Source organism: Arthrobacter sp. 05T45 (genome assembly GCF_056395875.1).
Genome location: NZ_JBFTKI010000006.1, coordinates 57,672 through 173,014, shown reverse-complemented (window position 1 = coordinate 173,014; position 115,343 = coordinate 57,672). Strand labels below are relative to the sequence as shown.

At 68.0% G+C, this 115,343-nt stretch carries 102 protein-coding genes and 2 tRNA genes (2 of these 104 cut by a window edge); 71 read left to right on the top strand and 33 right to left on the bottom strand.

Annotation, left to right across the window (positions count from 1 at the left end; all coding sequences use genetic code 11):
* From AC1DGD_RS09260 to AC1DGD_RS09215, 10 genes are all read left to right on the top strand, one after another.
* Positions 1 to 112, top strand: the 3' end of a protein-coding gene (locus tag AC1DGD_RS09260; protein ID WP_476856601.1) for a bifunctional methylenetetrahydrofolate dehydrogenase/methenyltetrahydrofolate cyclohydrolase. It extends 809 nt beyond the left edge of the window; the window shows 112 of its 921 coding nt (coding positions 810-921); the start codon falls outside the window, past its left edge; its stop codon occupies positions 110 to 112.
* Positions 113 to 294: 182 nt separating this feature from the next.
* Positions 295 to 1,272, top strand: a complete 978-nt coding sequence (locus tag AC1DGD_RS09255; protein WP_043436284.1) for an ABC transporter ATP-binding protein — start codon at positions 295 to 297, stop codon at positions 1,270 to 1,272.
* A gap of 10 nt (positions 1,273 to 1,282) precedes the next feature.
* Positions 1,283 to 2,161, top strand: a complete 879-nt coding sequence (locus AC1DGD_RS09250; RefSeq protein WP_476856646.1) for an ABC transporter permease — start codon at positions 1,283 to 1,285, stop codon at positions 2,159 to 2,161.
* The gene (locus AC1DGD_RS09245; RefSeq protein ID WP_079553256.1) at positions 2,158 to 3,006 is read left to right on the top strand and encodes an ABC transporter permease; all 849 of its coding nucleotides are present in this window, start codon (positions 2,158 to 2,160) and stop codon (positions 3,004 to 3,006) included. Before AC1DGD_RS09250 ends, AC1DGD_RS09245 begins: the two co-directional genes overlap by 4 nt.
* A 24-nt stretch (positions 3,007 to 3,030) precedes the next feature.
* Entirely contained in the window at positions 3,031 to 3,387 is a 357-nt protein-coding gene (locus AC1DGD_RS09240) for a VOC family protein (RefSeq protein ID WP_230009984.1), read from the top strand.
* Positions 3,388 to 3,515: 128 nt separating this feature from the next.
* Positions 3,516 to 4,085, top strand: a complete 570-nt coding sequence (locus tag AC1DGD_RS09235) for a hypothetical protein (protein ID WP_476849122.1) — start codon at positions 3,516 to 3,518, stop codon at positions 4,083 to 4,085.
* A gap of 10 nt (positions 4,086 to 4,095) precedes the next feature.
* A complete protein-coding gene (locus AC1DGD_RS09230) occupies positions 4,096 to 4,929 on the top strand; it encodes an exodeoxyribonuclease III (RefSeq protein WP_476849121.1) in 834 nt (277 codons plus the stop codon).
* A gap of 17 nt (positions 4,930 to 4,946) precedes the next feature.
* Positions 4,947 to 6,062, top strand: a complete 1,116-nt coding sequence (trpS, locus tag AC1DGD_RS09225) for a tryptophan--tRNA ligase (RefSeq protein ID WP_476856600.1) — start codon at positions 4,947 to 4,949, stop codon at positions 6,060 to 6,062.
* Positions 6,063 to 6,066: 4 nt separating this feature from the next.
* Positions 6,067 to 6,678 (top strand): 2'-5' RNA ligase family protein, encoded by a 612-nt coding sequence (locus tag AC1DGD_RS09220; protein WP_223914197.1) that lies wholly within the window; start codon positions 6,067 to 6,069, stop codon positions 6,676 to 6,678.
* Entirely contained in the window at positions 6,623 to 7,789 is a 1,167-nt protein-coding gene (locus AC1DGD_RS09215; protein WP_476849161.1) for a YihY/virulence factor BrkB family protein, read from the top strand. The genes AC1DGD_RS09220 and AC1DGD_RS09215 overlap by 56 nt, the downstream gene beginning before the upstream one ends.
* Here the strand turns inward: AC1DGD_RS09215 and AC1DGD_RS09210 are convergent.
* The 5 genes from AC1DGD_RS09210 to sdhC all read right to left on the bottom strand — a co-directional run bounded on the left by AC1DGD_RS09210 (position 7,752) and on the right by sdhC (position 12,274).
* On the bottom strand, positions 7,752 to 8,516 hold the full coding sequence (locus tag AC1DGD_RS09210; protein ID WP_476856599.1) for an alpha/beta hydrolase family protein: 765 nt from the start codon (positions 8,514 to 8,516) through the stop codon (positions 7,752 to 7,754). The genes AC1DGD_RS09215 and AC1DGD_RS09210 overlap by 38 nt on opposite strands.
* Positions 8,517 to 8,650: 134 nt before the next feature.
* Positions 8,651 to 9,433: a succinate dehydrogenase iron-sulfur subunit gene (locus AC1DGD_RS09205; protein WP_026537821.1), complete on the bottom strand. Its 783-nt coding sequence runs from the start codon at positions 9,431 to 9,433 to the stop codon at positions 8,651 to 8,653.
* Position 9,434: 1 nt separating this feature from the next.
* A complete protein-coding gene (gene sdhA / locus AC1DGD_RS09200) occupies positions 9,435 to 11,234 on the bottom strand; it encodes a succinate dehydrogenase flavoprotein subunit (protein WP_476849119.1) in 1,800 nt (599 codons plus the stop codon).
* Positions 11,235 to 11,425: 191 nt separating this feature from the next.
* Positions 11,426 to 11,890: a succinate dehydrogenase hydrophobic membrane anchor subunit gene (locus AC1DGD_RS09195; RefSeq protein ID WP_476849118.1), complete on the bottom strand. Its 465-nt coding sequence runs from the start codon at positions 11,888 to 11,890 to the stop codon at positions 11,426 to 11,428.
* Positions 11,891 to 11,893: 3 nt separating this feature from the next.
* Positions 11,894 to 12,274: a succinate dehydrogenase, cytochrome b556 subunit gene (sdhC, locus tag AC1DGD_RS09190; RefSeq protein WP_079553238.1), complete on the bottom strand. Its 381-nt coding sequence runs from the start codon at positions 12,272 to 12,274 to the stop codon at positions 11,894 to 11,896.
* Positions 12,275 to 12,541: 267 nt separating this feature from the next.
* Between sdhC and AC1DGD_RS09185 the strand changes: the two genes are divergently transcribed.
* From AC1DGD_RS09185 to AC1DGD_RS09070, 24 genes are all read left to right on the top strand, one after another.
* A complete protein-coding gene (locus tag AC1DGD_RS09185) occupies positions 12,542 to 13,675 on the top strand; it encodes a mannose-1-phosphate guanylyltransferase (RefSeq protein WP_026537818.1) in 1,134 nt (377 codons plus the stop codon).
* Between the two features lie 97 nt (positions 13,676 to 13,772).
* Positions 13,773 to 14,972, top strand: coding sequence for an amidohydrolase (locus AC1DGD_RS09180; RefSeq protein WP_476849117.1), 1,200 nt, complete (start codon positions 13,773 to 13,775; stop codon positions 14,970 to 14,972).
* Positions 14,973 to 15,247: 275 nt separating this feature from the next.
* Positions 15,248 to 15,712, top strand: coding sequence for a MarR family winged helix-turn-helix transcriptional regulator (locus AC1DGD_RS09175; protein WP_476856598.1), 465 nt, complete (start codon positions 15,248 to 15,250; stop codon positions 15,710 to 15,712).
* 166 nt (positions 15,713 to 15,878) lie between these two features.
* Complete coding sequence (locus AC1DGD_RS09170; protein ID WP_028277343.1) at positions 15,879 to 16,310, top strand: organic hydroperoxide resistance protein; 432 nt, start codon at positions 15,879 to 15,881, stop codon at positions 16,308 to 16,310.
* Complete coding sequence (locus tag AC1DGD_RS09165; protein ID WP_476856597.1) at positions 16,307 to 17,338, top strand: NADP-dependent oxidoreductase; 1,032 nt, start codon at positions 16,307 to 16,309, stop codon at positions 17,336 to 17,338. Before AC1DGD_RS09170 ends, AC1DGD_RS09165 begins: the two co-directional genes overlap by 4 nt.
* Positions 17,339 to 17,647: 309 nt before the next feature.
* Positions 17,648 to 18,754: a BMP family lipoprotein gene (locus AC1DGD_RS09160; RefSeq protein ID WP_476856596.1), complete on the top strand. Its 1,107-nt coding sequence runs from the start codon at positions 17,648 to 17,650 to the stop codon at positions 18,752 to 18,754.
* 163 nt (positions 18,755 to 18,917) lie between these two features.
* A complete protein-coding gene (locus AC1DGD_RS09155) occupies positions 18,918 to 20,609 on the top strand; it encodes an ABC transporter ATP-binding protein (protein ID WP_476856595.1) in 1,692 nt (563 codons plus the stop codon).
* Entirely contained in the window at positions 20,602 to 22,002 is a 1,401-nt protein-coding gene (locus tag AC1DGD_RS09150; protein WP_476849112.1) for an ABC transporter permease, read from the top strand. The genes AC1DGD_RS09155 and AC1DGD_RS09150 overlap by 8 nt, the downstream gene beginning before the upstream one ends.
* A complete protein-coding gene (locus AC1DGD_RS09145; protein WP_223914190.1) occupies positions 21,999 to 23,315 on the top strand; it encodes an ABC transporter permease in 1,317 nt (438 codons plus the stop codon). Before AC1DGD_RS09150 ends, AC1DGD_RS09145 begins: the two co-directional genes overlap by 4 nt.
* Positions 23,316 to 23,317: 2 nt before the next feature.
* Positions 23,318 to 23,722, top strand: a complete 405-nt coding sequence (locus AC1DGD_RS09140; protein ID WP_476856594.1) for a cytidine deaminase — start codon at positions 23,318 to 23,320, stop codon at positions 23,720 to 23,722.
* Positions 23,719 to 25,050 carry a thymidine phosphorylase gene (locus AC1DGD_RS09135; RefSeq protein WP_476856593.1) on the top strand — a complete coding sequence of 444 codons (1,332 nt, stop codon included), beginning with the start codon at positions 23,719 to 23,721 and terminating at the stop codon, positions 25,048 to 25,050. Before AC1DGD_RS09140 ends, AC1DGD_RS09135 begins: the two co-directional genes overlap by 4 nt.
* Before the next feature lie 178 nt (positions 25,051 to 25,228).
* A complete protein-coding gene (locus AC1DGD_RS09130; RefSeq protein ID WP_476856592.1) occupies positions 25,229 to 25,864 on the top strand; it encodes a DedA family protein in 636 nt (211 codons plus the stop codon).
* Between the two features lie 156 nt (positions 25,865 to 26,020).
* The gene (locus AC1DGD_RS09125; protein ID WP_476856591.1) at positions 26,021 to 26,755 is read left to right on the top strand and encodes a DedA family protein; all 735 of its coding nucleotides are present in this window, start codon (positions 26,021 to 26,023) and stop codon (positions 26,753 to 26,755) included.
* 32 nt (positions 26,756 to 26,787) lie between these two features.
* Complete coding sequence (locus AC1DGD_RS09120; RefSeq protein WP_243180079.1) at positions 26,788 to 27,954, top strand: adenosine deaminase; 1,167 nt, start codon at positions 26,788 to 26,790, stop codon at positions 27,952 to 27,954.
* 121 nt (positions 27,955 to 28,075) lie between these two features.
* Positions 28,076 to 28,705: a MazG nucleotide pyrophosphohydrolase domain-containing protein gene (locus AC1DGD_RS09115; RefSeq protein WP_476856645.1), complete on the top strand. Its 630-nt coding sequence runs from the start codon at positions 28,076 to 28,078 to the stop codon at positions 28,703 to 28,705.
* 189 nt (positions 28,706 to 28,894) lie between these two features.
* Positions 28,895 to 30,175, top strand: coding sequence for a phosphopyruvate hydratase (gene eno / locus AC1DGD_RS09110; RefSeq protein WP_018774732.1), 1,281 nt, complete (start codon positions 28,895 to 28,897; stop codon positions 30,173 to 30,175).
* 85 nt (positions 30,176 to 30,260) lie between these two features.
* A complete protein-coding gene (locus tag AC1DGD_RS09105) occupies positions 30,261 to 31,064 on the top strand; it encodes an FtsB family cell division protein (RefSeq protein WP_476856590.1) in 804 nt (267 codons plus the stop codon).
* 66 nt (positions 31,065 to 31,130) lie between these two features.
* On the top strand, positions 31,131 to 31,907 hold the full coding sequence (locus AC1DGD_RS09100) for a DUF501 domain-containing protein (RefSeq protein WP_476856589.1): 777 nt from the start codon (positions 31,131 to 31,133) through the stop codon (positions 31,905 to 31,907).
* Positions 31,904 to 32,863 (top strand): Ppx/GppA phosphatase family protein, encoded by a 960-nt coding sequence (locus AC1DGD_RS09095; protein WP_476856588.1) that lies wholly within the window; start codon positions 31,904 to 31,906, stop codon positions 32,861 to 32,863. The genes AC1DGD_RS09100 and AC1DGD_RS09095 overlap by 4 nt, the downstream gene beginning before the upstream one ends.
* A gap of 66 nt (positions 32,864 to 32,929) precedes the next feature.
* Positions 32,930 to 34,342, top strand: a complete 1,413-nt coding sequence (locus AC1DGD_RS09090; protein ID WP_476856587.1) for a S8 family serine peptidase — start codon at positions 32,930 to 32,932, stop codon at positions 34,340 to 34,342.
* 38 nt (positions 34,343 to 34,380) lie between these two features.
* On the top strand, positions 34,381 to 35,883 hold the full coding sequence (locus AC1DGD_RS09085; RefSeq protein ID WP_476856586.1) for an NAD(P)/FAD-dependent oxidoreductase: 1,503 nt from the start codon (positions 34,381 to 34,383) through the stop codon (positions 35,881 to 35,883).
* Positions 35,884 to 36,008: 125 nt separating this feature from the next.
* Positions 36,009 to 36,953, top strand: coding sequence for an N-acetyltransferase (locus tag AC1DGD_RS09080; RefSeq protein ID WP_476856585.1), 945 nt, complete (start codon positions 36,009 to 36,011; stop codon positions 36,951 to 36,953).
* A 32-nt stretch (positions 36,954 to 36,985) separates the two neighbouring features.
* Positions 36,986 to 37,059: transfer RNA gene (locus tag AC1DGD_RS09075), tRNA-Leu, on the top strand.
* A gap of 318 nt (positions 37,060 to 37,377) precedes the next feature.
* Positions 37,378 to 38,727, top strand: coding sequence for an ABC transporter substrate-binding protein (locus AC1DGD_RS09070; protein WP_476849104.1), 1,350 nt, complete (start codon positions 37,378 to 37,380; stop codon positions 38,725 to 38,727).
* Between the two features lie 535 nt (positions 38,728 to 39,262).
* Here the strand turns inward: AC1DGD_RS09070 and AC1DGD_RS09065 are convergent.
* Genes AC1DGD_RS09065 through AC1DGD_RS09050 form a run of 4 tightly spaced genes read right to left on the bottom strand, consistent with a single transcriptional unit; the run spans position 39,263 to position 43,385 of the window.
* The gene (locus tag AC1DGD_RS09065) at positions 39,263 to 40,036 is read right to left on the bottom strand and encodes an ABC transporter ATP-binding protein (protein ID WP_230009341.1); all 774 of its coding nucleotides are present in this window, start codon (positions 40,034 to 40,036) and stop codon (positions 39,263 to 39,265) included.
* The gene (locus AC1DGD_RS09060; protein WP_476856584.1) at positions 40,033 to 41,127 is read right to left on the bottom strand and encodes an ABC transporter ATP-binding protein; all 1,095 of its coding nucleotides are present in this window, start codon (positions 41,125 to 41,127) and stop codon (positions 40,033 to 40,035) included. The genes AC1DGD_RS09065 and AC1DGD_RS09060 overlap by 4 nt, the downstream gene beginning before the upstream one ends.
* The gene (locus tag AC1DGD_RS09055; protein WP_223914177.1) at positions 41,124 to 42,092 is read right to left on the bottom strand and encodes a branched-chain amino acid ABC transporter permease; all 969 of its coding nucleotides are present in this window, start codon (positions 42,090 to 42,092) and stop codon (positions 41,124 to 41,126) included. Before AC1DGD_RS09055 ends, AC1DGD_RS09060 begins: the two co-directional genes overlap by 4 nt.
* Before the next feature lie 9 nt (positions 42,093 to 42,101).
* Positions 42,102 to 43,385 carry a branched-chain amino acid ABC transporter permease gene (locus AC1DGD_RS09050; protein ID WP_476856583.1) on the bottom strand — a complete coding sequence of 428 codons (1,284 nt, stop codon included), beginning with the start codon at positions 43,383 to 43,385 and terminating at the stop codon, positions 42,102 to 42,104.
* A 508-nt stretch (positions 43,386 to 43,893) separates the two neighbouring features.
* Here AC1DGD_RS09050 and AC1DGD_RS09045 point away from each other — a divergent pair.
* On the top strand, positions 43,894 to 44,844 hold the full coding sequence (locus tag AC1DGD_RS09045; protein ID WP_476856582.1) for a hypothetical protein: 951 nt from the start codon (positions 43,894 to 43,896) through the stop codon (positions 44,842 to 44,844).
* Positions 44,845 to 45,008: 164 nt separating this feature from the next.
* A complete protein-coding gene (locus tag AC1DGD_RS09040; protein WP_476856581.1) occupies positions 45,009 to 45,911 on the top strand; it encodes a Bax inhibitor-1/YccA family protein in 903 nt (300 codons plus the stop codon).
* Between the two features lie 114 nt (positions 45,912 to 46,025).
* On the opposite strand, the gene AC1DGD_RS09035 is transcribed toward AC1DGD_RS09040, so the two are convergent.
* Complete coding sequence (locus AC1DGD_RS09035) at positions 46,026 to 47,264, bottom strand: acetyl-CoA C-acetyltransferase (RefSeq protein ID WP_476856580.1); 1,239 nt, start codon at positions 47,262 to 47,264, stop codon at positions 46,026 to 46,028.
* A 20-nt stretch (positions 47,265 to 47,284) separates the two neighbouring features.
* On the bottom strand, positions 47,285 to 48,445 hold the full coding sequence (gene galK, locus AC1DGD_RS09030) for a galactokinase (RefSeq protein ID WP_476856579.1): 1,161 nt from the start codon (positions 48,443 to 48,445) through the stop codon (positions 47,285 to 47,287).
* Positions 48,446 to 48,535: 90 nt separating this feature from the next.
* Here galK and AC1DGD_RS09025 point away from each other — a divergent pair, with 90 nt between their 5' ends.
* The 4 genes from AC1DGD_RS09025 to AC1DGD_RS09010 all read left to right on the top strand — a co-directional run bounded on the left by AC1DGD_RS09025 (position 48,536) and on the right by AC1DGD_RS09010 (position 52,850).
* Positions 48,536 to 49,513 (top strand): aldose 1-epimerase family protein, encoded by a 978-nt coding sequence (locus tag AC1DGD_RS09025; protein ID WP_476856578.1) that lies wholly within the window; start codon positions 48,536 to 48,538, stop codon positions 49,511 to 49,513.
* Between the two features lie 131 nt (positions 49,514 to 49,644).
* Complete coding sequence (locus AC1DGD_RS09020) at positions 49,645 to 50,958, top strand: AI-2E family transporter (RefSeq protein WP_476856577.1); 1,314 nt, start codon at positions 49,645 to 49,647, stop codon at positions 50,956 to 50,958.
* Positions 50,959 to 50,979: 21 nt separating this feature from the next.
* Positions 50,980 to 52,218 (top strand): threonine ammonia-lyase, encoded by a 1,239-nt coding sequence (ilvA, locus tag AC1DGD_RS09015; protein ID WP_028277367.1) that lies wholly within the window; start codon positions 50,980 to 50,982, stop codon positions 52,216 to 52,218.
* 5 nt (positions 52,219 to 52,223) lie between these two features.
* A complete protein-coding gene (locus AC1DGD_RS09010) occupies positions 52,224 to 52,850 on the top strand; it encodes a rhomboid family intramembrane serine protease (RefSeq protein ID WP_476849094.1) in 627 nt (208 codons plus the stop codon).
* Positions 52,851 to 52,985: 135 nt separating this feature from the next.
* Here the strand turns inward: AC1DGD_RS09010 and greA are convergent, their stop codons facing one another.
* Together greA and AC1DGD_RS09000 are read right to left on the bottom strand one after the other, a co-directional pair.
* Positions 52,986 to 53,480 carry a transcription elongation factor GreA gene (gene greA / locus AC1DGD_RS09005; RefSeq protein WP_028277369.1) on the bottom strand — a complete coding sequence of 165 codons (495 nt, stop codon included), beginning with the start codon at positions 53,478 to 53,480 and terminating at the stop codon, positions 52,986 to 52,988.
* 219 nt (positions 53,481 to 53,699) lie between these two features.
* Positions 53,700 to 54,152, bottom strand: coding sequence for a DUF4307 domain-containing protein (locus AC1DGD_RS09000; protein ID WP_476849093.1), 453 nt, complete (start codon positions 54,150 to 54,152; stop codon positions 53,700 to 53,702).
* 117 nt (positions 54,153 to 54,269) lie between these two features.
* Between AC1DGD_RS09000 and mca the strand changes: the two genes are divergently transcribed.
* From mca to AC1DGD_RS08980, 4 genes are all read left to right on the top strand, one after another.
* On the top strand, positions 54,270 to 55,175 hold the full coding sequence (gene mca, locus AC1DGD_RS08995; protein WP_230008780.1) for a mycothiol conjugate amidase Mca: 906 nt from the start codon (positions 54,270 to 54,272) through the stop codon (positions 55,173 to 55,175).
* A gap of 105 nt (positions 55,176 to 55,280) precedes the next feature.
* Entirely contained in the window at positions 55,281 to 55,646 is a 366-nt protein-coding gene (locus tag AC1DGD_RS08990) for a hypothetical protein (RefSeq protein WP_476856576.1), read from the top strand.
* A complete protein-coding gene (locus tag AC1DGD_RS08985) occupies positions 55,624 to 57,876 on the top strand; it encodes a thioredoxin domain-containing protein (protein ID WP_476856575.1) in 2,253 nt (750 codons plus the stop codon). The genes AC1DGD_RS08990 and AC1DGD_RS08985 overlap by 23 nt, the downstream gene beginning before the upstream one ends.
* On the top strand, positions 57,873 to 58,580 hold the full coding sequence (locus AC1DGD_RS08980; RefSeq protein WP_476856574.1) for an HAD family hydrolase: 708 nt from the start codon (positions 57,873 to 57,875) through the stop codon (positions 58,578 to 58,580). The genes AC1DGD_RS08985 and AC1DGD_RS08980 overlap by 4 nt, the downstream gene beginning before the upstream one ends.
* Before the next feature lie 85 nt (positions 58,581 to 58,665).
* Here the strand turns inward: AC1DGD_RS08980 and trhA are convergent, their stop codons facing one another.
* Positions 58,666 to 59,382, bottom strand: a complete 717-nt coding sequence (trhA, locus tag AC1DGD_RS08975; RefSeq protein WP_230009209.1) for a PAQR family membrane homeostasis protein TrhA — start codon at positions 59,380 to 59,382, stop codon at positions 58,666 to 58,668.
* Between the two features lie 154 nt (positions 59,383 to 59,536).
* Between trhA and AC1DGD_RS08970 the strand changes: the two genes are divergently transcribed.
* Together AC1DGD_RS08970 and AC1DGD_RS08965 are read left to right on the top strand one after the other, a co-directional pair.
* Complete coding sequence (locus AC1DGD_RS08970) at positions 59,537 to 60,298, top strand: isoprenyl transferase (RefSeq protein WP_043436292.1); 762 nt, start codon at positions 59,537 to 59,539, stop codon at positions 60,296 to 60,298.
* Positions 60,299 to 60,531: 233 nt separating this feature from the next.
* Positions 60,532 to 61,971: a PhoH family protein gene (locus AC1DGD_RS08965; RefSeq protein WP_028277376.1), complete on the top strand. Its 1,440-nt coding sequence runs from the start codon at positions 60,532 to 60,534 to the stop codon at positions 61,969 to 61,971.
* A gap of 483 nt (positions 61,972 to 62,454) precedes the next feature.
* Here AC1DGD_RS08965 and AC1DGD_RS08960 read toward each other — a convergent pair whose 3' ends face one another.
* Together AC1DGD_RS08960 and AC1DGD_RS08955 are read right to left on the bottom strand one after the other, a co-directional pair.
* A complete protein-coding gene (locus tag AC1DGD_RS08960) occupies positions 62,455 to 63,105 on the bottom strand; it encodes a GNAT family N-acetyltransferase (protein WP_476856573.1) in 651 nt (216 codons plus the stop codon).
* A 48-nt stretch (positions 63,106 to 63,153) separates the two neighbouring features.
* Positions 63,154 to 63,981 (bottom strand): hypothetical protein, encoded by an 828-nt coding sequence (locus tag AC1DGD_RS08955; RefSeq protein WP_476856572.1) that lies wholly within the window; start codon positions 63,979 to 63,981, stop codon positions 63,154 to 63,156.
* A gap of 58 nt (positions 63,982 to 64,039) precedes the next feature.
* On the opposite strand from AC1DGD_RS08955, the gene AC1DGD_RS08950 reads away from it, so the two are divergent.
* Positions 64,040 to 64,597, top strand: a complete 558-nt coding sequence (locus tag AC1DGD_RS08950; RefSeq protein ID WP_476856571.1) for a prepilin peptidase — start codon at positions 64,040 to 64,042, stop codon at positions 64,595 to 64,597.
* 142 nt (positions 64,598 to 64,739) lie between these two features.
* On the opposite strand, the gene AC1DGD_RS08945 is transcribed toward AC1DGD_RS08950, so the two are convergent.
* On the bottom strand, positions 64,740 to 66,455 hold the full coding sequence (locus AC1DGD_RS08945; protein ID WP_476856570.1) for an MDR family MFS transporter: 1,716 nt from the start codon (positions 66,453 to 66,455) through the stop codon (positions 64,740 to 64,742).
* Positions 66,452 to 67,168, bottom strand: a complete 717-nt coding sequence (locus tag AC1DGD_RS08940) for a TetR/AcrR family transcriptional regulator (RefSeq protein WP_476856569.1) — start codon at positions 67,166 to 67,168, stop codon at positions 66,452 to 66,454. The genes AC1DGD_RS08945 and AC1DGD_RS08940 overlap by 4 nt, the downstream gene beginning before the upstream one ends.
* Positions 67,169 to 67,362: 194 nt before the next feature.
* On the opposite strand from AC1DGD_RS08940, the gene AC1DGD_RS08935 reads away from it, so the two are divergent.
* The gene (locus AC1DGD_RS08935; RefSeq protein ID WP_476849085.1) at positions 67,363 to 68,031 is read left to right on the top strand and encodes a VWA domain-containing protein; all 669 of its coding nucleotides are present in this window, start codon (positions 67,363 to 67,365) and stop codon (positions 68,029 to 68,031) included.
* Between the two features lie 102 nt (positions 68,032 to 68,133).
* Here AC1DGD_RS08935 and AC1DGD_RS08930 read toward each other — a convergent pair whose 3' ends face one another.
* The 3 genes from AC1DGD_RS08930 to AC1DGD_RS08920 form a co-directional block, all read right to left on the bottom strand.
* On the bottom strand, positions 68,134 to 69,570 hold the full coding sequence (locus tag AC1DGD_RS08930; protein ID WP_079553135.1) for a class II fumarate hydratase: 1,437 nt from the start codon (positions 69,568 to 69,570) through the stop codon (positions 68,134 to 68,136).
* A gap of 71 nt (positions 69,571 to 69,641) precedes the next feature.
* Positions 69,642 to 70,256: a carbonic anhydrase gene (locus AC1DGD_RS08925; protein WP_028277382.1), complete on the bottom strand. Its 615-nt coding sequence runs from the start codon at positions 70,254 to 70,256 to the stop codon at positions 69,642 to 69,644.
* 9 nt (positions 70,257 to 70,265) lie between these two features.
* Complete coding sequence (locus AC1DGD_RS08920) at positions 70,266 to 70,979, bottom strand: DUF4245 domain-containing protein (RefSeq protein ID WP_476856568.1); 714 nt, start codon at positions 70,977 to 70,979, stop codon at positions 70,266 to 70,268.
* A gap of 213 nt (positions 70,980 to 71,192) precedes the next feature.
* Between AC1DGD_RS08920 and glpX the strand changes: the two genes are divergently transcribed.
* Both glpX and galE read left to right on the top strand, forming a co-directional pair.
* A complete protein-coding gene (glpX, locus tag AC1DGD_RS08915) occupies positions 71,193 to 72,215 on the top strand; it encodes a class II fructose-bisphosphatase (protein WP_028277383.1) in 1,023 nt (340 codons plus the stop codon).
* 152 nt (positions 72,216 to 72,367) lie between these two features.
* Positions 72,368 to 73,339: a UDP-glucose 4-epimerase GalE gene (galE, locus tag AC1DGD_RS08910; protein ID WP_476856567.1), complete on the top strand. Its 972-nt coding sequence runs from the start codon at positions 72,368 to 72,370 to the stop codon at positions 73,337 to 73,339.
* An 82-nt stretch (positions 73,340 to 73,421) separates the two neighbouring features.
* On the opposite strand, the gene AC1DGD_RS08905 is transcribed toward galE, so the two are convergent.
* The 5 genes from AC1DGD_RS08905 to AC1DGD_RS08885 form a co-directional block, all read right to left on the bottom strand.
* Complete coding sequence (locus AC1DGD_RS08905) at positions 73,422 to 74,393, bottom strand: lipid II:glycine glycyltransferase FemX (protein ID WP_476856566.1); 972 nt, start codon at positions 74,391 to 74,393, stop codon at positions 73,422 to 73,424.
* A 4-nt stretch (positions 74,394 to 74,397) separates the two neighbouring features.
* Positions 74,398 to 75,687: a mannose-6-phosphate isomerase, class I gene (gene manA, locus AC1DGD_RS08900; RefSeq protein ID WP_476856565.1), complete on the bottom strand. Its 1,290-nt coding sequence runs from the start codon at positions 75,685 to 75,687 to the stop codon at positions 74,398 to 74,400.
* A gap of 80 nt (positions 75,688 to 75,767) precedes the next feature.
* Positions 75,768 to 77,399 carry an LCP family protein gene (locus AC1DGD_RS08895; RefSeq protein ID WP_476856564.1) on the bottom strand — a complete coding sequence of 544 codons (1,632 nt, stop codon included), beginning with the start codon at positions 77,397 to 77,399 and terminating at the stop codon, positions 75,768 to 75,770.
* A gap of 22 nt (positions 77,400 to 77,421) precedes the next feature.
* A complete protein-coding gene (gene purE / locus AC1DGD_RS08890; protein WP_476856563.1) occupies positions 77,422 to 78,033 on the bottom strand; it encodes a 5-(carboxyamino)imidazole ribonucleotide mutase in 612 nt (203 codons plus the stop codon).
* Entirely contained in the window at positions 78,030 to 79,178 is a 1,149-nt protein-coding gene (locus tag AC1DGD_RS08885; RefSeq protein ID WP_476856644.1) for a 5-(carboxyamino)imidazole ribonucleotide synthase, read from the bottom strand. Before AC1DGD_RS08885 ends, purE begins: the two co-directional genes overlap by 4 nt.
* A 268-nt stretch (positions 79,179 to 79,446) precedes the next feature.
* On the opposite strand from AC1DGD_RS08885, the gene AC1DGD_RS08880 reads away from it, so the two are divergent.
* On the top strand, positions 79,447 to 80,013 hold the full coding sequence (locus AC1DGD_RS08880; protein ID WP_223914153.1) for a GtrA family protein: 567 nt from the start codon (positions 79,447 to 79,449) through the stop codon (positions 80,011 to 80,013).
* Between the two features lie 76 nt (positions 80,014 to 80,089).
* On the opposite strand, the gene AC1DGD_RS08875 is transcribed toward AC1DGD_RS08880, so the two are convergent.
* On the bottom strand, positions 80,090 to 80,794 hold the full coding sequence (locus AC1DGD_RS08875; RefSeq protein ID WP_476849079.1) for a TIGR03089 family protein: 705 nt from the start codon (positions 80,792 to 80,794) through the stop codon (positions 80,090 to 80,092).
* Positions 80,795 to 81,164: 370 nt separating this feature from the next.
* Here AC1DGD_RS08875 and AC1DGD_RS08870 point away from each other — a divergent pair, with 370 nt between their 5' ends.
* From AC1DGD_RS08870 to AC1DGD_RS08860, 3 genes are read left to right on the top strand one after another with little or no spacing between them, the layout of a single operon-like run.
* Positions 81,165 to 81,707, top strand: a complete 543-nt coding sequence (locus AC1DGD_RS08870) for a WhiB family transcriptional regulator (protein WP_230008885.1) — start codon at positions 81,165 to 81,167, stop codon at positions 81,705 to 81,707.
* Between the two features lie 29 nt (positions 81,708 to 81,736).
* The gene (locus AC1DGD_RS08865) at positions 81,737 to 85,132 is read left to right on the top strand and encodes a glycosyltransferase family 2 protein (RefSeq protein ID WP_476856562.1); all 3,396 of its coding nucleotides are present in this window, start codon (positions 81,737 to 81,739) and stop codon (positions 85,130 to 85,132) included.
* The gene (locus tag AC1DGD_RS08860; RefSeq protein ID WP_476856561.1) at positions 85,125 to 86,786 is read left to right on the top strand and encodes a DUF5719 family protein; all 1,662 of its coding nucleotides are present in this window, start codon (positions 85,125 to 85,127) and stop codon (positions 86,784 to 86,786) included. Before AC1DGD_RS08865 ends, AC1DGD_RS08860 begins: the two co-directional genes overlap by 8 nt.
* 30 nt (positions 86,787 to 86,816) lie before the next feature.
* Here the strand turns inward: AC1DGD_RS08860 and AC1DGD_RS08855 are convergent, their stop codons facing one another.
* Positions 86,817 to 87,368, bottom strand: a complete 552-nt coding sequence (locus AC1DGD_RS08855) for a metallopeptidase family protein (protein WP_028277395.1) — start codon at positions 87,366 to 87,368, stop codon at positions 86,817 to 86,819.
* Between the two features lie 166 nt (positions 87,369 to 87,534).
* On the opposite strand from AC1DGD_RS08855, the gene AC1DGD_RS08850 reads away from it, so the two are divergent.
* From AC1DGD_RS08850 to AC1DGD_RS08830, 5 genes are all read left to right on the top strand, one after another.
* Entirely contained in the window at positions 87,535 to 87,924 is a 390-nt protein-coding gene (locus tag AC1DGD_RS08850) for a DUF3499 domain-containing protein (RefSeq protein WP_476856560.1), read from the top strand.
* A 93-nt stretch (positions 87,925 to 88,017) separates the two neighbouring features.
* The gene (locus AC1DGD_RS08845; protein ID WP_223914147.1) at positions 88,018 to 88,251 is read left to right on the top strand and encodes a hypothetical protein; all 234 of its coding nucleotides are present in this window, start codon (positions 88,018 to 88,020) and stop codon (positions 88,249 to 88,251) included.
* Between the two features lie 129 nt (positions 88,252 to 88,380).
* Positions 88,381 to 89,868 (top strand): adenosylhomocysteinase, encoded by a 1,488-nt coding sequence (gene ahcY / locus AC1DGD_RS08840; RefSeq protein ID WP_476856559.1) that lies wholly within the window; start codon positions 88,381 to 88,383, stop codon positions 89,866 to 89,868.
* 157 nt (positions 89,869 to 90,025) lie between these two features.
* Positions 90,026 to 91,252 carry a L,D-transpeptidase gene (locus tag AC1DGD_RS08835; RefSeq protein ID WP_476856558.1) on the top strand — a complete coding sequence of 409 codons (1,227 nt, stop codon included), beginning with the start codon at positions 90,026 to 90,028 and terminating at the stop codon, positions 91,250 to 91,252.
* Positions 91,253 to 91,364: 112 nt separating this feature from the next.
* Positions 91,365 to 92,660: a TIGR01906 family membrane protein gene (locus AC1DGD_RS08830; protein ID WP_476856557.1), complete on the top strand. Its 1,296-nt coding sequence runs from the start codon at positions 91,365 to 91,367 to the stop codon at positions 92,658 to 92,660.
* Positions 92,661 to 92,681: 21 nt separating this feature from the next.
* On the opposite strand, the gene AC1DGD_RS08825 is transcribed toward AC1DGD_RS08830, so the two are convergent.
* Entirely contained in the window at positions 92,682 to 94,511 is a 1,830-nt protein-coding gene (locus AC1DGD_RS08825; protein ID WP_476856556.1) for an AMP-dependent synthetase/ligase, read from the bottom strand.
* A gap of 61 nt (positions 94,512 to 94,572) precedes the next feature.
* On the bottom strand, positions 94,573 to 96,330 hold the full coding sequence (locus tag AC1DGD_RS08820) for a dolichyl-phosphate-mannose--protein mannosyltransferase (RefSeq protein WP_476856555.1): 1,758 nt from the start codon (positions 96,328 to 96,330) through the stop codon (positions 94,573 to 94,575).
* 57 nt (positions 96,331 to 96,387) lie between these two features.
* Between AC1DGD_RS08820 and rsmI the strand changes: the two genes are divergently transcribed.
* The gene (gene rsmI / locus AC1DGD_RS08815; protein WP_476856554.1) at positions 96,388 to 97,356 is read left to right on the top strand and encodes a 16S rRNA (cytidine(1402)-2'-O)-methyltransferase; all 969 of its coding nucleotides are present in this window, start codon (positions 96,388 to 96,390) and stop codon (positions 97,354 to 97,356) included.
* 280 nt (positions 97,357 to 97,636) lie between these two features.
* On the top strand, positions 97,637 to 99,136 hold the full coding sequence (locus AC1DGD_RS08810) for an NAD-dependent succinate-semialdehyde dehydrogenase (protein ID WP_223914141.1): 1,500 nt from the start codon (positions 97,637 to 97,639) through the stop codon (positions 99,134 to 99,136).
* 9 nt (positions 99,137 to 99,145) lie between these two features.
* Here the strand turns inward: AC1DGD_RS08810 and AC1DGD_RS08805 are convergent, their stop codons facing one another.
* The 3 genes from AC1DGD_RS08805 to AC1DGD_RS08795 are packed head-to-tail and all read right to left on the bottom strand — an operon-like array spanning position 99,146 to position 104,387.
* Positions 99,146 to 101,689 carry a transglutaminase TgpA family protein gene (locus tag AC1DGD_RS08805; RefSeq protein ID WP_476856553.1) on the bottom strand — a complete coding sequence of 848 codons (2,544 nt, stop codon included), beginning with the start codon at positions 101,687 to 101,689 and terminating at the stop codon, positions 99,146 to 99,148.
* Positions 101,686 to 103,215 carry a DUF58 domain-containing protein gene (locus AC1DGD_RS08800; protein WP_476849068.1) on the bottom strand — a complete coding sequence of 510 codons (1,530 nt, stop codon included), beginning with the start codon at positions 103,213 to 103,215 and terminating at the stop codon, positions 101,686 to 101,688. The genes AC1DGD_RS08805 and AC1DGD_RS08800 overlap by 4 nt, the downstream gene beginning before the upstream one ends.
* Before the next feature lie 14 nt (positions 103,216 to 103,229).
* Positions 103,230 to 104,387, bottom strand: coding sequence for an AAA family ATPase (locus tag AC1DGD_RS08795; protein WP_476849067.1), 1,158 nt, complete (start codon positions 104,385 to 104,387; stop codon positions 103,230 to 103,232).
* Between the two features lie 177 nt (positions 104,388 to 104,564).
* On the opposite strand from AC1DGD_RS08795, the gene AC1DGD_RS08790 reads away from it, so the two are divergent.
* The 10 genes from AC1DGD_RS08790 to pth all read left to right on the top strand — a co-directional run.
* Positions 104,565 to 105,452: a TatD family hydrolase gene (locus AC1DGD_RS08790; protein WP_476856552.1), complete on the top strand. Its 888-nt coding sequence runs from the start codon at positions 104,565 to 104,567 to the stop codon at positions 105,450 to 105,452.
* A 304-nt stretch (positions 105,453 to 105,756) separates the two neighbouring features.
* Positions 105,757 to 106,902 carry a ubiquitin-like domain-containing protein gene (locus AC1DGD_RS08785; RefSeq protein ID WP_476849065.1) on the top strand — a complete coding sequence of 382 codons (1,146 nt, stop codon included), beginning with the start codon at positions 105,757 to 105,759 and terminating at the stop codon, positions 106,900 to 106,902.
* A 203-nt stretch (positions 106,903 to 107,105) separates the two neighbouring features.
* Positions 107,106 to 107,945: a 16S rRNA (adenine(1518)-N(6)/adenine(1519)-N(6))-dimethyltransferase RsmA gene (rsmA, locus tag AC1DGD_RS08780; RefSeq protein ID WP_476856643.1), complete on the top strand. Its 840-nt coding sequence runs from the start codon at positions 107,106 to 107,108 to the stop codon at positions 107,943 to 107,945.
* An 81-nt stretch (positions 107,946 to 108,026) separates the two neighbouring features.
* On the top strand, positions 108,027 to 108,989 hold the full coding sequence (locus tag AC1DGD_RS08775; RefSeq protein ID WP_028276492.1) for a 4-(cytidine 5'-diphospho)-2-C-methyl-D-erythritol kinase: 963 nt from the start codon (positions 108,027 to 108,029) through the stop codon (positions 108,987 to 108,989).
* Positions 108,990 to 109,061: 72 nt separating this feature from the next.
* Positions 109,062 to 110,891 (top strand): ABC-F family ATP-binding cassette domain-containing protein, encoded by a 1,830-nt coding sequence (locus tag AC1DGD_RS08770; RefSeq protein ID WP_028276491.1) that lies wholly within the window; start codon positions 109,062 to 109,064, stop codon positions 110,889 to 110,891.
* 709 nt (positions 110,892 to 111,600) lie between these two features.
* Positions 111,601 to 111,672: transfer RNA gene (locus tag AC1DGD_RS08765), tRNA-Gln, on the top strand.
* Positions 111,673 to 111,715: 43 nt separating this feature from the next.
* Positions 111,716 to 113,242 carry a bifunctional UDP-N-acetylglucosamine diphosphorylase/glucosamine-1-phosphate N-acetyltransferase GlmU gene (gene glmU / locus AC1DGD_RS08760; RefSeq protein ID WP_476856551.1) on the top strand — a complete coding sequence of 509 codons (1,527 nt, stop codon included), beginning with the start codon at positions 111,716 to 111,718 and terminating at the stop codon, positions 113,240 to 113,242.
* 5 nt (positions 113,243 to 113,247) lie between these two features.
* A complete protein-coding gene (locus AC1DGD_RS08755) occupies positions 113,248 to 114,228 on the top strand; it encodes a ribose-phosphate diphosphokinase (RefSeq protein WP_018774662.1) in 981 nt (326 codons plus the stop codon).
* 277 nt (positions 114,229 to 114,505) lie between these two features.
* Positions 114,506 to 115,105, top strand: a complete 600-nt coding sequence (locus tag AC1DGD_RS08750; protein WP_028276489.1) for a 50S ribosomal protein L25/general stress protein Ctc — start codon at positions 114,506 to 114,508, stop codon at positions 115,103 to 115,105.
* Between the two features lie 207 nt (positions 115,106 to 115,312).
* Positions 115,313 to 115,343: the 5' end (the start) of an aminoacyl-tRNA hydrolase gene (gene pth / locus AC1DGD_RS08745; RefSeq protein ID WP_476856550.1), read on the top strand. 557 nt of this gene lie beyond the right edge of the window; the window shows 31 of its 588 coding nt (coding positions 1-31); its start codon is at positions 115,313 to 115,315; the stop codon falls past the right edge of the window.

Genomic DNA, 115,343 nt, shown 5'->3' with positions numbered 1-115,343 from the left:
CGCCGCCTGGCTCTCGCCGAACCCCGGGGGAGTGGGGCCCATGACCCGCGCCATGCTGCTCGCCAACGTGGTGGAAACCGCGGAACGCCAATGGGCAGAGAAAAACCGCTGAGCAGAGGAACGCCGCCCGGGCCCGCCTAAGGCTCCTGCGGTGGTTGGGCCGGCTTTCGGCGGGCCCAACCACCGCAGGATTCCGCACGTTCTAACGCCTGCCGGCATAACGGAACGGATACGTCAGGAGTTTTTACGAAAAGACTCTTTCATAGTTTGCGGGGATCCACTACCGTAGTGCGGGTGTCCGAACTTGCCTCTAAAGAATCACGCGCGAGCAGCCCCTCCGACGCCGCTCTCCCATACGTCATCACCGCCGAGAACCTGACCAAACGTTACGGCGACGTCACCGCCGTCGACGGCATCTCCTTCCGCGTTCCCGCCGGGGAAGCGTTCGGCCTGCTGGGCCCCAACGGCGCCGGCAAGTCCACCACGATGAAGATGATCGGCGGGGTCTCGCAACGCACCTCCGGCAGCCTGAATATCATGGGCCTGGACCCCGAACAGCACGGGCCGGAGGTCCGCGCCCACCTGGGCGTCGTGCCGCAGCAGGACAACCTGGACGAGGAACTGAAAGTCCGGGACAACCTGCTGGTCTACGGCCGCTATTTCGGCCTGCCCATGAGCTACCTCAAGCCCAAGGCCGATGAGCTGCTGGAATTCGCCCAGCTCACCGACAAGGCCAACTCCAAGGTCGATGCCCTCTCCGGCGGCATGAAGCGGCGCCTGACAATCGCCCGCTCGCTCATCAACGAGCCCCGGATCCTGCTGCTGGACGAGCCGACGACCGGCCTTGACCCGCAGGCCCGGCACATCCTCTGGGACCGGCTGTTCCGGCTCAAGGAACAGGGCGTCACCCTGATCCTCACCACGCACTACATGGACGAGGCCGAGCAGCTGTGCGACCGGCTGATTGTGGTGGACAAGGGCAGGATCATGGCCGAGGGATCGCCGGCCAGCCTGATCCGCGAATACTCCACCCGCGAGGTCCTGGAACTGCGCTTCGGCTCGGAGCGCAACGCGAGCGTCGGCGCGGAGCTCGGCGGCATCGGCGAACGCGTGGAAACCCTGCCGGACCGGGTGCTCATCTACGCCCACGACGGCGAGGCCGCCCTGGAGCAGGTCACCGCCCGCGGCCTGCGTCCGGTCACCTCACTGGTCCGCCGCTCCTCACTCGAAGACGTCTTCCTGCGCCTGACCGGCAGGAGCCTCGTTGACTAAGAAAGAGCAGCTGACTAAGCCAATTCAGGCAGCGGGAACGACGGCGGGCGCCGCGGCGGCGGGGACGGCCCTGCGCGCGCACTCGCCGGAAGTCTCGGCCGCCCGTGCCCGCCGCTGGGGCGCGTTCTACTACGCCGAACAGGTCCTGCGGGTCATGAAGGGCTACGGCTGGACCATCGTGATGTACGGGGTGGGACAGCCGGTGGCCTACCTGTTCGCGATGGGCGTTGGCCTGGCCACCCTGGTCGAGGCCAACGGCGCCGGCGTCTTCGGCGGGGTCAGCTACCTGACGTTCATCGCGCCGGCCCTGCTGATCTCGGCCGCCGTCATGACGGCTGCCAACGAGTTCACCTTCCCCGTGATGGACGGCTTCAAGTGGCGGCGCGTCTACTACGGCCCGCACGCCTCACCGCTGACTCCCGAGCAGATCGCCGGCGGCCAGATCATCGCCGTGACGGTGCGCTTCCTGCTGCAGTCGGCCATCTACTTCGCCGTCGTCGCGCTCTTCGGCGCCTCGCCCGGCGCCTGGGGCTGGGTGTCGATCCTCATCGCCACCCTCGCCGGCCTGTCCTTCGGCCTGCCGCTCATGGCCTACGCGGCCACCATCCAGCACGACAAGGGCCAGTTCGCCATGGTCATGCGGTTCATCGTCATGCCGTTGTTCCTGTTCTCCGGCACGTTCTTCCCGCTGGACACGCTCCCGCTCGCAGTCCGCTGGATCGGCTGGATCTCACCGATCTGGCACGGAACCGAGCTTGGCCGCGTGGTCAGCTACGGGTACGAGGAAGAGCCGTGGCTCACCGTCGTCCACGTCCTCTTCCTGCTGGGCCTGGCGGCTGCCGGCTGGATCCTGACCAAACGCCAGTTCGCCAAAAGGATGGCCTCATGAGCGTCCTGACCGGAAGTTTCAACACAGGGGACCACAGCGTCACCGAAGCCGCGCGCCGCCGCCGCTTCGGGCCCATCTACTCCCGCAACGTCCGCGCCGTCGTTGCCCGCGGGCTCATGGCCACCAAGAGCAGCAACTGGATGGTCATGGTCTCCGGGTTCTTCGAACCCGTGCTGTACCTGATCTCCATGGGCGTGGGCCTGGGCGCCATTGTCGGGTCGGTCCAGGGCCCGGGCGGGCAGGAAATCAGCTACGCCGCGTACATCGCGCCGGCGCTGCTGGCCGTGTCCGCCATGAACGGCGCCGTCTACGACTCCACGTGGAACGTCTTTTTCAAGATGAACTTCGCCAAGCTGTACCAGGGCATGCTCTACACCTCGCTGGGGCCGCTGGATGTCGCCATGGGCGAAATCTTCCTCGCCCTGCTGCGCGGGGCCATGTACGCGACCGGCTTCACGGCCGTCATGGGCCTGATGGGCCTCATCACCACGCCGTGGGCCATCCTGATGATCCCGGCCTCGGTGCTGATCGCCTTCGGCTTCGCGAGCTTCGGCATGGGGATCACGAGCTACATGAAGACGTTCCAGCAAATGGACTGGATCAACTTCGTCATGCTGCCCATGTTCCTCTTCAGTGCCACGTTCTACCCGCTCAGCGTCTACCCGCAGTCCATCCAGTGGCTGATCCAGGCCATGCCGCTGTGGCACGGCGTGGAACTGCTGCGCCAGATCAGCGTGGGGGTGTTCACCCCGGCCACCGCCGTGCACATCGGCTACTACCTCGTCATGATTGCCCTCGGCGTCCTGCTCACCACGAGCCGGCTGCGCAAACTGTTCCTCAAGTAGCCGTCCTTCCAAAAAGGAGACCCCATGATCGGAAAATGGCAGGCCCTCGTCATCGACTGCGAGGACCCGGACAAGCTCGCCGGCTTTTACCAGGAGCTGCTGGGGATGATCCGGGTGCAGGAGGACGAGGAATGGATTTCGATCGGCGACGCCGCCGACCGTCCCGCCGTCGCCTTCCAGCGGGTGGAACGGCTGGTCCGCCCGCAGTGGCCCGACGCCGAGCACCCGCAGCAGATGCACGTGGACGTGCTCGTCGGGGACCTCGACGCCGCCGAAGCCGAGGTGCTCCGGCTCGGCGCCACCAGCCTCGACGCCGGTACGGAAACCTTCCGGGTCTACACGGACCCCAGCGGCCACCCGTTCTGCCTTGTCCTGACCTAAACCTCCGTCCTGACCTAAAAGCTGGTCCTGACCTAAACGCTGGTCCTGACCCAGGCCGGGCGCCGGGGCGGCGTTCGCCCGGGGTGGAAGCGGAACGGGCGGCCGGCCCCGTTTGCGATAATGGGCTCATGCAATCTCTGGGTAGCTCCTCGTCCACGTCCAACGACACAACGGCCCGCGGCCGGTTTTCCATGTTCCGCATCAGCGGGCCGGGGCTGCTGGTCTTCATCATCGCGTTCGTGGTGGCCGTGATCTTCGCGGCCAACCAGAACGACGTCGTGGGCTGGATCGTGGCGATCATCGCCGGCTTCTGGCTGGCGCTGGCCTCCTTCGTCGTGTTCAGCATCCAGAAGGCTGCGAAGAAGGCCGGGGCCAGGCTGACCGAGGCCCAGAACGCGTTCAACGCCGCAGCGGGCCGGCCGCCGGCTGCGGGCAGCGCGGACCACGGCGGAACCCGCGTGGTGAGCGAAAGCCGCGCAGCGGACAGCGTCCGCGACATGAAGCTGGACCACTCCTTCAAGATCGTCCAGGTCCAGGTCCGGGTGGTCGAGCAGGAGCGGGCGAAGGGCGAGGCGGCGGACCGCGACACGATCAGCCGCGCCCTGGAGACCATCGAGATCACCGCCACCAACGCGCGGGACATGATCAAATCCCCGGGCGGCGATGACGCTCCCGTCAGCGGAACCATCATCGACTAGAGTGGATCGGGTGAGCTCGGCATTGAAGAAGGACCACCTTCGCATCGCGTCAGTCAACGTCAACGGCCTCCGTGCCGCCTACAAGAAGGGCATGGCGGAGTGGCTTGAGCCGCGCGAGGTGGACATCCTGTGCCTCCAGGAGGTCCGCGCGCCGGACGCGATCGTCGAGGAACTGCTCGGCGAGGGCTGGTACATTCTCCACGCCGAGGCCGAGGCCAAGGGCCGGGCCGGCGTTGCCATTGCCTCCCGGGAAGAGCCCCTGGCCACCCGGGTGGGGATCGGCGATGACTTCTTCGCCACGGCCGGACGCTGGGTCGAGGCGGACTACATCGTGCGGGACGCGGACGGGCAGGCCTCACAGCTGACCGTCGTGAGCGCCTACGTGCACTCGGGCGAGGCCGGCACTCCCAAGCAGGACGACAAATTCCGTTTCCTCGACGTCATGGTCCAGCGGCTGCCCGAACTCGCCAAGCACAGTGACCACGCGCTGGTGGTGGGCGACCTCAACGTCGGCCACACGGAGCTGGACATCAGGAACTGGAAGGGCAACGTCAAACGTGCCGGCTTCCTGCCGGAAGAGCGGGCCTATTTTGACCGTTTCTTCGGCGAGGAAATCGGCTGGAAGGATGTTCACAGGGGCCTGGCGGGTAACGTCGACGGCCCCTACACTTGGTGGTCGCAACGGGGCCAGGCCTTCGACAACGACACCGGCTGGCGCATCGATTACCACATGGCCACGCCCGCTCTCGCTGCTGCCGCAGTGTCAGCCGTTGTTGACCGGGCAGCGTCCTGGGACACACGCTTCTCCGACCACGCCCCGCTGGTAGTGGACTACCGGCTCTAGTCTTAAGGCTTCCACGAATGACCACCACTTCAACTGCGACCACTGTGACCCAGAACGGCGCCGCCCCCGACGCTCAGACTGCCACCGCGAAGGACGCCTCTGCGGCCACCGCGGCCCGGCACCGCATCCTCTCCGGCATGCAGCCCTCCGCCGACTCCCTGCACCTTGGCAACTACCTCGGCGCCCTCGTGAACTGGGTCCGGATGCAGGACGAGTACGACGCCATCTTCTTCATCCCGGACCTGCACGCGATCACCGTTCCGCAGGATCCTGCCGAGCTGGCGCACCGCACCCGGGTCACGGCCGCGCAGTACATTGCCGGCGGCGTCGACGTCGACAAGTGCACGCTCTTCGTCCAGTCCCAGGTGCCCGAGCACGCCCAGCTGGCGTGGGTCCTGAACTGCATCACCGGCTTCGGCGAGGCGTCCCGGATGACCCAGTTCAAGGACAAGGCGCACAAACAGGGTTCTGACCACGCCAGCGTCGGGCTGTTCACCTACCCCATCCTGCAGGCAGCCGACATCCTGCTGTACCAGCCGCACGGTGTCCCCGTCGGCGAGGACCAGCGCCAGCACGTGGAACTCAGCCGTGACCTGGCCCAGCGGTTCAACTCCCGCTTCGGCGACACGTTCACAGTGCCGCAGCCCTTCATCCAGAAGGAATCCGCGAAGATCTACGATCTGCAGCACCCCACCGCCAAGATGTCCAAGTCTGCGGAGTCGCCGGCAGGGCTGATCAACCTGCTGGACGAGCCCAAGGTCACGGCCAAGCGGATCAAGTCCGCCGTGACCGACACGGAGACCGAGATCCGGTTCGACCGGGAGGCGAAGCCGGGCGTGTCCAACCTGCTGACCATCTACTCCTCGATCACCGGGCAAAGCGTCGACGCCCTCGTCACCGCCTATGAGGGAAAGATGTACGGCCACCTGAAGGCGGACCTCGCCGAGGTGGTCACGGAGCACCTGACCCCGATCCGGAACCGGGCCAAGGAGCTGCTGGACGATCCCGCGGAGCTGGACCGGCTGCTGGGCCTCGGCGCGGACAAGGCCCGGGAGATTGCCTCGGTGACCCTGCGCGACGTCTACGCCAAGGTGGGTTTCCTGCCCTATGCCGGCGCCCAGGGAGTCCGCTAGGTCAATGTCCTCCGTCAGCAAAGTCACCGCGAAAGCCGCCACGTCGAACGGACAGCGCAGCGAAGGCATCAGCATCGGTGTGATCCTGAGATTCCCGGCGGACATCGCTGAGGAGCTCCAGCGCTGGCGGGCATCCTTCGGGGATCCCATGGCCGCCGTCGTCCCGGCCCACATCACGCTGGTCACCACCACCATGACCAAGGACTGGGCCGCGACCCAGCGCCATGTCCGGGACGTGGCACGGCGGCAGGAGCCCTTCACTGTGACCATCGCAGGGACCGGGTCTTTCCGGCCGGTGTCCCCGGTGGTCTTCCTGAACGTAGAGGACGGCTTCGGGGACTGCGTGAACCTGCACCGCCAGCTGCAGTCCGGCCCCCTGGAGCGGGAACTGCCGTTCGGTTACCACCCGCACGTCACCGTGGCCCACGATGTCGCCCCGGAAAGCCTCGACGAGGCCGAAACGGTCCTGAAGGATTACAGGGCCACGTTTCCTGTGGCTAGCATGGGACTTTACGAGCACGATGACAACGGCATCTGGCAGCTACGGGAAGAGCTTGATTTTGGGACCAAACCTGACCACGACAGAGGCCCGGACGGCACCGCAGGCGCCCGATAAGCCGCCGCTCCCCACCGATCTGGCCGGGCTGAAACTGGAAGTCATCCGCAAGAGGGTCGAATGGGGCCGGGCCCGGCGCTCCGGCGGCGGCATGGTCGCGTCCCTGATCGCGATGATGAACTGGCTCCTGGCCCGGCTGAACATGCTGCTGCCCCTGCGCGCATACTCGCACTACCTGCGTCAGCGTGGCCCGCTGTTGAGTGCCGGCATCGGCTTCCGGATGTTTTTCTCCATCACGGGCCTGTTGGCCACTGGCTTGTCCTTGGCGGGCCTCGTGCTCAGCGACCACCCGGCCCTGCTGGACCAGGTCATCAGGAGTGTGGCCGCCGCCGCGCCCGGCCTGTTGCAGGTCGACGGCAGCGAGGGGCTGGTTGACCCCTATGCGCTGCTGAACCCCACCAGCCTGGGTTGGGCCGCCGGGATCGCCGCCGTGGTGACGGTGTTCACGTCCCTGGGCTGGATCAGCGGCATCCGCGACGGTATGCGGAGCATGATGCAGCTCGGCCCTTTGGTGATGAATCCGATCCTGCAGATACTCAAGGACGTCGGCACGCTGCTGCTGATGGGGCTGGCCCTGGTAGTCAGTTCCGCCGCCTCGCTGATCTTCGGCACGGCCGCCGGATGGGTTACCGGGCAGCTGGGCCTCGAACCGATAGTTGCCGGGCCGCTGACGACCTCCGTCACGATCCTCGTCCCGCTGCTGCTCGGCTGGGGCACCGCCGTGATCATGTACCGGGTGGCCGCCGGGCTGAAGCCAGCCCGGCGCTCCCTGCTGGAAGGGACCACTCTCGCCGCGGTGGGCACCACCATCCTGCAGATCTTCAGCACCCAGCTGCTGGCCAGCGCGGGCAAGAACCCCATTCTGGCGCCCTTCGCCATCATCATCGGCCTGCTGATCTGGTTCAACCTGGTCAGCCAGGTCTACGTGATCTGCGCCGCGTGGGTGGCGATCCGGGAAGAGGACCTCAAGGCCGGGCCCGCCGCCGCGACCACGGGCTGGGGTGCCCGGCGCGTCCAGCCGGGTAAAACCCCGGTAGAGCCGCGGGTCCGCCGCAGGCCGCTGGCCGCCGCGTTCAGGCGTCGAGGTACTGGTCGGCCCACGCCGAAATAATCTTCGCCGCACGGGCCGCCTGGCCTTTGCCGGTCAGGAGATGGTCGCTGCCCTCCAGCGAGACGAAGCTGCGCGGGTGGCGTGCCGTCTGGAAGATGGTGCTGGCGTTTTCGATCCCGACCGTATTGTCGGTGGGGGAGTGCAGCACCATGAGCGGCTTGTGCAGCTGCCGGATGCAGTCCGTCAGGTCCGCGTTTTCAAGGTCCTCGACGAAGTGCCGGCGGATCTCCACCCGCTTGCCGCCGAGGTCCACCTCGGCGCTTCCCTCGCTCAGGATCCGGTCCAGGGCCGCGTCAAAGACGTGGGCCACGTGCTTGGGGGAGAAGGGGGCACCCACGGTGGCCACGGCCCTCAGCTCCGGGATCTGCCGCGCGGCGGATAGGACGGCCGCGCCGCCAAACGAGTGGCCCACCAGCAGGGAAACCCGCCGGTCTGAGTCCCGCATGAATTCTGCGGCCTTGACGGTGTCGGCCACCTTGTGGCTGAAGGACCCCTCCGACCACATTCCCGCCGACTCTCCGAGCCCTACGTTGTCGAACCGGAGCATGCCCACGCCGTTGTCCGCCAGGGCCTTGCACATCCGCGACGCCGAGGGGCTGTCCTTGCCCAGGGTGAAGCCGTGCGAGAAAACACCCCAGCCCTTGACCGGGCCCTCCGGCAGGTCCAGCACGCCGGAGAGCAGCTCGCCGGTGGAACCCAGGAACGAGACTTTTTCTGAGTGGGACAAAGCGTCCCCTTTCGTGTGAGGGCGAATCATTGAGGGCGGAAACGACGGCGGCGCCCCCACCCGGAAGGTGAGAGGCGCCGTCGTCGGTAACTACTGAAGGTGAAGCCGGTAATGCGGGCCGGTGGAACCGGTCCTTAGACCTTGCGGGACAGGATGGCCTGCTTGACCTCAGCGATTGCCTGCGTGACCTGGATGCCGCGGGGGCATGCTTCGGTGCAGTTGAAGGTGGTGCGGCAGCGCCACACGCCTTCCTTGTCGTTGAGGATCTCCAGGCGCATGTCGCCGGCGTCATCACGGGAATCGAAAATGAAGCGGTGCGCGTTGACGATCGCCGCCGGGCCGAAGTACTGCCCGTCGGTCCAGAACACCGGGCAGGACGAGGTGCACGCGGCGCACAGGATGCACTTGGTGGTGTCATCGAACCGTTCGCGGTCCTCGGCCGACTGCAGGCGTTCCTTGGTGGGCTCGTGGCCACGGTTGATCAGGAACGGCATGACTTCGCGGAAGGACTGGAAGAACGGCTCCATGTCCACGATCAGGTCCTTCTCCACCGGCAGGCCCTTGATGGGCTCGACCGTGATGGGTTTGGACGTGTCCAGGTCCTTCAGCAGGGTCTTGCAGGCGAGGCGGTTGCGGCCGTTGATGCGCATGGCATCGGAGCCGCAGACGCCGTGGGCGCAGGACCGGCGGAAGGAGACGCTGCCGTCCATCTCCCACTTGATCTTGTGCAGGGCGTCCAGGACACGGTCGGTGCCGTACATGGTGACCTTGAAGTCATCCCACGTGGCGTCCTCGGAGACCTCGGGGTTGTAGCGGCGCACGCGCAGCGTGACGTCGAAGGACGGGATTTCCCCGCCCCCGCCGACGCCGGCGGGCAGTTCGATCTTGGATGCTGGCTCAGCGAGTTCAGCGCTCATCTTAGTACTTCCTCACCATCGGCTCGTAGCGCGTAAAGACCACCGGTTTGGTGGCAAGCCGGATGCCGGCAATCGACTCGGCGGAACCGTCCGCCGGGGCGTGGTCATCCTTGTACGCCATGGAGTGCTTCATGAATTTTTCGTCGTCGCGCTCGGGGAAGTCCTCGCGGAAGTGGCCGCCGCGGGATTCCTCGCGGTGCAGGGCCGCCACGGTCATGACCTTGGCGAGCTCGAGCAGGAAGCCCAGCTCCACGGCCTCGAGCAGGTCCAGGTTGAAGCGCTTGCCCTTGTCCTGGACGCTGATGCGCTGGTACCGCTCCTCGAAGGAGGCAATGTCCTTCAGGACCTGGTTCAGCGTGTCGGCGGTGCGGAACACCTGCATGTTGGCGTCCATGGTGTCCTGCAGTTCCTTGCGGATCGCAGCGACCTTCTCGGTGCCGTCAGAGGTGCGGACGTGCTCCAGCAGGTTCAGCGTGTAGGCCTCCGGGTCAACGGGGAGCTCCACGAAGTCGGCGGTTTTGGCATACTCGGCGGCGGCGATACCGGCGCGCTTGCCGAACACGTTGATGTCCAGCAGCGAGTTGGTGCCCAGACGGTTGGAGCCGTGGACGGAGACGCAGGCGACCTCGCCGGCGGCGTAGAGGCCCGGGACCACCGTGTCGTTGTCCTGGAGGACCTCGGCGCTGATGTTCGTGGGGATGCCGCCCATGGCGTAGTGGGCCGTCGGGAACACCGGAACCGGCTCCGTGTACGGCTCCACACCCAGGTAGGTGCGGGCGAACTCGGTGATGTCCGGCAGCTTGGCATCGATGTGTGCAGGCTCAAGGTGCGTCAGGTCCAGGAGGACGTAGTCCTTGTTCGGGCCGCAGCCTCGTCCCTCACGGACTTCGTTGGCCATGGAGCGGGCCACGATGTCGCGCGGGGCGAGGTCCTTGATGGTGGGCGCGTAGCGCTCCATGAAGCGTTCACCCTCGGAGTTGCGCAGGATCGCGCCTTCGCCGCGGGCGGCCTCGGAGAGCAGGATGCCCAGGCCGGCCAGACCTGTCGGGTGGAACTGGAAGAATTCCATGTCCTCCAGGGGGATGCCCCGGCGGAACGCGATGCCCATGCCGTCACCGGTCAGGGTGTGGGCGTTGGAGGTGGTCTTGAAGACCTTGCCGGCGCCGCCGGAGGCGAACACCACGGACTTGGCCTGGAAGACGTGCAGCTCGCCGGAGGCGAGGTCGTAGGACACGACGCCGGCCACGCGCTTCTGCTTGTACGGCGTGCCGTCCTCGCGGACAGCGTCCTCTTCGACGGTCAGCAGGTCCAGGACGTAGTACTCGTTGTAGAACTCGACGTTGTGCTTGACGCAGTTCTGGTACAGGGTCTGCAGGATCATGTGGCCGGTGCGGTCGGCGGCGTAGCAGGCGCGGCGGACCGGTGCCTTGCCGTGATCGCGGGTGTGGCCACCGAAGCGGCGCTGGTCAATGCGGCCCTCGGGCGTGCGGTTGAACGGCAGGCCCATCTTTTCCAGGTCCAGGACGGCGTCGATCGCTTCCTTCGCCATGACCTCGGCGGCGTCCTGGTCAACCAGGTAGTCGCCGCCCTTGATGGTGTCGAAGGTGTGCCACTCCCAGTTGTCTTCCTCGACGTTGGCCAGGGCTGCACACATGCCGCCCTGCGCCGCGCCGGTGTGGGACCGCGTGGGGTAGAGCTTGGTCAGTACTGCTGTTCGGGCGCGCTGACCTGATTCGATCGCCGCGCGCATTCCGGCGCCACCGGCACCGACGATCACGACGTCGTACTTATGGACCTGCATACCAGACGCTCTTTCTCTCAAAATTCGCTATAAACCACCGGCAGGCCGCGCCTGCCCGGTGAAGTCTCGTGCAATCTGCGCCTGCGTTCGGCAGGCAAGATCAGTTGCCGTGACGGACCGCGGATTCCTGCCCGGACGGGCTGCTGTCCGCGGCGGTTCCGCCGCTACGGCTGAGTCGTATCGGCTGCGCCCTAAGGCGCGGGGCAGAAACCGCCGGGAAGCTGGACGCCGTTGGCCACGGGGCACGGATTGAACGTGAAGATGACCAGGGTGCCCAGGATGATGATGACCGTGGTGGCCGCATAGAGCACAATCTTCAGCCAAAGGCGCGTTGCGTCCTTCTCGGCGTAGTCATTGATGATCGTGCGGACGCCGTTGGTGCCGTGCAGCATGGCGAGCCACAGCATGGCCAGGTCCCAGAACTGCCAGAACGGGTCGGCCCACTTGCCGGCCACAAAGCCGAAGTCGATCGCGTGGATGCCCTCGCCGACCAGCAGGTTCACCGTCAGGTGGCCGAAGATCAGCACCACCAGCACGACGCCGGAGAGGCGCATGAAGAGCCAGGCGAGCATCTCGAAGTTGCCCTTGGAACCGCCAGTGCGGCGGTACTTGGGCTGGATCTTTCCACTGCGTGGACTCTGAATGGTTGCAGTCATGGCTTAGTGACCTCCAAGGGCGAGGGACAGGTGGCGGATGGAGAAGCCGACCATGACGACGACCCAGAGGCCCAGGACCGTCCAGAGCATCTGACGCTGGTACTTGGCACCCTTCTTCCAGAAGTCGACGGCGATGATCCGCAGGCCGTTGAAGGCGTGGAACACGATCGCCGCGACAAGGCCCGTTTCACCCAGGGCCATGAGGGGGTTCTTGTAGGCACCAATCACTGCGGTGTAGGCCTCGGGGGACACACGCACCAATGAGGTGTCCAGCACGTGGACCAACAAGAAGAAGAAAATCACTACACCGGTAATGCGGTGTCCAACCCAGGACCACATGCCTTCACGGCCGCGGTACAAGGTGCCAGCTGGTTTTGTCGGCACTGAATAAACCTCCCTGCAACACAGCGGCGCTGGCATGGGATCCACGCGGGGGGAACGCCTGCTGCGAGAGCACTCGTAAGCTCAAGCCTAAATCTAGGCTTCGCTCACAGCTTATTCAATTTGGGAACTCCTTGTTGACAGGCCCCGGCGCGGTTTTGCGTTTGTTTTGAGACGAACGCCACATTTGGCCGTGGTCGCAGGCGCCGGCAGGGCCTGATCCCGGCCCAATTCGGACCGAATTGGCCGCCGTCGGCTAAAGTAGCCGTGATGACTACAGACAAAGTGACAAGCCAGGATTCACCGCTGGACCGTTTTATTGCGGTTATTCCGGCGGGCGGGGTGGGGACCCGCCTCTGGCCCCTGTCACGGGCAGCGGCCCCGAAATTCCTTCACGACCTCACCGGTTCGGGCAGTACTCTGCTGCGCGCGACCTATGACCGCCTCCAGCCCGTCGCCGGCAAGCACGTGCTGGTGGTGACCGGCTCCGCCCACAGGGCAGCCGTCTGCCGCCAGCTGCCTGAGGTCCTGGAAGCCGACTTGGTCCTGGAGAGCGAACCCAAGGACTCCGGTGCTGCGATCGGCCTCGCCGCGGCCATCCTGCACGAGCGGGACCCGGACATCATCATGGGCTCGTTCGCCGCGGACCAGGTCATCAGCCCGGACGACCTCTTCCAGGACGCCGTCCGTGAAGCCGTCTACACCGCGGCCGCGGGGAAGATCGTCACCATCGGCATCAAGCCGACCCATCCCTCCACCGGATTCGGCTATATCCGTTCCGGCGCGAACCTCCACATCCCGGACGCGCCCAGTGCGCAGTCCGTGGTGGAGTTCGTGGAGAAGCCCAGCGAGGAAGTGGCCCAGGAGTACGTCGACAGCGGCGAATATGTCTGGAACGCGGGCATGTTCGTGGCCCCGGTCTCGCTGATGCTCAAGCACCTCGAAGCCAACCAGCCCGAGCTCTTCGCCGGACTCCAGGAGATCGCCAAGGCCTGGGACACTCCGGAGCGCGACGCCGTCACTGCCCGGGTGTGGCCCACGCTGCCCAAGATCGCCATTGACTACGCCGTCGCCGAGCCCGCCGCCGCCGCCGGCGACGTCGCCGTGGTGCCCGGAACGTTCCTCTGGGACGACGTCGGGGACTTCGCCTCCGTGGGCCGGCTCAACAGCGCCAAGGAAGTCGACGAGGTCACGGTCCTGGGCGAGGGCGCACGCGTCTTCACCGAGAACGCGAGCGGCGTGGTGGTCTCCGATACCAAGCGGGTGATCGCCCTGATCGGCATCAAGGACGTCGTGATCGTTGACACCCCGGACGCCCTGCTGGTCACCACCAAGGAACACTCGCAGCGGGTCAAGCAGGCCGTGGATGCCATCAAGGCCAAGGGCGACACCGACGTCCTGTAGGCGGAGGGGAGCGGATCACGGCCTGTGCAATGTTCAGCAATCCGTAACGCGCCGTACCCGATGCCGCTATTCTTTGGCCGCTCGATAGAGTTATTCCGTGCGCAACTATTCGACTGAAGCTGAGCCCACGACTCTCGTGGGGCCGTGGCTGGAGCCCCTCCTGCCGGAGCTGATCGCTTTCCGCCGCGACCTCCATGCGCATCCGGAACTTTCGTTCAAGGAGTTCCGCACCACCGATAAGCTGGCGAAACGGCTCGAGGAAGCCGGGCTCAAGCCGCGCCGCCTCGAGGGCACTGGCCTGACGGTCGACGTCGGGCAGGGTCCCATCGCCACCGCACTGCGCGGGGATATCGATGCCCTGCCGATCATCGAGGAAACTGGCCTTGAGTTCGCCTCGAAGAACCACGGCGTGACCCATGCCTGCGGCCACGACGTCCACACTGCCACCATGCTTGGGATCGCGCTGGTCCTGCAGCGCATGCACGAGGCGTCCCCGCTGAGCGGGACCGTCCGGATCATCTTCCAGCCGGCCGAGGAAACCATGCCCGGCGGCGCCACCTCGTGCATCGAACAGGGTGTCCTGGAAGGCGTGCCGCGCATCCTGGCGCTGCACTGCGACCCCCGGATCGAGATCGGCAAGATCGGCACCCGGATCGGGGCGATCACCTCCGCCTCGGACACCATCAAGATTGAACTCTCCGGCCGCGGCGGCCACACCTCGCGCCCGCACCTGACCGAGGAGCTGGTTTTCGCCTTGGCGCAGATCGCGGTCAACGTTCCCGCAGTGCTCTCGCGCCGCGTCGATGTCCGCAGCGGCGTGTCCGTGGTCTGGGGGCAGATTTCCGCGGGCTCGGCCCCGAACGCCATCCCGGGCAGCGGCTACATGGCCGGCACCATGCGCTGCCTGGACCGCGACGCCTGGCACGACGCCGGCGAGCTGCTCGACGACATCATCCGGCAGGTCGCCGAGCCGTACGGCGTCGATGTCCACCTGGAACACACCCGCGGCGTGCCGCCGGTGGTCAACTCCGAGCACGAGACCGCGCTGATCGAGGCCGCGGCCCGCGCCGAAATCGGCGAGGGCGCCGTGGTCCTGACCCCGCAGTCCATGGGCGGGGAAGACTTTGCCTGGTTCCTGGCCGACACCCCCGGCGCCATGATGCGCCTCGGCACGAAGACGCCAGGCGGGGAAGAATACGACCTTCACCGCGGCGACTACATCGTCGATGAGCGGGCGCTGGGCCTGGGCATCCAGGTGCTCACGGCGGCGGCCCTGCGCACCATCCGCGACCTGTAAGCCGTTCCGCCCGGGCTTCTACACCGGGCCCGCCCTGCTGCACCCGGCCAGGACCGCCGCACGGAGTTTCCCCACCTATTCCGGCACGACGCCGGGACACGCCGGCGGTGCGGGCCGACACGCCGTCGGCACCCGTCAAACGTGGGGAAACTCGGCGGCAGCGACGGGGAATCGTGCCGCGGCGGCCCCTTCTACGTCGATGCCGGTTCCTGCTCCGCAATTCAGTTGTGCACAACTGAATTGCACGCAACTAAATTGTGCGGTACGGTGGAGTCATGACCACGTCAGAAGAGGCCCGCACGGACGGCCCGGAAGCGCTCCGCCTGAACCGGCAGGTGTGTTTTGCGATGTACTCTGCCTCACGTGCCGCCACGGCCGCCTACCGGCCCATGCTCGAGGAGCTCGGCCTGACCTACCCGCAGTACCTCGCCATGCTGGTGCTCTGGGAAGCGGAGCCGCGCAGCGTGCGTGAACTGGGGGAGGAGCTGGGCCTGGACTCCGGCACGCTCTCGCCGCTGCTCAAGCGGCTCGAAGCGCTCGGACTCGTCCAGCGCCGCCGCTCCGCCGAGGACGAGCGCCGCGTGGAGATCTTCCTGACCGGCGCCGGCGCCGCCCTGAGCGCCAAGGCCAGCGGCATCCCGCAGCGCCTGGCGGACGCCGCCGGGCTCACCGCCGCGGAACTGGACCAGCTCCGCGACACCCTGGGCCGGCTGACGAACGCGCTCCACGCCTCCCACTAAGCCCTTCCCTTAAGCCCTTCCCCCTCCACCACCCTTCCCAGGCCCCCACGGCCGACGTCGAAATCGCGGGAGGCGTGCCAGCTCGCCGGAAGTTTACGGCGACTCCGCAGGCTTCCGGCGAGTTCCCCGCTGAACCCCTTCTTCCCGCCGACAGAACGGAATCACCATGAAGACCCTTTACACAGCAGAGGCCCTGGCCTCAGGCGAAGGCCGCGACGGCACCGCCATCAGCAAGGACGGCAAGCTGAGCGTCACCCTTGCCAGCCCGGTCGAACTCGGCGGTGACGGCGCGGGCACCAACCCCGAACAGCTCTTTGCCGCCGGTTACGCCGCGTGCTTCCACTCCGCCCTGCGCCTGGTGGGACGCAAGGAGCGCGCCGACCTGACGGACTCCGCCGTCGCCGCCAAGATCCACTTCGGCGCTCTCGAGGACGGTGCCGGCTACGGTCTGGCCGCCGAACTTGAGATCGCCCTGCCCGCCGTGGACCGGGACACGGCCGAGGCCCTCGTGGCCAAGGCCCACCAGATCTGCCCGTACTCCAACGCCACCCGCGGCAACATCACTGTCGACATCACCATCCTGGAGGTAGCCGCATGAGCAACAACACCGAAACTCTCACCCTTCCCGCCACCACCCGCGAGATCCAGCTGGCGTCCCGCCCCCACGGCCGCCCCGTCCCGGCGAACTTCCGCCTCGCCGAGTCGGCGCTGCCCGAACTGCAGGACGGCCAGGTCCTGGTCCGCAACCTGTTCATCTCGGTGGACCCGTACATGCGCGGACGCATGAACGACGTCAAGTCCTACTCCGCGCCGTTTGCGCTGGATACCGCCCTCGACGGCGGCGCCGTCGGCGAAGTGATCGCGTCCCGGGCCGAAGGCCGCGCTGTGGGCGACACGGTGGTGCACGGCCTCGGCTGGCGCGAATACGCCGTCGTCGATGCCGCGGCCACCACGGTGGCGCGCACCGATCTGGCCCCCGCGTCAGCATTCCTCGGCGCCCTCGGCATGACCGGGCTGACCGCCTACGCGGGACTGCTGAAGGTCGCGGAATTCAAGCCCGGCGACGCCGTGTTCGTCTCCGGCGCCGCCGGCGCGGTCGGCTCGCTCGTCGGGCAGATCGCCAAGGCCATGGGCGCGTCCCGGGTGATCGGCAGCGCCGGCTCGCCGGAAAAGGTGGCACGCCTGCTCGAACTCGGCTTCGATGCCGCGTTCAACTACCACGACGGCCCCGTGGCGGAACAGCTCGCCGCGGCCGCGGGTGAGCGCGGGATCGACGTCTACTTCGACAACGTCGGCGGCGAGCACCTCGAAGCCGCGCTGTCCGCCCTCACGGTCGGTGGCCGGGTGGCCATGTGCGGGGCCATCGCCCAGTACAACGCGACCGAACCGACGCCGGCACCGCGGAACCTCATGCTGGCGATCGGCAAACAACTGACGCTCAAGGGCTTCCTGGTGGGCGGCTACTGGCAGCACATGGCCGAGTTCGTCGAGACCATGTCCGGCTGGCTGGCCGACGGAACGGTCCGTTACGACGAGACGGTGGTGGACGGGCTGGAGAACGCCCCGCAGGCCTTCATGGACCTGCTCGACGGCGCCAATACCGGCAAGATGCTCGTGCGGCTGTAGCCGGACACCCGGCAATCGCCGTGCCGCCACATACGCCTCCGGCGCCGGTTCCTGCGGGGACCGGCGCCGGAGGCGTCTGTGGTCGCGGCGGGCACCGGCTACCTCTAGGTAACAAGTTCTCAACAATCTGGGCATTCGCCGGGACGTGTGTTATCGGGACGTGGCGCAGGCCACTACAGTAGCTTGCATAAGTGCGCCTCGGCGCAGTGCTGCGAAATCCATCAGTGACAACAGAGATCAGCGGAACACCGCAGACAGACACTCATTGAACTTCCGTCGTAGCGCCTACTCTTTCTTCCTGGAGGAAAATTGAAGAACTCTCTGCGTGCCACCTTTAAGCGCGGATCAATGGCCGGCGTTGCCACCGCGGGCGCGGCTGCACTCCTGCTGACCGGCTGCGGAGCTGCCCCGGAGGCCAGCACCGCCACCAACACCGCCAGCAACTACACGGGCTGCATCGTGTCCGACTCGGGTGGATTCGATGACCAGTCGTTCAACCAGTCGTCCTACGAGGGACTGCAGAAGGCCAAGAAGGATCTCGGCATCGAGATGAACCAGGCCGAGTCCAAGACCAACAACGACTTCGAACCGAACCTGCGCGCCATGGTCTCCGCCGGCTGCAACCTGACCATCACGGTCGGCTTCCTGCTCGGCGACGCCACCAAGTCCCAGGCCACCGCGAACCCGGACAAGCACTTCGCCATCATCGACTTCGGCTATGACACCCCGGTCGCCAACGTCAAGCCGATCATCTACGACACCGCCCAGGCAGCATTCCTGGCCGGCTACCTCGCAGCCGGCACCACCAAGACCGGGACGGTCGCCACGTTCGGCGGCATCAAGATCCCCACGGTCACCATCTTCATGGACGGTTTCGCCGACGGTGTGAAGTACTACAACGAGAAGAAGGGCAAGGACGTCAAGCTTCTCGGCTGGGACAAGGCCAAGCAGGACGGCTCCTTCACCGGTGACTTCGAAAAGCAGGACAAGGGCAAGCAGTTCACCCAGAACTTCCTGGACCAGGGCGCAGACATCGTCATGCCCGTCGCCGGTCCGGTCGGCAAGGGTGCCGGCGCGGCCCTGCAGGAAGCCAAGGCAGCAGGCAAGGACGTCAAGCTCATCTGGGTTGACTCCGACGGCTACCTCACGGCACCGGATTACAAGGACATCATGCTCTCCTCCGTCATGAAGCAGATGGGCGAGGCCGTCGAGACGGTCGTCAAGCAGGACAAGGACGGCCAGTTCACCAACAAGCCGTACGTTGGCACCCTCGCGAACGACGGCGTCCAGCTTGCCCCGTTCCACGACATGGATTCCCAGGTTTCGGCCGAACTGAAGTCCGACCTGGACCAGATCAAGAAGGACATCGCCGACGGCAAGCTGAAGGTTGAATCCGCAGCCAGCCCGAAAGCCTAACTTCCTCCGCTAAGCGCCACGGCCCGTCCGGTCACCACCGCACGGGCTGTGGCGCTTTTCGTTGCGGCCCTTAGTGCCTCAGATCCCAGGCACTAAGCTGGTGCTGCAGCGCCCCTACGCGTCCGGACCAAGCCGTCCGGACACCTCGAGATTGGTCAGAGTTTTGAAACTTGAACTCAAGGGCATTACCAAACGCTTCGGCTCCCTGGTAGCGAACGATCACATCGATGTGGTTGTTGAACCCGGGCAGATCCACTGTCTGCTCGGTGAGAACGGCGCTGGCAAGTCCACGCTGATGAACGTCCTCTACGGACTGTACGAGCCCACAGAGGGCGAAATCCTAATCGACGACAAACCGGTCACGTTCCGCGGCCCCGGCGACGCCATGGCGGCCGGCATCGGCATGGTGCACCAGCACTTCATGCTGGTCCCCGTCTTCACCGTCGCGGAGAACGTTGCCCTGGGAGCGGAGACCACCAAGACCGGCGGATTCCTGGACCTGGATGACACCCGCCGGAAAATCCGGGAGATCTCGGACCGGTACGGTTTCGACGTCGACCCCGACGCGCTGATCGAAGACCTCCCCGTGGGCGTGCAGCAGCGCGTGGAGATCATCAAGGCACTCGTCCGCGACGCCAAGGTGCTCATCCTCGATGAGCCCACGGCCGTGCTGACCCCGCAGGACACCGATGAACTGCTGGACATCATGCGCCAGCTCAAGAGCCACGGCACCTCGATCGTCTTCATTTCCCACAAGCTGCGTGAGGTGAAGGCCGTTTCGGACACCATCACCGTCATCCGGCGCGGCAAGGTAGTGGGCTCGGCCGATCCCGGCGCCTCGACCACCGAGCTGGCTTCCATGATGGTGGGCCGGGCCGTGAGCCTGACCCTGGACAAGGCTCCCGCGAATCCGCAGGAGACCACCTTCGAGGTCAAGGACCTCACGGTCATCGCCCCCAACGGCCAGCACGTGGTGGACGGGATCAGCTTCGGAATCGCCCGCGGCGAGATCCTCGCCGTCGCCGGCGTCCAGGGCAACGGCCAAACCGAGCTGACCGAAGCCATCCTCGGCCTGCACGAGCGGGTCCACGGCTCGATCACCCTCGACGGCGAAGAACTCGTGGGCCGCAGCGTCAAGGAGGTCCTCAACGCCGGCGTCGGGTTCGTCCCGGAGGACCGCTCCCTCGACGGGCTGATTGGCACGTTCTCCATCGCCGAGAACCTGATCCTGGACCGCTACGACCAGGCGCCGTTCGCCAAGGGCATCAGCATGAGCCCGGCCAAGGTCCTGGAGAACGCCAAGACCCGGATCGAGGAATTCGACGTCCGCACCCCGTCCGGCTCACTGGCAGCCGGCACCCTGTCCGGCGGCAACCAGCAGAAGGTCGTCATGGCCCGGGAGCTCTCCCGGCCGCTGCGGCTCTTCATCGCCTCCCAGCCCACCCGCGGCGTGGACGTGGGCTCCATCGAGTTCCTGCACAAGCGGATCGTCGCGGAGCGGGACCACGGCACGCCCGTCATGATCGTCTCCACCGAACTGGACGAGGTGATTGAACTCGCCGACCGGATCGCCGTGCTGTACAAGGGCCGGCTGGTCGGGATCGTCCCGGCCGGCACCGGTCGTGACGTCCTGGGCCTGATGATGGCCGGCGTTTCCCCGGACGAGGCCCAGACCGACGCAGCAGGCAGGCACTCGGCCCGATCCCTTTCTGAAAACCCGGCCGCGAACGCAGCAGAAAACCCGGCCGGCACCCCGGCCGAAAACCCCGCAACGAAGCCGGCCATGAACCCGGCCCCCGCCGCCCCGTCCGTGCAGGAGCCCGGCTCCGGCGCCGTAGGAGACCCCCATGAGTGAGAACACCGAGCCGCGGTCCGCGGCCGCACCGGACCCGGACCGGCTTCCGGCATCGCAGGCCACCGACGTGGAGCCTGAACCGCTCGAGGACGATGCAGACTTCGTCACCTCGCTGGACACCGCGGGCGGCGCCCACCAGCCATCGGCCGTTCCGGTCTCGACCCAGAGCGGAGCTCTTCCGGGTGCCCCGGAAGAGGAGTCGCTGCTGCGCAAGATCTTCACCGGCAACGGCATCGTGACCATCCTGGCGGTGCTGCTCGCACTGATCCTCGGCGGCCTGCTCATCGCCATGACGGACAAGGTTGTCGGCACCACGGCGGGCTATCTCTTTGCCCGGCCCAGTGACTTCCTCATCGCCGTCTGGTCCGCCGCCACCGATTCGTACGTCGCCCTCTTCCAGGGCGCGGTCTTCAACCCCCGCGGGAACGGCGTGGCCGGACAGTTCGCCCCCCTCATGGAGACGCTGACCATCGCCACCCCGCTGATCACCGCCGGCCTCGGCGTCGCCCTGGCCTTCCGCGCGGGCCTGTTCAACATCGGTGCGCAGGGCCAGATCATCATGGCCGGCATCCTCGCCTCATGGGTCGGCTTCGCGCTGCACCTGCCGCTGGGGATACACCTGCTGCTGGTCCTGGTGGCCGGCGTCATCGGCGGCGCCGTCTGGGGCGGCATCGTCGGCGTGCTCAAAGCCCGGACCGGCGCCCACGAGGTCATCGTGACCATCATGTTCAACTACATCGCACTCTATTTCCTGCGCTACCTGCTCGACACTGACTTGTTCCAGCGTCCGGGGGCGGACACGCCGATATCGCCCATCGTGGACCCCAGCGCCGCGTACCCGCTGATCTTCGGCAGCCAGTACCGGCTGCACCTGGGATTCCTGCTGGCCATCGCGGCCACCGTGTTTGTTTCGTGGCTGCTGAACCGCTCCACGCTCGGTTTCGAATTCCGTGCCGTCGGGGCCAACCCCAAGGCAGCCCTGACCGCCGGCATCAACGTCTCCCGGGCCACCATCCTGGTGATGACCATTGCCGGTGGCCTGGCCGGCCTGGCCGGCGTGGCACAGGTGGCGGGCACCGAAAAGGTCCTGACCGACGGTGTCGCGGCAACCTACGGCTTTGACGCGATCACGGTCGCGCTGCTGGGACGGTCCTCGCCATGGGGCACCTTCGCCGCCGGCCTGCTGTTCGGGGCCTTCCGCGCAGGCGCTGTCCAGATGCAGATCCAGACCGGAACTCCGATCGACATCGTGCTCGTGGTCCAGTCACTCATCGTCCTGTTCATCGCGGCGCCGCCGCTGGTCCGGGCGATCTTCGGACTCAACCCGCGCAAGAAGAAGGCCGCGACCGCCGGCAAAACCAAGCAGGCCGCAACCACCGGAGGTGCCGCATGAGCACAACAGCAACCTCGCCCGTTGAAGGAAAACCCCAGCCGGAGAAGAACCACAGGCCGACGGTGTCCGCCAAGCCCGTGACTTGGAAGTTGCCGGTCACGCTTGCGGTGCTGGCCACCGTAGCGTTCATCTTCTTCGGACTGCTGGGCCCGCAGGCGAACGCCAAGTTCGGCGTTTCATCCAGCGGAGACTTCTTCCAGCTCCCGGCGATCGAAGTACCCGCATTCCTGTCCGGCATGGTGCTCTCCCTGATCCTGCTGGGCCTCGCGGGCTACGCCCTGGTCCTGAAGGCGAGAGCGAACCGGCGGCCCCCGCGCTGGGTGCCGGCCGTGTTCACCGTCGTGTTCGTGGTCGCCTTCCTGATCTGGGTGGTGGGCGGCGCCCGGACCCCCAGTATTTCGCTGGCCGGCCTCATCGCCGGATCCGTGACCCTCGCCGTGCCGATCGTCTTCGGCTCCCTCTCAGGTGTGCTGTGCGAACGCGCCGGCGTCGTCAACATCGCCATCGAAGGCCAGCTCCTGGGCGGTGCCTTCACGGCCGCGCTCGTCGCCAGCCTGACGCACAACCCCTACCTGGGCCTGCTTGCGGCGGCCGTGGCGGGCGCCCTTGTGTCGGTGGTGCTGGCAGTGTTCAGCATCAAGTACGTGGTCAACCAGATCATCGTCGGCGTCGTGCTCAACGTCCTGGTCTCCGGGCTCACCGGCTTCCTGTTCACCACCGTGATGCAGTCCGATCCGGAGAAGTACAACTCGCCCGCCGAGCTGCCCATCATCGATATCCCGGTCCTGTCCAGCATCCCCGTGATCGGGCCCATCCTCTTCAAGCAGTCCGTGGTGGGCTACCTGATGTACGTGGCAGTCATCGTGATCTGGGTCGCACTGTTCAAGACGAAGTGGGGCCTGCGCGTCCGTGCCGTGGGCGAGCACCCGCAGGCGGCCGACACCCTGGGCATCAAGGTCAACGCGACCCGCTTCTGGAACGTCACGCTCGGCGGCGCCGTCGCCGGGATCGGCGGATCGTTCTTCACCCTCGTGGCGATCGACAGCTTCACCAAGGAAATCTCCGGCGGGCGCGGCTTCATTGCCCTCGCCGCCATGATCCTGGGCCGCTGGAACCCGATCGGGGCGTTCTTCGCCGCGCTGCTGTTCGGCTTCGCCGACAACCTGCAGAGCATCGTGACGATCATCGGCACCCCGGTGCCGAGCCAGTTCATGGCCATGCTGCCGTACGTGGTGACCGTGTTTGCCGTGGCCGGGCTCGTCGGCCGCTCCCGGCCGCCGGCCGCTGACGGCATACCGTACATCAAGGGCTGAGAATGGACAGCATCGACGTCGACTGGGCTGCACTCGAAGCCGCGGCAGTGTCCGCCATGAAGAACGCCTATGCGCCGTATTCGAAGTTTCCGGTGGGGGCCGCGGCCCTCACCGGAGACGGGCGGATCGTCAGCGGCTGCAATGTCGAAAACGCCAGCTACGGGCTGACCCTGTGCGCCGAGTGCGCCCTGGTGGGCAACCTGCAGATGACCGGCGGGGGATTGCTGCGCGCCTTCTACTGCGTCGATTCCGGCGGGAATGTCCTCATGCCGTGCGGGCGCTGCCGCCAGCTGCTCTACGAATTCCGGGCTCCGGACATGGAGCTCATGACCACGCAGGGAATCAAGACCATGGACCAGGTCCTTCCCGATGCCTTTGGCCCCCAACACCTGGAGGAACCCCGGTGACACAAACGACACAGAACCCCAACAACAGTGAAGCGTTCGACGCCGTCGACATCATCCGCATCAAGCGGGACAAGGGTGTGCTCAGCCCGGCCCAGATCGACTGGACAATCGACGCGTACACCCGCGGCGCCATCGCCGACGAACAGATGGCCGCCCTGAACATGGCCATCCTGCTCAACGGCATGGACCGGGCCGAGATCTCCCGCTGGACGGCGGCCATGATCGCCTCCGGCGAGCGGATGGACTTCTCCAGCCTGCGGCGGCCCGACGGCGGCGTGAAGGCGACGTCGGACAAGCACTCCACCGGCGGCGTCGGGGACAAGATCACCCTGCCGCTGGCTCCGCTTGTAGCGGTGTTTGGCGTGGCAGTGCCGCAGCTCTCGGGCCGCGGCCTCGGCCACACCGGCGGCACCCTGGACAAGCTCGAGGCCATCCCGGGCTGGCGTGCGGCCCTCAGCAATGAGGAAATGATGGCCCAGCTCCAGGACGTCGGCGCGGTCATTTGCGCGGCCGGCGCCGGGCTGGCCCCGGCGGACAAGAAGCTCTACGCGCTCCGCGATGTCACCGGGACAGTGGAGGCCATCCCGCTGATCGCCTCCTCGATCATGAGCAAGAAGATCGCCGAAGGCACCGGCTCGCTGGTGCTCGACGTCAAGGTGGGCAGCGGCGCGTTCATGAAGGACGAGGCCCGCGCCCGCGAACTGGCCGAAACCATGGTGGCCCTGGGCAAGGACGCCGGCGTCAACACGGTGGCCCTGCTCACCAACATGAACACGCCGCTGGGCCTGACCGCGGGCAACGCGATCGAGGTCGAGGAATCCGTGGAGGTCCTCGCCGGCGGAGGCCCGGACGACGTCGTCGAACTCACCGTCCGGCTCGCGGAGGAAATGCTGGCGTGCGCCGGCATCCGCGACGCCGATCCCCGGGCAGCACTCCGGGACGGCCGGGCCATGGACGTCTGGAACCGGATGATCGAGGCCCAGGGCGGAGACCCGCGCGCCAAGCTCCCGGTCGCCAAGGAATCCGAGGTCATCTACGCCCCGGCCGACGGTGTCCTGGTGGAGCTCGACGCGATGGCCGTCGGCGTCGCTGCCTGGCGGCTCGGTGCCGGGCGCGCCCGCAAGGAGGACCAGGTCCAGGCCGGTGCCGGGGTGCGGATGCACGCCAAGCCCGGCGCCACAGTCAAGGCAGGCGAACCGCTCATGACCCTGCTCACGGACACACCGGAGAAGTTCGAGCGTGCCAAGGAAGCGCTCGAACACGCCGCAGTGATCGCCCCCGAGGGCTCCCGGCCCGCCCAGAAGCTCATCATCGACCGCATCGCCTAAGCCCGTTGCCCTATCCCTTACGGTGCCCAAACCCTGGGGATAACAGCCGTACGGGAGAGGGCAGCGGCGGCCGGAGCCGGCGTTACACTGACTCCACAGCAGTACCCGTCAAGCGCAGGCCCGGCCCCGGCCGAGCCTGCGCTTGGATAGATCTGGCCCCGCCGCGCGTTAGGAAGCTGTGCAGGCAATCAATGACTTCATCCTCGCCGCCGCAGGGCAACCCTGGGTCCTCGTCCTGGTTTTCGCCTGCTGCGTGATCGACGGGTTCTTCCCCCCGATTCCGAGCGAATCGGTGGTGGTGGGCCTGGCTGCAGTCGCCGCCACTGCGGGCGTCCCCAACCCTCTGCTCCTGGTCGCAACGGCTGCCGCAGGGGCCCTGGTGGGCGACAACATGGCTTACCTGATCGGCCGCGGGACCGGAATCCGGCGCTGGGCGTGGCAGCGCGGCCCGCGCATGCAGGCGGCCTTCCGCTGGGCCGGCCGGGAACTGCGGAAACGGCCTGCCTCACTGATCCTTGTGGCGCGCTTCGTCCCGATCGGGCGGGTGGCCGTAAACCTGACCGCCGGCGCCACGCACTACCCGTGGCGCAGATTCGTCAGTCTGACGGTGCTCTCGGCGCTGCTGTGGGCCAGCTACTCGGTGGGGATCGGACTGACTGTTGGTCCGTGGTTTGAGGAAAACCACGTGCTGGGCGCGGCCATTGCCATCGTCTGCGCGATCGTCCTGGGCGTCGTCCTGGACCGTGTGATCAGCAGGGTGCGCGGCCGCGCACCGGAGGAACCGACGCATTCCGTGCCGCCCGCCGAGTCCTAGGCGGATTGGGCCCGCCCATGGGACACTTAGGAGCGATTTGGGTCACGTTTGTTGGCCGCACGTCGTGCAAAGTTTCGTCCATGGTTCTACCCACTGTCATCGCGAGTACGATACGGCTTAGTTGTCCGTTCCCAGTCATCAAGGAGCACCACCTGCATGGAGTTCATTAACGAGGCCGTGCTCCATGCCGCTGGCCAGTGGTGGATCTACCCCCTCCTGCTGGTTTTCTTCTTCGTGGACGGCTTCGCGATGGTGGTCCCCAGCGAGACCCTGATCGTTGCCCTGGCGGCGTACTCCGTGCACAGCGGCCAGCCCAACCTGTGGATCCTGGGCCTCACCGCCCTCGTGGGAGCCATGGCCGGCGACAACATGGCCTACATGCTGGGCCGCAAGATTGGCCTCGAGCGGTTCCGCTGGATGCGCAAACCGAAGGTCCAAAAGGTGTTCGGCTGGGCCCACTACGAACTTGAAAAGCGCGGCGCCGTCCTGATCTTCACCGCCCGGTACATTCCGTGGGGCCGTGTCGCCGTCAACTACGTGGCAGGCACGACGGCGTTTCCGCACCGCCGGTTCTTCTTCCTTGACGGCTTTGCCTGCCTGACGTGGGTGGCCTACTCAATCGGCATCGGCGTCCTGGCCAGTTCCTTCCCGTGGCTGCACCACAACCCGTTGCTCAGCGCGGGCATCGCGGTGGTATTCGCCATTGTGCTCGGTGTCCTCATCGACCATCTCCTGCGCTGGTGGCACAAGCGCCTGGGCCGCCACGACACCAGTCCGGTCCCGTCCGAGACCGAATACGTCAACGAACCCGCCTCCGGTGAGCGTGCTTCCGAGCTGCACGGCACGATGCTGGCCGGTCCGTCCGCTGAGTCCGGAGCGTCCGGAAAGTAGCTTCCGGCGCCCGGCGACCCTATGGTTGGAACGTGACTGAGACTATTCCTGACGCTGCCCCTGACCTCGACTTCGACCTGAAGGGCCTTCCCAAGGTTTCCCTTCACGACCACCTGGACGGCGGACTCCGGCCGGCCACCATCATTGAACTTGCTGAGGCCGTCGGCCACACGCTGCCGTCCACGGACCCCGTTGCACTGGGGGAGTGGTTCCGGGAATCCGCCGACTCCGGCTCCCTGGTCCGCTACCTGGAGACTTTCGACCACACCATCGCCGTGATGCAGACCAAGGAGGGCCTGTTCCGCGTCGCGAAGGAATTCGTCGAAGACCTGGCCGACGACGGCGTCGTGTACGGCGAGGTGCGCTGGGCGCCCGAACAGCACCTGCAGAAGGGCCTGAGCCTGGACGACGTGGTCGAAGCCGTGCAGGCCGGCCTCGAAGCTGGAGTGGACGCCGTGGCAGAGACCGGCCGCGATATCCAGGTGGGCCAGCTCATCACCGCCATGCGCCACGCCGACCGCGGCCAGGAGATCGCCGAACTGGCCGTCCGCCACCGCAACAACGGTGCCGTCGGCTTCGACATCGCCGGCGCCGAGGACGGCTTCCTGCCGTCCCGCTTCAAGGACGCCTTCACCTACCTGGCCCAGCACAACTTCCCGGCCACCGTCCACGCCGGCGAAGCCGCCGGCCTGGAAAGCATCCAGTCGGCCCTCGTCGACGGCCGGGCCCTGCGCCTGGGCCACGGCGTCCGGATCGCCGAGGACGTCACGATCGAATTCGAAGAGGACGAAGAGGCCGCCGACGCCGAAGGCTTCGACGACTCCGTCAACGACACCATCGGCATGGTGACCCTGGGCGAGCTCGCCAGCTGGGTGCGGGACCGTGGCATCGCCCTGGAGATCTGCCCCTCCTCCAACCTGCAGACCGGCGCCATTGCCGGCTTCGGTGAGGGCATCGAAAGCCACCCGCTGGACATGCTCTACCAGCTCGGCTTCAACGTCACCATCAACACCGACAACCGGCTCATGAGCGGCGTGACGCTGACCGACGAGTTCGAACTCCTGGTTGAGACGTTCGACTACGACCTCGATGACCTGCTGGAGCTGACGCTGAACGCGGCCGAGGCCGCCTTCCTGCCGCTCGAGGAGAAGGAAGCCCTGGTCGAATACATCAACGAGGCCTACTCCGATCTTGGCTAACGAGGACACATCACCCGTCCAGGGGCTCGCTGGGCCCACAGCGGCAGGGGTCCCCGGCCGAGCTTGCGAGGTCGGGGAGCTGCTGGGGATGATAGCGGCCCTGCGCGAGCATTGCCCCTGGATGGGTGCCCTCACCCACGAGTCCCTCGTGGAGTACCTCCTGGAGGAGGCCTATGAAGTGGCCGAGACCATCGAGACCGGCGCCGGCGACGCGGAACTGCAGTCTGAACTGGGGGACGTCCTGTTGCAGGTGGTGCTCCACGCCCGGCTCGCCGAGGAACGCGGCGCCTTTGACCTGGGCGATGTCGCCCGGGGCCTGAAGGCCAAGATGATCCGGCGCAACCCGCACGTGTTCCGGCCCGACGGCTCGCTGCAGGATTCCTTCCCGGCAACGGTGGAGGAGATCGTCCTGAAATGGGACGCCGTCAAGAAGGCCGAGAGGCCCGAACGCGGCCACATCTTCGACGGGGTTCCCGCCGCGCTGCCGGCCCTCGCGCGGGCCCAAAAGCTCCTGGACCGCGCCGAACGCGCGGGTATGGCAGCGGCCACCGGCCAAACCGCCGGCCAAACCGCCGGCGAAACCGCCGTCGGAACCGCCGTCGACCTCCCGGCCGCCGAGGAGGAACTCGGCGACCTGCTGTTCGGGATCGTGGCCGCTGCCCGGGCCGGCGGGCTCGACGCCGAACGCGCCCTCCGCGGCGCCCTGCGCCGGTTCCAGGACAGCACCGGCTCCCGGCCATCGGCACAATAGCGCTGGCAGACTAGAGTCGGCACGGTAGCGGCACCATCATGACGTCCGGGGTTTGGATAGGTTTCCGTAACTTATCCCGCTCTCGACTACGCTAGTAGCGACGACGACGTCGGCTTTTCCGCTTGATGTACAGCCAGAGTCCAAGCAGTCAGATTCCCTGCAGATCGCTTCACCCAAAGGAGCATATCCATGGCGCTTATCGATGCCATCCACGCCCGCGAAATCCTCGATTCCCGTGGCAACCCGACCGTAGAAGTTGAAGTCCTGCTCTCGGACGGCCAGATCGGCCGCGCAGCAGTTCCCTCCGGCGCTTCCACCGGCGAGCACGAGGCCGTTGAACTTCGCGACGGCGACAAGGGCCGCTACCTCGGCAAGGGCGTCCAGAAGGCCGTCGACGCGGTCATCGACCAGATCGCCCCGGCCCTGACCGGCTTCGACGCGACCGACCAGCGCAGCATCGACCAGGCCATGATCGACCTGGACGGCACCCCCAACAAGGGCAAGCTCGGCGCCAACGCCATCCTGGGCGTGTCCCTGGCCGTGGCCAACGCCGCCGCCGCCTCCGCTGACCTGCCGCTGTACAAGTACCTGGGCGGGCCCAACGCGCACGTCCTGCCCGTGCCCCTGATGAACATCCTCAACGGCGGCTCACACGCCGACTCCGACGTGGACATCCAGGAATTCATGATCGTCCCGATCGGCGCCGAGACCTTCTCCGAAGGCCTGCGCTGGGGCGTCGAGGTCTACCACAACCTCAAGTCCGTCCTGCAGGCCAAGGGCCTGTCCACCGGCCTGGGTGACGAGGGCGGCTTCGCGCCGAACCTGCCGTCCAACCGTGCCGCCCTGGACCTGATCCAGGAAGCCATCAAGAACGCCGGCTACACCCCGGGCAAGGACATCGCCCTGGCCCTGGACGTCGCCTCCTCCGAGTTCTTCAAGGACGGCGCGTACCAGTTCGAGGGCAAGGCACTTTCCGCCACCGAGATGAGCGCCTACTACGCCGAGCTCGTGGCCGACTACCCGCTCGTGTCCATCGAGGACCCGCTGGATGAGAACGACTGGGAAGGCTGGAAGACCCTCACCGACACCATCGGCGACAAGGTCCAGCTCGTGGGCGATGACCTCTTCGTCACGAACCCGGCCATCCTGCAGCGCGGCATTGACACCAAGACCGCGAACTCGCTGCTCGTCAAGGTCAACCAGATCGGTTCCCTGACCGAGACCCTGGACGCCGTTTCCCTGGCCCAGCGTGCCGGCTACACCACCATCACCTCACACCGCTCCGGCGAAACCGAGGACACCACCATTGCTGACATCTCCGTTGCCACCAACGCGGGACAGATCAAGACCGGTGCCCCGGCACGCTCCGAGCGCGTGGCCAAGTACAACCAGCTGCTGCGCATCGAAGAGGAACTCGACGACGCCGCACGGTACGCCGGCCGCAGCGCGTTCCCGCGTTTCAAGGGCTAGTTAGCCGCGAAAACCGGTAACCGGTGGCTATGGTTGAAAGACCATGGCCACCGGTTCTTTTTTGGTCCGTTTTTGAAGGAGTGACATGGCAACCCGACGCCCCAATGTTCCCCGGGCTACGCCTGCCGCCAAGGCTGCTGCAGCCAAGCCTGCGGCCACGGGTCTGGGGGCAGCAGCCGACGGCGGCGAGGTGATCCAGGCGGACTTTGGCGGCGCCCGCAGCGGCGCGGCGGCGCCGGCCGGCGCTGCGCCTGCCCCGCCACGGGTGTCAGCTCACACAGGCAAGCCGGCCCCGGGCAGCACCGGCGCCGGATCTGCGGCCAGAGCCCGTCCCGCCACAGCCCCGGCAGGAGCACCGGCAAAGCCCGAGACCCGCCCGGCGGCCGGGAAGGCCGGCGCCAAGTCCGGCGGCAAGTCCGGCGCCAAGGCCGGCGGCAAGGCCGGCGGCAAGACCCAGAACCGGACCGCCGCAGGGGGTCCGGACGAATCCCTGGACCCCGTGCCCGCCAAGGCGTTCTCGGGCCGGCTGCTGGCCCTGGGCGTCGTCATGATTGCCATCACCATCCTGCTGGCCCCCACGGTCAAGATCTTCCTGGACAAACGCGCCGAAATCGCGGCGCTGCAGGCCGATATTGCGGCCAAGCAGACGAAGCAGGAGGACCTCAAACGCCAGGTGTCGCGGTGGCAGGATCCCAACTATGTGAAACAGCAGGCCCGCGACCGCATTAACATGGTTATGCCCGGAGAGACGGGCTACTGGGTATTCGGCAGCGATCTTCCTGCCGCGCAGTCCGGTGGCGCGGCGGGTGCAGCATCAGCACAAGACCCGGCCAACCTGCCCTGGGTGGACGCCCTCTGGGAGTCCATCAGGCGATCGGCAACAGACTAGAAGCGGCGCCCGCCGCCGGGATTGTCCCGCGGACAATCCGGAACAGGGCAGGAAGGTGCCACTCCCGTGGACGAGAACCGAGTGGACCAGAACCGAGCAGCCGAGAACAACGACGGGGCCAAGGCCCCGGCACCACGGCACAGGGCAGACGCCCCGGAGGGCTCCCGCCAGCCGTCGCCGCACGATCTCGAGGTCCTCAGCCGCCAGTTGGGCCGGCCCGTGCGCGACGTCGTCGAAATCCCGGCACGCTGCGTCTGCGGAAACCCGCTCGTTGCCGCCACTTCGCCGCGGCTCAGCAACGGTACGCCGTTCCCCACCACGTTTTACCTCACCCACCCGGTGATCACGTCGGCGGTATCGCGGCTGGAGGCCGCCGGGCTGATGAACGAAATGAACGACCGGCTCGCTGCCGACGCCGGCCTCGCGGCCCGGTACCGGTCCGCCCACGAGGCATATCTGGCCTCCCGTGCCGAGATCGGCGCGCGCTCCGGCATCGGGGCCGTTCCCGAAATTGACGGCGTCTCCGCCGGCGGAATGCCGACCCGCGTCAAATGCCTGCACGTCCTCGTGGGGCATTCGCTGGCGGCCGGCCCGGGCGTGAACCCGCTGGGCGATGAATCGATCGCGGCCATCGCCGAATGGTGGACCGTGGAGCGCTGTTACTGCGAAGGCGCCTGGGACACCGGCGGGGAGGCCCCGTCCCGGGACCTCAGCCGCCATGGCCCCCAAGGCCTGCCGGAGATCGTGGGCCGGCCCGCACCGGTCCGCAAGTCCCGCGTCGACGCCGCCGCCGCCGGTGCTGCTGAGACGGCCGGTACCACCGGCACGGGGGAGTCCAAGTGACCCGGGTCGCGGCCGTAGACTGCGGCACCAACTCCATCCGCCTGCTGATCGCAGATGTGAGCGCAGGCGGCGCAACAGGGCCGGCCACGCCGCGGCTGACCGACATCGTGCGGGAAATGCGCGTGGTCCGGCTGGGCCAGGGCGTGGACTCCACAGGTGAACTGGCCCAGGAAGCGCTTGAGCGCACCTTCGCCGCGACCCGGGACTACGCTGCCCTCATCCGCGAGCACGGCGCCGAAAAAGTGCGCTTCGTGGCCACCTCCGCCACCCGCGATGCCCGCAACCGCCAGGTTTTCGTCGACGGCATCCGCGACATCCTCGGCGTCGAACCCGAGGTGATCACCGGCGACGAGGAAGCCGCGCTGTCCTTCGCCGGCGCCAGCAGTGTCCTGCCCTCCCGCGGGCAGGACCCCGTGCTGGTGGTGGACCTCGGCGGCGGCAGCACGGAGTTCGTGCTGGGCAACGCCGACGGCGTCATCGCGGCCCGCTCGGTCGACGTCGGCTGCGTCCGGATGACCGAACGGCACCTGCGCAGCGACCCGCCCACCGCGGATCAGATCGCAGCCGCAGAGGCCGACGTCGACGCCGCCATCAGCGAGGCGGCACAAACCGTTCCGCTGGAACGCACCACCGCCGTCGTCGGCGTGGCCGGCTCCGTCACCACCATCACGGCGCACGCGCTGCGCCTGCCGGAGTACTCACCGGCCGCGATCCACGGCACCGAACTGGACCTGGACGCGGTCCGGAAAGCCTGCACCGAGCTGCTCGAAATGACCCGGGAGGAGCGGGCCGCGCTGCCTTACATGCACCCCGGGCGGGTGGACGTGATCGGCGCCGGTGGACTGGTCTGGCGGCGGGTCCTGCAGCGCCTGGCCGAGGTCACCGGCGGGCGCATCACCACGGCCGTGAGCAGCGAACACGATATTCTTGACGGAATTGCCCTCAGCATCCGATGATCCCGCCCCAGCAGCCGTGCCCCAGCGCGCGCCCGTGCCGCTGGTGCATCCGCCGATAGGACCTGAATGACCAGAGCAACAGCCCGGCGCCGCCGGACCGCCTCCGCGTTGGTGGCCTTGGCCCTCGCCGGCGGAGCGTCCACGGCGGCGCTGACCCTGGCCGCACCCGCCCACGCCGACTCCTGGCGGGACAAGGAATACTGGCTCGCCGAGTCCGGCATCACCAAAGCCTGGGACGTTTCCAAGGGAGCCGGGGTCAAGGTCGCCGTGATTGACAGCGGCGTGGACGGCCGGCATCCGGATTTGGGCGGCGTGCTCGCTGGCGGCGCGGACATTTCCGGCGCCGGCAAGGCCAACGGCCAGGAGAGTATCGGCGCCAAACCCGAACACGGCACGCTCGTGGCCACCATGCTGGCCGGACGGGGGCACCAAGCGCCCGAAGCGACCGCCAAACCGAGCGCCAGCGCAACTGGCCCTGCCGCCGGCCCGGCCGCTGGACCTGACGGGGTTGTCGGCGTCGCCCCGGAAGCGCAGCTGCTGTCCGTCTCCACCTGGCTCGGTTCCGCCAACCCGGGCGGCAAGAGCGACCAGGACCAGATCCCGGAGGCAGTGCGCTGGGCCGTGGACAACGGCGCCCGCGTCATCAACATCTCCCTCGGCAGCACGTCGCCGGAATGGCCGCAGAGCTGGGACGCGGCATTCCTCTACGCCGAACAGAAGGACGTCGTGATCGTCGCCGCCGCGGGCAACCGGGTGGGCGGCAACGTCCAGGTCGGCGCCCCGGCCACCATCCCCGGCGTCCTGACGGTTGCAGGCCTGGACCGCACGGGCGCGGCCAGCATCGACTCCTCCTCCCAAGGCATCAGCATCGGCGTCGCAGCTCCCGCCGAGGACCTGGTTGGCGGCCTGCCCGGCGGCGGCTACGCCGACTGGGCCGGCACCTCCGGAGCCACGCCCATCGTGTCCGGCGTCGCGGCCCTGATTCGCTCCAAATGGCCCGAAATGTCCGCCAGCCAGGTCATCAACCGGATCGTCACCACGGCCAAGGACGCCGGGGCGCCAGGGAAGGATCCGCTCTACGGCTTCGGCGTGCTGAACGCCGAGGCCGCACTCAAGGCCGATGTCCCGGAAACCAAAGTCAATCCGCTGGGGTCCATTTCGGACTGGATCCGGGTCCACCGGCGCGGAAACCTCGCCACGACTGCCTCTGCCGCGGAGCCCGCGCCCTCCAGCGCTGCCCCCACCCTGCCCGAAGCGACCGTGCCCGTCGCGGAGAAGCCGTCCCAGCTGGACAGTGCCGTGCCGGCCGCGGTGGTCCTGGGCTTCGGAGCCCTGCTCGTGGGAATCGTTGTGGCCGCCGCGTTCCAGCTGCGGGCCGCCATGCGCACGCCGCCGAAGGACGGCCCGGACGGGCCGGGCGGGACCGGCAAGGCCGAACCCGAGGCCGTCAATCCGGTGGACTCCAGCAAGCCGTCATAGTTAGTGAAGGTTTTCACAAACTACTGTATTCTTGAGATATGGCATCCTCCCTTCAGCTCCAGGACCGTCCCCGGGTACTCGTCGTCGGCGGCGGGTACGTCGGCCTGTATGTAGCCCTCAAACTTCAGAAAAAGATCGCGAATGCTGGTGGCATCGTCACCCTCGTGGATCCGCTGCCCTATATGACCTACCAGCCCTTCCTGCCGGAAGTTGCCGGCGGCAACATCGAGGCGCGCCACGCAGTCGTCTCGCACCGCCAGCACCTGAAGCAGACGGAACTCATCCAGGGCCGCGTCACCTCGATCGACCACGCCAACCGCACGGCAGTGGTCGCACCCTCCGACGGTGGACACACCTTCGAGATTCCGTACTTCGACGTCGTGCTTGCCGCCGGCGCCATCACCCGCACGTTCCCGATCAAGGGCCTCGCGGACAAGGGCATCGGCCTGAAGACCATCGAAGAGGCCGTCGCCCTGCGCAACAAGGTTCTCGAGCGGATCGAGACCGGTTCCCTCATGACGGACCCCGTTGAGCGCGCCCGCGCCCTGACGTTCGTCGTCGTCGGCGGCGGCTTCGCCGGCATCGAGTGCATCACCGAAATGGAAGACCTGGCCCGCGCCGCGGTCAAGAACAACCCGCGCATCAAGCAGGAGGAAGTCCGCTTCGTCCTGGTCGAGGCGATGGGCCGCATCATGCCGGAGGTCACGGCATCGCAGGCCGAATGGGTCGTCGAGCACCTCCGCAGCCGCGGCATCGAGGTCCTGCTGAACACCTCCCTCGACAACGCCGAGGGTTCCCTGAAGCTCATCAACCTCCCGGACAAGAGCCCGGCCCAGGAATTCGAGACCGACACCCTGGTCTGGACTGCCGGTGTGCAGGCCAACCCGATGGTCCGCTCCACCGACTTCCCGCTCGAGCCGCGCGGCCGCGTCCGCGTCCTGGCCGATCTGCGCATCGCAGGCGACGAGGGCATCATCGAGAACGCCTGGGCCGCCGGCGACGTCGCTGCCGTCCCCGACCTCACGGGCAGCGGCCTGCCGGACGGCACGTGCGTGCCGAACGCGCAGCACGCGCTGCGCCAGGCCAAGCGCCTCGCCAAGAACCTGTGGGCCTCCCGCTGGGACAAGCCGCTCAAGGATTACAAGCACAAGAACCTGGGCGCCGTCGCTGGCTTCGGCGAATGGAAGGGCGTGGCGAACATCAACCTGCTTGGCCGCATCGGCCTCAAGGGCCCGCTGGCCTGGCTGGCACACCGTGGCTACCACGGCATGGCCATCCCCACCGTGGAGCGCAAGATCCGCGTGATCTCCGGCTGGATCTGGGCCTTCTTCCTGGGCCGCGACACCACGCAGCTGATGGATCTGGACAACCCGCGCGGCGCCTTCGTGGCCGCAGCGACGCCGGCCCCGAAGCCTGCCGCTGCTCCCGTTGCCGGCACGCCTGCGGATGCTGCCAAGAACGACGCCGCGAAGAGTGGCACTGCCAAGAACGACACTGCCAAGAACGACACCAAGGAAGCTGTTCCGGCCGACTCCAAGTAGCCTGATCCGAGCCTTCGACGGCGGCTGTTCCCCCCAGAGGGAGCGGCCGCCGTTTTCGTGGCGGGCAGCCGCCCCAGGACGCCGGGAGCGGGCAGGAGCGCGGGACCCCCGCCTAGACTGGCTCCATGACAGCTGAAAAGGACCTGCACGCCCTCCTGGCCACCATGCACCCCGAACTGCGCGAGGGCGAATACGTCTACGCCCTGTGGCCGCACGGCAAGCCCCTGGCCGGGGCCATTGCGGCCGCCGTCCGTGAGGCGGAAGGGCTGACCGTCGTGCTGCCGCGGAACGAAGCGGACAGCCTGGGGCTCTCCTACGACTTCGTCGCGGCCTGGATCACGCTCCAGGTGCACTCTTCGCTTGAGGCGATCGGCCTCACGGCAGCCGTCAGCGCGGCCCTGACCGAGGCGAAGATCAGCTGCAACGTCCTTGCCGGCTTCCACCATGACCATCTGCTGGTGCCGGTGGCGGACACCGAACGGGCGCTGGAGGTACTGCACGAGCTCGTCGCGGCCAACGGGGTGTACAAACCGGCACCGGAACTCGTGCTGCGCAGCGAGGAGCCGGCGGACCGTCCCGCCATCCTCGCCCTCACCGCCGCCGCGTTTGCCATCTCGCCCGCCACCGGAGAGCACGTCGACGGCGAACCCGAGGAAGTGAAGCTGCTGGCGCGGTTGTTCGAGTGCCAGGAATACCTGCCGGCGTTCAGCATCGTGGCCGAACTCGACGGCGAAATCGTGGGGCATGTGATCAGCACCCGCGGGTGGGTGGACGGTCTGGAGCTGCTCGGCCTCGGGCCGATCGGGGTGGTGCCGCGGCTGCAGCGCCACGGCATCGGCACCGCGCTCATGAACGAGACCGTGGCGCGGGCCAACACCGCGGGGGAGCGGGGGATAGCCCTGCTGGGCAGCCCCGAGTACTACTCCCGCTTCGGCTTTGTTCCGTCCACCTCGCTCGGGGTGGCGCCGCCGGAGGCAGGCTGGGCCGCGCACTTCCAGTTGCTGCCGCTCGCCGTCTGGCCCGGCGGCGTGAGCGGCACCTTCCGCTACGCGGGGCCATTCGCGGGCTGATCCGCCCGGCGACGGGATACCATTGACCGGGCGCCCCAGTAGCCCAATTGGCAGAGGCAGCGGACTTAAAATCCGCGTGTTGTGGGTTCGAGTCCCACCTGGGGCACTGAGCTGCGCGCCGCCCTGCGGCGCCCGACAGCCGGGTGGCCCTGACCCCCGGCGTTCCCAGGCCCCTCGCACGGGCTTGTCCCACGCACGTGCTTGCCCTCGGGGTCGCCTGACCCGGGCAGCCGTTCCGGGCCGTCGCCCCCGACAAAACAGCCGCCGCAAACCGTCCAGATTTCCTCTATGCAACGAGTGTTATAAGGATGTGACCGTAGTCACTTATTTTCACGTCGAAATTGCACTAGCTTGAAGTGGAATCAGGAACACCTGATCTTTCGCGTCAAAGGCCGTTCGCACCTTTAGATCGAGGAGCTTGTACATGACTTCACTCCCCCGGGTTGCGCCCCGCGTCGCTAAGCTCACCGTGCTTAGCCTCGGCGTCGCCCTTTTGGCTACGGCTTGTGGCGGTTCACCCGCCCCGAGTTCGTCGGGATCCAGCTCAGCCGCGGCCGCGGGAATCGCGTGCCCGGCACCCAGCGCCACCGGTGGCGGTACCAGCGCCGCCGGCGAAACGGGCACTGTGCCCGCCTCGGCCACCACCACCCCCACGCCCCTGAAGATCGGCTCGCTCCTGCCGACGACGGGTTCGCTGGCCTTCCTCGGCCCGCCCGAAATTGCAGGTGTCAACCTCGGCATCAAGGAGGTCAACGATGCCGGCGGCGTCCTGGGCAAGCCGGTGGAGGTCATCCACCGTGACTCCGGCGACACCAAGACCGACATCGCCACCCAGTCCACCACGGCACTGCTCGGACAGGGCGTCAGCGCAATCGTCGGCGCCGCCTCCTCGGGTGTCTCCAAGACCGTGATCAACCAGATCACCGGTGCCGGCGTCGTCCAGTTCTCCCCGGCCAACACCTCCCCGGACTTCACGGCGTGGGATGACAAGGGCCTCTACTGGCGCACCGCGCCCTCGGACGTGCTCCAGGGCAAGGTCCTCGGCAACTACATGGCCACCTGTGGCGCCCAGACGGTCGGCATGATCGTCCTGAACGACGCCTACGGAACCGGCCTTGCTAAGAACGTCCAGGCAGCTTTCGAGGCGGCCGGCGGCAAGGTTGTTGCCCAGGAGCTGTTCAACGAAGGCGATTCCCAGTTCAGCAGCCAGGTGGACAAGGTTCTGGCCGCCAAGCCGGATGCCATTGCCCTGATCACCTTCGACCAGGCCAAGAGCATCGTTCCGCTGATGACGGGCAAGGGCGTCAAGCCGACCCAGATCTTCATGGTGGACGGCAACATGTCCGATTACAGCAAGGACTTCCAGGCAGGAACCCTGAAGGGCGCCCAGGGCACCATCCCGGGCACCTTCGCCAAGGAGGACTTCAAGAAGAAGCTCCTGGCGATTGACCCGGCGCTGAAGGACTACAGCTACTCCGGCGAGTCCTACGACGCAGTGAACCTGATCGCACTGGCGGCTGAGGAAGCCAAGAGCACCAAGGGCACTGATATCGCGGCGCACCTGAAGGACGTCTCTGAGGGTGGGGAGAAGTGCAACACCTTCCCGAGCTGCGTCACCCTGCTTCGCAACGGTAAGGACATCGACTACGACGGCCAGTCCGGCCCCGTAACGTTCTCCGACGCCGGCGACCCGACGGAAGCCTACATTGGCATCTACGAGTACCAGGATGACAACACCTACAAGCCGGTCAAGGAAGAATTCGGCAAGCTGTAAGCCGCTTCCCCTCGACTAACAAAAGACCCCCGTCCAGTCCGGACGGGGGTCTTTTGTGTGCGGGGGACCGGGGCCGGAGCGTCAGGACCGCGGAACCGGACGCGGTTGCGGAACCGGATTTGCGTTGCGGATTCGGACGAGGGCGGCGCGGATCCGAGGTGCGCCGGTCCGGAGCCGGTGCGGAAACAGGACATGAGGACGCCAGGAGGGGCCGGCGTCGTGGTGTCGACATCCGAGGTGCCTTGGCAGCCACGAGGTGCGGGGAGGGCTGCCGTGGCCGTGCGGCGGCTGCGGAACCGGATTCGCGCTGCGGGTTCGGACGAGGGCGGCGCGGATCCGAGGTGCGCCGGTCCGAAACCGCCGCGAAAACGTGGCTCAAACGAAGGGCGACGGGCGACGAGCAAGCGGCTGCGGAGGCGACCGGAGGCGACTGGAGATGCCGTGGGGCCACGGACTGTTGTAGCAGGCACCGGGCACGCAGAAGGGCCGCCACCGGCTGGTGACGGCCCTTGCGGGGGAGATACTGCCCGGAGCGCTATTCGACAGTGTCTGCGAGCGTCCCCAGGTAGAGCTGGATGACCTTGGGATCCTTCATGAGCTCCCGGCCAGTACCGGTGTACGCGTCCTTGCCCTGGTCCAGCACGTAGGCGCGGTCGCAGATCTGCAGGCAGCGGCGCGCGTTTTGTTCCACCATGATGACGGAGACGCCGGCCCGGTTGATCTCGTGGACCCGGAGGAAGGTCTCATCCTGCTTGACAGGGGAGAGGCCCGCGGAGGGCTCATCGAGCAGCAGAACGGCCGGGTCCATCATGAGGGCCCGTCCCATGGCGACCATCTGGCGTTCGCCGCCGGAGAGCGAGCCGGCACGCTGGGCGCGCCGTTTGGCGAGCTCCGGGAACAGTTCGGAGACAAAGTCGAACCGTTTGGCGAAGTCCTTGGGCCGCTGGAACATGCCCATCTGCATGTTTTCCTCGATGGTCAGGGCGGCGAACACGTTGTTGTTCTGCGGAACGAAGCCGACGCCCTTGCTGACCAGCTTGTTGGCCTTGAGCCCGGTGATGTCCTGCCCGCGGACCACCACCGAGCCGGAGTGGACCTTGACCAGGCCAAACATGGCCTTCAGCAGCGTGGACTTGCCGGCGCCGTTGGGGCCGATGATGCCGATCAGCTCACCCTTGCGGGCTTCGATGCTGCAGCCGTTGAGGATATTGACGCCTGGGATGTAACCAGCCACCAGATCGGTGACCTTCACGACCGAGTCGCCATCGAAGGCGGGCTGGGCGGCCGGTGCCGCGCTGGTGGCGCTCATTCTTTGTCCTTCTCTGTGCGGTTTGGCTCTTCGGCGCGGTTCGGCTCTCCGGCGCTGCGGCGGCCGCGCGTCGTCCCGTTCGCCGCCTCCTCCGCCTCGGTGGCGAGGACGTCGGCGGAGATGATGCCGGCGTTTTCAGTGCCGACAATCGATTCCTCGTCGGCGACCAGCTCCGCGGCCAGTTCCTTGATGCCCTCGGCGTCGCCGAGATCCACGTCGTGGTGGGCGCCGAGATAGGCGTCGATCACAGCGGGGTTCTTCATGACTTCGGCGGGAGGCCCTTCGGCCACGATCTTGCCCTCTGCCATCACCACCACCCAGTCGGCGATGTGGCGGACCATGTTCATGTCGTGCTCGACGAACAAAACCGTCATGCCTTCGGCCTTGAGGTTCTTGATGTGGTCCAGCAGCGACTGCGTCAGCGCCGGGTTGACGCCGGCCATCGGCTCGTCGAGCATGACCAGCTTGGGCCGCACCATGAGGGAGCGGGCCATTTCCAGCAGCTTCCGCTGCCCGCCGGACAGCGACGCCGCGTAGTCGTCCCTCTTGGCGTCCAGTTTGAACTTCTCCAGCAGCACGTTGGCTTCCTGGGTGATCTTCTTTTCCTGGCCGCCCCAGATGCCCTTGAACAAAGCCTTGGACAGCCGTTCCCCGGACTGGCTGGAGGCGCCGAGGCGCATGTTCTCCATGACGGTGAGCTTGCCCATGACCTTGGTGAGCTGGAACGTGCGCACCATCCCCATCCGGGCAACCTTGTACGAGGAGACGCCGGCGATGTTGTTGCCCTCGAACTGCCAGGTACCCGAGTTCGGGGTATCGAATCCCGTCAGCAGGTTGAACAAGGTGGTCTTGCCGGCGCCGTTGGGGCCGATCAGCGCGGTGATCTTGTGCCGCGGGATCTCGAGGTACTGGACGTCGACGGCGTTGATGCCGCCGAAGGTGCGGGTGACGTTTTCTGCCACCACGATCGGATCACGCTTCTTGCAACCGGGCGCGATCTCGCCGGCGGCGATCGGACGGTTGTCCGTCATATAGTCGATCTCTTCCGACGTGCGGGGTTCGTCCCGTGACTCTTCGCTTGGAATGCTCATGCGAATGCCAGCTCCTTCTTATTGCCGAGAACGCCCTGGGGCCTGAAGATCATCAGCAGCATGAGCGCCACGCCGACCAGGATGTAACGCAGCTGCCCGGCCTGGACCGTGTTCAGCCACGTGATGGTGCCGGACTCGATCAGGCCGTAGAGGATGCCCTGGGTGAGCGAGAGCACCACCCAGAAGATCATCGCGCCGACCACCGGGCCGAGCACAGTGCCGAGCCCGCCGAGCAGCAGGCAGGTGTAGAGGAAGAACGTCAATTCCGTGCCGTAGTTGGCCGGCTGCACCGCGCCGCGGGGAATCGTGAAGATCATGCCTGCCAGGGCACCGAGCGCGCCGCCGATGATCAGGGACTGCATCTTGTAGGCGTACACGTTCTTGCCGAGCGAGCGGACGGCGTTCTCGTCCTCGCGGATGCCCTTGAGTACCCGGCCCCAGGGGCTGCGCATCAGCAGCCAGACCAGGGTGCAGAAGAGGGCCACGACTGCCCAGGCGACCACCCGGATAAAGAAGTCGCGGTTGTTCATGCCAACGTAGGTCCCCGGCGGGAAAGGGTTCATGGCGTAGAAATCGCCCTCAAAGGCGGCCAGGCCGTTGGCCGAGCCGGTGACGGCGGTCAGCTGGTTGGTCGTGACGATGTAGCGCACGATTTCGGCCGCCGCGATGGTCACGATGGCCAGGTAGTCCGCCCGCAGCCGCAGCGTCGGGATGCCCAGCAGCAGGGCGAAGATGGCGGAGGCGACGACGGCGATGAGCAGCCCGACGAAGAACGGCACATGGAACGTCAGGGTGGAGATGGCGAAGCCGTAGGCCCCCACTGCCATGAAGCCTGCCTGGCCGAAGTTGAGCAGGCCGGTGTAGCCGAAGTGAACCGCGAGGCCGAGGGTGGCCAGGGCGTAGGCAGCTGTCGTCGGGCTGAAAAGTTCGCCGGCGGCGCTGGAAAATATGAATCCGAAGTCCATGGCTGTCTCCTAACCCACGCGCTCTTTGCGGCCCAGAATGCCCTGAGGGCGGAACAAGAGGACAACAATCATGATGAACAACGCTCCCACGTATTTGAGGTCGGCTGCGAGGCCGAACACGGTGGTCAGCTCAACGAAGATGCCGACGATGATGGAACCGACCAGGGCGCCCCAGACTGTGCCGAGGCCGCCGAGGGTGACGCTGGCGAAGATGAGCAGCAGGATCTGCGAGCCCATGTCGAAGGTGACGCCGGGACGGTAGTAGGCCCAGAGGATGCCGCCGAGGGCGGCGAGCATGCCGCCGACCACCCAGACGATCCGGATGACGGAGTCGACGTCGATGCCGGAGGCCGCGGCCAGCGCCGGGTTGTCGGCCACAGCACGGGTGGCCTTGCCGAGGCGGGTCTTGAGCAGGACGATCCCGAGGGCGGCGATCACGACGGCGCTGACGAGGAGGGACAAGAGGTTGTTGGGGGAGATGGAGATCGGGCCGATCAGGATTTCCACGCTCTGGGCGAACGGCAGTTGCTGGGTGGCGCCGCCGAAGTAGAACTGGATGATGTAGCGCACGGACAGGGCGAGGCCGATGCTGACGATCATCATCGGAACAAGTCCGGTTCCGCGGCGCCGCAGGGGTTTCCACAGGCCCGCGTCCTGGACGTAGCCGAACAATCCGCCGCCGATGACGGCCAGGATGACGGCCAGCCAGAACGGCAGGTGCATCTGGTTGAAGGCGAACACCAGCACCGCGCCGAGGGTGACCATTTCACCGTGGGCGAAGTTGGTCAGGCCGGTGGTGCCGAAGATCAGGGACAGGCCCACGGACGCGAGGGCGAGCAACAGGCCGAAGCTCAGGCCTGCCACCAGCCGGTTGAGCAGGTTTTGCATGAAATTCTGCTGCTCCACGACAATGCCCTTGCCAAACGTGAAGATCACCGAGAGGTTTGAGGTCTGGCTGAAGGTGACGTTGCGGGGGTTCTCCTGGCCCTCGGCCAGTTTGATGCCCTGCGGAAGCGTGGACTCATCGAGTTTGACCTCGTAGGTTCCCTGGGTGGGGACGCCGATGGTCCAGGCGCCGTTGGCTCCCGATTTGGTGGTTCCCGTGAAATCGCCGCTCGTGGCGGTGATGGTCACCCCGGGGATCGGTGCGCGGTCGTCGCCGCGCAGGAAGCCGCTGATGCTGTTCGTGAACTGGGTGGCCGACGGGGATGGTGTCGGCGAGGGGGTCGTGGCGCTGGACGCCGGGGCCACGATGAGCAGTAGCGCAGCCGTGGCTGCAAATACTGACCCCACAGCCCTCAATAGTCTGCCGCGCCGTCTCTGCGACAGGCCGCTCGTTGTGCTTCTCAAATTGAAAACCTCCACATGGGGGTGCTGTGGGTTGCGCCTTTGCAACCGTTGCGAACGGTCAGGGGACGAGCGTCTGGCATTACGATCATGTGTTGTGATGTCCGTCACCCTGTGTGGCCTATGCTACAGCCCGGGGGACCCAAAGAATGCCGCCGCGAGCAGGGAGAACGTCGCGATCGGGTAACAACCGTGTAGCGCCGCCGACACCTTGCTGTAGCCCAGCTAAAGAAAACTTTTGTTGATTCCGAGTATGCCTAAACAGTGGCCTGCCCGGTCCCCAATTCGCCGGGCCACTCGGGGCTGGCGCGGGCGGCCGGGCACGTCCGCTCCGGCCCGCGTCACCGCCACCCCCAAGCTTTTCCCAAGCCCGCCGGCGTTATGGTGCGAAGAGCGCCAGAACCCGAGTCCGTTCGTTCCGGAATCCGGCCGGCGCCGAAGGCAGGGGCCGATCGTGGAGGGCCGACTGATGAACCGGGTGGTCAAGCTGTGCCTCGCGGGTTCGCTTGTACTGGCGATCCTGGGCCTCCCGGCGCTCAGCCTGGGCCCCGAACCCGCTGGGGCGCAGGCCTGCGTTCCCTCCACGGAGGCACTCAGGGACCCCTATCCGGGGATCCAGGCGGCGGCGTCCAGCTTCGAGGCAGGCACCCTGGACGGGTTCGGCATTTCCGCGGCCGGGACGGGGAACGCCTCGGTGTCCACCGGGCTCTCGCACTCCGGGAACTGTGCCGCCCTCCTGCACACCACCGCGGCGCCGGGCTCCATCGCCAGGCTGACGGTGGGCCTGACCCCCGGGACCACGGAGGCATATGCGGACGGCTGGTTCAACATCGCCGCCGAAGGAATGGCGGGAAACAATGTTCCCTACTTCCGGTTCTTTGCCGGCGGAGTCCGCGTCCTGGATGTTTTCCGGCAGAACATCTCCCATGAGCTCGTGCTCCGTACCTCGTCACCCGCAGGGTTCGCCTACACCACCTTGCGGCGGGACGTCCCGACTGACTCCTGGCACCGGCTCGTCATGCACGTGGTCCCCAACGGCCCCGGGACCAACGTCCAAGTCTGGTGGGACGGGCGTTCGGTCTACGCCGGCACTGTCAGTATTTCCGCCACGACGCTCGACACGCTCCAGCTTGGCTCCGAACACGATCAGCAAATGGCCGACATCTATATCGACGACGTCATTGTCAACAGCGGCACGGGAACGCCGGCGCCGGTTCCCGGCCCCCTCCCGGAGCCGAAGGGGGACCCGTCGCAGCGGTTCGACGATTTCCACGGTGACGGACAGTCCGGCCTGCTCGCGGCCGGCACCGTCACGAGCCGCACTGTCGCGAGCCGCACTCTCGCGAGCCGCGCCGGGAGGCCGGCGTCCGCGGACATGCTCGGCCTGAAAAACCCGCTGACCTAGATCACGGTTCGGTTGCGGCGGTCCCCGTGGGGAACTATCCCTCCCTGTCAGCCGTGGGAATTGGTAGCGTGACTATATAAAACCCTGTTTCGTCTAGTCCGCAACGCACTAGTCCGCATCGCACCGGAACATCACCCACCCCCTTATTTTGGAGGACACCCGCAATGGCACATGGCGGAAACCCGATCTTCAGCGGAAAGAATTTCCGCGAAGCCACCCAGGCACCGCCTGCCCCGCAGGCCCCATACGGTCAGAACCCGTATGGCCAGACCGCTTACGGCCAGGCCCCGGGCCAGGGCGGGTGGAAATCGGCCCAGCAGGGCATGACCCAGGAACAGCTCCAGGACCTGTACAACCGCCCGGCGGCCGGGCCGGCTGACATTGGACGGATGACGTACGACGACGTCATCGTCAAGACCGCCGGGTGCCTCGGCATCCTGGTAGTCGGCGCCGCAGTGGCGCTCGCCGTCCCGCAGGGCACTGGATCCATGCTGATGATCCTCGGAGCCCTCGGCGGCTTCGCCCTCGCAATGGTCAACACCTTCAAGAAGCAGCCGTCGCCCGGACTGATCCTGGCCTACGCCCTGCTCGAAGGATTCTTCCTCGGCGGCCTGACCCGCATCCTCGACAACCTGTTCCCGGGAGTCGGCATCCAGGCCGTCGTCGGGACGCTGTCCGTCTTCGCCGTGACGCTGGTGCTATTCAAGAGCGGCAAGGTCCGGGCGACGCCCAAGCTCATGCGGTTCTTCATGATCGCCCTGATCGGCTATGCGGTGTTCGCGCTCATCAACCTCTTCATGATGATGACCGGGGCCGTGACCACGCCGTTCGGACTGAGCACCAGCGTGGAGATCATGGGCATCCCGCTCGGCGTCTTCATCGGCTTCCTGGCGATCGGCCTGGCCGCCTTCTCCCTGATCATGGACTTCACGTCCATCGAGGCGGCCATCAACGCCGGCGCCCCGCAGCGCTTCTCCTGGACCGCTGCCTTCGGCCTCACGGTCACGCTGGTCTGGCTCTACGTCGAGATCATCCGACTCCTGGCCATCCTCCGCGGTGACGACTGACCGGCGTCGTTCCTGAAATACCCCTGATTTCCCGAGAGGAGCCCCGCCCAACGGCGGGGCTCCTCTCGCGTATGCGGCAGCTGGTGGCTGCTGGTGCGGCTCAGCTGCAACGCCTCAGCTGAGCCGCTCCAACACAACCGCCATGCCCTGGCCGCCGCCGACGCACAGCGTGGCCAGGCCGAGGGAGGCGTCGCGGGCGCGGAGCCCGTTGAGCAGCGTGGTGGTCATGCGTGCGCCGGTCATCCCGAAGGGGTGGCCGAGCGCGATGGCGCCGCCGTGGACATTGAGCTTCTCCGGATCGATGCCGAGCTCCCGGGCGCTGGCCACCACCTGGACCGCGAAGGCCTCATTGAGCTCCACCAGGTCGATGTTCCCGATGCCCAGCCCAGCGATCGCGAGTGCCCGGCGGGTCGCCTCCACCGGCCCCATGCCCATCAACTCCGGGGACAGCGCGCTGACACCGGTGGAGACGATCCGGGCAAGCGGCTCGAGGCCCAGTTCGCGGGCGCGCGAGTCACTCATGACCACGACGGCGGCGGCCCCGTCATTGAGCGGGCACGCGTTCCCGGCCGTCACAGTGCCGCTACTGCGGAAGACGGGCTGCAGGGCACCGACCGCCTCTGCTGTCACCCCGGCACGCGGTGAATCGTCGCGGTCCACCACCGAGCCGTCGGCACGGGTGTAGGGCGTGATTTCGCGGGCGTAGAACCCGGAGGCGATGGCTGCCTCGGCCCGGTTCTGGCTGAGCACCGCCCAGTCGTCCTGCTCGGCGCGGGTGATGCCGTAGCTTGTGGCGACGTTCTCCGCCGTCTGGCCCATGGCGATGTACACGTCCGGCATCCGGCCGCCCAGCCGCGGGTCGGTCCACGGCGTGTTGGCGGCCGCGCGGGCCTCGGTGCGTTTCCGGGCCGCCTCGAAGCGCGGATTGTGCGTGCTGGCGTCGGTCTCGCCGGCGCCGGCCCAGTCCCGGTAGCGCGACACTGCCTCCACCCCGGCGGCCACGAACGCCTGGCCTTCGCCGGCCTTGATGGCGTGGAAGGCCATCCGGAGCGTCTGCAGGCTGGAGGCACAAAAACGGTTGATGGTGGCGGCCGGAACGTTGTCCAGCCCGGCCAGGATGCTGACCACCCGGGCCATGTTGGAGCCGGCCTCACCGCTTGGCTCGGCGCACCCCAGATAGATGTCGTCCAGGCCGCGGCCTGGCCCGGCGGCGGCGTCGAACGCAGGAATCCCGGCGAGGGCCGCTGTGATCATGGCCGCGGCGAGATCGTCGGGACGTTCGTCTTTCAGGGACCCTTTGAAGGCGCGGCCGATCGGGCTCCGGGCGGTAGAAACGATGACAGCTTCTGGCATGCGCCCAGACTACGCCCCGCCTAGGCCAGGCGCATGGCTCCGGCCGCGGGGCTGACGCTGAAGATCTCCGGCGCGGCATACCCAGCCCGGGCAAAGGCACGTTCGACGGCGGAGCGAACCTGCTGCGCCGATCCCGCCGGGGTCAGAGCGATCGCGGAGCCGCCGAAGCCGCCGCCAGTCATGCGGGCGCCGACCGCGCCAGCCGACCGCGCCGTGTCCACGGCAAGGTCCAGCTCCGCGCAGGAGATCTCGAAGTCATCGCGCATCGAGGCATGGGACGCGTCGAGCAGGGGGCCGATGGCGGCCGGGCCCCTGGTGTCCAGCAGCTCCACCGTCTGCAGCACGCGCTGGTTCTCGGTGACCACATGCCGTAGCCGGCGGAAGGTCTCCTGGTCCAGAAGCCCGCTGGCCTCCTCGAGGTCCTCGAACCCGACGTCGCGCAACGCCCGCACGCCAAGGACCTCGGCGGCAAGTTCGCACGATTCCCGGCGGGCCGCATAGCCGCCGTCGGCGTGGGAATGGGAAACCCGGGTGTCGATGACCAGCAGCACCAGTCCGGCGGCGTCGGCGTCGAACGGCACCAGCCGGACACTCTGGTCCCGGCAGTCGAGGAAGACGGCGTGGCCGGCCGTGGCCCGGAGCGAGGCGGACTGGTCCATGATGCCGGTGGGCGCGCCGACGAAGTCATTCTCCGCCCGCTGGGTGGCCAGGACCATGTCCTGCACGGAGAGGCCGGCGTCCATGAGCCCGTTCAGCGCCGAAATCACGGCGCATTCGATGGCGTGGGAGGACGACAGGCCCGCCCCTCGCGGAACCTCGGAATCCAGGAGCAGGTCCACGCCGGGAACCTGGAGGCCCCGCTGCTGCAGGGCCCAGATGACCCCGAGCGGGTATTTTGTCCAGCCCCTGGCGCTGGCGCGGGCCAGCGAGCCGGTCTCCGCGGTGGTCAGCCCCTGGTTGCCGAACGTGGAGAGCATCCGCACGGTGGAATCCGGCCGGACCCGGACGGCAACCCGGGCCGCCCGGTCGATGGCGAACGGCAGGACGAAGCCCTCGTTGTAATCGGTGTGCTCGCCGATGAGGTTGACCCGTCCCGGTGCCTGCCACACGCCGTCGGGCCGGGCGCCGAAGACTGTCTCAAACCGGGCGGCGAGCCCGCGGCTGTCCAGGGGTGGATTCAAGGCCTGGCTCCTGCGCTGCTGGAAGTCATGGGTCCAAGGTATACGGGTTCGCGGGGTTGTTTGTGTGGTGCGGGCTGTACGGTGGTCACCATGGATCTCTCGGCGACACCCCCGGCATCCGGCACAGTATCCGCCGCCAATGACACGATGCGCAGGTACGCGTCCGGCCGGCAGTACGAGCTCCGGCGCGGCGACGCCCTGGCAGTCGTCACCGAACTCGCCGCCGGCCTGCGGCTCTACAGCCGCGGAGACACCGCCCTGACGGAAACCTACGGGGATGCCGACATTGCGCCCGGCGCCACCGGAATCACGCTGGCACCGTGGGCCAACCGGGTGGAGGACGGGGTCTGGCACCTCAACGGCAAGAAGCTGCAGCTGGACATCACCGAGGTCTCCCGCAATAACGCCAGCCACGGTCTGCTGCGGAACTCCTCCTACGATCTCGTGGACGAGGACGAGTTCTCCGTAACCCTGGAGGCGGCAGTCTTTCCGCAGCACGGCTACCCGTTTCTTCTGCGGCACCGGGTCCGCTATGAACTGGCCGAGGACCTGGGCCTGGTGGTGCGCCAAACCCTGATCAACGATTCCCAGTACCGCGCGCCGTTCGTGCTTGGTGCGCACCCGTACCTGCGGCTGGGCGACGTGCCCAGCGAGGACCTCACCGTGAGCGTCGACGCCCGGACCAGGCTGGTCGCCGACGACCGCCTCATCCCGCGCAGCAGTGAACCGGTCAGCGGCGACTTCGATCTGCGCGGCGGCCGGCCGGTAGGGACACTTGACCTCGATTCGGCCTACACGGACCTGGAGTTCGACGGCGGCGTCGCCCGGCACACGCTGCGCTCACCCGACGGGCGGACGGTGAGCCTGTGGCAGGACGCGAGCTGCGGGTACGTCCATGTCTTCGTGACGACGGAATTTCCGGGCCGGTCGAAGGCGGTCGCGATCGAGCCGATGACCGGTCCCGCCAACGCGTTCAACAGCGGCGAGGGACTGCGCTGGCTTGCGCCGGGGGAGCAGTTCTCCATGACCTGGGGCATCTCGGCCTCGCTGACGGCCGCTGCAGGCTGACCCGGCGGCCTGACCCCAGGAACGGCCCCCGGGCCGGTGCCTCGGCCGTCGACCGGTGTCTGGGCCGTCGCCCGGTGCTGATTGCTGGTTGCTGGTTTCCTATTGAACGTCGCCTACGGAATCATGGGGCTATGACGCCAGCTGAGGACGCCGCACCTGCCACAAGCCCCTCCTATTCCGCGGCTGGGACCGGCGCACGTGCCGGGGCCCGGGTATGGACCGACCGGGAGATCGACCAGGATATTCCCTACGGCGTGCGGATCGCCGCCGCCTGGGCGTGGCGCGGCGGGCTGATCCTGCTCGTGATCGGGTTGCTGGTCTGGCTGCTCAGCCACGTCAGCTTCCTCATCATCCCCGTCATGGTGGCCGCCCTCCTCTCGGGGCTCCTCAGCCCCGCAGTGCGCTGGATGGCCAACCGGCGCGTGCCCAAGGGGCTCGCCGTCGCCATCACTGTGCTCGGCTTCATCGGCCTCATCGTCGGTGCCCTGACCCTGGTCGGGCGCCAGCTCATGCAGGGCTTCGGCGAGCTGTGGTCCCAGGCGCTCGCGGGCGTGCAGCAGGTACAGACCTGGCTGTCGGAAGGCCCGCTGCACCTGACGGCCGCCCAGATCGACAAGTACATCGAGGACGCCACCGCTGCCCTGCAGAACAACAGCAGCAGCATCCTCAGCGGGGCTCTGACGTTCGGGAGCACCGCCGGGCACTTCGCCGCCGGCCTGGTCCTGGCGCTGTTCATCCTGATCTTCTTCCTGCTCGAAGGCGACAGAATCTGGGCCTTCCTGGTCAGGCTCATGCCCCGGAAGGCGCGCCGGGCCACGGACGGCGCGGGCCGCCGCGGCTGGACATCCATGGTCAGCTACGCACGCATCCAAATGTTCGTCGCCTTCGTGGACGCCGTGGGAATCGGCGTCGGCGCCGCCATCATCGGCGTGCCGCTCGCGCTGCCGCTGGGCGTGCTGGTCTTCCTCGGTTCGTTCATCCCGGTGGTCGGCGCGCTGTTCACCGGCGCGATCGCCGTGCTGCTGGCGCTGGTCGCCAACGGGCCCGTCAACGCCCTCATCATGCTGGCGATCGTGCTCGGCGTCCAGCAGCTCGAAAGCCACATCCTGCAGCCCCTCGTCATGGGCAAGGCCGTCTCCCTCCACCCCGTCGCCGTGATCCTGTCCGTCGCGGCCGGCTCCTACCTCGCCGGGATCCCCGGCGCATTGTTCTCCGTTCCGATCCTTGCCGTAGCAAACTCGTCGATTCGCTACATTGCGGGCAGAACGTGGGAACATGATGAAGTGTTGGCAACCGCGGGAGCCGGGGGCGGTCATGCCCCCGAACCCGGCGCAGACACCACCTTCACAGACGTCCACCTGCCGGGCGCAAACCCCGGCGGCGAGGGCGCCGCACCCAACAGCGGTGCTCCGGGCAGCGATGCCGGACGGGGCACCGACGCCTGATCCAAAGAAGGAGAACAGTTCGTGAATACCCTTGAGAGCCTGCCCGTCACGCTGGACGATGTCCTGGAGGCGCAGAAGCTGCTCGACGGGATTATTACGCGGACGCCCGTGGAATCATCGCGGGCCCTCGGCAGCACGGTCGGCGGCGAGGTCTTCCTCAAGTGCGAAAACCTGCAGCGCGCCGGCTCCTTCAAGGTCCGCGGTGCCTACGTGCGGATGGCCAAGCTCTCCGACGCCGAAAAGAAGCGCGGCGTCGTGGCGGCCTCTGCCGGAAACCACGCCCAGGGCGTGGCTGTCGCAGCCAAGAGCCTGGGCATCAAGGCCCGGATCTACATGCCGCTCGGCGTCGCACTGCCCAAGCTCGCCGCCACCCGCAGCCACGGCGCCGAGGTGGTGCTGCATGGCCACAACGTGGACGAGGCGCTGGCGGAAGCCAAGCGCTACGCCGATGAAAGCGGCGCCGTCTTTGTCCACCCCTTCGATGACGTCGACGTCGTCGCCGGCCAGGGGACGGTCGGGCTGGAGATCCTCGAACAGGTCCCCGACGTCGACACCATCCTGATGGGTGTCGGCGGCGGCGGACTCCTCGCGGGCGTTGCCGTCGCGGTGAAGGCGCGCGCCAAAGAACTCGGCCGCGAGATCCGCATCATCGGCGTCCAGGCTGAAAACGCCGCCGCCTACCCACCCTCGCTCGCCGCCGACGCCCTCGTCCCGCTCAAGAAGGTCTCCACCATGGCCGACGGCATCGCCGTGGGCCGGCCGGGCCAGCTGCCGTTCAGCATCATCCGCGAGCTCGTCGACGACGTCGTCACCGTCAGCGAAGACGCCCTGGCCCGGGCGCTGATCTTCCTGCTGGAGCGCGCCAAGATGGTGGTCGAACCTGCCGGGGCCGTCGGCGTCGCGGCGCTCATGGAAGGCAAGATCGAAAACCCCGGAACCGTTGCGGTGGTCCTCTCGGGCGGCAACATCGACCCCATGCTGATGCTCAAGGTCATCCAGCGCGGCCTCTCCGCCGCCGGCCGGTACATGACCGTGCGGATGATGCTGGACGACCGTCCGGGCTCGCTGGCCACGATTGCCCGCATCATCGCCGAGAACGACGCCAACGTCACGGGCCTGGACCACACCCGGGTGGGCGGCTCCATCAGCATGGGCGACGTCTCCATCACCGTCAACCTGGAAACCAAGGGCCACGAGCACTGCAGCCAGGTCCTGGCGGCGCTGCGCGCCGAGGGTTTCCAGCCGATCGTGGTGCACTAGGGGCCATGGTGACGGACGCGTTTGGGGGCGGGGAGCCGCGGGAAGGGGAGAGCACCGCGGTGCGGGCCCGCCGGGGACTGCTGGTGGTCGGCTCCTTCGTGGTGCTGCTCTACCTGATCGAGATCCTCAACACCGCACTGTTCCACTCCCTGAACCGCACTTTCGGGCTGCGGCCGCGCAGCCTGGACGGGATCCTGGACATCCTGACCTTTCCGCTGCTGCACTCCAGCCTGGCCCACCTGATGTCCAACACGCTCCCGTTGATCATCTTCGGCTTCCTCGTGTTCCTCTCCGGGCGCCGGGTGTTCATCACCGCACTGGCCGCCAGCTGGCTGGCATCCGGGCTCGTGGTGTGGCTCATCGGCGGCGCCAGCGTCACTGTTGGCGCCTCCGGGCTGGTGTTCGGGCTCTTCGCGTTCCTCCTGGTCCGCGGCTTCATCAACCGGAACTGGTGGCAGATCGCCCTGTCCGTGGTGTTGTTCATGGCCTACGGCGGCATCCTGTTCGGAATCCTGCCCACCGTGGCCAGTTTCGTCTCGTGGCAGGCCCATCTGGGCGGGGCTATTGGCGGTATCACAGCCGCGCTGCTGCTGAGCACCAGGCGCCCCGGTGCGCTGCCAGCGGGACGCTGAGTACCCGGAAAGAGGACACCTCCCCAGGACTCCGGCCAAACCGGCCGGCCCCAACAGCCCCCCGCCAACGGGCGGAAAAAACGACGCCGGCCTCCCCTTGAAGGAGAGACCGGCGTCGCTGTTATGTCGCTGGTGTCAGCCGGCGTACGGCTTGGCGGAGATGATCTCCACCGTGATGTCCTTGCCGTTCGGGGCGGTGTAGCTGAGCTTGTCGCCCTCCTTGTGGCCGACGATGGCCGCGCCGAGGGGGGACTTCTCGCTGAAGACATCCAGGTCCGAGTCGCCGGCAATTTCACGGGAGCCGAGCAGGAAGCTCTCCTCGTCGCCGGCAATCCTGGCCACGACGATCATGCCGGGCTCCACGATGCCGTCGTCGGCCGGGGCCTCCCCGACGTGGGCGTCCCGGAGGAGGGCCGTGAGCTGGCGGATGCGGGCCTCGATCTTGCCCTGCTCCTCCTTGGCAGCGTGGTAGCCACCGTTCTCCTTGAGGTCGCCCTCCTGGCGCGCCGCTTCGATCTTCTGGACGATTTCTGCCCGGCCGGGGCCGGAAAGGTTGTCCAGCTCTGCCTTCAGGCGGTCAAAAGCTTCCTGGGTAAGCCAAGCCGCAGTTGCGCTGTTGGTGGTAGACACGGACTTCTCCTTTGGGTGGTCATACAAGCAAAGACCCCGCCACGGTGGCCACTTTTATGACGCAGTAACCAGCTCAGCGGGGGAAAGGTATTGATCCATTGTAGTCAATCCTGTGGATAAACCAAAGAGGACTGCGGCGTGGATCACACGGTGTCCCAAGCAGCCTCGGACGGCATCACTGCGTGCGCGGCCCGGCACTTGCCGCGGGCTGTGGTCCCGTTATTGTCCGGCGTCGGGAATCCAGCAGCTGTCCACGACGGCGGAGACCGCCTGGGATTCCGTGCGCAGCTGGGTGCGGTGGGCTGTGGTGCGTCCGCCGTCCGTGCCGGCATCGGCCGCGTTCGGCCCGATGTCCACAACCTTCCAGCCAACAATCGCGAACTTCGAGTCCATGGCCTTCACAGCGCATTTCGCCTCCGCTGCCGGGTCCTTCGTGACCTGGAAGTCGATTTCCGTGACCGTGGCGTCGGGGGTGCTGTAGCCGACATCCTTGTAGCTGACACCGCCGATGGCCGCCGACGTCGAGACCCAGGCCAGAAAGGCAATGCCCACGGCGAGGGCGGCGATCAGGATGTTGCGTTTGACCTTGCGGGACAGCGCGCGCTTTTGGCCGCCGTAACGATTGGATAGGCTGTTAGGTGCCGGCGCGGCAGGCTGGTCCTCGGAAGTCACCAGTCCAGTTTAGTGTGGATCGGACCGGGATATTTCCGGCTGGCCGCACAGACCAAGACGCACACCAACAGACGCACCCCAACAGGGCAGCACAGCAGAAAGAGGAGCCGTCCCACGATGACAGCATCCCCCAGCCCGTCAGCACCGCTTCGTCTGCTGGCGGTCCATGCTCATCCCGACGACGAATCCAGCAAGGGTGCCGCCACGATGGCGATGTATGCTGCCGCCGGCGTGGACGTCCTGGTGGCCACGTGCACGGACGGCTCCCGCGGCGACATCCAGAACCCCGCGATGGAGGGGCAACCGCACCCCAAACGCGACATGGCCGGGGCACGCCGGCTGGAGATGGACGCCGCCGCGAACGTCCTCGGCATCCGGCAGCGCTGGCTCGGCTTCGTCGATTCCGGGCTGCCCGAGGGCGACCCCCTGCCGGCCCTGCCGCCCGGGTGCTTCGCCCTGCAGCCGCTGGAGCGGGCGGCCGCACCGCTGGTCCGGCTGGTCCGGGACTTCAAGCCCCACGTGATCCTCAGCTATGACGAGAACGGCGGTTACCCGCACCCGGACCACATCATGGCGCACCGGGTGGCCGTCGAGGCCTTCGCGGCGGCCGGCGATCCCGCCCGGTATCCGGACGCCGGGGAACCCTGGGTGCCCAGCAAGCTCTACTACGACCGCGCCTTCAGCCCGGACCGTTTCCGTGCCCTCCACTCCGCGCTGGAGGAGGCCGGCCTGCAGTCCCCGTATGCCGAGCGGCTCGCTGCGTGGCTGGAAGCGGACGCCGAGGGGCATACCCCGCCGCCGCCGACACACGCCACCACAACCCAGGTCGAGTGCGGCGATTTCTTCGAAGCCCGCGACGACGCACTCCGCTCACACCGGACCCAGGTGGACCCGGAAGGATTCTTCTTCGCGGTCTCCTCGGCCATGCAGCGCAAGGTCTGGCCGTGGGAGGACTACTCCCTGATCGAATCCCGGATCCCCGTGGATCTGCCGGAAACGGACCTCTTCGCCGGGCTAAGATAGAGACGAAATGGCTCTTCTATCCAGTGTAGAAAAGATGTTGTAGACAAAGCACTGTAGAAAAGTCACCGCAGAAAAGACACCCAGTTCCACAGAAGGTTTCCCACCGTGCATTCCTTGCTCATCGCCCTCGCAACAACCCCGGCGCCGACCCCTACGCCGTCGCTGCGCCCGGGCCTGTCCGAGGACCAGGTCACCCCGGGTCTGCTGGGCTTCCTGCTGACAGCCTTCATCGTGGTGCTGACCGCGCTGCTGATCGTGGACATGGTGCGGCGTATCCGCCGGGTCCGCTACCGTGCCCAGGTGGAGGAAGAGCGTGCGGCCGCCGAGGACGCATCCCAGGAACCAGGGGCCCCGGGCGGCGTATTCCCTGCCGACGGCGCTGCCTTCCGCGCTGACGGCACGGCCTTCCCCGCCGACGGCGGGGTTAACCGGCCGGAAGTCAACGGCGATGCGGGACCCGGAACCCGCTGACCGCGGATTCCCCAACCCACCGTCCGGGGCCTCGAATGCCCTGGCGGCGGAACCCTCTGCGTACCTGCGCCAGCACGCCGGCAATCCCGTGCACTGGCAGCCGTTCGGTGACGCGGCCTTCGCCGCCGCTGCCGCCCGGGACGTGCCGGTGTTCCTCTCAATCGGCTACGCGGCCTGCCACTGGTGCCACGTCATGGCCCATGAATCCTTCGAGGACCAGGACACCGCCGACTACCTGAACGCCCACTTTGTCTCCATCAAGGTGGACCGGGAAGAGCGCCCCGACGTCGATGCTGTTTACATGACAGCGACGCAGGCGATCAGCGGCGAGGGCGGCTGGCCGATGTCCGTCTTCCTCCTGCCCGATGGCCGCGCCTTCCATGCCGGCACCTATTTCCCACCCCGGCCCATGCCGGGCCGTCCGTCCTTCCGGCAGGTCGTTGAAGCCGTGAGCGAGGCCTGGACGGAACGCCGCGGCGCCGTCGAGGCCAACGCGGCCACCCTGGCGCGCGGCATCGCCGCCTCCCAGCCGGCAGCCGCCCTGCGCCTCGACGGGCCGGCCGAACCCCTGGACGCGGCGCTCCTTGGCGAAGCCGTCACCGCCCTCTCCGGCGCCGAGGACCGGGACCACGGCGGCTTCGGCGGCGCACCGAAGTTCCCGCCCGCGGCCGTGCTCGAATTCCTGATCCGTCACGCCGCAGTGCCCTCGGACAGCATGCCGCCGGCAGCCGCTCCGGACACCGCGGGCCTGGAGACCGCGACGGCGGCCCGGGACATGGCCGGTCGGTGCCTGGCAGCAATGTCCCGCTCGGCGTTGTTCGACCAGCTCGACGGCGGCTTCGCGCGCTATTCGGTGACGGGAGACTGGTCCGTTCCGCACTTCGAGAAAATGCTCTACGACAACGCCCAGTTGCTGCGCGTCTATGTCCATTGGGTCCGGCTGGGCGGCACGCCGGAGTACCCGGCGGCCGAGGCCGCCGGGATTGCCGGGCTTACCGCCGACTGGCTCCTGGCCCGCCTCGGGCTGGCACCTGCGACGGGCCCGGCGCCAGCCCCTGCGGCGGGCCCTGCGACGGGACCGGACACCGGGGTCGTGGCCCTGGCGTCGTCGCTGGACGCCGACACGGTCGTCGACGGCGTGCACGCCGAGGGGGCCAGCTACCTGTGGACTCCCGGCGGCCTTGAGTCGCTCCTGGGCCCGGCCGACGGCGCCGCCGTGGCGGCCCTCAAGAACGTCCGAATGCCCGGAAGCGTGAGCGCTGACGGTTCGCCGCTGCATCCGGGCCTGGAGATGTCCGCCGGGGACGCCGCGCTGTGGCAGCGGGTGCGCCCGCTGCTGGCGCAGGCGCGCAGGAACCGGCCCCAGCCCGGCCGGGATGACAAGGTGGTGGCGGGCTGGAACGGGCTGGCAGTCGCCGCCCTCGCCGACGCCGGCGCCGTCCTTGCACGCCCGGAGCTTGTGGCCGCGGCGGAGCGGATCGCGGACTATCTTGAGCGCGTGCACTGGCGGCCCGCGGCGGATGGCCCCGGCAGGCTTCTGCGCGTCTCCCATGACGGAGTGGCGGGCGGAATCGGCGGTTTGCTGGAGGACTACGCCTTCTGCGCCGAGGGGCTGTTCGCGCTCTATGCGGTTACCGGGCACGCCCGCTGGTATGGGCTGGCCGAGGCCATTCTGGACGCCGCCTGTAGGCGGTTCGCGGCCGACGGCGGCCTGAGGGACGCTGCGGGGGAGTCCGTGCAGGTCACGGCCGCCCAGGGCGGCCGTGAGGGCCTGGAACCGTTCGACGGCGCCACCCCCAGCGGCGCCGCCGCGCTGGCCGGTGCCCTGCTGACCCACTCGGCCTTCTCCGGCTCGTCCGAACACCGCACCCTGGCGGCCAGCATCCTCGCCCTGTTGCTTCCTCCGCTTGCCGGCCAGGCACCCCGCGCCGCCGGCTGGCTGCTCGCGACCGCCCAGGCCGCCCTCGCCGGTCCCATCGAGGCCGCCGTCGCCGGACCGGACACCCCGGAACGGGCCGTGCTGCACCGGGAGCTGCTGCTCTCGGCGAGCCCCGGGCTGGTGGTCGCGGTCCAGGACGACGGCGCCGCCCGGCCAGTACCGCTGCTGCAGGGCCGCGGCGCGGGCCCGGACGGCGCCCCGCAGGTGTTCCTGTGCCGCGGCATGGTCTGCGGCCTCCCCTCGACTTCCGTCGAAGAAATGCGCGGGCAGCTGGCTAGGATGTCCTCATGAGTGGTCAGGACGGCTTTGAGCTGGTGGTGTTCGATTGCGACGGTGTGCTGGTCGATTCCGAGGTGATCGCCATCCGGGTGGACCAGCGAGTGCTGGCCGATCTCGGCTGGGACCTGGAACTCGATGACATCGTGGAACGGTTCGTCGGAAAATCCGAGGCGCACTTTGTGGCCGCCGTGGAACAGCAGCTCGGGGTCCGGCTGGCCGACGGCTGGGACCGCGACTACGGTCGCTGGTACCAGGAGGCGTTTGAACGTGACCTCGAGGCCGTTGATGGCATCGAGGACGCCCTGGACCGGCTGTCCCTGCCGCACTGTGTCGCCTCCAGCGGCAGCCACGAAAAGATGCGCCGGACCCTGGGCAAGACCGGGCTGCTGCGCCGCTTCCAGGGCCGCATCTACAGCGCCACAGAGGTGGCCAACGGCAAACCCGCGCCGGACCTGTTCCTCCACGCCGCGGCGAGCCTGGGCACCGCTCCCGGGCGGTGCGCCGTCGTCGAGGACAGCGCCTACGGCGTCCAGGCCGCCCGGGCGGCGGGAATGCACGTCTTCGCGTATGCCGGCGGTGTCACCCCCGGCTTCCCGATTGGCCGGTCCCGGAACCACCGTCTTTTCAGACATGCGGCTGCTGCCCGAGCTCATTGCGGCAGGGCATCCCGGCTGAGTCGGGGGCCAGCTCCTAACGCCGGAATTCCCCTCGATTGAAGCTGGCGCCCGGCGTGTCGGGCCGAACTGCCGGCGAGTCCCGGCGTCGCTGTCTCAAAGGTGGGGAGAATCAGCGCAGCCGGCGTCAGCCCAGGACCGCGATGGCAATGGCGATGTAGTGCGCGGCGAAGGCAAAGACCGTCAGCGCATGGAACAGTTCATGGAAGCCGAAGTGTTCATAGCTGAAATTCGGCTTCTTCAGCGCATAGAACACGGCTCCCGTGATGTACAGGACCCCGCCGACGCAGATCAGCACCGCCGAGGCAGCGTTGGCGGCGAAAAAGTCCGGCAAATAGAACAGCGAGCCGCAGCCGAGTGCGATATAGATCGGCACATAGAGCCACCGCGGAGCATTGGTCCACAGCAGGCGGAACAGCACACCGAGGATGGCCCCGGACCAGATCACCCAGAGCAGCACTTCGGCTTGCTGCCGGTCCAGCAGGGCCCAGGCGAGCGGCGTGTAGCTTCCGGCGATCACCAGCATGATGTTCGTGTGATCCAGCCGCTTCAGGACGATCTTCACACGCGGTGACCAGTTCCCGCGGTGATAGACGGCACTGACGCCGAACAGCAGGACCCCGGTAACGGCATAGACGGCGCAGGCCACCTTCAGGTCCGGCGGCGCCAGGATCACCAGCACCAGCCCGGCGGCCAGTGCCAGCGGGGCGGTGACGGTGTGGATCCAGCCCCGCCATTTGGGCTTGATCATCAGCAGTTCAGCCAGGCGCACCGCGGCGTCGTCCACCGGGGTTGCCCGCTTCGCCGGAGGCTCCGGCCGGGGCTCCGGACTGTTGCTTTCCATGCCGTAATAGTAACCTACGCCCTAGTAAGTTACCGGTGAGTAACAAGCGGTCCGGGGCTGTCCTGTGACGGAGCTGCACCCGGCACGGCCCTCCGGCAGGTAGCCTAGGATGTGCACTGAACAAGTACCTCAAGGAAGCCAGGTGAATCTCCGGATGGAAATGCCCGGATTCCTCTACGGCTTTTACGAGCGCAAGCTCCAGCGCTCCCTCGATCCTGAACGGATCCCGCGCCACGTCGGCGTCATGGTCGACGGCAACCGGCGCTGGGCCCGCCAGTTCAACGCCCCCACGAGCCAGGGCCATCAGGCCGGCGCGGACAAGATCCACGAATTCCTCGGCTGGTGCCAGGAGCTGGGCATCAAGGTGGTCACCTTGTACATGCTCTCCACGGACAACATGAACCGCTCCGGCGAGGAACTCGACCTCCTGATGGGCATCATCGCCAACACCCTGGACCGGCTGGACGAGGACGCCAACATCTCGGTTCACGCCATGGGCGCCCCCGAGCTGCTGCCGGACTACCTCGCCGAGCGGCTGAACAACCTGACGGCGCGCACGCCCGCGCAGGAGAGGCTGCACGTCAACGTCGCCGTCGGCTACGGCGGACGGCGGGAGATCGTCGACGCCGTCCGGGAACTGCTGCACGACGCCGTCGCCCGGGGAGCGGACATTGGACAATTGGCCGATGAACTCACCGTGGATGACATCTCGCGCTTCCTCTACACCCGGGGCCAGCCGGATCCGGACCTGGTGATCCGGACCTCCGGGGAGCAGCGGCTGTCCGGATTCCTCATGTGGCAGAGCGCGTACAGTGAGTTCTACTTCTGCGAGGCCTTGTGGCCGGCGTTCCGCAAGGTGGATTTCCTGCGTGCCCTGCGCGACTACGCCGGCAGGCAGCGCCGCTTCGGCGCCTGAGCGGTTCACGCGGAGTTCACAAGACGGCAACAAGAATCGCCGAAAAATTATCGGACAAACCGGCCCCCGGAGACGTACGTTAATCCCATCGGCAGGCAATTCGCCGGCCGATCGGGGAGGCCAGTACATGGAGCGGATTTTCGCACCGGGTGTATGGGAGGCCGCGTCCGGCCTCCAGGCCGAGCCGCCTCACCAATAACAATTCCGGGCATTGCCCCGGGGCTGGAGTCGATGTGGCTATTTCTGAGCAACTGCCCGACGTCATTTCCGATCAGGGACAGAAAGCTACCTCTCGCGCCAAGCGAGCCACCTCAAAGACCGGAGCAGCGGATTCCGCGGCGGCCGGTCTTGCTGTTTCCGGGGAAGGAACAGGGAGCCGGGGCACGGCCCGCAGTTTCGTGATCGATACCTCCGTCCTGCTCTCCGATCCGCGGGCCCTCCTGCGCTTCGCCGAGCACGAGGTCATCTTGCCGATCGTTGTCATCACCGAGCTCGAAGGAAAGCGCCACGACCCGGAGCTGGGTTACTTTGCGCGCAAAGCCCTCCGGCTGCTCGATGACCTGCGGCTCGAGCACGGCGGCCTGGACCGTCCCATCCCGCTGGGCCCCGACGGCGGCACGCTCATGGTGGAGCTGAACCATATCTCCGCCGAGGTGCTGCCCGCCGGGTTCCGCGGGGTGGACAACGACAGCCGCATCCTCGCGGTGGCCAAGAACATGGCCAACGAGGGCCGCGACGTGACGGTGGTGTCCAAGGACCTGCCGATGCGCGTCAAGGCCTCGGCCATGGGGCTGCTGGCCGACGAGTACCGCAATGAACTCGTCAAGGACTCCGGCTGGACCGGCGTCGCCGAGCTCGACGCGGGCGAGGACGAGGTTGCCACCTTGTACGGGCACGAGCCGGTATTCATCCCGGCGGCGGCCGAGATGCCGACCAACACCGGGCTGGTCCTGCTGTCCAGCCGCGGCTCGGCCCTCGGACGGGTAGGGGCGGACAAACAGGTCCGGCTCGTGAAGGGCGACCGCGACGTCTTCGGACTCCACGGCCGCTCGGCCGAGCAACGGTTGGCGATCGACCTCCTGATGGACCCGTCGGTCGGAATCGTGTCCCTCGGCGGCCGGGCCGGCACGGGCAAGTCCGCACTGGCCCTGTGCGCCGGTCTCGAAGCCGTCCTGGAGCGCCGGGAGCACCGCAAGGTGATCGTCTTCCGCCCCCTGTACGCGGTGGGCGGCCAGGAACTCGGCTACCTGCCCGGGTCCGAAGCGGAAAAGATGAACCCGTGGGCGCAGGCGGTCTTTGACACCCTGGGCGCGCTGGTCAGCCAGGAAGTTGTGGAGGAAGTGATGGACCGGGGCATGCTTGAGGTCATGCCGCTGACGCACATCCGCGGACGCTCCCTGCACGACGCATTCGTGATCGTCGACGAGGCGCAGTCCCTGGAGAAGAATGTGCTGCTGACAGTGATGAGCCGGATCGGCCAGAACTCCAAGATCGTCCTGACCCACGACGTCGCCCAGCGGGACAACCTGCGGGTCGGACGGCACGACGGCGTGGCGGCCGTCGTCGAGACCCTGAAGGGACACCCGCTGTTCGGCCACATCACCCTCACCCGCTCGGAGCGCTCGCCGATCGCAGCCCTCGTGACGGAGCTGCTGGAGGGGGCGGAGATCTAGCCTCCCGAGGTTGGGGGCCGTGGTCCGGTTCGCCGGACCACGGCCCTTCGCTGTGGTCGGGTAATCGTGGTTGGGTTCGCCGTGGTTGGGTTTGCCGGGCAGCGGTCCTTCGCTGTGGTCGGGTAACCGTGGTTGGGTTCGCCGTGCCGCGGCCTTTCGCCGTCGCTTAGACACGACGCATATGGACCCCTGCGGTCGCTGAGCGACCTCCGGGGATCCGATGCGTCGCGATGCGCTCCTTTGCGAAAGACCGCGTCCCGGCAGGTTTGTCCCTCACCTTGCGGAGGTGCGCGTCTCGGCTGATGAGCGCCCCCTTAGGAGAGACCGCGTCCCGGCTGGTGAGCGTCCCACCTTCGCGGGGCTGCGGTGTCCCGCTGAGGAGCGCATCGCCGACCAAAGCGAAGTGAAGGTCGCCCAGCGACCGTAGCGTCGCGACGGGAGGTGTCTAAACGACGGCGGGTCGCCGCGGCCCCGCCGGGGCTGCTACTGGTGGATGCCCAGGAATTTGGCCGTGGGTTCGTGGCCTTTTACATCGAGCTGCCAGTCGGGGCGTTTGAAGGTGGCGGGGGTGAGTCGGACGTTTTGGACCCCCTGGGCCTTGCCGCCCCAGGCGGCGCGGGTGACGCCGTTGAGCTCGTAGCCGAGGGAGCGTGAGACGCCCAGGGACTGCTGGTTCCAGGCGGCGGCCTCGGATTCCGCCACTTCGGCGCCGAGCCAGTCGAAGGCGTAGAGGGCGACGGCGGCTCGCATTTCCTTGCCGAGGCCGCGGCCGTGCACGCTTTGCCGCAGCCAGGAGCCAGTGGTGACCGTCTTCAGCGTGGCGAAGTCTTTGGCCTCGACGTCCTGGCATCCGACGAATTCGTCCTCGTGCCAGATGCCGAGCAGGAGGGTCCAGTCCTGCGGTGTCATGTTCCCGCGGCACCGCCAGTACCACTGCGCCATGTTCGGGCCGAGCTCCTCAGCGGGGGATTCGGCCCAGGGCCTGCTGAAGGGGCTGCGGCCCGGCTCGTGCACGCCGCTCAGGGCGGCTGAGACCGCGGCCGGAATGTCCGCGTCGCGGATGGGGCGCAGCTGAAGACGCGGCGTGGTCAGGCTCAAGCCGAAAGGGGGCCAGTAGTCGGCGGGTTCAGTCATCGCAGGAAGCCTAGCGGTGCCGGCGGGCGGATGCGAGTCACGGCCGGGCTACTCCGCGGGGACGTCCCAGCTGATGTGGCGCCGGACGTCCGTGAGGTTCATCGATTCGGCCAGGAACAGGTCATCGAGCATGTATTCGTCGACGCCCAGGATGCGGAGCCAGTGCCCGTAACCGTCCTGCTCTGAGCCGGCCCCGGGCGCGTCCAGCCAGCGGCTCGCAACGCAGACGCCCGTGCCGGCGTCAATCCTCAGCAGTGTGCGTCCCGGACGGCATAGCGGGGCTCCGGGATAGGCGGGACGGTAGGAGAGGTTCGGGCTGACCGTCGATTCCAGGGCCGGCCGGCCCTCGTGGTCTACCTCCGTGATGGGGCCAAGCTCGACGGCGTTGGAGTTTGGGAACTCCAACGGGACGGGGGCGTTCCCCGCAAGCTCCACCGGGTCCAGGACGGCGGCGAACCTGCCGTTGCCGAACGACGGCTCGCCATAAGCTGCCTCCGGGCGGCGGCGCACCAGCCCGTCGTCGTCGTACACCGGCGTAACCAACTGCGGGGGCAGGAGCCAGGTCTTCCTCGTGGAGCTGATATAGAAGCCGCCGCGGGAATCATTGATGCCGGTGGTGCTGCCGATGACCAGTCCGTCGGCAGTCTCCAGCCGCAAGGCACCGGGCCGGCGCAGCCACCCCCTGACGAGGTCGCCGGGGGAGGGGGCGGCCGGGGAAACCGCGGAAACCGTGAGCGGCCGGTCCAGGTACTCGAACCTCAGCGACTGCCACTTCCAGGGCGATGACCGGCACAGGTTCCGGAAGGCCGCGGCCTTCTCCGCCGGGCCGCGGGGCGCGTCCGGCCCGCGCCGGTTCGTGCTGTCCCATGCGGCCATATCCACAGTTTACGCGCGGGGACCGCCGGGCCGGACGAATATCAAGTAGCATCCGAGGGTGATCGAACGACTCGGCACCCTGGGCGCCGCCAACCCGCTGGCTTTCTGGCTTGCCCTGGCTGCGTGCGCGTATTTCTTCGTGATGGCCGTTCGGCTCACGGTCATTGACGTCCGGCACCACCTGCTCCCGGACAGGATCGTCTTTCCCTCCTATGGGATCGCCGGAGTCCTTCTGCTGGGCGCGGCGGCCAGCCAGTTGCTTCCCGGCGGGCAGGACGTGGCCGGCATAGCCGACGCCGGGGCATTCGGCATTCCGGGGCTCCGTGTCCTGGCCGGCGGGGCAGCCCTCTGGCTTTTCTACTTTCTCCTGCACGCGGTATATCCGCCGGGAATGGGATTCGGCGACGTGAAACTCGCGGGCGTCCTGGGAATGTACCTGGGATTCCTGGGCTGGGGGCACGTCATGGCGGGGACCTTTGCGGCGTTCGTCCTCGGCGGGCTGTGGAGTCTCGGATTGCTCGCCGCACGGCGCGGGACGCTGCAGTCGGCCATTCCCTTCGGGCCCTTCATGCTGGCCGGCACGGCCGCCGCCATGCTGCTGCCGGCCGCCGGATAGGCCGACTGCACGGCCATCCCGGCCTGCCGGAGCCGACCGGCCGGCACGCGGCAGGGGCGCCGCACCCCCAAAGGTTGCGGCGCCCCTGCTGGCACTCACCGGCTGCTGCCGGGCCGTCTCCGGACCGTCAGTTTCCGGACCCTCAGCCGCGCAGGCGGGTGAGCTCGTCTTCGTGGCCGGACCCACCGGTGTTGCCGTGGGCTGAAAGCCCTTCCGGCCCCGTGGACTCCGCGGCGTCGGCGGCGTGGCGGGCTGCCGCCCGTTCCGCCTCGAGCCGCTCGGCTTCCTCGCCGCCGACTGCTTCGCCGCGGGCCACCATGCCGGCGGTGTCCGACAAGGGGATCTGCTTGAGGGTCAGGGCCAGAATCAGGGCGATGACCAGGAAGGGCAGCAGGTACCAGAAGACGGGGGCCAGCGAGTCCGCGTAGGCGTTGACAATCGCGTCCTTGAGCTGCGCCGGGAGCTGGCTGAGGACCTGGGGGTCCATCGTCCGGGTGGACTGCGACGCCTGCTCAGCGGACGCCCCGGCGCCGGTAAAGGCATTGGTCAGGGACTCGGAGAGCCGGGTGGTGAAGATGGAGCCGAACACCGCCACGCCCAGGGATGCGCCCACCTCGCGGAAGTAGTTGTTGGTGCTCGTGGCCGTGCCGATCTGGTCCGCCGGCACCGAGTTCTGGACCACCAGGACAATCACCTGCATGATCGAGCCCAGGCCGGCGCCGAAGACGAACAGCTGCACGCAGATGACCCAGATGGGCGTGGCGGTCGTGAGTGTGGTCAACCACAGCATTGCCGCGATGGTCAGGGTGGCCCCGAGGATCGGGAACATCTTGTACTTGCCGGTCTTGGAAATGCGGATGCCGGAGAAGATGGCCATGCCCATGAGTCCCACCATCATGGGCAGCATCAGCAGGCCGGATTCGGCGGCGGAGGTCCCGGAGGACATCTGCAGGAAGGTCGGGACGAAGGCGATAGCCGCGAACATGCCCAGCCCGAGGGTGAAGCCGATGGCGGTGGAGTTCACGAAGATGCGGTTCTTGAACAGGCTCAACGGAATGATGGGGTCCTCCGCCCGGCGCTCCACCAGGATGAAGGCCGTAGCGGCGAGCACCAGCCCGGCGCCGAACGCCCACGTCAGCGGGGAATCCCAGCCTTCGTCCTTCTTGCCGCCGAAGTCGGTGAAGAAAATCAGGCACGTCGTGGCCGCGGAGAGCAGCAGCACGCCCAGGATGTCGATCCGCTTCTCGGCCTTCTTGTTCGGCAGCGTCAGGGTGAACCAGGCGATGGTGAACGCGGCGATGCCGATCGGGATGTTGATGTAGAAGGCCCATTCCCAGGTCAGGTGGTCCACGAAGAAACCGCCCAGCAGCGGTCCGGCGACGGCGGAGAGGCCGAAGATTGCGCCCAGCGGGCCCATGTACTTGCCGCGCTCCTTGGCCGGAACGATGTCGGCGATGATGGCCTGGGACAGGATCATCAGGCCGCCGCCGCCGAGGCCCTGGATGGCGCGGAAGACCACGAAGCCCCAGAAGTCGGTGGCGAGGGCGCACCCGACAGAGGCGAGGGTGAAGAGCCCGATGGCGATGAGGAACAGGTTCCGGCGGCCCAAGATGTCGCCGAACTTTCCATAGATGGGCATGACGATGGTGGTGGCGAGCAGGTAGGCAGTGGTAATCCAGGCCTGGTGTTCCACGCCGCCGAGCTTGCCGACGATCGTCGGCATGGCGGTGGAGACGATGGTCTGGTCAAGGCTGGAGAGCAGCATGCCCGCGATGAGGGCGGAGAAGATGATCCAGATGCGTTTCTGGGTCAGCAGCAGCGGCTCGGCTGCTGGCTTGGTGCTGACGGCGGCGCTCATTGCGCTCCTTCGGAAGGGTTGGGCTGGACTGTATTTGACTCGACTCCGTCGAAGTGGACTGTGTCGAACTGGGACATGGTGAACGGCAGGGAGAAGAGCGTGCGGGCTGCTGCAATGTTTTCCAGCAGCAAGTCCTTGTAGGGGCGGGCGTTGCCCTCGGAGAAGTAGTCGGCGCTGGTTTTCCTGGCGACGTTTCCGAGGAGGGCCACGGCCATGCGGACTACGGGATGATCGGCAGGTACGCCTTCCCTGGCCGCTAGCAGCCGGGCGAAGTCGGCCTCACGTTCCTCGGTTGCGCCGATGATCTTCAGCATCAGCTGGGGCTCCTTCTTGATCACCCCGATCAGCTGGCGGGTCTCTTCCTCGGAGCCGCTCATCCGCTCCGACAGATCAAGGGACAGGCGCACGAGGTCGGCGAGGAGTGAGGCCGAGATTTCCCCGGCGGGCGAACCCGCGCCGCCCGCCATGAACCGGGCCACCACCTCTTCCGGAAAGTCGTCGTCGACGTGGCCCAGGATCGCATCTTCCTTGGCAGGGAAGTAGTTGAAGAAGGTCCGGCGGGAGATGCCCGCGCGCTCGCAGACTTCCTCCACGGTGTAGCCGCTGAGGCCGCGTTCGGCGGTCAGGGAACGCGCGACGGCGGTGATCGCCGCCCGTGTTGCGGCCCGCTTGCGCTCGCGGAGGCCGCCTGAGGTAATTGCACTGTTTCCCATGAAGTGTATTTTTGCACTAAATTATAAATAGTGCAAAAGAAACTTTGGGCTGTTTGGGCTGTTTGGGTTGTTTGGGCTGTTGCCGGCAATAATGTCGCTGCCCGGCCGTAGCCTGCTCCTGTCCAGCCATACCGCTGGCAACAGGTGGCCCGCGACGAGGCAGAAGCTCCGTCGGGGGCCGGAAATGGGGAAGCATGACAGATTCAGCCCTGACGCACGTGTACGTCCTCCTGGACCGTTCCGGGTCGATGAGCGCCATCGCCGATGACACTGTGGGCGGGTTTGCGGCGTTCATCCGCGAACAGCGGGCAGTGGCGGGCCGGTGCCGGCTGTCGCTGGCGCAGTTCGATGACACCTACGAGCGCGTCTACGCCTCGGTGGACATCCAGGACGTGCCGGCCCTGGACCTGCAGCCGCGGGGCAGCACCGCCCTGCACGACGCCATGGTCAGGCTGATCGGCGAAGCGGGTGCGGAACTGGCGGCCCTTCCGGAGGATGAGCGCCCCGGCACTGTGCTGGTGGCCGTGCTGACGGACGGCCACGAGAACTCCTCGCGCGAGGCCACGGGCGAGCTGGTCAAGGCCCTGGTCCAGCGGCAGCAGAGCCAGTGGGGCTGGCAGTTCACGTATTTGGGCGCCAACCAGGACGCCGTATTGACCGCCGGCGGCCTCGGCATCCGCGCCGAAGACGCCCTGACCTATGCCGCCGGGAACGTCGATGCTGCCTTCTCCGTCCAGTCCGCCAAGACGCGGCGGTTGCGGGAGGCACGGATCGGCGGTGCCAGCATGGCGGATGCCGCGGCCGCGGCGGCGTACACGGCGCAGGAGCGGGAGGCCGCCGGCGGGGAACCGCCCAGGGTCTAAGTTCTGACCTCCGGTGCAGACATGCCGACGGCCGGCACCCTTCCAGGAAGGATGCCGGCCGTCGGGGTTTGTACTCTTCGGGGGCGGCGCCGCCCGGAGCCGTCAGGCCTTGTGCGGCGGGCGCGTCATGGACATGACGTCCAGGGCGGTGTCCAGCTGCTCTTCGGTCAGTTCGCCGCGCTCGAGGAAGCCCATGGAGACGACCGTCTCACGGATGGTCAGGCCCTCGGCCACGGCCTTTTTGGCGATCTTGGCGGCGTTCTCGTAGCCGATGAACTTGTTCAGCGGGGTCACAATCGACGGCGAGGCCTCGGCGAGGAAGCGGGCGCGCTCGACGTTGGCGGTGATGCCGTCGATCATCTTGTCGGCCATGACGCGGCTGGTGTTGGCCAGCAGGCGCACGGATTCAAGGAGGTTGGCGGCCATGACCGGGATGCCGACGTTGAGTTCGAAGGCGCCGTTGGTGCCGGACCACGCGATGGCGGTGTCGTTGCCGATCACCTGGGCGCAGACCATGATGGAGGCTTCGCAGATGACGGGGTTGACCTTGCCCGGCATGATCGACGAGCCCGGCTGCAGGTCCGGGATGGCGATTTCGCCGAGGCCGGTGTTGGGGCCGGAGCCCATCCAGCGCAGGTCATTGTTGATCTTCATGAAGGAAATCGCGATGTTGCGCAGCTGGCTGGACGCTTCGATGAGGCCGTCCCGGTTGGCCTGGGCCTCGAAGTGGTCGCGGGCCTCGGTCAGGGGCAGTCCGGTGTCGGCCGCCAGCAGTTCGATCACGCGCTCCGGGAATCCGGCCGGCGTGTTGATGCCGGTGCCCACGGCGGTGCCGCCAAGCGGGACCTCGGCGACGCGGGGGAGGGCGGCGTTGATGCGCTCGATGCCGTAGCGGACCTGCGCTGCGTAGCCGCCGAACTCCTGGCCCAGCGTGACGGGGGTGGCGTCCATGAGGTGCGTGCGGCCGGACTTCACGACGTCCTTGAATTCGGTGGCCTTGCGCTCCAGCGACTCCGCCAGGTAGCCGAGGGCCGGGATCAGATCGTTGATCAGGGCGGACGTGGCGGCGACGTGGACGGACGTGGGGAAGACGTCATTGGAGGACTGCGAGGCGTTGACGTGGTCGTTCGGGTGCACAACCTTGTCGCTTCCGGCAGACGTGAGGGCACGCGTGGCGAGCTCGGCGATGACCTCGTTGGTGTTCATGTTCGAGGACGTGCCGGAGCCGGTCTGGAAGACGTCAATCGGGAAGTCGCCGTCGTACTTGCCGGCCGCAACCTGGTCGGCTGCGTCGGCAATCGCCTGGGCGAGCTCGCCGTCGAGCACCCCCAGTTCTGCGTTTGCCTGGGCGGCGGCCTTCTTCACCCGTGCCAGGGCTTCGATGTGGGCGCGCTCCAAGGTCTTGCCGGAGATGGGGAAGTTCTCGACTGCCCGCTGCGTCTGTGCGCGGTACAGGGCGTTCACGGGAACGCGGACTTCGCCCATCGTGTCGTGTTCAATGCGGAACTCTTCGGTGTTCAACTCATCTGTGGAAGTCATGGGGCTAGCTTATTGGGAGTAGGAGTCCCACCGAAAACCGTGAGCAGGCTGCGACGGCCGGGCGCCGGGGTTTACAGCCTGCCGATGCTGGAAACGAGATCGGCCCGGCCGTCAGCCAGGCTGTAGGCGAGGCCGATCACGGCGGTGCGGCCGCTGTCGACTGCGCCCGAAATCACCCGGGAACTGTCCACCAGCCGCTGCGAGGTCTGCTTGACGTTCTCGACCACCATGTCGTTGACGTCGGTCTGATTGTTACGCAGCGAGGTCAACACGGACGGGGTGATCCGCTCCACCAGGCTGCGGATGAAACCGACCGGCATCTGGCCGGTTTCCACGGCGTTCTTGGTTGCAGTGACAGCACCACAACTGTCGTGCCCCAGGACGACGATCAGAGGGACGTCCAGTTCGCTGACGCTGTATTCCAGCGAGCCAAGCACGGCGTCGTCGATCACCTGGCCGGCGGTGCGGACCACAAAGGCGTCCCCGAGGCCGAGGTCGAAGATGATTTCGGCGGCAAGCCTGGAGTCGGCGCAACCGAAGATCACCGCGAAGGGGTGCTGGTTTTCAACCAGCGACGAGCGTCGCGACGCGTCCTGGTTGGGGTGTGAGGACGTGCCGGCGACAAAACGCTTGTTGCCTTCACGGAGACGCTGCCAGGCGAGTGCGGGAGTCAGATAAGTAGCCACGTGGCCACTTTACGGTGAAGGGCTGGCCGAAGGTGAAACTGTTGCGCCTGGCGTGCTGGACGATGCCCCGGCGGGCAGATTGCTTTCGAGCGACTTCACCACGGCGGTGGCCAGGGCGGAGAACTCCTCCAGCGTCGCGGATCCGGAGAGGATGACGGTGGTGCCGCGATCAGTCAGCACCATGGATTTCTCGCCCTTGCCGGTGTCGCGCAGTTCCCAGTCGCGGCCGCCGGCATTGCGGGTGCCGGTCACGGGAGCGTTCTTGGTCTGCTGCAGGAGCCAGGTGGGGTTGGCCGTGCGGGTCTGCACGAGGGCGATGAAGGATTCCTTGGGCGTCAGGTAGCCGACTTCCCAGGCGGGGACGCCGCTGCCGGCGCCGGACTCCCAACGGGCGTAGTTGGCGCGGAATGTGTCGCCGGTATCGGCCGCCACGGGTGTGAATCCCGCCACACCCGCCGCGTTCTGCGCGGTGGCGCTGACGTTGACGTTGGGCCGGTAACCGTCGGTCTTCGGAGACGGGTTCATGAGGACGATCGGCAGGAACGCGGCGATGCTCACCACCAGGGCGATGATCATGCCCATCACGGAGGCGTTGGCGCGTTTGGCCGCCGCGGCGGCGATGACGGGCTTCACGGGCTGTCCGGAAGGGGGCGGGTCTGCCGCGGGGGCGCTGCCAGCCGGCGAACCGGGGGCGGCGGGGGAAGCGTCCTGCAATTCACTCACCCCTCTATAGTCGCGCATGTCCGGGCCGATCTCACATTCGCGGCGCAGCGGCCCCTCCGACGGTGAAGTGCGTCACGCGCCGGTCATCCCATGACCTTCCGGGTCCGCCCCGACTATGATCAATATCAGACGAATCACCGCGACGGATCGATCCTGGCCGTACGGGTTCAACGACCGCCACTCGAAGAAGAGGTTCACGTGACACCAGCGCCCATGTCCCAGAAGTACTCCACGCTTTCCCCGTCGCTCGCCGTCGGGATCGATGAGCCTGACCGCAACCTCGCGCTGGAACTTGTCCGCGTCACGGAAGCCGCGGCCATCGCCGGCGGCCACTGGGTGGGTTTCGGCGACAAGAACAAGGCCGACGGCGCCGCCGTGGACGCCATGCGCTCCTTCCTGCAGACCGTGCACTTCAACGGCGTCGTTGTCATCGGTGAGGGCGAGAAGGACGAAGCCCCGATGTTGTTCAACGGCGAGCACGTCGGTGACGGCACCGGCCCCGAGTGCGACGTCGCCGTCGACCCCATCGACGGAACCCGGCTGACCGCCCTTGGCATCAACAATGCCCTGGCCGTCCTGGCCGTCGCCGAACGCGGCTCCATGTTCGATCCCTCCGCCGTGTTCTACATGGAAAAGCTCGTCACCGGCCCGGAAGCGGCCGACATGGTGGACCTGCGTCTGCCGGTCAAGCAGAACCTGCACCTGATCGCCAAGGCCAAGGGCGTCAAGGTCAACCAGCTCAACGTCATGATCCTGGACCGCGACCGGCACCGCCCCCTCGTGGAGGAAATCCGCGAAGCCGGCGCCCGCACGAAGTTCATCATGGACGGCGACGTCGCGGGGGCCATCGCCGCTGCGCGTGCCGGCACCGGAGTCGACGCCCTCATGGGCATCGGCGGAACCCCGGAAGGCATCGTCGCGGCCTGCGCCATCAAGTCCCTCGGCGGCGTCATCCAGGGCCGCTTGTGGCCCACGAGCGACGAAGAGAAGCAGAAGGCGATCGACGCCGGCCACGATCTGGAGCGCGTGCTCTCGACCAACGACCTCGTCTCCAGCGACAACTGCTACTTCGCGGCCACCGGCATCACCGACGGCGACCTCCTCAAGGGCGTCCGCTACTCCAAGGACAAGGTCCTCACCCAGTCCATCGTGATGCGCTCCAAGTCCGGCACGATCCGCTTTGTCGACGGCGAACACCAGGCCAGCAAGTGGGAAGGCTACGCCCGCAGGAGCTAGCACCTGAACGGCAACACTGAACTGCACGATAGAGCGCAGCGAATCCCGGGCCGCCTCCGCGGTCCGGGATTCGTCGTCTTAAACCAGGTGCATGATGACGTGTCTATTGCGGTGCGGCGGCCGGGGCCCGTGGGATTAGATAGGGTGGAGCCATGACGTGGCTCGTAACTGGCGGTGCAGGATATATCGGTTCTCATGTGGTTTCCGCTTTGCGCGGTGCCCGGATTCAGCCGGTGGTGATTGACTCCCTCTCCAGCGGGCACCGTGAGTTCGTGCCGGCCGATGTGCCGTTCATCCATGGCAGCATCCTCGACGCCGACCTCGTGGCCCGTACGCTGCGGGAGCACGCGGTGACCGGGGTGATCCACCTGGCCGGTTTCAAGTACGCGGGGGTTTCCGTCCAGGAGCCGCTGCTGACTTATGAACAGAACGTCACGGGCACCGCGCAACTGCTCAAGGCCATGGAGCTCACCGGCGTCGACAAACTGGTGTTCTCCTCGTCCGCGGCCACCTACGGCACGCCCACCGGCGACATCGTCACCGAAGCGACGCCCACCAACCCGGAATCGCCCTACGGCGAGAGCAAACTCATCGGCGAGTGGCTGATCCGTGACCAGGGCAGGGCCCGGGGCCTGAGCCACACCTCGCTGCGGTATTTCAACGTGGTCGGCTCAGGTGCGCCCGAGCTTTACGACACCAGCCCCCACAACCTTTTCCCGATCGTGCTGCGGGCGCTCACGGCCGGTAAGACGCCGCGCATCAACGGCATCGACTACAACACGCCGGACGGAACTTGCGTGCGCGACTACGTGCACGTGGCGGACCTGGCCACCTCGCATGTGGCCGCCGCCCAGGCGCTCGAGGCGGACAAGCCGCTGGAGCGGGTGTACAACCTCGGATCCGGGGACGGGCTGTCCGTGCGCCAGATCATGACGGCGATGGCCGACGTCACGGGGATCGATTTCGAACCCGAAATCGGTCCGCGGCGGGCAGGGGATCCGGACCGGATCGTGGCCGACGGCACGCTGGCCGCCCGCGATCTCGACTGGAAGATGCGGCACTCCGTGGAGCAGATGGTGGCCAGCGCCTACGACGCCCAGCGGCACGCCATTACGGCCAACTAACGCCCCCACCAACACCGGCCACCGGGAAACAGCGGCCCGGCTGGCCGGGGCGACCCGGTGGCCGGTGCCGCCTGCTGGGCCCTTAGCGGTTTGCGAGGGCCCGGGACCGGGCGCGCAGCTTCTTCGCGAGCTGGGCGCCTTTGCGGGCCAGCTGGTAGCTGCCGTAGCGCACCTTCCGGACCGGCAGGTCCCACGTTCCGGGATACGCGATCCCGCGGCCCCCGAACGACTTCTTGAACGCCGTGAACCCGGCCCATTTGTGGTCGGGCTGGTCCTCCGGCGCCACGCCCCAGAGATCCACGTGCTTGAGGCCCTTCGCCTGGGCGTCCGCGATCAAGGTGACAAGCAGGGGGATGCCCGCGCTGAGTTTGCGGTGGGTGTCGTCCAGGGCGGCGTGCGCGTAGGTCCGGGTGTCGGCCGAGTCGTAGGCCAGGGCTGCGGCGATGGGGTGGCCGTCGAGCTCCGCGATGAACAGCGTCGCCGCGCCGGCCGGCATCAGCGAGCGGGCCACCTGGGTCAGGTATTCGTCGCTTTGCGGCTTGAAGCCGTTGCGGGCGGCCGTCATGTGCAAGAACTCCAGAAGGACGGCGATCTCTGCCGGATCCTGGCTGGAGCGGAAGCTCACGCCCTTCTTGTGGATGTTGCGGAACAGGTTCCGGTTCGCCGGCTTCATATCCGCCAGGACGTCCTTGAAATCCCGGTCGAGGTCCACAATCCAGCTGAGCTCGGGCTGCTGGCTGGCCGGGGCCGGCTGCAGGCCGCGGCTGCGGAGTACCGAGTCGGCTTCGGCTGCGGTGAATCCTGCGGTGACCGGCTCAACCCGGACAAACACGGCCCCGCTGGTCCGGGCGAGGTCCGTCAGGGCCGCCAGTGCGGCGTCGAACGCTGCCAGTGACTCGGCGACCGGGCCGTACGGGGAGTACAGCAGTTTGCCGGCCGGATTGGATTCCTCCACCGCAAGGAAGCGCCACCCGGGCCCGGACTGTTCGTGGACGGTGCGTCCCAGCGAACGCTGGAACTGTGCCCACTGGGGGCTCTGCAGGAAATAATCCATGGTGTCAGGCTTCCAATGCGGTGGTGACGGCAAATGCCAGGGCGGGGCCGGTGGCGCCGGAGACGGCGTGGACATTGACCGGTGCCTCGGCGGCGGGCAGGAAGGCACTGGCGCCCCTTTCCAGCCGGAGCTCGCCCTTGGGGGAGTCGAGGCGGACGGAGCCGTGGGTGACAATGACGACGGCGGCACCGGACTGCGCCAGCGGGACGGGCTCCGCGCCGGGCGCCACAACAATTCGCTGCAGCTGGAATTCCCGGAACGGCGGCCGGAAGAGTTCCTGGCCCAGCATGGTGGTCTCGGCGGGGAGCATGGGCACCTCGACGGCCTCGAACGCCACGGTCTTCAGCAGTTCCGGCACGTCGACGAATTTCGGCGTGAGCCCGCCGCGGAGCACGTTGTCCGAGGACGCCATGACCTCGATGCCGAGGCCGTGCAGGTAGGCATGGACATTGCCGGCCGGGAGGTACACGGCCTCACCGGGGGCGAGGGAAATCCGGTTCAGCAGCAGGGAAATCAGCACTCCCGGATCTCCGGGGTACCGGCCGTTCAGGCTCACCGCGGTGGACAGTTCCGCCTCGTGCCCGGCCATCGGGGCACCGGAGACGAGAGCCGCAACGATCGTCGCCGTCGCCTCGGCGACGTCCCCGCCGCCGGAGATGAGGCGTTCGAAGGCGGAGCGCAGGGCCGCGGGTTCGTCCGGCTGCGCCAGGTCCTCGAGCAGTTGCGGGACCAGCGGCGGCAGCTCCAGCCCGGCGAGCTCGAAGCACGCCGCCAGATGCTGGAAGACCGCACGGGATTCCGCGGCCGGCCGGAACCCGCAGAGGGCCTCGAACGGAGTCAGCGCGAAGATCATTTCGGGCTTGTGGTTATCGTCCTTGTAGTTGCGCTCCGTCGCGGCAGGGTCGACGCCGGCGGCTTCCTCGCGCGCGAAGCCCTCCCGGGCCTGGGCGAGCGTCGGGTGCACCTGCAGGGACAAGGGCGCCTCGGCCGCGAGGATTTTGAGCAGGAACGGCAGGCGCGGACCGAAAGCGGCCACGCTCGCGCTGCCCAGGCAATGTTCCGGATCCCCGGCGATCAGGGCGTCCAGCGGCAGCCGTCCGCCGTCGTGCGTTGCGGGTGCGTGCCGGCCGGCACCGCCGGGCGCCGGCGTCAGCGCGACGGACGGGGAGCCCGGGTGGGCGCCGATCCAAAGCTCCGCTTCAGGACCGCCGGAAGCCGGCCTGCCCAGCAGCCCGGCGATGGCCGTCGGGGAGCCCCAGGCGTAGGGCCGGAGGACGTTCTCAAGTTCGTACATGGCCTGGTCCCTGTCTGATCAATGAAATGTCTCGTCAAAGAAATGTGGTCGCACTGCTGCGGTCAAGGCTGCTGCCGGGGTTAGAGCGGCGCGCACTGTCCGTTGGTGGCGACGAGGTCGCGGATGGACTGTTCGTCGCCGTTGCGCTTGAACTGGTTCAGCATCTCTTCGGTGATCTGCTCGCCGTCCGGCGTGGTGGTCACGGGGGTGAAGTCCGACGGTGCGGGCGGGGGATCGGTGGCCGGGACGGGGCCGGCGGCCGAGACCGGCCCGGCGGCCGTTCCGGGCTGCAGGACCGCATCGTCAGTTGCGGCTGCGGCACCGGCGGACGGGCTGGCCAGCAGTTTGGCCACCCGCGCGTGGATGACGTCGAAGTCCGGGGACGTGGAGAAGGCGGCGTCGAAGTCCGGCGGACCGATGGTCAGGCGGCTGACATCCTGCCCCTTGGCCTTCATGGCCAGGTCCACGAAACTGCCGAGCTGGCCGGAGGAGATGTTCGACTCGACCACCTTGGTGCCAGCCTTGGCGATGTCCTCAAACTTGGCCAGCAGTTTTGCCGGGTCGAGCTGCTTCAGCATCGCCTGCTGCACGCACTGCTGGCGCTGGATGCGGGCATAGTCGTCCACGAATTCCCGGGACCGGCCGTACCAGAGGGCGTGGAAGCCGTCGAGCGTCTGGTCTCCGGCCGGAATCCAACCGTCCGGCATGCCGTGGATGCCGTTGGCCTCATCCACCATCGGCCCGCTGATGGGGACCCAGCCGCCGGCCTTGATCCGGATGCCGCCCATGGCGTCGATGAGCTTGGAAAAACCGTCCATGTCCACGAGCACGTAGGCCTGGACCTTGATGCCCAGCGTTCCGGACACCGCTTCGAGGGTGGCCTGCGCCCCGGGGTCGGCCACCCCGGGATAGAGGTCCTGGTGCTGGTTGGTGACCTCGGTGTTGATCGCGTTGATCAGGCATTCGTCGCCGCAGTTGTAGCCATCCGGGTACACCTGGCGCATCGGCGACTCCGCGCTGAACTGGGCGTTCTGGAGGTTGCGGGGCACGGAGATGATCGCCGTGCTGCCGGTCTTGGCATCGACGCTGATCACCGAGAGGCTGTCCGGGCGGCGGCCCGTGCGGTCCGCTCCGGCGTCGCCGCCCATCATCAGGAAGTTGTACCGGCCATCGGACGGCTCAAGGGTGGGGCCGGAGCCGGAGAAGATGCTGCCGATGGCGTTGCGGCTGATATTGAGCAGATAGGCCGCGTAGCCCAGGGATCCGCTGCTGAGGATCATGGCCAGCACGAGCGCCAGCACCACCGCGGGACGGATCCTGGGGGCGAGCGTCCCGGGCCGGATCAGCCGCAAGGTGTTCAGGAACAGGGCGGCCCAGCCGATGGCCAGGCAGGCGAGGCCGAGCACCAGCAGGAGCGAGGGCACCGTGCCGGTGAGGAGGTTGATCAGCGTGGAGCGGGACACGAGCAGGAGCAGCACGGCCAGCAGGGCCAGCGCCCAGACCGTGAAGGTCACGCGCAGCGCGGCCCGTCCAAGCCGGCGGCTGCCCGCGACGGTTTGGGCGCTGCCGGGAACCAGCAGCGTCATGAGGATCAGGACGAACGCCCGCTTGGTGAGCACCGGGGACGGGGCGCCGGAGGGGTGCCGGACCGGGTCGCCCAGTGCCCGCCCGGACTGCTCAGGGCGGTGTGTGGGGGCGTAGCTGCTGCTCATGCCGGGATTCCTAATGGCTGCCTTAATTGCCGCTACGCGGGGTGACGTTTCCGGCGGCGAACACTTCGCTGACCTTGTGCCGGAGGTTCGCGCCCTTCCGGGTTGCGACGTCGTTCAGCTCCTGGGCGAACTCCAGGAGGTCCGCCCGGAGCTGGACTGCCAGTTCGTCCGTGCCCGAGGCCAGCATGCGCACGGCCAGGAGGCCGGCGTTGCGCGCGCCGCCGATCGAGACGGTGGCGACCGGAACGCCTGCCGGCATCTGCACGATGGACAGCAGGGAATCCATGCCGTCCAGGGTCTTCAACGGCACGGGGACGCCGATCACCGGCAGGGGAGTGACCGAGGCCAGCATGCCGGGAAGATGCGCGGCGCCGCCGGCGCCGGCAATGATCAGGCGAAGACCGCGCTCGTGGGCCGTCTGGCCGTAGCGGATCATCTCCGTGGGCATCCGGTGGGCCGAGACGACGTCGGCCTCGAACGGGATTCCAAACTCGGCGAGGGCTTCGGCGGCGGCTTCCATGACCGGCCAGTCCGAATCCGAGCCCATCACGAGGCCCACGAGCGGGGTGCCCGCGCGGGCGCCGGCGAGGGGGTTTCCCGCTTTGTTGGCTTCGGGGCTGGCTGCGGTGCTCATGCGGTCTCCTCGGAGGTTGCCGGCATTGCGCCGGTGTGGGCCCGGCCGTTCCGGATGATGTCGGCCACGGTGGTGGCCCGCTGCCGCACGGAGTCGACGTCGGCGGCTGAGGTCCCGACCAGGTTGACGTGGCCGATCTTCCGGCCGGGCCGGACGGCCTTGCCGTAGCAGTGCACCTTCGCGGCCGGCTCGCTCGCGAGGGCGGCGGGGAAGGCGGAATAGAGGTCCTGGTTGGCGCCGCCGAGGAAGTTCTTCATTACCACGACGGGCCCCAGCAGGTCAGTGGCGCCCAGCGGCAGATTCAGGATGGCCCGCAGGTGCTGCTCGAACTGGCTGGTCACCGAGCCGTCCTGGGTCCAGTGCCCGGTATTGTGCGGGCGCATGGCGAGTTCATTGATCAGGAACCCGGCGCCCACGCCGGGGGTCTCGAAGAGTTCGACGGCCATGACACCGGTCACGCCGAGTTCGCCGGCGATCCGGACCGCGGCGTTTTCCGCGGCTGCGGCAACATCGACGGAGATGTCCAGGGCCGGGGCAATGACTTCATCGCACACCCCGTCCACCTGGATGGTGTGCACCACCGGCCAGGCCCGTGTTTCACCGTCAGGCGTCCTCGCGACCATGGCCGAGAGCTCCCGGCTGAATTCCACCTTGGCTTCGGCCAGCAGGGGGGACATGGCCTCGAACCAGTCGGCGGAGGCTGCCGCGTCCTCGGCCGAGGACACGATGCGCACGCCCTTGCCGTCGTAGCCGCCGCGGGGCATTTTCAACACCACCGGCCAGCCGGTCTGCTCGCCGAAGGCGACGAGGTCCGCGACATTGGCGACGGAGGCCCACGTGGGGTTCGGAAGCTCGAGCCGGTCGATCGCGGCGCGCATCACCAGCTTGTCCTGGGCGTTGACCAGGGCATCCGGGCCGGGATGGACGTTCACGCCGGCACCGATCAAGGACCGCAGGTGCGCCGTGGGGACGTGTTCGTGGTCGAAGGTCAGGACGTCGAGGCCGCGGGAGAACTCGAGCAGATGCTCCAGGTCCTTGTAGTCGCCAACCGGGGCGTTAGCCACGGCAGAGACTGCGGAGACGTCCTCGCCTTCGGCGAGAACACGGAGCTCAAAGCCCAGGGCGGTCGCGGCAGGGGCCATCATGCGGGCAAGCTGGCCGCCGCCAACAACACCGATTACAGGAAAAGTCACAAGTCCCAGCCTACCGAAAACCTCACGGGAACCCGGCTTTTGGGGATTGGCAAGCGCGGGAACGGTGCCGGGACGGGGGTTTCGCACCCGCCCGCCCGGCGCCCGCCGCCGGGTCCGCAGGGAGCCGTCTGAGCGGCCGCTGCGGGCGGACTCCCGGGAAACGGCGCTAAAATGGGCGTTTGGCCCAATGGCCGACAGTTCCAGAAGGCCACGGAGGGTCATGATTACTACACTTAACGAGCGCATGCGCGGGCTTGCCTCGCTGTTCTGGCGCGAAGTGGCCAAGTTCGGTGCCGTCGGCGGCATCGCGTTCGTCATCGACAACGGACTGACGTTTTACCTGATGCACGGTCCCATGACCGACAGTGAGGCCAAGGCCCGCTTCTTCGGGGCCAGCGTGGCGACGGTCTTTTCCTGGGTTGCGAACCGTTTTTGGACGTTCCGGCACCGCCGGCAGGCCAACGTGCTGCGCGAGTTCGTGATGTTCCTCATCATCAACGGGATCGGCATCGGCATCTCCACCGGCCTGACCGCCGTCGCGAAGTACGGCATGGGAGTCACCGACAAGAACATGCTCTTCCTCGCCGGGGTGGTCGGCATCCTGGTCGCGACCGTGGTCCGGTTCTTTGCCTACCGCTTCCTGGTGTTCAACCAGGAACTCGACGCAGAGCCCGAGTTCTCGCACGACCACGAGATCATCGAACGGCACCCGCACTCCCAGCCGGTTGCCACGGCAGCAGTCAGGGAACCCGTCAACGATCCGGAACTGCCAGGCCCGCCGGCCTAAGGAACCGCCGTCCCGGGGAATCAGCGGCTGGGGATCGGTGCCCGGGAATCAGTGCCGGGGATTCAGCGCGTGGGGATCAGTTCCCGCTGATGCGCTCGGCGTCCCGCAGTTTGCCGGTCACCTCTACCTCGGGGTGCACCAGGACCACGGAACCGTCGGCCTTCCAGGTTCCCAATGACTGCGCAAGGACGGTTTCGAGGCCGTCGGCCGCCGGAACGAGCAGCCGCAGCCCGGGGCCCTGGGCCGCGGCAAAGCCGTCCAGGAGCGCCCCGTGCGCATGGACTGCGCCGTCGGAGGTCCGGACGGCGAGACGTCCCGCCTCCGGATCCACGTGGGGCATGAAAATGTCGCCGTGGGAGCGGACCTCGGCGGCGTAGTCGAGGACGCCGCTGGGCAGTTCACCCGTCCACCGCATGGCCAGTGCCGGCAAAGACACGGCCAGGACGGCGTCGAACCCGCCCGCGGCAGCGCCCGGACCCGGGTCCGCGGTGGCAAGCAGGTCAGCCTCCGCGTCGTCGAAGACCACTTCCATGCCAAGCTGCCAGGCCGCGAGGGCCAGGATCACCGACTTCCAGTGCGCGGGCAGGTCCAGGCGCAGCCGCATGCCCGGTTCGGCGTCGAGTTCGTCCTGCAGCAGGTTGGAAGTCTTCGCGACCCAGTTGTCCAGCACGCGGCCAGAGAGTTCAACCCGTTCCGAATCGGGGCCGTACCAGGTCAGCCGGGGCGCCGTGGCCTGGCCGGACCGCAGCGCTGTCATCAGGTCGATTGCCGGAATGCTCATGCCCTCATCTTGCCACGGCTGTTGTCGCGGCCGATCAGTCCCCGGCTCCGTGACGTCCGTCACCCCGGCGGCCCCGGCGTTCGGCGGGGTCCGCGCAGGGCGCGGGAAAATTTCCCGAAAATTCAATGAAAAGCCCCAAAAGTGCTCAGTACCCTGATTATTCCGCGGGTTCTCGCGGGAGAGGAGAAAAAATTCCGGGCGTGGCGTGCCTCCACTTTGTGTATCAAGTTGATTATTATCTCCGCCGTGGCTTGACTCCCGGATACTTACACGCGTGTAATTAGTTATCTAAAGCCACTGCACAAAAACCGGCACTCAACCGAGTGTCCAAGGGGGTCTTGCAGTGGCTGCAAATCAGGAGGGGGACGCCATGGGGCTAGCAGAGCGTATCCATGAAGATGCCGTAGTTGCCGGCCAGGCCACGGCGAAATACCGGTCACGCGGCGTGCCGACTGACTGGTACGTAGATCCGGCGGATCCGGACGCAGCTGACCGCTATAACGAACACACCAAGGATTCCCTGCAGGAGGCCGCCACGGCCTTCCTCGCAGCGCACGACGAGCTCCTGTCCGGCCCGGATCATGACACCGATCCCCTCGACCCGCCGATGGAGCTCCATTCGCCCGGTTCCGGTACCGCCGGGCAGCCGGTCTGGATCGGCCTGCCGTCCCGGCAGGAATTCGACGACGAGGGCGAGCTCGGCTGGCAGACCGATGCCCTGTGCGCCCAGACTGATCCCGAAGCCTTCTTCCCCGAAAAGGGCGGCTCCACCCGCGACGCCAAGAAAGTCTGCGGCGCCTGCAACGTGCGTTCCCAGTGCCTCGAGTACGCCTTGTCCAACGACGAGCGCTTCGGGATCTGGGGAGGCCTCTCCGAGCGCGAGCGGCGCCGGCTTAGGAAGCGAGCAGTCTAATTCTTCAAGAAGTACGAGTCACCGCCGTCGTGGTCTCCCACGACGGCGGTGATTTTCTCCCCAGGACCCTTGCGGCGCTGGCGGCCCAAACACGGCCCGCCGACGCCGTGATCGGTGTCGACACCGGATCCCGCGACCACTCCGCCGCCCTCCTTGAACAGGAACTGGGCAAGGCCAACGTCACTGTCTTCGACCAGCCCAGGTCCGGCATGGGTGGAGCCGTCATGGCCGGGCTCAAGGCCCTCGCGCCGTGGCCTGCGGAGGGCTCCGCCGCCACGGCGCTGGGCACCGACTGGATCTGGCTGCTGCACGACGACGCCGCACCGGCACCCGAGGCCCTGGCCGAACTCCTCCGTGCGGTCGAGCGGGCGCCGTCGGTCACGGTGGCAGGCTGCAAGCAGCTGGACTGGCATGCCGAGCGGCGGCTGATCGACGTCGGGCTCTCCACGAGCCGCTGGGCCGAGCGGCTGACGCTGATCGACGCCGACGAGCTCGACCAGGGCCAGTACGACGGCCGCAGCGATACCTTTGCGGTCAATTCCGCCGGCATGCTGGTCCGCCGCGACATCTGGGAGGAGCTCCGGGGCTTCGATCCGGCCCTGCCCGGCAGCGGCGACGACGTCGACTTCTGCTGGCGCAACCGTCTCGCCGGGCACCGCGTGGTGGTGGTCCCCAGCGCCCGAATGTTCCATGTCTCGCACCGTCCCCACGCCCTTGGCAACGCGACGGCCGCACGCAAGGCGCAGGTGCACCTGCGGCTCAAGCACGCGGCCGGCTGGAAAGTCCCGCTGCACGCGGCCGGCGCCCTCCTGGGCAGCCTCTTCAAACTCGTCCTGAGCATTGCGGTCAAGGACCCGGGGCACGGGTTCTCCCAACTGCTGGCGACCTTTGCCGCGCTGGGCCGCCCGGCGGCGGTGGTCCGCGGACGCCGCAATGCCGCGCGCACCCGCCGGATCCGGCGCTCCGTCATGAAAGGACTGCAGACGCCGCGCCGTGAGGTCTGGGCGCACCGGCGCTCCCTGATTGAGGCGCTCGGCGCCGACGACTTCGGCAGCGAGTTGACAGGTCCCGGTCCGCTGGCCGAGCAGCCCACCGGGAACACCGGCAATGCTGACGATTTCGCCGCCATCGCCACCCCGGACCGCGGGTGGGTGGGCAGCGGTGCGGTGCTGGCCATCCTCCTGACCCTGGCGGTCTCCCTGACAGGGCTGCTTAGCCTGTTCCGGGCTCCGGCCGTCTCCGGCGGCGCGCTGATCCCCGTCTCATTGCGCCTCTCCGAAATCTGGAACCATGCCTCGACCTGGTGGATCAGTCTGGGCGCGGGCCTGCCGGGCCACGGCGACCCCTTTGGCTACCTGCTGTGGGTGCTCGGTGTGCTCGGTGCCGGCGATGCCAACGGCGGCGTGGGCTGGTTGTTGATCCTCGCCATGCCGCTGTCTGCGCTGGGCGCGTGGTTCGCTGCCGGCGCCCTGACTGCCCGCCGGAGGCTGCGCCTTTCGGCCGCCCTGCTGTGGGCCGCGGCGCCGGCACTCCAGGTGTCCGTGAACCAGGGCCGGCTCGGCGCCTTGGTCGCGCACGTCATGATCCCGGTGGTCGTCCTGGCGCTGCTCCGGGCGACCGGCACGGCCGCGGGCCGCGGCATCCATGCCGTCCCGGCCCCGGGGCAGGGACGGCTCATCCCCACGCCGGCCGCCCGTCCCGGTGTCAACGGGACGCCGTCGTGGACGGCTGCGGCCGCCGCGGGGCTCGCCCTGGCCGTAGTCACCGCCGCGGCGCCCTCGCTGCTGCTGCCGTCCATGGCCGTCGTGGCCCTCTGCGGCGTGCTGTTGGGCCGGCGCGGCCGCACGGTGTGGTGGGCGCTCCTGCCCAGCCTGTCACTGTTCCTGCCCTTCGCCTTCTCGGTCCTGGACCGGCCGCGGGCGCTCCTGGCCGACCCGGGCCTGCCGCTCGGTTTTGACGCCGCCCCACTGTGGCAACAGGCCCTGGGGCAGCCACTGAACTTCGACGCCGGCGCCGGACTCACCGGGCTCAGCGCCTTCGGCGGGTCCGCCGCAGGTTCCGCCGGGCCGGCCGGTCTGCCGTGGGCACTGCTGCTGGCCTTGCTGTTGGGGCTGCCGGTACTGCTGCTGGCCCTGGCCGCACTCTTCATGCCGCGCCGGCTTGTGCTGGCCGGACGCACCCGGACGGCACGGGGTCTGTGGGCCGTGGCCGTCCTGATGCTGGCCGGCGGCTGGCTCGCCGGGCATGTCGCCTCCGGCGCCAGCGCCGAGGTCCTGGTCACGCCGTTCCCCGGCCCCGCCGTCTCGGCTGCCGCGTTCGCGTTCCTGGGCGCTGCCCTGATCGGAGCCGAAGGGCTCCTGGACGCCGCCGACCGGACCGCCGGTACCGGGCTGGCACGGAAGGTCCTGATCCGCGGCACGGCCGCGGCATCCATGGTCCTGCTGCTGGCTGCGCCCCTGGCCGGGTTCACCGTGTGGACCGCACAAAACCTGCTGCAGCCAACGTCGCAGACACCGACACAGGCAGCGGCAGCCACCGCGGGACCCTCCGGTCTCGGGACCCCGAGACTCGTCCAGCCTGCCCAAGCCCGCACGCTGCCCGCAACGGCGGTTGATCGCGGCGAGGGCCCGGAACAGTCCAGGACGCTCCTGATTGCCAGCAACGAGGACGGAAGCTTCGACGCAACACTCATGCGCGGCGCCGGGACCACCCTGGACGCACTCTCAACGATCGCCGCCGCCCGCGGCATCATGGGAGCGCCGGGCCAGGAGACGGTCCGCGACGACGACGCCGTCGCCGGATCGCTCCGGAACGTCGTGGCCACCATCGTCGCCGGCGAAGGCGTGGATCCGCGGGAGGACCTCGAGCGGCTCGGCGTCGGCTTTGTCGTGCTCCGGGTTGCCGATTCAGCCTCCGAATTGACGGCCAGCCGCATGGACGCAGTCCCCGGACTTGTCGCCGTCGGCCAGACGGGGACGGGCTGGCTCTGGCGGGTCAGCCCGCAGGACCGGCCCGGCATCGCGGACTCCGACGTCGCGCACCGGGTCCGGGTAGTGGACGGCAGCGGCGCCGCCATCGGACTGCTCCCGTCCGAAGAAGTCTCGGCGGCCGGCACAGTCCCGGCCGGCCCCGAGGGCCGCCTTGTGGTGCTCGCCGAGCGGGCCGATCCGGGCTGGAGCGCCTGGCTTGACGGGCGCCGCCTGACCTCAACGACGTCGGGATGGTCGCAGGCCTTCACACTGCCGGCCCAGGGCGGCCAGTTAAGCATCCGTTACGAAGCGCCGTGGGCCGTCCTGATCGGAATTGCGCAGGCCGTGATGATCGGGCTGACCGTCCTCCTCGCCGTGCCCATGCCTGCCCGCCGGTCCAACACCGGCCTGTCCAGGGACGAAGCCTCCCTGCGTAAGGAACATCAGCATGTCTAAGGGCGACAACGAAAAAGAAACCGAAACGGAAGCTGAAACGGGTCCGTCGCCGCGGAAGCGGCGGCTGCCGCGGGCCGGAGTGATCGGCGGCATCCTCTCCGCGGTGGCCCTCGTTGCCGCGGGCGGCGGCCTGGTATCGGCGGCGTCGCTGACGCCCCAGAACCCCGCCAGCAGGCAGCTCGAGGCCCCCGTCGCCGCGGTTCCGGCCGGCAGCAGCGTCGGGGTCTGCCCGGGCCCGGCCCGGCTGCTTGAGGGCACCCCCGTGGGCACCGACCCCCAGTTCAGTCCGGAATCCGCCACCGCGAAGACAGCCGTCAGCGCCGCCGTGCTCGGCTCAAGCGCCGGCATCATCCCCGGCAGCCGGCTCGCCCCGCTTAAAGGTGCCCCCCTCGCCGACATCGCGCCGGGCGCCGCGCCCACAGCTTCCGCGCCCCCGGCTTCCGCGGCTGCGGCCCGCACGCCCGTGCTGGTCGCCGGCGTCGTGCCCCAGCGCGAGGTGGACAACATCAGCGTCCTCAGCGCCGATGCCCAGAACAACCACCAGGCAGCTGCCGGCGCCGTCCTGAGCTACACGGCAGAGGACGGGGACCTCCAGGGTTCCGCGGCTGCCGCGTGCCAGCAGCCCGGCAACGATCTCTGGCTGGTCGGCGCCAACACTGCGCTCGGCCGGTCGGCAGTCCTGAACCTGACCAATGCCTCCAGCACGCCGGCGACGGTGAGCCTGGACCTCTTTGGCTCCGAGGGCCCGATCCAGGCTCCCGGAAGCCGCGGCCTGCTGGTGGCGCCCGGCAGCACCCGCTCCATCATCCTGGCCGGGCTCGCGCCGGGACAGGAACGGCTCGGCGTGCGGGTCCGCAGCACCGGCGGCCCGGTGGCTGCCGTGATCCAGCAAAGCGTGCTCCGCGGCCTCACACCCGGCGGCGTCGACTTCATCACCCCCGGCACCGCCCCGTCCGTCAGCCAGGTGGCCGCCGGCCTCGACATCCAGGATCCCGCGGCGCTGGCCGCGCTCAAGGCAAAGCCCGGCTTCGCCGACGCCGGACCGGCCCTCGAAGTCGCCGTGCCGGGGGCCACCGACGCCGTGGTCGAGATCAAGCTGTATGGTCCCGACGGCCAGAAGGCGCTGCCCGGGGGAGGCGTGGTGACGGCGAAGGCCGGCGCGGTCACGGAAGTTTCCCTGGCCGGGGTCCCGGCCGGGACCTACACCGTGGCGGCGAGCTCGGATGTCTCGTTCGCGGCCACTGCCCGGCTCACGCGGGGACTGCAGGCCGGGGACGCGGCGGACATCGCGTTTTCCGCCGCCTCGGCCCGGCTGGGCAGCCAGCACATCGTTGCGGTTCCGCGCACGGGCGACCGGCAGCTCGTTCTCGGTGCCCCCGCCGGCCGGGCGACCGTGACCTACACGCCAATTACTGCGGACGGCAAGATCCGGACCGCGGGCACCGCCGACATTGCCGGCGGAACCACCGTTTCCATCAAGATCCCCGCTGACGTGGGCGACTCGCCGCTCGTGGGGTATGTGGTGTCCGCCGCCGGGGATCCGGCGTACGGGGCACTTGTTCTGGCGCAGGACGGGCGGCAGGACATTTCCGCGGTGGCGCTGGCGCCGGAAGCGGCAGGACAACGGCAGGTCCCCGTCACGCTGGGCTACTAGGCCCGGGGGCAGGCCGGAAGCAGGCTCGGGCTAGTACCGGCGGCGGTAGACGGGGTCGAGGGACTCCGGCGGTACGCCGAGCATCTCGGCCGTGTATTCCACGACGACGTCGTGCACGAGGTCCTGGAGTTCGTCCCGGGTTCCGCACACCTGCTCCACCACCCGGCGGTACAGCGTGATGACCGGTCCGTCCTCGGCCGTGGCAGCAGTGAAAGCGCCCATCGGCGCGGGCGTGCGGTCCGCCACGAGCTGCTCCAGGCCCGGGGGGATCTCGTCAACGGCGAAGCGGACGCCGTCGAGCGGCTTGCCCCAGATGTCGTGCAGCCGCTGGGCCGAGTCCAGGACGAAGTCATCGAAGCGGTCGGAGCGGGTCCGGTAGCCGGGCAGGGTGGGGAGTATGAGCTCGCCGCGAAGGCCCCGGCCGTGCCGGTTCCTGCGGCGCTGCCGGAAGGTCTTTCCCTGGACGGCGGCAGGCGACCCGGCCAGAGGCGCGCCGGCGGGGCCGGAACCGGCGCCTGTGCGTCCGGCGTCGGGGTCAGCCAACCGGACCGTGAAACCCGAATCGTGGTGCGATGACTGCATATCTTGACTCTAAACCCGCGCAATGAAATACGCGATACAGCCCCGACGGCGATCCGCCGCCGCGCCGCCGCGGCTCCGCCGCCGCTCCGCCGCGGCGCCGCCGCGGCACAACGACAGACGTTTCAATGCGCAGCCCCCGGCCCGAGGGGGAGTAGTCTGTGATGTCGTGGGTGCAATTCGTATTTGTTCTAGGTCTGCCTGCCGCAATTCTGCGGTGGCCACTTTGACGTACGTCTACGCCGACTCCACGGCCGTTCTGGGCCCGCTGGCGACGTACGCCGAACCGCACTGCTACGACTTGTGCGAACAGCACGCCGATTCGCTGACCGTGCCGCGCGGCTGGGAAGTCATGAGGCTGGCGATGCCCGCAACCCCGGCCGGCCCCGGCCCCGACGACCTCCTGGCCCTTGCCAACGCGGTCCGCGAAGCGGCCTCCCGTCCGGCTGCGGGGGAAACGGCGAAGGGGCAGCGCACGCTGCACCCGGCGCTGGAGGCACCGGCCCCGGCCGAGGGCGTCCGGCGCGGACATCTGCGCGTCCTGCGCGAACCTTCCTAAGGCGTCAACTGGCGGTAGGGTGGAAACTGCAAAAAGCCGTCAGCCACTTAGCCACCGGCGCCCTGTTGCGGCGCCCATCAGGGAGCGTTCACCATGCCCAAGCTCAGTTCCGAACTGTTGTCTGTCCTGCGATGCCCCGTCACCGGCTCCGGCCTGGTGCAGGAAGGCGACGAGCTCGTCACCGTCACGGCAGATGGCGCCGGGAACAAGCTGCGGTACAAAATCGAGGACGGCATCCCGCTGCTGCTGCCGCCGGAACTGCTGCCCGCCGCCGCGGCGGCCCCCGCTGATCAGCACGACGCCGCCCCGCGCCACGCCGCGGAATAGCCGCCCCAAAACGCCGCCGGGCACCCATCGGGGAGGCCCGCGGCACCGAATGACTGCTTAGATCCTGCTCCAATCCAGAATCGCCCAGCTCCAGACACGCGATGCCACCGGCCACAACAAAGGACTCAGATGACTTTCGATTACAAGATTGCGGACATTTCCCTGGCCGAGGCGGGCCGCCACCAGATCCGCCTCGCCGAGCACGAGATGCCCGGACTCATGTCCCTGCGCGAGGAGTTCGGCGCCAGCCAGCCGCTCAAGGGCGCCCGGATCGCCGGATCCCTGCACATGACCGTCCAGACCGCGGTGCTGATCGAGACCCTTACCGCCCTCGGCGCCGAAGTCCGCTGGGCGTCCTGCAACATCTTCTCCACCCAGGACGAAGCCGCCGCCGCAGTGGTGGTCGGCAACGGCACCGTCGAGGACCCCCAGGGCGTCCCCGTCTTCGCCTGGAAGGGCGAGACGCTGGAGGAATACTGGTGGACCGCCCAGCAGATCCTCACGTGGCCGGGCGCCGACGCCAACCCTGAGCTGGGCCCGAACATGATCCTGGACGACGGCGGCGACGCCACCATGCTGGTGCACAAGGGTGTCGAGTTCGAGGCCGCCGGCGCTGTCCCCGCCGCCGCCGAGGACGAGTCCGAGGAAGGCCGGGTGTTCCTCGACGTGCTGCGCGCATCCCTCGAGTCCGACCCGCAGAAATGGACCCGCATCGGCGCCCTCCTGCTCGGCGTCACCGAGGAGACCACCACGGGCGTGCACCGCCTCTACCAGCTGGCGGAGCAGGGCAAGCTGCTCTTCCCGGCGATCAACGTCAACGACTCTGTCACCAAGAGCAAGTTCGACAACAAGTACGGCATCCGCCACTCCCTGCCGGACGGCATCAACCGCGCCACCGATGTCCTGATGGGCGGCAAGGTCGCCGTCGTCTGCGGTTACGGCGACGTCGGCAAGGGCGCAGCGGAGGCCTTCCGCGGCCAGGGGTCGCGCGTGATCGTCACGGAGATCGACCCGATCTGCGCGCTCCAGGCGGCCATGGACGGCTACCAGGTCGCCAAGCTGGAATCCGTCCTCAGCGAAGGCCACATCTTCATCACCACCACGGGCAACAAAGACGTCATCATGGCCAAGCACATGGCCGAGATGCGTGACAAGGCCATCGTGGGCAACATCGGGCACTTCGACAATGAGATCGACATGGCCGGGCTGGCGCGGGTCCCCGGCATCAAGAAGGTCGAGATCAAGCCCCAGGTGCACGAGTGGGTCTTCGAAGCTGACCCGGCCACGGGTAAGGGCGGCCGCTCCATCATCGTCCTGTCCGAAGGCCGCCTGCTGAACCTCGGCAACGCCACCGGACACCCCTCGTTCGTCATGAGCAACTCCTTCGCCAACCAGACGATCGCCCAGATTGAACTGTTCACGAAGGCCGGCCAGCCCGAGGGCGAGCGGGAATACGAGAACCAGGTGTACGTCCTGCCCAAGATCCTGGACGAAAAGGTCGCCCGCCTGCACCTGGGTGCCCTCGATGTGGAGCTGACCGAGCTGTCCAAGGAACAGGCGGAGTACCTGGACGTCGACGTGGCCGGACCGTACAAGCCCGGTCACTACCGCTACTAGGAACCCTCCCAAAGGGCCCCGGACGAAGGTCCGGGGCCCTTTGTTGTGACCGTTTTGGGGGCACTTTTGTAACCGGATCGTGGTCGAATCGGGCCGGGGTTCCAAGGTAATTCGCTTATGCTGGCAGGATGACGTGTGGAAACGCCCGGGTCCTGTGATGGCCCTGAAAACCTGGAGTACCGGCCGAAAGATCGCCCTGCTGGGGGTGCTCTGTGCCCTGGCAGCCGGCGGCGGAGCCTTCGCCGCGGCGGCTCCGGGGCTGGCCCAGTCCGGGATTTCCTCCGAGGCCGGGTCCCCGTCCCGGACGACGCCGGGACTCGCCGTCCCGGTGGTCGCCCCCGCAGAATTGGCCGTCTCGCCCGCCGACGGCGCCAAGCAGGTCAACCCTGCGGCGCCGGTTTCCCTCAAGGTCACGAACGGCCGGATTGACCGCGTGGCCCTGACGAGCGATGACGGCGACACCGTTGACGGTACCTTGGGCACGGACGGGTCCGCCTGGACGTCCTCCGGCAACCTGACATTCAACACGCGGTATAACTTCACGTACTCCGTGGTGGACGACGCCGGACGCGAGACCCACAGCACGCGCGCGTTCACCACCGTCTCGACCGCCAACGAGGCCGACGCCGCCATATACCCCTTGGACGGGATGAAGGTGGGTGTGGCCCAGCCCCTGCAGATCACTTTCAGCGAGCCGGTCCTGAACCGGACCGCCGTCGAAAAGGCCATCAAGATCACCTCCACGTCCGGCCAGGTGGGTGATTTCCACTGGTTCAACAACAACACCGTCCGGTACCGGCCGGAGGCCTTCTGGGCCGCGAACAGCACCATCACCATGGACATGAAGCTGTTCGGCGTCGAGCTCGGCAACGGGCAGGTCGGCAACTTCAACAAGACGGTAACGGTCCACATCGGGGACAAGAAGGTGGCCGTCGCCGACGCCAAGGCCCATACGTTCTCGGTCAGCATCAACGACAAGCCGGCCGGACACTGGCCGGCGACCATGGGCGACACCCGGTTCCCGTCGGCACGGGGCTTCCTCGTGTTTATGGAGAAGCACCGTGTGGAGCACATGGATGCCTCCACGATTGGGCTCAAACCGGGGGATCCGGCCTACTACGGCCAGCTGGACGTCAACTACGCCACGCGCCTGACGCCCAGCGGGGAATTCATCCACCAGGCCACGGAGTCCGCGATGCCCTACATCGGCAAGACGAACCTCTCCCACGGCTGTATCGGCCTGGGCCCGGACGGCGCGAAGTGGGTGTTCGACAATATGACCACCGGCGACGTCGTCCAGGTGGTGAACACCGAGGGGGAGTACGCCAACTTCGATGACGGCTTCGGGGACTGGAACATCCCTTGGGCCCAATACGCCAACTGACGGGGTGGCACCTCGCTGAGCCCAATCCTCTGACGGTAGGCTCAGAGCCAGATAAGTTGCGCAGCCGGGCGCAGGCCGGGCAGCGCAGAAGCCTACGGAAGCGAAGCTCCACGTGACTGACAAGAGTCCCACCCCTCCCGACCGGCCGGATCCGCACCTGGATCCGTCGGACGACACCGACGAACCGGCGTTCGACTGGATGAAGCCGGCCGCCGCCGGCAAGCCCACGGCGGGCACGGCAGCCGGCAAGGCAGGATCGGCCGCAGCCGCCGGCAAGGCAGGGCCGGCCGCAGCCGCCGGCAAGACAGGATCAGCCGCAGCAGCGGGATCAGCAGAGGGCACGGCAGCGCCGTCGGCAACGCCCACCGCCAGCCAGCCGGAGAGCCGCGCCGACCGCAAGGCGGCCGAGGCCGCCGCCACGGGGCCGTCGGATACTTCCCCGTCGGACGTGGCCACGTCGCATGCTGCCACGTCGAATGACGAGGCGCGCGGGGCAGGAGCCGGCGCATCAGCCGGTGCCCGTCTGGACCCCGCCCCCGAGGACGAAGTCGAACGCCGCAACGCCGAACGCCGTAATGCCGAACGCGAGCAGGCGGCCAAGGCCAAGCCCGTCCTCCCGCGGGTGCTTCAGGTGCTGCTCGCCGTGTTCTACCCGGTCATCCTGCTGGTGCTCGCCGTCCGCGCCGTGACCAGCCCCCTGTTCCTCTGGGTGGAATACAACCGTCCGGGCTTCCCCGGTGACGGCTACGGCTTCAGCACCGATGACCGCATGACGTACGGTTCCTACGCGGTGGACTACCTCAGCAACTGGTCGGGCCCCCGCTACCTCGGCGATCTTGTGGACCAAAGCGGGGAGCGGTTGTTCAAGGACGGCGAAGTCAGCCACATGGCCGACGTCAAGGCCGTGATCCTGTCCACTTTCGGCGCCGGTACCCTGCTGATCCTGCTGGGCCTGGTGGCCGTGATCTACCTCAAGCGGCGCCATAACGGGGGAGTCCGCCGCGGCCTGTTCGCCGGCTCGATCGTCACCCTTGCGCTCATCATCGGCCTCGGGACCCTCGCGGTACTCGGCTGGGAGCAGTTCTTCACCGATTTCCACCGTATTTTCTTCGCCAACGGGACCTGGACATTTACGCTTCAGGACACCCTGATCCGGCTCTTCCCGGGCCAGTTCTGGATGGACGCCGGGATCGTCATCGGAAGCCTCGTGCTGCTCGCTTCCTTGGTCACCCTCGTCCTGACCTGGCCCACGCGCCGGCGCCGCGGCCTCGGCAAGAAGGCCGCCGCCACGTCCAAGGGCACCGATACTGATGCCGGCGCCGGCGCCACCGCCGAGGCTGCGCCCGCGGCGGACGGCACGGCAGGCAGCGACGCAGAGGGCCCGGCGCGCACCCGGCACACCGTCTGACGACGGGGCGGTTGCCCGGGGTCAGCCGTAGATGCGGTTGATGTGCTGTTCGTAGTCCCGCACGACGGCGGCCCGCTTGAGTTTGAGCGAGGGGGTCAGGTGCCCTGATTCCACGGTGAAGTCGGCGTCCAGGATGACGAAGCTGCGGATGGACTCGGCCTTGGAGACCGTGAGGTTCGCGGCATTGATGGCTTCCTGGATCGCGGCCCGGACCGTCTGGTCCGTGGCGGCTTCGGCCGGCGCCATGACGGGCACCTTCCGGGCGGCGCACCAGTTGCGCAGTCCTTCCGGGTCCAGGTTCACCAGTGCCGAGACGAAGGGCCGGCCGTCGCCAACGACCACGGCCTGTCCGACCAGCTGGTGCTCCCGGATCTTCTCCTCGAGCGGGCCCGGGGCGACATTCTTGCCGCCGGCTGTGACCAGCAGGTCCTTCTTCCGGCCCGTGATGGTCAGGAATCCGTCCTCGTCGAGGGAGCCGAGGTCGCCGGTCCGGAAGAAACCGTCCACGAAGGCCTCAGCGTTGGCGGCCTCGTTGGCGTGGTAGCCCTTGAAGACGCCGATGCCCTTGACCAGGATCTCGCCGTCGTCGGCCACCCGGACCGTGGTGCCCGGCACCGGGATGCCGACGGTGCCCACCTTGGTCCGCGCCGGGGTGTTGGCTGTGCAGGGCGCCGTGGTTTCGGTCAGGCCGTAGCCTTCCAGGACGGGGATGCCCACGCCGCGGAAAAAATGGGCGTCGTTGGAGCTCAGCGGGCTCGCGCCGGAGACCGTGTACCGCAGCTGGCCGCCGAAGGCCTGCCGGAGCCTGGGATACAGGATTCGGTCGAAGACTGCGTGCCGGGCACGCAGCAGGAGCCCCGGGCCCGTGCCGTTGCCCCGGGAGGCGGCGTCGAGGGCCTTGGAGTAGTCGATCGCGGCCGCCGCTGCGGCTGTGAAGATCCGTTCCTTGCCGGCGGCGTCCGCCTTCTGCGCGGCTCCGGCGTAGACCTTTTCGAAGATCCGGGGGACCACCAGCAGAAAGGTGGGTTTGAAGCTGTCCAGGTCGTCCAGGAGCTCTTTGGCACTGGCGGTGTGGCCGAGGGTGGATCCGGAGCTCAGGCAGACCACCTGTACCGCCCGGGCCAGGACGTGCGCCAGGGGCAGGAACATCAGCGTCCGGGAACGCGGCTGCATGAGGAGCTCGGGCAGGAACAGGACGATGTTCTTGGCCACGAGGGCAAAGTTGGCGTGGGTGATCTCGCAGCCCTTGGGCTTGCCGGTGGTGCCCGAGGTGTAGACCAGGGACGCGACATCCGCCAGGGACGCCGCGGTCCGGTGGCGTTCCAGCTCGGCGTCGGTCACCCCGGTGCCGGCCGCGGCCATGCTTGCCAGGTTCGGTGCGGCGCCGTCGTGCTCCATCCGCACGACGGCAACAAGCCGGTCACCGAGGACGGTGGAGGCGTCCAGGACGCCCTGGACGAGGGCGGCCCTGGCGTGGTCCTCGACGAACACCCGCCGGGCCCCCGAATCATGGAGAATCCACTCGACCTGGGCCGCGGAGGAGGTCTCGTAGATCGGGACGGTGACGCCGCCGGCGAACCAGATGGCGAAGTCCACCACCGTCCACTCGTACCGGGTGGCGGACATGACCGCGACGGTTTCGCCCGGCGTGAGTCCGCCGGCGATCAGGCCCTTGGCAAGGGCAGTGACCTGCTCCAGGAAGTGCTGGACGGAGACGTCGGTCCAGCCGGCGGGGCCTTTGCGGGAGTAGAGGGCGTGCACGGGATCCTTCGCGTGCTGCTCCAGGAGCAGGTCAGTCACGTTGCTCTCCGGGTCCAGCTCCACGAGCAGTCCGGTGCTTGCTTCTCTCACAGCCGAGTCTCCATTTCCTGGTCCGCCCGGAGTTCGGCGGACATTCCCCTGCAATCCTGCCCTAGATCCAGGACGGCATCCACATCCGGATGCGCCAGTCCTGGTACGGGATCACCTCGGCCGTCCAGACCGGGTAGAAGAACGCGGACACCAGCACGGCCGCCACCACGAACAGCGCCACCAGGTAGAACCCGGACCGCCGGCGCCAGAGGGGGTCGGCGCGCTGGCCGAGCACCAGCCCCAGGCAATAGACGAGCGCCAGCACCAGGAACGGTTCAAAGGACACGGCGTAGAAGAAGAAGGTGGTGCGCTCCGGGTACATGAACCAGGGGAGATATCCTGCGGCCACTCCGGCCAGGACTGCGCCGGCGCGCCAGTCGCGGCGGCCCGCCCACCAGAACAGCAGGACACCCAGGCTCACGGCCGCGCTCCACCAGATCAACGGGTTGCCGACGGAGAGGATGGCGGTGGTGCAGTTGGTCAGCTCGCAGCCCGGGGTGCCCTGCCCGGGGGATTCGTAGAAGAAGGACGTGGGCCGGCCCATGACCAGCCAGCTCCAGGCGCTGGCCTCGTAGGGGTGGTCGGCACTGAGGCCCTGGTGGAACTTATAGGCCTCCAGGTGGTAATGCGCCAGGGACCGTACGGCGTTCGGCAGCCAGCCCCACTCGGCCGAGGGATTGGCGTCGGCCCAGTGCCTGAAGTAGGCGTCCGTGGAACGGAACCACCCGGTCCAGGTGGCGCCGTAGACCAGGGCGGCCACCGGAACGATGCTCAGGAAGGCCGGGACGCCGTCCTTGAGGATGCCGCCGCTGATCCAGGCATGCACGCCGGCTATGCGCCGCGCACTGAGGTCCCAGAAGACGGTCAGCAGGCCGAATCCGGCCAGAAAGAACAGGGCGGACCATTTCGTGCCGACCGCCAGGCCCAGGCAGACGCCCGCCGCGAGGCGCCACCACCGGATGCCGAGCCAGGGCCCGGAGGTGAGCTGCAGCGCGGAGGGCCGCCCCGTGGCGGAGGCCGCGGCCTGCCGGCCGAGCCGGGCAGCGAGCCGCCTCCGGCCGTCGTCGCGGTCCATCAGCAGGGCCCCGAACGCGGCGAGGATCCAGAACATCAGGAAGATGTCCAGCAGCGAGGTCCGGGACATGACCAGGTGGTGGCCGTCCACGGCAAGCAGGATGCCGGCCGCGGCACCCAGGGTGAGCGAGCGGAAGAGCTTTTGCGCGATCAGGGCCAGCAGGAGGATGGACAGTGTCCCCGTCAGGGCCGCACCGAACCGCCAGCCGAAGGGGTTGTCCGCCCCGAAAAGCCACATGCCCGCGGCGATCATCCACTTGCCGACCGGCGGGTGGACGACGTACTCCGGCGTGTTCAGCAGCACGCCGGGGTTGCCGGCGATGAAGGAGTCGTTCGCCCGGTCCGGCCAGCTGCGCTCGTATCCGCTGACCAGGAAGGAGTACGCGTCTTTGACGTAGTACGTTTCGTCAAAGACCAGGTTGCGCGGCGTGTCCAGCCGGACGAACCGCAGGACGCCGCCCAGCGCGGCCGTCAGGACGGGAATGAGCCAGTACCAGAGCCGAAGCGACGCCGGGTAGTCCCGCCAGCTCTGAAGGCCGCCGATCAGGCGTTCCCTGAGGGCCTCCGGGGTGTTGGCCTCGGCGGGGCGGCCGATCCAGCGGTGCCCTTCAAGGTTGCGGCCGGCGCTGAAGCGGCTCCGGTCCTTGCCGGCTGCCCGGCCGTCGGGACGGCTGGGACCTGTTGCCGGCGATGCATCGGGGCCAGTCTCGGGCTGCCGCGTGGGGGTCTGGGTCACGTTGCCCATGCTACCTTTCGCAGCTGTGCTCGCAGGCCCCCGCCCCGGCGGCAGTAGGCTGGTCCTGTGGACCACGAACCCAGCCCTTCCCCCCTTCCTCCCCTCGATCCTCCCTTCGACGGCGATGCCGCCGCCGCCGTTCCCGCCCCTGATTCCGCGTCTGTTTCCGCCGCTGTTTCCGCCAGTGTTCTCGCCCCTGGCGGGCCCGGCAGGATCGTTCTCGCCGCGACGCCGATCGGCAATGCGGGCGATGCCTCGGCGCGGCTCGTGGAGTTGCTCGCGACGGCGGACATCGTCGCCGCGGAGGACACCCGGAGGCTGCACCGCCTTGTGCAGAACCTCGGCGTCACCGTGGCCGGCCGGATCATCAGCTATCACGAGCACAATGAGGCAGCCAAGACGGCTGACCTGCTGGAGCAGGTCCGGTCCGGCAAGACCCTTGTGATGGTGACCGACGCCGGCATGCCCTCTGTCTCTGATCCGGGGTTCCGGCTGGTTGAAGGCGCCGTGGCGGCCGGCCTCACCGTCACCGCGGCCCCGGGACCCTCCGCCGTGCTGACCGCCCTGGCCCTGTCGGGCCTGCCGACGGACCGCTTCTGCTTCGAGGGTTTCCTGCCCCGCAAGGCCGGTGAACGCTCCTCGCGGCTGGCCGATCTCGACACCGAGCGGCGCACCATGGTGTTCTTCGAGGCGCCGCACCGGCTGGAGCCCATGCTGAGGGCCCTGCGTGAGAGCTTTGGCGCCGACCGCCGGGCCGCCGTCTGCCGCGAACTCACCAAGACCTATGAAGAGGTCATCCGCGGCACCCTGCGCGAACTGCTTGAATGGGCCGAGTCCAGCGAGGTACGCGGCGAAATCGCCGTGGTGGTGGGCGGCGCCCCGGAACGCGAACCCGGCCGCCCCGAGGATCATGTGGCCGCCGTCAACGGGCTGATAGCCCAGGGCATCCGGCTGAAGGAGGCTGTCGCCGCAGTGGCCGATGACGCGAAGGTCAGCAAGCGCGAACTCTATGCCGCGGTCCTCGCCGCGCGCTGAGCCAGGTGGTGGGTGCCGGGCGGCGGGTTCCGGCGCGCTGCTTGCCTCGGGGGCTGGCCGGAACCGGGCTCCACGCGCACGCAGAACGGTTGTGCAGCTGCACAGCATAGTCTGGATACAGTAGTGCGCGCATGCATAGACTTGCCAGTGAGCGCGGCAGTAGCGTGGCAGTAATCCAGACGCCCGTGCCTGCCTGTGGGAACGAGCGCCTACAACGAAAACTCATTCAAAAAACTTGTGCCCACACTAGTTCAACCGAATTGCTGACGAGGGAGTCATTGTGACTGTAACTGCCCAGCCTATTGTTTCCGCGGACCGGGAGAGCGCCCTGCTGGCGTCCGTTCCGACGGGTCTGCTGATCAACGGCGAATGGCGTCCGGCCGTGTCCGGGAAGACCTTCGACGTCGAGGATCCCGCGACCGGGAAGGTCCTGCTCAGCATTGCCGACGCCGGTCCCGAAGACGGCAAGGCGGCCCTGGACGCGGCCGCTGCCGCGCAGGAGTCCTGGGCCAAGGTCCCGGCCCGGGAACGCGGCGAGATCCTGCGCCGCGCCTTCGAGCTGGTAACTGAACGGGCCGAGGACTTCGCGCTCCTGATGACCCTGGAGATGGGCAAACCGCTGGCCGAGGCCCGCGGCGAGGTCACCTACGGCGCCGAGTTCCTGCGCTGGTTCTCGGAAGAGGCCGTCCGCGCGTTCGGCCGCTACTCGGTTTCCCCGGACGGCAAGTCCCGGCTGCTGGTGACCAAGAAGCCCGTGGGCCCGTGCCTTTTGATCACGCCGTGGAACTTCCCGCTGGCGATGGCCACCCGCAAGATCGCCCCCGCGGTCGCGGCCGGCTGCACGATGGTGCTCAAGTCCGCGAACCTGACCCCGCTGACCTCCCAGCTGTTCGCGGCCGTGATGGTCGAGGCCGGCCTGCCCGCCGGTGTCCTGAACGTCATCCCGACCTCCACGGCCGGCGCCACCACGGGCCCGCTGATCAAGGATCAGCGCTTGCGCAAGCTGTCCTTCACCGGTTCCACCGAGGTTGGCCGCCGGCTGCTCGCGGACGCGTCCGAGACGGTGCTGCGGACCTCGATGGAACTCGGCGGGAACGCCCCGTTCGTCGTCTTCGGGGACGCCGACATCGACGCCGCCGTCGCCGGGGCGATGCTGGCGAAGCTGCGGAACATGGGCGAGGCCTGCACCGCGGCGAACCGGTTCATCGTGCACGAGTCCGTCGCGGCCGAGTTCGCGGAGAAGTTCGCCGCGAAGATGGCGGATATGACCACCGCCCGCGGCACCGAGGCCGAGTCCAAGGTTGGCCCGCTGATCGATGCCAAGAGCCGGGACAAGGTCCACGAACTCGTCACCGACGCCGTGAACTCCGGTGCTGTCGCCGTGACCGGCGGCTCCGCCGTCGAAGGCCCGGGCTACTTCTACAAGCCCACGATCCTCACCGGCGTGAGCGAGGGCAGCCGGATCCTGTCCGAGGAAATCTTCGGACCCGTCGCCCCGATCATCACCTTTGACACCGAGGACGAGGCCGTCCGGCTCGCGAACAACACCGAGTACGGGCTGGTGGCCTATGTCTTCACCCGGGACCTGAACCGGGGCATCCGGATGGGCGAACGGCTCGAGACCGGCATGCTGGGCCTCAACGCCGGCGTGGTCTCCAACGCTGCCGCCCCGTTCGGCGGCGTCAAGCAGTCCGGTCTGGGCCGTGAAGGCGGCCTCGAGGGCATCGAGGAATACCTCTACACGCAGTACATCGGCATCGCCGACCCCTACGCCGGCTAGCCACGCCAGCTACCCGCGGCGCACCCGGCGGACGGAGTTGCGGATCTTTCCCCAGGATCCCGCGAACCCCCGCCGGGTGCGTCGTGCTGTCCGGGAGTATTGTGCTGTCCGGGAGAGGAATCCGCGGGGCAGCCGGAGGGCCCGTCGCCAGCCGGACATGACCGACGGCGGGAGCCAGGCCGCGCGCAGCCGGACCAGGAAGCCGGCGTTGGCGCGCAGCGAGGCCTGCACCAGGGCGATCCTGGCCGCGGCGGAGTCGGCCGGATCCGCGGAGCCTGCGGTCCGCGCCGGACCGGCCACGCCGCCCGGGCGGCCGTACTGCTCACGTTCGAAGTCCTCGGTCAGGGCCGCCGCGGCCCGCTGGCCGGGCCCGTCCGCACCGCTGGGTTCCCCCAAAACCGTCGAGGCGCGCAACCGCTCGGAGAAATTCCGCGGCGTTTCGCTCGCTCCGGGCGCCACCCCGTAGTCCGTGGCCAGATCCCGCAGTTCCGCCCAGGCCGGCAGCGCCGTCCCGGCCGTGACGCCGGGATAGCCGCGGGACGCCGTCCTTAGCCTGCGGCGCCGCACGCCGCTGCGCACCAGCCGCGGGGAGGCCACCAGCAGCGCCAGCAGCAGCACCGCGGCAACGCTGTACAGCGCCTGTGCCGCCTGCGCGCCGCTGGGCGCCGGCGTGCCCGCTCCGGGAAGCGGGACCGTGCCGGGGGCCGGGAACGGTGCCTGGGTGGAACCGTCACCGGGGGTCAGGGCGTCGTTGCGGTCGTTGGTGCTGGCACCGCTGCGTGCGGCGGCATCCGTGGCGTACGCCGGAACGACGCCGCGGGACGGTGTCGGCTCAAACGCGACCCAGCCGATGCCCTGGAAATAGAGCTCCGGCCAGGCGTGGGCGTCCCGGGCATCGACCTCGAACTCCGGAAGCGGGCCCTGGCCCGAGACCGCCACCGTGGCCCCCGTGGGGCGCCCCGGCGCGTAGCCCACGGCGATCCTGCTCGGAATGCCCTCCAGCCTGGCCATCACGGCCATGGCGGAGGCGAAATGAATGCAGTAGCCGCTCTTCTGGGTCAGGAAGTCCGCCAGCACGGACAGGCCGTTGCCGTCGTAGCCGCCCTGCACGGGGGACTGCAGCGAGTAGCTGAACTCGGCGGAGCGCAGATACCTCTGGATGGCCATGGCCCGCGAATACGGCGAGTTGGCACCCGCCGTCACGGTTTTAGCCGTGCTGCGCACAACCTCCGGAACATTCGACGGTTCCCGGAGGAACAGTTCGGGGACACCGGTCACCGGCCCGGAAGCGCCCGCCAGCAGCGCTGCCGTGAGCTGCGGAGTGACGGACGAGACCACATATTGCTGGTCGCGGGAATTTGTGTCCACACCCTTGATGCTCAGCGTGGCGGGGTCCCAGCTCCAGCGCCCTGAGAGTCCGTTGACAGCTTCCGGCGCATACGGTGCGGGCAGGTACGGGCTCGTGTACTGGCCGGTGTTGACGGCCGTAATTACGCGGAGCTCGGCCGGGGCGGTTTCATGCCCGGCCTCGAGCCGGCCGGTTCCCGGCTGCCGGCTCGACTCCCGGTCATCGGGTGACCAGGAATCGCCGTCAAAGGTGTCCACGGTTACCGAGCGCAGGTACGGCGTCGTCGGCGCGTTCGTGGCGAAGGTGATCCGGCCCTCGCCGGAGGGGCTGCGCAGGCTGTTGCCCAGGCTGATCATCGGATTGAGGCCGGTGGCGCCGCCGAACGGGTTCAGCCGCGAGCCCTGCGGGAACGTGCCCTGGTCGAAACCCGGGATGACCAGCTGCAGCACCAGCGTGAGGGTCAGCGCCGCGACGGCCGTGACCGTGCCGCGCCGGAGCTGCCCGGGGTTGCGGGCGGTGTCGGCCAGGGTGCGGGTATCCGGCGTGTACCAATGGCTGCAGCCGAGGATCAACAGGTACCCGACTACGGCGCCCAAGAACCCCAGCACTCCCACGCTTTGCGGCTTGACCATGGCCGGCACCACGAGGATTGCCAGGATCCCGAGCCCGCTCGTGGCCGGCAGCGCCAGCGGGAACGCCAGGGCATCGATGAGGATCACGAGCACCCCGAGGACCGCGCAGATCAGCATGACGATTCCGGCGTTGGGGGCCACTGGGGTGCTCTCGGCCAGAACCGTTTCGCTGGCCCGCCGGAGGAACTTTCCCAGGTAGTTCATGGTCTCCGGGGAGGGGATGAACCCGGCAATGCTGTGCTGCCGGAAGAAGATGAAGGTCACGGCCACGATCAGCGCCACCAGGCCGCCGGCGGTCACCAGCCAGGGCCGGGCACGCAGGGACCGGAGCACCGCGAGGGAGAACGCAACGGAGAGCACGGTACTGAACACCGGGGAGTACCAGGCCCAGCCACGCAGGACGCCGTTGAATCCGAGGGCCGCGCCCGCGACGGCTACCGCGACGGCGGTCGCCATCACCCAGGGCCGGGCGCCGGGTCCGTCCGGCCGGGACGCCGCACCGGGGGAGAGGGCCGTCGGTTCTTCTCCGCCGGCCGTGCCGGTGCCTTGGCTGCGTTGCGGGGCGAGCGTCATGGCCGGCCCCCCACGCCGCGGCGGACGTCGGCCCCGGCGGACATCCCCGGGTCTGCCTGGTCGAAGGCTGCCCAGGCGTCAGGCAGCGAGCTCTGGGCGGACACCGCCAGGGCCCGCCATCCGCCCAGCCGCAGCGCCTCCAGCACCTCGGGCACGTCGCCGGAGTCCTGTGCCCGGTCCGTGACCAGCAGCGCGAAGGCGTTCGCGCCGAACCCGGCGGCCGGGGACAGCGCCCGGGCCTCGGCCGGGGTCAGGCTGCCCAGGACCGCCAGGACAGGTCCGCGCAGCCGGTGGGCGGAAAGTTTGTCCATCAGGGTGTCGTCGAAGGCGTGCGGGGCATTACCGGTGCCCGCACCGGCCCCGGAGCGGAATCCCCCCGGCGCGGAAGATCCGGTGCTGGTTCCCGCCGCGGCCTTCTGCGGGCGGGGCCCCGTGCGGTCACGGTGCGGGTGGTTGTGGTGGTGGGTGTGGTGCGGGCCGGAAAGCTCGATGGCAGCCAGGCTTTCGGCGATGGACTGCAGCCCGGCCGTTCCGGTGTATTCCTCGGCTTCCGGGTCGGGAGCGGACGGCGAATGCCGGAAGGCCGGCTCGCCCGCGCTGTCCAGGAACCGCAGCGAGTAGTTGCGTTCCGCGAGGTGCGCCCCGATCGACATCGCCGCCGTGACAGCCCACTCGAAGGCATCAGAGGTCAGCAGGTCGTGGCCGTCCCCCTCCCCGCCGCCCGGGTGGCCGCCGGAGGAATGGGCACTGTGGCCGAACACCCCGTGGGGGTAGGCGGAGAGCCGCTGGTCCAGGATGATGGTCGCCTCGGGGGTCGTGACGGATTCCTCCTGCCGCACCATGAGGGACCCGTGGCGGGCGGTCGCGGCCCAGTGCACCCGGCGCAGCGGATCCCCGTGGCGGTATTCGCGGGTCATGACGTCGTCGTCGCTGGGATTGGCCCGGGCCCGCGTGGGTGTGACACCGTCGTGTCCGCGGGCACCGGCGAGCCCCGTCTCCGGCAGCTCGATGGCGGCGGGCGTGACGGTGAGGAGGTCGCCGTCGTCAATCGCGTGGCGGTGGAAGGAGAGCCCGAAGGGATCGCTGAATTCCGCCGTGACGGGCCCGATCAGGAACTGGCCGCGCCTGGCCGAGCGGAGGTGGTACTCATAGCGGCTGGTGCCGCCGGCTGCCGCACGGGCCGGGAACCGGAAGACGGGCGATTCGCCGAACCGGGCCGGCAAGTGTTCCTCCATGACCGCGTGGCCTGTGCCCGCCCCGGTCCGCGCGACGGCCAGCCGCACCGTGGCACGGGCGGAGGTTTCAACCGGCGACGGGCTGAATTCGCGGTAGACCCGGAACCTCGGCTTCAGGACCCGGGTTCCGGCCAGGGCGAGCGCCGGCAGCACCAGCAACAGGACGGCCAGGGCCAGCAGGTCCCGGCGCCCCATGATCTGCGCGGCCAGCAGCGACACCGCACCCGCGCCGAGCAGGCCCCAGCCGCGGCTGCTGAAGAAGTGCCCGGGGAACCGATCCCTTAACGCCACGGCGGAGCCATTCCCTAGCGCGGATTGGGCAGGTTGGGCGGCGGCGCGGCTGCCATGGCCGAGGCCTTCTTCCGGCCAGGGCGGCCGGTTCCGTTGGGTGAGGCCGTCACGTCCGGGGTGACGGGTATCTTGGCGATGATGGCCCGGATGACGCTTTGCGGCGTCTCACCCGCGCTGGCCGCCTTGCGGTCGAGGATGATCCGGTGGGCGAGCACCGCTTCGGCGACGCTGACGACGTCGTCCGGCAGCACAAAGTCCCGGCCCTCCAGCGCGGCGGTGGCCTTCGCCGCACGCAGGAGCTGCAGCATGGACCGCGGGCTGGCGCCGAGCCGGAGAAGCCCGCTTTCCCGCGTGGCCCGGCCCAGGGCCACGGTGTACTCCTTGATCGACCGGGACACGTACACCTGCTGCACCGTGGCAATCATGGCGGCCACTTCCGCCGCGGTGACCACTGCCGTCACACGCGCCAGCGGAGAGGAGGCCTGGTGGGTTTCGAGCATCTCCATCTCGGACTCACGGTCCGGGTAGCCCATGGAAATCCGGGCCATGAAGCGGTCCCGCTGCGCTTCCGGCAGCGGATACGTGCCCTCCATCTCAATGGGGTTCTGCGTCGCCACCACCATGAAGGGCTCATCCAGCCGGTAGGACGTGCCGTCCACCGTGACCTGGTGCTCCTCCATGCACTCCAGCAGGGCTGACTGGGTCTTGGCCGAGGCGCGGTTGATTTCGTCCCCGATGACGATGTTGGCGAACACCGCGCCGTGCCGGAACTCGAAGGTCCGGGTCGCCTGGTTGTAGATGGACACGCCCGTGACGTCGGACGGGAGCAGGTCCGGGGTGAACTGGATCCGGCTGACGGAACAGTCGATGGTGCGGCCCAGCGTCTTCGCCAGGAGCGTCTTGCCCACCCCTGGGACGTCTTCGAGGAGCAGGTGGCCCTGGGCGAGGAGGACCGTGAGCGCCAGTTTGGCCGCTTCGGCCTTGCCGTCGATGACCGTATTGATCGCCGTCAGGATCCGGGTGCTGGCTGAGTGGAAGGCGTCGGCTTCCATGGCCGGCAGTTCATGCCGCGGGGGCCGGTGTCCGGCTGCGTTTGGATCCAAGGAAGCGCGGCCCGGGAGGCTCTGTCCTTGGGGGAGGATGTCGTCTACGGAAGTGCGGTGGTAATCCATCGGCAGCCTTTCAGCCCTGGTGGGTCCCGGATCTGACCGCCCGCGGCGGCCGGGCCCCGCAGTGGCATTCACCTGTTTCCTAACGGGGAAATTACAGAGTATTAACAGACTACTAACACAACTGCCGGCCCTGACAGAGAGTTCCGGGGAAATCTGGCCTCCGGTTAGGCTGGATGAATGCTCAGTCCCCTCACTCCCGTCCCCTTCCGGTTGCCTGGACACGACGGTACCGGACGCAGCGGGTATCCGCCCGCACCTGAACCGCTTCCCGTGCCGGTCATGGACAACCACACGCATTTGGATTTTCCCGACGCGGAGCCTGAGGTGGGCATCAAGGACGCCCTCGATGCCGCCGCCGCCGTGGGCGTGCAAGGCGCCGTGCAGGTGGGCTGCGACCTCGAATCGTCCCGGTTTACGGTCAACGCGGTCGACCTCGATTCACGGCTCCTGGGCGCTGTTGCCCTCCACCCCAACGACGCCCCCGGCTACGCCCGGCGCGGCGGCCTGGAGGAGGCCCTGGCCGAGATCGAGGAGCTCGCCGCCCATCCGAGGATCCGGGCGATCGGGGAGACCGGCCTGGACTTCTTCCGGACCGAGGGCGAGGGCCTGGTCCACCAGCGCTATTCGTTCCGCCGCCATATCGACATCGCCAAACGGCTCGGACTGACGCTGCAAATCCACGACCGCGACGCCCACGACGACGTCGTCCAGGTCCTGCGCGAAGAGGGGGCCCCGGAGCGGGTGGTCTTCCACTGTTTCTCCGGCGGCGAGGCGCTCGCCCGGACCTGCAACGCGGAGGGCTGGTACATGTCCTTTGCCGGAACAGTGACATTCAAGAACGCGACGGACCTGCGGGAAGCGCTGGCTATCGCTGAGCCGAGCCGGATCCTGGTCGAGACCGACGCGCCCTTCCTCACCCCGCACCCGCATCGCGGCCGGCCGAACGCGAGCTACATGGTTCCGTACACGGTGCGGGCCATGGCCGATGTGACTGGGTCGGAGCTTTCCGGGCTGTGTGCGCAGATCGCCGCAAATACGGTGCTGGCGTACGGATCCTGGGACTGAACCGCCCTCATCCAGCCTCCCGGTGTAGATACGGGGTATGCACAAATTCTTGGTTCCTTTATAACGCTTCGATTACAGTGGTCAACTATTAGCCGGGGTCGGGGAAGGCCTACGGATAATTTCACTCCAGCAGGGCGTGCATTGTGGCCAACGAACCACATGCGCGCTCTCGTTTTGGGTGAGGCAGTGCACGCATGTTCCGTGACGCTCCGGACGCTGTCCGGAGCCGCCGTTGGCGCGCTCGCGGGGGATGGCCACGTGCACTTTTCCCCGTGCCCGGAAGGTCCAAGAGATTCGGGCAATTGTGGTCAAGTTCTTCACATCGGACGGCAAGTTCAGCTTCGTCAAGGTTGGCACGCAGCTCGTGGTGCTGGTGGCACTGGTGCTGGGCCTCGTGGCCTTCGTAGGCAATAACAAGACGATCACACTCAACGTGGATGGCAAAGTCAGCTCCGTCCAGACCTTCGGCGGAACCGTCGGGGAAGTCGTCAAGAGCGCCAAGGTTGAACTGCAGCCATCTGACAGGGTGTCGCCTTCGGCGGACGCCCACGTGCAGGACGGGTCAGTCATCAACGTCAACCTCGCCAAGGCCGTCAAGGTCAGCCTGGACGGCGCCGAACGGACCATCTCCACCACCGCACCCACCGTCGAAGGTCTCGTGACCGAACTCGGCGTGGCCAGCGCCTCGCAGGTCTCCGTGCCCAAGGACGCCCAGCTCGCCGTCTCCGGCTCCTTCGTGTCCATCTCGACGCCTAAAAAGGTGAGCCTCGTTGCGGACGGCAAGGCGGCAGCGACCACCACGACGGCGGCCACAGTCGCCAAAGTGCTCGAGGACGCCGGGCTTTCGCTCGGGGCCAGCGACCGCGTCTCCCAGCCCGGGAACGCCCCGGTGGTCAATGACATGGTGATTAAGGTCTCCCGCGTCGACGTCAGCAAGACGGCCAACACCACCGAGCCCGTCGCCTTCGAAACGCTCACCACCGAGAGTGCTGACATGTTCAAGGGTGAGAAGAAGGTCACCCAGGCCGGCGTCGCCGGCACCACCAGCAAGAACTTCAAGCTGGTCCTCGTGGATGGCCGCGAAGCCTCCCGGACCCTGGTGTCCGAGACCGTCAGCGTCCAGCCCGTCACCGAAAAGGTCACTGTCGGCACCAAGGAAAAGCCCAAGCCCGCCGCCAACACCGGTGCGGCCGCCCCCGCCATGATGAACCAGGGCATGTGGGACAAGATCGCCCAGTGCGAATCCGGCGGCAACTGGTCCACCAACACCGGCAACGGCTACTACGGAGGCCTGCAGTTCGACGTCGGCACCTGGCTCAGCTCGGGCGGCGGCGCCTACGCCCCGAACGCCGCGGCCGCCACCAAGGCCCAGCAGATCGCCGTCGCCAACCGGGTCTACGCCCAGCGCGGACTGCAGCCCTGGGGTTGCGGCTGGGCCGCCTCCAGCTAGCAGGCCAGGCCGGCGGCTGACTGCCCGCCACTGAACGCCCGACTCCCGCGGCTGCCGACCACAGCCAGGGGAGAGCACAGGCCGGGTCCGGATTCCCTCCGGACCCGGCCTGCGGCGTACCGGCGCCGGGATAGGATACCTAGGTGACTGAACCGAGCCCCTCCGCCCCCGAAAGCCTGCCCGGAGCGGCGCCCGCACCGCTGATGGGTGCCTCCGATATCCGCCGGCTGGCAGAGGAAATCAGCGTGCGGCCCACGAAGACCCTCGGGCAGAACTTCGTGATCGACGGCAACACCATCCGGCGGATCGTGAACGCCGCCGACATCCGGGCCGATGAGACCGTCCTGGAAGTCGGCCCCGGACTCGGGTCACTGACCCTTGGCCTGCTGGACGCCGCCCGCAGCGTGGTCGCCGTCGAAATCGATCCGGTCCTTGCCGGGCGCCTGCCGGCCACTGTCGCCGCGTGGCGACCGCACGCCGTCGGGAACTTCCACCTCGTGCTGGCCGACGCCATGCGGGTCACCAAACTTCCCGTCGAGCCGACCGCCCTCGTCGCGAATCTTCCCTACAACGTGGCCGTTCCCGTGGTGCTGCACCTCCTGCAGCACTTCCCGAGCCTGCAGCACGGCCTGGTCATGGTCCAGGATGAAGTCGCCGACCGGCTCGCGGCCGGGCCCGGCTCCAAGACCTACGGCGTTCCATCCGTCAAAGCCGCTTGGTACAGCAGCATGCGCAAGGCCGGCGTGATCGGCATGAACGTCTTCTGGCCAGCGCCCAAGATCCATTCCGGACTCGTCGCCTTCACGCGCCGGGAGCCCCCGGTTACGACCGCCACCAGGGAGCAGGTCTTCGCCGTGATCGACGCCGCCTTCGCGCAGCGCCGCAAGACGCTCCGGGCCGCGCTGGCCGGCTGGGCCGGCAGTGCCGCCGAGGCCGAACGCTGCCTGCGGGCCGCCGGCGTCGACCCCACAGCACGCGGCGAAGTGATCGACATCGCGGCGTTCGCCAGAATCGCCGAAGCCCACGGACAAGCGGACTCCTGAGCTCCTTGTGAGCCCTGCATGGGCGCCTCCGGGGGCGGTTGCGTGCTTGGAGCCCGGGCCGCGATGCCATAGCGTGGAGCCATGAACGCAGTGAGAGGGCGCTTTGCCGCGAGGACCGTCCGGGTGAAAGCTCCAGGCAAGGTTAACGTCTCACTGGACGTCGGACCGCTGCGGCCGGACGGCTACCACTCCGTGGCCAGCGTCTACCTGGCTGTCTCGCTCTACGAAGAAATTGCCGCCACCAGCACCGATACCGGCGAGATCACCGTCAGCATCAGTGATGCGAGCACCGTGGACCTCGACGGGGTGGACATTCCGCTCGATCACCGCAACCTGGCCTACAAAGCCGCCGCCATCATGGCCGACGTCTCGGAACACTCCACGGGTGTCCACCTGGAGATCACCAAACGGGTGCCCGTGGCTGGCGGCATGGGCGGCGGATCGGCCGACGCCGCCGCCACCCTGCTGGCCTGCGACGCGTTGTGGAACAGCGGACTGTCCCGCGATGAGCTGGCCCACCTGGCCGCCGAGCTCGGCGCCGATGTTCCCTTCGCGCTGCTGGGCGGCACCGCCGTCGGACTGGGCCTGGGCGATGACCTCTCGCCGGCCCTGGTCAAGGCCCAGACGGACTGGGTCCTGGTCAGCGCGGACTTCGGCCTGCCCACCCCTGAGGTCTACCGCACCCTGGACCGCCTGCGCGCGGCCGAGGGCCTGGCGGTGGACGAACCCGACGCCGTGGATCCCGGCGTGCTCACGGCTCTGCGCAGCGGCGATGCCGACGCCCTGAGCCGCGTGCTGGTCAACGACCTCCAGCGCGCCTCGATCGAACTGGCCCCGGGCCTGCGCGAGACCCTGGGCCGCGGCGAGGCCTGCGGCGCGATCGCAGGCATCGTCTCCGGCTCCGGACCCACCGTCGCGTTCCTCGCGCACAGCCCCGCCGCGGCCGCCGGGCTCGCCGAAGAGCTGCGGCACCACAGCCTCGACGCCATGGCGGTGCACGGGCCGGTGCACGGGGCCCGCATCATCTCCGATACGCTCCTTTAGGAGCTTTTGACGCATCGCATCCGATGACTTCACAGCTTCACTTCACCGATACACCTAAGAAAGCAGTTCCCAGTGGCACACCTGCTCGGCGGCGAGAACCTCACGGTCTCGTATGCAACCCGTACCGTCCTCGATGGCATTACCCTCGGCCTTGAAGAGGGCGACCGGATCGGCATGGTGGGCCGCAACGGTGACGGCAAGTCAACCCTGATGCGGTTGCTGGCCATGCGCTCCACCCCGGACTCCGGCCGGGTTACCAAGCGCAGCGAGGTAAACATCGGCTACCTGGACCAGAGCGACGTGCTCGACGGCGACCTCACCGTCGGCGCCGCGATCGTGGGGGACCAGGCCGACTACGAGTGGGCCCGCAATCCCCAGATCCGCGAAGTCATGGGCGGGCTGGTGTCCGACGTCGACTGGCACGCCAACGTCCACGCGCTCTCCGGCGGGCAGAAGCGGCGTGTGGCGCTGGCCAAGCTGCTGATCGAGGACCACGACGTCATCATGCTCGACGAGCCCACCAACCACCTCGACGTCGAAGGCGTCGCGTGGCTGTCCCGGCACCTGAAGACCCGCTGGCGGGCCAACCAGGGCGCCTTCCTCGTGGTCACCCACGACCGCTGGTTCCTCGACGAAGTCTGCACCAAGACCTGGGAAATCCACGACGGCATCATGGACCCGTTCGACGGCGGCTATGCCGCCTACGTCCTGGCCCGCGCCGAGCGCGACCGCTCCGCTTCCGTGATGGAAAGCAAGCGCCAGCAGCTCGTGAAGAAGGAACTCGCCTGGCTCCGGCGCGGTGCCCCGGCCCGCACCGCCAAGCCCAAGTTCCGGATCGAGGCAGCCAACGCCCTGATCGCGGACGTCCCCGAGCCGCGCGACTCGACGGCGCTGAGCAAGATGGCCACCGCCCGGCTGGGCAAGGATGTCCTGGACCTCGAGCACGTCTCGCTGGACTTCCTCGGCGGCGAGCCCGGGCAGAAGCTCTTCGACAACATCACGCTGCGCCTCGCCCCCGGGGAGCGGCTGGGCCTCGTGGGCGTCAACGGCGCCGGCAAGACCACCCTGCTCAAACTCCTCAACGGTGAGATCCAGCCCAGCTCCGGGAAGGTCAAGCGCGGCAAGACGGTGGTCACCGCGGTCCTGACCCAGGAGGTCAAGGAACTCGACGACGTCTCGGACCTGCGCGTGATCGAAGTGATCGAGCGGGAAAAGCGCTCCTTCAACGTCGGCGGCAAGGAATTCACCGCCGGCCAGCTCGTGGAGCAGCTGGGCTTCACCAACGAGAAGCAGTGGACCCCGGTCAAGGACCTCTCCGGTGGCGAACGCCGGCGGCTGCAGCTCCTGCGCCTGCTCGTGGGGGAGCCGAACGTGCTGATGCTTGACGAGCCGACCAACGACCTCGACACCGACACCCTCGCCGCCGTCGAAGATGTGCTCGACGGCTGGCCGGGCACGCTCGTCGTCGTCAGCCACGACCGCTACCTGCTCGAGCGCGTCACGGACCACCAGATGGCGCTCCTTGGCGATGGCAAGATCCGTGCCCTGCCGCGCGGCGTGGACCAGTACCTCGAACTGCGGGAAGGGGCCCTGGCCGGCTCCACGATCACCGGCGGCGGCAACCCCGTCACCTCCGCCGGCGGTGGATCCGCTCCCGCCGCCAGCGGCCCTTCTGAGGCCGAAAAGCGCGACGCCCGCAAGGCCAAGAACCGGATCGACCGCCAGCTGGGCAAACTCAAGCAGCAGGAAGACAAGATCCACGCCCAGATGACCGCCGGGGCCGGGGACGCCAGCAAGTTCGACCAGCTCGCCGGGCTTAACGCGAAACTCCAGGAACTGGCCGGGGAACGCGAAGCCCTTGAACTCGAATGGCTCGAGGCCCTGGAAGTGCTGGGGGAGTAGTCTCCTGCCCTCCCCGGGACATGCCCAGCGTGAGCACCCACCGCTGGACATGTCCCTCGCAGCCCTCAAAACCCACGGGACATGTCCCTCGCCGCGGACCAACACTGGACATGTCCCTTGGAGGGCTGAATTTCCGCTGGGCATGTCCCTCGGCGCGGACCAGCATTGGACATGTCCCTTGGAGGGCTCAAATCCCGCAGGGCATGTCCCTCGCCGCGGGCCAGGGATGGGCATATTGGCGTTATGCCCATTGTCCGGGACCAACACTGGGCATATCCCGCATAGGGACCGAGGTCTCTGCGCACGCCCGGGAAGGCACGTCCCGCGGAGTGCGTGAATCCTGCGGCACATGTCACTTGGCCCGGGCCAGCATTGGACATGTCCCTTGGAGGGCTCAAATCCCGCAGGGCATGTCCCACGGCGCGGGCCAGGGATGGGCATATTGGCGTTATGTCCATTGCTCGGCTCCAACACTGGGCTCATCCCGCGTAGGGGCCGAGGTCTCTGCGCGCCCAAAAAGGCACGTTCCGCGGAGTGCGTGAATCCCGCGGCACATGTCCCGCCGCGCGGACCAGGAATGGGCATGTCCCGTGGCGCCGGCCGCACCGCCCACCCGCGCCTGCCCGCTCCTTCCGCGGCCCTGAGTCGCACGAGCATCAACCTTCGTGGCAGAATTGATTCTCGTGCCACAGGTCAAGCCTGGGCACGGTCCGCTCTGGTGTAATGGCAGCACCCCGGCCTTTGGAGCCGTGGAGTATAGGTTCGAGTCCTATGGGCGGAACTTGGCGAGACACACCGCGCAACCAAGCAAGGAGAGCCAATACGTGAGCCCCGAGAATACTGGCCCGGCCGCCGTGATCGTCCTAGCTGCAGGGGCCGGTACCCGGATGAAATCCCGTACCCCCAAAATTCTCCATGAGATCGGCGGCCGCTCGCTGGTCGGCCACGCGCTCCAGGCGGCCCGCAGTATCAGCCCCCGCGAGCTGGCCCTGGTGGTCCGGCATGAACGCGACCTCGTGGCCGCCCACGTCTCCGGCCTCGATCCGAAAGCCCTGATTGTGGACCAGGACGATGTGCCCGGCACCGGCCGCGCGGTCGAGGCGGCACTGGAAGCGCTCGACACCCTCGACCCCCAAGGCCCGCTGGGCGGAACGGTCGTGGTCACGTACGGCGACGTCCCGCTGCTCACCGGTGGCCTGCTCGGCGAGCTCGTCGCCGCCCACGAGGCCGAGGGCAACGCCGTCACCGTCCTCACCGCCGTGCTCGAGGACGCCACCGGCTACGGTCGCATCCTCCGCGCAGAAGACGGAACCGTCACGGGAATCCGCGAACACAAGGACGCCACCAGCGCCGAACGCGAAATCCGTGAGGTTAACTCCGGCATCTACGCCTTCGACGCCGCCGTCCTGCGCGACGCGCTGGTCCACGTCACCACGGACAACGCCCAAGGCGAAAAGTACCTCACCGATGTCCTGGCCCTGGCCCGCACCGCGGGCGGCCGCGTCGCCGCCGTCGTCACCGACGACCGCTGGCAGGTGGAGGGCGCCAACGACCGCGTCCAGCTCTCGGCGCTCGGCGCTGAACTCAACCGCCGCACCCTCGAAGCTTGGATGCGCGCCGGGGTGACCGTCGTGGATCCCGCCACGACCTGGATCGACGCCACGGTGACGCTCGACGAGGACGTCCGGCTCCTGCCCAACACCCAGCTGCACGGCAGCACCACGGTGGCTCGCGACGCCGTCGTCGGCCCGGACACCACGTTGACCGACGTCACGGTGGGGGAGGGCGCCACGGTGATCCGCACCCATGGCTCCGGCTCCACGATCGGGGCGCGCGCCAGCGTCGGCCCCTTCACCTACCTGCGCCCGGGCACCGTCCTGGGCGAGACCGGCAAGATCGGCGCGTTCTACGAAACCAAGAACGTCACGATCGGCCGCGGCTCGAAGCTGTCCCATCTCGGCTACGCCGGGGACGCGGAGATCGGCGAGGACACCAACATCGGCTGCGGCAACATCACGGCCAACTACGACGGCGAGAAGAAGCACCGTACGGTGATCGGCTCGGGTGTGCGCACCGGTTCGAACACCGTGTTCGTGGCCCCCGTGCGCGTGGGCGACGGCGCCTACAGCGGCGCCGGGGCGATCATCCGCAAGGACGTCCCGGCCGGCGCCCTCGCCGTCACCCTGGCCAAGCAGCGGAACTCGGACGGCTGGGTTGCGGCCAACCGCCCCGGTTCCGTTTCCGCCGGCCTGGCCGAGTCCGCCCTGGCCGAATCCGCTGCCGCGGTGGATTCCGCCGCGGGCGCCGCCCCAACATCCTCCACTACTCCGGCACCGACAGAAGAGGGCTAGCAATCATGAGCGAAATTACGGCACACGGCGAGAAGAAGCTGGTGCTGGCCGCGGGGCGCGCGCACCCTGAGCTGGCGAAGGAGATCGCGAAGGAGCTCGGCACCGAGCTGCTGCCCCTGGACGCCTACGACTTCGCCAACGGCGAGATCTACGTGCGGGCCGGCGAGAGCGTCCGAGGCACCGACGCCTTCGTGATCCAGGCCCACCCGGCCCCGTTGAACAACTGGCTCATGGAACAGCTGATCATGATCGATTCGCTCAAGCGGGCCTCCGCCAAGCGCATCACTGTGGTGTCCCCGTTCTACCCCTACGCCCGGCAGGACAAGAAGGGCCGTGGCCGCGAGCCGATCTCGGCACGCCTCGTCGCCGATCTGTACAAGACCGCCGGCGCCGACCGCATTATGAGTGTGGACCTGCACACTTCCCAGATCCAGGGCTTCTTCGACGGCCCCGTGGACCACCTGATGGCCATTCCGCTCCTGGCCGACTACATCCGCACCCGGGTCGGCTCGGACAAGGTCACGGTCGTCTCGCCGGACACCGGCCGCGTCCGCGTGGCCGAGCAGTGGGCCGAGCGCCTCGGCGGCGCGCCGCTGGCGTTCGTGCACAAGAGCCGTGACCTCACCGTGCCCAACCAGGCCGTCTCTAAGACGGTCGTGGGCCAGATTGAAGGCCGCACCTGCGTCCTGATCGACGACATGATCGATACCGGCGGAACCATCTCCGGCGCCGTCCAGGTGCTCAAGAACGCCGGCGCCAAGGATGTCATCATCGCCGCGACCCATGCCGTGTTCTCCGATCCGGCGGCCCGCCGGCTCTCCGAGTCCGGCGCCCGCGAAGTGGTGGTCACCAACACGCTGCCGATCACCGCGGACAAGCGCTTCCCGCAGCTGACCGTGCTCTCCATCGCGCCGCTGATCGCCCGCGCCATCCGTGAAGTGTTCGACGACGGCTCCGTCACCAGCCTGTTCGACGGCCAGGCCTAAGCCGGCCGGCGGAGGGCCCGGTTTCAGAAACCGGTCCCTCCGCTGGTAGCCTTGTACCGAAACCTTGGCGAGGGAGAGCGCCGGCATTCTGTATTGAATTCCTTATTGACGGGAAATTAATCGGAACCCGGACTGCTGGTCTCCGTAATCGACTGGGTCTGAATCTCCTTCTGAAGGGCAGCCGCACGGCAGCCCGGCGTTGAAGGTCGTAAACAGACCTCCGCCCTTGCTGAACACCGTTTAGTCCCACAGCTTGAAATCCCACGAGGAGATATCCATGTCTGAGCAGAAGCTCGCAGCAGAAGTCCGCACCGAATTCGGCAAGGGCTTCGCCCGCCGCGCCCGCATGGCCAACCTGATCCCGGCCGTCATCTACGGCCACGGTGCCGAGCCGATCCACATCACCCTGCCGGCGAAGGCCACCACCCTGGCCGTCCGCACCGCCAACGCCCTGCTGACCCTGGACATCGACGGCGAGCAGCACCTGGCCCTCGTCAAGGACATCCAGCGCAACCCGATCAAGCAGATCATCGAGCACCTCGACCTGCTGACCGTCCGCACCGGCGAGAAGGTCACCGTTGACGTGCCCGTTCACCTCAGCGGAGAGCTGGCCCCGGGCAACGTCCACAACCTGGAAATGACGGTCGTTTCCGTCGAGGCCGAGGCAACCCACCTGCCGACCGCCATCGAGGTCAGCATCGAAGGCCGTAGCGCCGGCGAGCACATCCACGCTTCCGACCTCGTCCTGCCGAAGGGTTCCACCCTGCTGGCCGACCCCGAAGCGCTCGTCGTCAACATCTCCGAGGCCACCGAAAACGTCGAAGAGGGCGAAGAGGGCGAAGCAGCCGCACCGTCAGCCGAAGCAGCAGCCGAGTAATTCCGTTGAATTAGACGGCGGCCGGGTCCCTCAGGGGCCCGGCCGCCGTCGTCTCTGATGCCGTATCCCGCGCCGTACGCGCCCCGTAGCCGGCTGCCTGCCCCGACCCACCTGCCCCGACCCACCTGCCCCGACCCACTTGACCCGCCCCACCTGACCCGCCCCACTGGCCGCGCCCCCGGCTGCGTCCCACCGAAGGACTGACCCATGACCGACACCTGGCTGATCGTAGGCCTTG

Coding starts and splice junctions, on each gene's coding strand:
- AC1DGD_RS09245 (WP_079553256.1), top strand. CDS start 2,158: ATGAGCGTCCTGACCGGAAGTTTCAACACAGGGGACCACAGCGTCACC.
- AC1DGD_RS09240 (WP_230009984.1), top strand. CDS start 3,031: ATGATCGGAAAATGGCAGGCCCTCGTCATCGACTGCGAGGACCCGGAC.
- AC1DGD_RS09235 (WP_476849122.1), top strand. CDS start 3,516: ATGCAATCTCTGGGTAGCTCCTCGTCCACGTCCAACGACACAACGGCC.
- trpS (WP_476856600.1), top strand. CDS start 4,947: ATGACCACCACTTCAACTGCGACCACTGTGACCCAGAACGGCGCCGCC.
- AC1DGD_RS09220 (WP_223914197.1), top strand. CDS start 6,067: ATGTCCTCCGTCAGCAAAGTCACCGCGAAAGCCGCCACGTCGAACGGA.
- AC1DGD_RS09205 (WP_026537821.1), bottom strand. CDS start 9,433: ATGAGCGCTGAACTCGCTGAGCCAGCATCCAAGATCGAACTGCCCGCC.
- sdhA (WP_476849119.1), bottom strand. CDS start 11,234: ATGCAGGTCCATAAGTACGACGTCGTGATCGTCGGTGCCGGTGGCGCC.
- AC1DGD_RS09195 (WP_476849118.1), bottom strand. CDS start 11,890: ATGACTGCAACCATTCAGAGTCCACGCAGTGGAAAGATCCAGCCCAAG.
- AC1DGD_RS09185 (WP_026537818.1), top strand. CDS start 12,542: ATGACTACAGACAAAGTGACAAGCCAGGATTCACCGCTGGACCGTTTT.
- AC1DGD_RS09175 (WP_476856598.1), top strand. CDS start 15,248: ATGACCACGTCAGAAGAGGCCCGCACGGACGGCCCGGAAGCGCTCCGC.
- AC1DGD_RS09170 (WP_028277343.1), top strand. CDS start 15,879: ATGAAGACCCTTTACACAGCAGAGGCCCTGGCCTCAGGCGAAGGCCGC.
- AC1DGD_RS09165 (WP_476856597.1), top strand. CDS start 16,307: ATGAGCAACAACACCGAAACTCTCACCCTTCCCGCCACCACCCGCGAG.
- AC1DGD_RS09150 (WP_476849112.1), top strand. CDS start 20,602: ATGAGTGAGAACACCGAGCCGCGGTCCGCGGCCGCACCGGACCCGGAC.
- AC1DGD_RS09145 (WP_223914190.1), top strand. CDS start 21,999: ATGAGCACAACAGCAACCTCGCCCGTTGAAGGAAAACCCCAGCCGGAG.
- AC1DGD_RS09140 (WP_476856594.1), top strand. CDS start 23,318: ATGGACAGCATCGACGTCGACTGGGCTGCACTCGAAGCCGCGGCAGTG.
- AC1DGD_RS09125 (WP_476856591.1), top strand. CDS start 26,021: ATGGAGTTCATTAACGAGGCCGTGCTCCATGCCGCTGGCCAGTGGTGG.
- AC1DGD_RS09115 (WP_476856645.1), top strand. CDS start 28,076: ATGGGTGCCCTCACCCACGAGTCCCTCGTGGAGTACCTCCTGGAGGAG.
- eno (WP_018774732.1), top strand. CDS start 28,895: ATGGCGCTTATCGATGCCATCCACGCCCGCGAAATCCTCGATTCCCGT.
- AC1DGD_RS09105 (WP_476856590.1), top strand. CDS start 30,261: ATGGCAACCCGACGCCCCAATGTTCCCCGGGCTACGCCTGCCGCCAAG.
- AC1DGD_RS09090 (WP_476856587.1), top strand. CDS start 32,930: ATGACCAGAGCAACAGCCCGGCGCCGCCGGACCGCCTCCGCGTTGGTG.
- AC1DGD_RS09085 (WP_476856586.1), top strand. CDS start 34,381: ATGGCATCCTCCCTTCAGCTCCAGGACCGTCCCCGGGTACTCGTCGTC.
- AC1DGD_RS09080 (WP_476856585.1), top strand. CDS start 36,009: ATGACAGCTGAAAAGGACCTGCACGCCCTCCTGGCCACCATGCACCCC.
- AC1DGD_RS09070 (WP_476849104.1), top strand. CDS start 37,378: ATGACTTCACTCCCCCGGGTTGCGCCCCGCGTCGCTAAGCTCACCGTG.
- AC1DGD_RS09065 (WP_230009341.1), bottom strand. CDS start 40,036: ATGAGCGCCACCAGCGCGGCACCGGCCGCCCAGCCCGCCTTCGATGGC.
- AC1DGD_RS09060 (WP_476856584.1), bottom strand. CDS start 41,127: ATGAGCATTCCAAGCGAAGAGTCACGGGACGAACCCCGCACGTCGGAA.
- AC1DGD_RS09055 (WP_223914177.1), bottom strand. CDS start 42,092: ATGGACTTCGGATTCATATTTTCCAGCGCCGCCGGCGAACTTTTCAGC.
- AC1DGD_RS09040 (WP_476856581.1), top strand. CDS start 45,009: ATGGCACATGGCGGAAACCCGATCTTCAGCGGAAAGAATTTCCGCGAA.
- AC1DGD_RS09035 (WP_476856580.1), bottom strand. CDS start 47,264: ATGCCAGAAGCTGTCATCGTTTCTACCGCCCGGAGCCCGATCGGCCGC.
- AC1DGD_RS09025 (WP_476856578.1), top strand. CDS start 48,536: ATGGATCTCTCGGCGACACCCCCGGCATCCGGCACAGTATCCGCCGCC.
- AC1DGD_RS09020 (WP_476856577.1), top strand. CDS start 49,645: ATGACGCCAGCTGAGGACGCCGCACCTGCCACAAGCCCCTCCTATTCC.
- AC1DGD_RS09010 (WP_476849094.1), top strand. CDS start 52,224: ATGGTGACGGACGCGTTTGGGGGCGGGGAGCCGCGGGAAGGGGAGAGC.
- mca (WP_230008780.1), top strand. CDS start 54,270: ATGACAGCATCCCCCAGCCCGTCAGCACCGCTTCGTCTGCTGGCGGTC.
- AC1DGD_RS08985 (WP_476856575.1), top strand. CDS start 55,624: ATGCGGGACCCGGAACCCGCTGACCGCGGATTCCCCAACCCACCGTCC.
- AC1DGD_RS08980 (WP_476856574.1), top strand. CDS start 57,873: ATGAGTGGTCAGGACGGCTTTGAGCTGGTGGTGTTCGATTGCGACGGT.
- trhA (WP_230009209.1), bottom strand. CDS start 59,382: ATGGAAAGCAACAGTCCGGAGCCCCGGCCGGAGCCTCCGGCGAAGCGG.
- AC1DGD_RS08970 (WP_043436292.1), top strand. CDS start 59,537: ATGGAAATGCCCGGATTCCTCTACGGCTTTTACGAGCGCAAGCTCCAG.
- AC1DGD_RS08960 (WP_476856573.1), bottom strand. CDS start 63,105: ATGACTGAACCCGCCGACTACTGGCCCCCTTTCGGCTTGAGCCTGACC.
- AC1DGD_RS08955 (WP_476856572.1), bottom strand. CDS start 63,981: ATGGCCGCATGGGACAGCACGAACCGGCGCGGGCCGGACGCGCCCCGC.
- AC1DGD_RS08945 (WP_476856570.1), bottom strand. CDS start 66,455: ATGAGCGCCGCCGTCAGCACCAAGCCAGCAGCCGAGCCGCTGCTGCTG.
- AC1DGD_RS08940 (WP_476856569.1), bottom strand. CDS start 67,168: ATGGGAAACAGTGCAATTACCTCAGGCGGCCTCCGCGAGCGCAAGCGG.
- AC1DGD_RS08935 (WP_476849085.1), top strand. CDS start 67,363: ATGACAGATTCAGCCCTGACGCACGTGTACGTCCTCCTGGACCGTTCC.
- AC1DGD_RS08930 (WP_079553135.1), bottom strand. CDS start 69,570: ATGACTTCCACAGATGAGTTGAACACCGAAGAGTTCCGCATTGAACAC.
- glpX (WP_028277383.1), top strand. CDS start 71,193: ATGTCCCAGAAGTACTCCACGCTTTCCCCGTCGCTCGCCGTCGGGATC.
- galE (WP_476856567.1), top strand. CDS start 72,368: ATGACGTGGCTCGTAACTGGCGGTGCAGGATATATCGGTTCTCATGTG.
- AC1DGD_RS08905 (WP_476856566.1), bottom strand. CDS start 74,393: ATGGATTATTTCCTGCAGAGCCCCCAGTGGGCACAGTTCCAGCGTTCG.
- manA (WP_476856565.1), bottom strand. CDS start 75,687: ATGTACGAACTTGAGAACGTCCTCCGGCCCTACGCCTGGGGCTCCCCG.
- AC1DGD_RS08895 (WP_476856564.1), bottom strand. CDS start 77,399: ATGAGCAGCAGCTACGCCCCCACACACCGCCCTGAGCAGTCCGGGCGG.
- purE (WP_476856563.1), bottom strand. CDS start 78,033: ATGAGCACCGCAGCCAGCCCCGAAGCCAACAAAGCGGGAAACCCCCTC.
- AC1DGD_RS08885 (WP_476856644.1), bottom strand. CDS start 79,178: ATGATGGCCCCTGCCGCGACCGCCCTGGGCTTTGAGCTCCGTGTTCTC.
- AC1DGD_RS08880 (WP_223914153.1), top strand. CDS start 79,447: ATGATTACTACACTTAACGAGCGCATGCGCGGGCTTGCCTCGCTGTTC.
- AC1DGD_RS08875 (WP_476849079.1), bottom strand. CDS start 80,794: ATGAGCATTCCGGCAATCGACCTGATGACAGCGCTGCGGTCCGGCCAG.
- AC1DGD_RS08870 (WP_230008885.1), top strand. CDS start 81,165: ATGGGGCTAGCAGAGCGTATCCATGAAGATGCCGTAGTTGCCGGCCAG.
- AC1DGD_RS08860 (WP_476856561.1), top strand. CDS start 85,125: ATGTCTAAGGGCGACAACGAAAAAGAAACCGAAACGGAAGCTGAAACG.
- AC1DGD_RS08855 (WP_028277395.1), bottom strand. CDS start 87,368: ATGCAGTCATCGCACCACGATTCGGGTTTCACGGTCCGGTTGGCTGAC.
- AC1DGD_RS08845 (WP_223914147.1), top strand. CDS start 88,018: ATGCCCAAGCTCAGTTCCGAACTGTTGTCTGTCCTGCGATGCCCCGTC.
- ahcY (WP_476856559.1), top strand. CDS start 88,381: ATGACTTTCGATTACAAGATTGCGGACATTTCCCTGGCCGAGGCGGGC.
- AC1DGD_RS08835 (WP_476856558.1), top strand. CDS start 90,026: ATGGCCCTGAAAACCTGGAGTACCGGCCGAAAGATCGCCCTGCTGGGG.
- AC1DGD_RS08820 (WP_476856555.1), bottom strand. CDS start 96,330: ATGGGCAACGTGACCCAGACCCCCACGCGGCAGCCCGAGACTGGCCCC.
- AC1DGD_RS08805 (WP_476856553.1), bottom strand. CDS start 101,689: ATGACGCTCGCCCCGCAACGCAGCCAAGGCACCGGCACGGCCGGCGGA.
- AC1DGD_RS08795 (WP_476849067.1), bottom strand. CDS start 104,387: ATGGATTACCACCGCACTTCCGTAGACGACATCCTCCCCCAAGGACAG.
- AC1DGD_RS08790 (WP_476856552.1), top strand. CDS start 104,565: ATGCTCAGTCCCCTCACTCCCGTCCCCTTCCGGTTGCCTGGACACGAC.
- rsmA (WP_476856643.1), top strand. CDS start 107,106: ATGGGTGCCTCCGATATCCGCCGGCTGGCAGAGGAAATCAGCGTGCGG.
- AC1DGD_RS08775 (WP_028276492.1), top strand. CDS start 108,027: ATGAACGCAGTGAGAGGGCGCTTTGCCGCGAGGACCGTCCGGGTGAAA.
- AC1DGD_RS08755 (WP_018774662.1), top strand. CDS start 113,248: ATGAGCGAAATTACGGCACACGGCGAGAAGAAGCTGGTGCTGGCCGCG.
- AC1DGD_RS08750 (WP_028276489.1), top strand. CDS start 114,506: ATGTCTGAGCAGAAGCTCGCAGCAGAAGTCCGCACCGAATTCGGCAAG.